Origin of the sequence: Inquilinus limosus (genome assembly GCF_051487185.1) — a bacterium.
Classification (GTDB): domain Bacteria; phylum Pseudomonadota; class Alphaproteobacteria; order DSM-16000; family Inquilinaceae; genus Inquilinus; species Inquilinus limosus_F.
Map to the genome: position 1 here is coordinate 55274 of NZ_JAHVDK010000022.1, position 87578 is coordinate 142851.

General features: G+C 69.5%; 66 protein-coding genes (1 of these 66 cut by a window edge). 15 read left to right on the forward strand and 51 right to left on the reverse strand.

What is annotated here, in order from left to right; translation table 11 throughout:
- From KXR53_RS23470 to KXR53_RS23580, 23 genes are all read right to left on the reverse strand, one after another.
- On the reverse strand, positions 1 to 296 hold the beginning of the coding sequence (locus KXR53_RS23470) for a response regulator transcription factor (RefSeq protein WP_437377703.1). Its footprint begins 334 nt before the window's first position; the window shows 296 of its 630 coding nt (coding positions 1–296); its start codon is at positions 294 to 296; its stop codon lies off the left edge, out of view.
- Entirely contained in the window at positions 293 to 1855 is a 1563-nt protein-coding gene (locus tag KXR53_RS23475; protein ID WP_437377704.1) for a sensor histidine kinase, read from the reverse strand. The genes KXR53_RS23470 and KXR53_RS23475 overlap by 4 nt, the downstream gene beginning before the upstream one ends.
- A 331-nt stretch (positions 1856 to 2186) precedes the next feature.
- Complete coding sequence (locus KXR53_RS23480) at positions 2187 to 3806, reverse strand: DUF6519 domain-containing protein (RefSeq protein ID WP_437377705.1); 1620 nt, start codon at positions 3804 to 3806, stop codon at positions 2187 to 2189.
- A gap of 12 nt (positions 3807 to 3818) precedes the next feature.
- A complete protein-coding gene (locus KXR53_RS23485; protein WP_437377706.1) occupies positions 3819 to 6014 on the reverse strand; it encodes a hypothetical protein in 2196 nt (731 codons plus the stop codon).
- Positions 6011 to 9292 (reverse strand): putative baseplate assembly protein, encoded by a 3282-nt coding sequence (locus tag KXR53_RS23490; protein ID WP_437377707.1) that lies wholly within the window; start codon positions 9290 to 9292, stop codon positions 6011 to 6013. The genes KXR53_RS23485 and KXR53_RS23490 overlap by 4 nt, the downstream gene beginning before the upstream one ends.
- A complete protein-coding gene (locus KXR53_RS23495; RefSeq protein ID WP_437377708.1) occupies positions 9289 to 12123 on the reverse strand; it encodes a hypothetical protein in 2835 nt (944 codons plus the stop codon). Before KXR53_RS23495 ends, KXR53_RS23490 begins: the two co-directional genes overlap by 4 nt.
- 45 nt (positions 12124 to 12168) lie before the next feature.
- Entirely contained in the window at positions 12169 to 12528 is a 360-nt protein-coding gene (locus KXR53_RS23500; protein ID WP_437377709.1) for a GPW/gp25 family protein, read from the reverse strand.
- Positions 12529 to 12538: 10 nt separating this feature from the next.
- Positions 12539 to 12862, reverse strand: coding sequence for a hypothetical protein (locus KXR53_RS23505; RefSeq protein ID WP_437377710.1), 324 nt, complete (start codon positions 12860 to 12862; stop codon positions 12539 to 12541).
- Positions 12863 to 12880: 18 nt separating this feature from the next.
- On the reverse strand, positions 12881 to 13396 hold the full coding sequence (locus KXR53_RS23510; protein WP_437377711.1) for a phage baseplate assembly protein V: 516 nt from the start codon (positions 13394 to 13396) through the stop codon (positions 12881 to 12883).
- Positions 13393 to 14520 carry a hypothetical protein gene (locus KXR53_RS23515; protein ID WP_437377712.1) on the reverse strand — a complete coding sequence of 376 codons (1128 nt, stop codon included), beginning with the start codon at positions 14518 to 14520 and terminating at the stop codon, positions 13393 to 13395. The genes KXR53_RS23510 and KXR53_RS23515 overlap by 4 nt, the downstream gene beginning before the upstream one ends.
- A complete protein-coding gene (locus KXR53_RS23520) occupies positions 14517 to 14897 on the reverse strand; it encodes a hypothetical protein (protein ID WP_437377713.1) in 381 nt (126 codons plus the stop codon). Before KXR53_RS23520 ends, KXR53_RS23515 begins: the two co-directional genes overlap by 4 nt.
- Complete coding sequence (locus KXR53_RS23525) at positions 14894 to 15556, reverse strand: hypothetical protein (RefSeq protein ID WP_437377714.1); 663 nt, start codon at positions 15554 to 15556, stop codon at positions 14894 to 14896. The genes KXR53_RS23520 and KXR53_RS23525 overlap by 4 nt, the downstream gene beginning before the upstream one ends.
- Positions 15553 to 16428 (reverse strand): hypothetical protein, encoded by an 876-nt coding sequence (locus tag KXR53_RS23530; protein ID WP_437377715.1) that lies wholly within the window; start codon positions 16426 to 16428, stop codon positions 15553 to 15555. The genes KXR53_RS23525 and KXR53_RS23530 overlap by 4 nt, the downstream gene beginning before the upstream one ends.
- Positions 16429 to 16767: 339 nt before the next feature.
- Entirely contained in the window at positions 16768 to 18576 is a 1809-nt protein-coding gene (locus KXR53_RS23535) for an eCIS core domain-containing protein (RefSeq protein ID WP_437377716.1), read from the reverse strand.
- Entirely contained in the window at positions 18573 to 19718 is a 1146-nt protein-coding gene (locus KXR53_RS23540) for an eCIS core domain-containing protein (RefSeq protein WP_437377717.1), read from the reverse strand. The genes KXR53_RS23535 and KXR53_RS23540 overlap by 4 nt, the downstream gene beginning before the upstream one ends.
- A gap of 39 nt (positions 19719 to 19757) precedes the next feature.
- A complete protein-coding gene (locus KXR53_RS23545) occupies positions 19758 to 20054 on the reverse strand; it encodes a hypothetical protein (protein ID WP_437377718.1) in 297 nt (98 codons plus the stop codon).
- On the reverse strand, positions 20051 to 22168 hold the full coding sequence (locus KXR53_RS23550) for an ATP-binding protein (protein ID WP_437377719.1): 2118 nt from the start codon (positions 22166 to 22168) through the stop codon (positions 20051 to 20053). Before KXR53_RS23550 ends, KXR53_RS23545 begins: the two co-directional genes overlap by 4 nt.
- Positions 22165 to 23394, reverse strand: coding sequence for a DUF4255 domain-containing protein (locus KXR53_RS23555; RefSeq protein ID WP_437377720.1), 1230 nt, complete (start codon positions 23392 to 23394; stop codon positions 22165 to 22167). Before KXR53_RS23555 ends, KXR53_RS23550 begins: the two co-directional genes overlap by 4 nt.
- 3 nt (positions 23395 to 23397) lie before the next feature.
- Positions 23398 to 24246: a hypothetical protein gene (locus KXR53_RS23560; protein WP_437377721.1), complete on the reverse strand. Its 849-nt coding sequence runs from the start codon at positions 24244 to 24246 to the stop codon at positions 23398 to 23400.
- Complete coding sequence (locus tag KXR53_RS23565; protein ID WP_437377722.1) at positions 24231 to 24965, reverse strand: hypothetical protein; 735 nt, start codon at positions 24963 to 24965, stop codon at positions 24231 to 24233. The genes KXR53_RS23560 and KXR53_RS23565 overlap by 16 nt, the downstream gene beginning before the upstream one ends.
- A gap of 24 nt (positions 24966 to 24989) precedes the next feature.
- Complete coding sequence (locus KXR53_RS23570; protein WP_437377723.1) at positions 24990 to 25514, reverse strand: phage tail protein; 525 nt, start codon at positions 25512 to 25514, stop codon at positions 24990 to 24992.
- Between the two features lie 12 nt (positions 25515 to 25526).
- A complete protein-coding gene (locus KXR53_RS23575; RefSeq protein ID WP_437377724.1) occupies positions 25527 to 27110 on the reverse strand; it encodes a phage tail sheath family protein in 1584 nt (527 codons plus the stop codon).
- 467 nt (positions 27111 to 27577) lie between these two features.
- Positions 27578 to 28591, reverse strand: coding sequence for a LacI family DNA-binding transcriptional regulator (locus tag KXR53_RS23580; RefSeq protein ID WP_437377725.1), 1014 nt, complete (start codon positions 28589 to 28591; stop codon positions 27578 to 27580).
- Between the two features lie 240 nt (positions 28592 to 28831).
- On the opposite strand from KXR53_RS23580, the gene KXR53_RS23585 reads away from it, so the two are divergent.
- From KXR53_RS23585 to KXR53_RS23615, 7 genes are all read left to right on the forward strand, one after another.
- A complete protein-coding gene (locus tag KXR53_RS23585; protein WP_437377726.1) occupies positions 28832 to 30760 on the forward strand; it encodes an ABC transporter substrate-binding protein in 1929 nt (642 codons plus the stop codon).
- Positions 30761 to 30800: 40 nt separating this feature from the next.
- On the forward strand, positions 30801 to 32909 hold the full coding sequence (locus KXR53_RS23590) for an alpha-amylase family protein (RefSeq protein WP_437377727.1): 2109 nt from the start codon (positions 30801 to 30803) through the stop codon (positions 32907 to 32909).
- A gap of 28 nt (positions 32910 to 32937) precedes the next feature.
- Complete coding sequence (locus KXR53_RS23595) at positions 32938 to 33924, forward strand: ABC transporter permease (RefSeq protein ID WP_437377728.1); 987 nt, start codon at positions 32938 to 32940, stop codon at positions 33922 to 33924.
- Positions 33924 to 35099, forward strand: a complete 1176-nt coding sequence (locus KXR53_RS23600) for an ABC transporter permease (RefSeq protein WP_437377729.1) — start codon at positions 33924 to 33926, stop codon at positions 35097 to 35099. The genes KXR53_RS23595 and KXR53_RS23600 overlap by 1 nt, the downstream gene beginning before the upstream one ends.
- 20 nt (positions 35100 to 35119) lie before the next feature.
- Positions 35120 to 36832: an ABC transporter ATP-binding protein gene (locus KXR53_RS23605; protein WP_437377730.1), complete on the forward strand. Its 1713-nt coding sequence runs from the start codon at positions 35120 to 35122 to the stop codon at positions 36830 to 36832.
- A gap of 45 nt (positions 36833 to 36877) precedes the next feature.
- Positions 36878 to 37753, forward strand: a complete 876-nt coding sequence (locus KXR53_RS23610) for a 2-hydroxy-3-oxopropionate reductase (RefSeq protein ID WP_437377731.1) — start codon at positions 36878 to 36880, stop codon at positions 37751 to 37753.
- Positions 37754 to 37837: 84 nt separating this feature from the next.
- Positions 37838 to 39952 carry a beta-galactosidase gene (locus tag KXR53_RS23615; RefSeq protein ID WP_437377732.1) on the forward strand — a complete coding sequence of 705 codons (2115 nt, stop codon included), beginning with the start codon at positions 37838 to 37840 and terminating at the stop codon, positions 39950 to 39952.
- A 203-nt stretch (positions 39953 to 40155) separates the two neighbouring features.
- Here KXR53_RS23615 and KXR53_RS23620 read toward each other — a convergent pair whose 3' ends face one another.
- The 5 genes from KXR53_RS23620 to KXR53_RS23640 all read right to left on the reverse strand — a co-directional run bounded on the left by KXR53_RS23620 (position 40156) and on the right by KXR53_RS23640 (position 46394).
- Positions 40156 to 42228, reverse strand: coding sequence for an alpha-amylase family protein (locus KXR53_RS23620; protein ID WP_437377733.1), 2073 nt, complete (start codon positions 42226 to 42228; stop codon positions 40156 to 40158).
- A gap of 41 nt (positions 42229 to 42269) precedes the next feature.
- Entirely contained in the window at positions 42270 to 43568 is a 1299-nt protein-coding gene (locus KXR53_RS23625) for an ABC transporter substrate-binding protein (protein WP_437377734.1), read from the reverse strand.
- Between the two features lie 89 nt (positions 43569 to 43657).
- Entirely contained in the window at positions 43658 to 44536 is an 879-nt protein-coding gene (locus KXR53_RS23630) for a carbohydrate ABC transporter permease (RefSeq protein ID WP_437377735.1), read from the reverse strand.
- 2 nt (positions 44537 to 44538) lie between these two features.
- The gene (locus KXR53_RS23635) at positions 44539 to 45495 is read right to left on the reverse strand and encodes a carbohydrate ABC transporter permease (RefSeq protein WP_437377736.1); all 957 of its coding nucleotides are present in this window, start codon (positions 45493 to 45495) and stop codon (positions 44539 to 44541) included.
- Positions 45496 to 45683: 188 nt separating this feature from the next.
- Positions 45684 to 46394: a GntR family transcriptional regulator gene (locus tag KXR53_RS23640; RefSeq protein WP_437377737.1), complete on the reverse strand. Its 711-nt coding sequence runs from the start codon at positions 46392 to 46394 to the stop codon at positions 45684 to 45686.
- 229 nt (positions 46395 to 46623) lie between these two features.
- On the opposite strand from KXR53_RS23640, the gene KXR53_RS23645 reads away from it, so the two are divergent.
- A complete protein-coding gene (locus KXR53_RS23645) occupies positions 46624 to 47619 on the forward strand; it encodes a D-2-hydroxyacid dehydrogenase (protein WP_437377738.1) in 996 nt (331 codons plus the stop codon).
- On the opposite strand, the gene KXR53_RS23650 is transcribed toward KXR53_RS23645, so the two are convergent.
- Positions 47585 to 48721 carry a LysR family transcriptional regulator gene (locus KXR53_RS23650; protein WP_437377739.1) on the reverse strand — a complete coding sequence of 379 codons (1137 nt, stop codon included), beginning with the start codon at positions 48719 to 48721 and terminating at the stop codon, positions 47585 to 47587. The two genes, KXR53_RS23645 and KXR53_RS23650, sit on opposite strands and share 35 nt — an antisense overlap.
- On the opposite strand from KXR53_RS23650, the gene KXR53_RS23655 reads away from it, so the two are divergent.
- Both KXR53_RS23655 and KXR53_RS23660 read left to right on the forward strand, forming a co-directional pair.
- Positions 48705 to 49850, forward strand: a complete 1146-nt coding sequence (locus KXR53_RS23655; RefSeq protein WP_437377740.1) for a DSD1 family PLP-dependent enzyme — start codon at positions 48705 to 48707, stop codon at positions 49848 to 49850. The genes KXR53_RS23650 and KXR53_RS23655 overlap by 17 nt on opposite strands.
- A gap of 221 nt (positions 49851 to 50071) precedes the next feature.
- Positions 50072 to 50788, forward strand: a complete 717-nt coding sequence (locus tag KXR53_RS23660) for a hypothetical protein (RefSeq protein WP_437377741.1) — start codon at positions 50072 to 50074, stop codon at positions 50786 to 50788.
- A gap of 15 nt (positions 50789 to 50803) precedes the next feature.
- Here KXR53_RS23660 and KXR53_RS23665 read toward each other — a convergent pair whose 3' ends face one another.
- From KXR53_RS23665 to tssA, 22 genes are all read right to left on the reverse strand, one after another.
- Positions 50804 to 52330, reverse strand: a complete 1527-nt coding sequence (locus KXR53_RS23665) for a peptidoglycan DD-metalloendopeptidase family protein (RefSeq protein ID WP_437377742.1) — start codon at positions 52328 to 52330, stop codon at positions 50804 to 50806.
- Positions 52327 to 53616 carry an ImcF-related family protein gene (locus KXR53_RS23670; RefSeq protein ID WP_437377743.1) on the reverse strand — a complete coding sequence of 430 codons (1290 nt, stop codon included), beginning with the start codon at positions 53614 to 53616 and terminating at the stop codon, positions 52327 to 52329. Before KXR53_RS23670 ends, KXR53_RS23665 begins: the two co-directional genes overlap by 4 nt.
- A gap of 38 nt (positions 53617 to 53654) precedes the next feature.
- Positions 53655 to 54872: an FtsX-like permease family protein gene (locus tag KXR53_RS23675; protein ID WP_437377744.1), complete on the reverse strand. Its 1218-nt coding sequence runs from the start codon at positions 54870 to 54872 to the stop codon at positions 53655 to 53657.
- 3 nt (positions 54873 to 54875) lie between these two features.
- Positions 54876 to 55604 carry an ABC transporter ATP-binding protein gene (locus KXR53_RS23680; protein ID WP_437377745.1) on the reverse strand — a complete coding sequence of 243 codons (729 nt, stop codon included), beginning with the start codon at positions 55602 to 55604 and terminating at the stop codon, positions 54876 to 54878.
- A complete protein-coding gene (locus KXR53_RS23685) occupies positions 55601 to 57622 on the reverse strand; it encodes a vWA domain-containing protein (protein WP_437377746.1) in 2022 nt (673 codons plus the stop codon). Before KXR53_RS23685 ends, KXR53_RS23680 begins: the two co-directional genes overlap by 4 nt.
- Positions 57619 to 59178, reverse strand: coding sequence for a protein kinase domain-containing protein (locus KXR53_RS23690; RefSeq protein ID WP_437377747.1), 1560 nt, complete (start codon positions 59176 to 59178; stop codon positions 57619 to 57621). Before KXR53_RS23690 ends, KXR53_RS23685 begins: the two co-directional genes overlap by 4 nt.
- Positions 59175 to 59945: a PP2C family protein-serine/threonine phosphatase gene (locus tag KXR53_RS23695; RefSeq protein WP_437377748.1), complete on the reverse strand. Its 771-nt coding sequence runs from the start codon at positions 59943 to 59945 to the stop codon at positions 59175 to 59177. Before KXR53_RS23695 ends, KXR53_RS23690 begins: the two co-directional genes overlap by 4 nt.
- Positions 59942 to 60634, reverse strand: a complete 693-nt coding sequence (gene tagF, locus KXR53_RS23700; RefSeq protein WP_437377749.1) for a type VI secretion system-associated protein TagF — start codon at positions 60632 to 60634, stop codon at positions 59942 to 59944. Before tagF ends, KXR53_RS23695 begins: the two co-directional genes overlap by 4 nt.
- On the reverse strand, positions 60616 to 64260 hold the full coding sequence (tssM, locus tag KXR53_RS23705; protein ID WP_437377750.1) for a type VI secretion system membrane subunit TssM: 3645 nt from the start codon (positions 64258 to 64260) through the stop codon (positions 60616 to 60618). Before tssM ends, tagF begins: the two co-directional genes overlap by 19 nt.
- Positions 64261 to 64284: 24 nt before the next feature.
- Positions 64285 to 65691: a type IVB secretion system protein IcmH/DotU gene (gene icmH, locus KXR53_RS23710; protein WP_437377751.1), complete on the reverse strand. Its 1407-nt coding sequence runs from the start codon at positions 65689 to 65691 to the stop codon at positions 64285 to 64287.
- 4 nt (positions 65692 to 65695) lie between these two features.
- Entirely contained in the window at positions 65696 to 67036 is a 1341-nt protein-coding gene (gene tssK, locus KXR53_RS23715; protein WP_437377752.1) for a type VI secretion system baseplate subunit TssK, read from the reverse strand.
- A gap of 6 nt (positions 67037 to 67042) precedes the next feature.
- Entirely contained in the window at positions 67043 to 67510 is a 468-nt protein-coding gene (gene tssJ, locus KXR53_RS23720; RefSeq protein WP_437377753.1) for a type VI secretion system lipoprotein TssJ, read from the reverse strand.
- A gap of 115 nt (positions 67511 to 67625) precedes the next feature.
- Positions 67626 to 68993 (reverse strand): type VI secretion system-associated FHA domain protein TagH, encoded by a 1368-nt coding sequence (tagH, locus tag KXR53_RS23725; RefSeq protein ID WP_437377754.1) that lies wholly within the window; start codon positions 68991 to 68993, stop codon positions 67626 to 67628.
- Positions 68994 to 69038: 45 nt separating this feature from the next.
- Positions 69039 to 71735, reverse strand: a complete 2697-nt coding sequence (tssH, locus tag KXR53_RS23730; protein ID WP_437377755.1) for a type VI secretion system ATPase TssH — start codon at positions 71733 to 71735, stop codon at positions 69039 to 69041.
- A 35-nt stretch (positions 71736 to 71770) separates the two neighbouring features.
- Positions 71771 to 72805 (reverse strand): type VI secretion system baseplate subunit TssG, encoded by a 1035-nt coding sequence (gene tssG, locus KXR53_RS23735; RefSeq protein WP_437377756.1) that lies wholly within the window; start codon positions 72803 to 72805, stop codon positions 71771 to 71773.
- A complete protein-coding gene (gene tssF / locus KXR53_RS23740) occupies positions 72802 to 74613 on the reverse strand; it encodes a type VI secretion system baseplate subunit TssF (RefSeq protein ID WP_437377757.1) in 1812 nt (603 codons plus the stop codon). Before tssF ends, tssG begins: the two co-directional genes overlap by 4 nt.
- Positions 74606 to 75100, reverse strand: a complete 495-nt coding sequence (tssE, locus tag KXR53_RS23745) for a type VI secretion system baseplate subunit TssE (RefSeq protein ID WP_437377758.1) — start codon at positions 75098 to 75100, stop codon at positions 74606 to 74608. The genes tssF and tssE overlap by 8 nt, the downstream gene beginning before the upstream one ends.
- A 6-nt stretch (positions 75101 to 75106) precedes the next feature.
- Complete coding sequence (locus tag KXR53_RS23750; protein WP_437377759.1) at positions 75107 to 75904, reverse strand: type VI secretion system accessory protein TagJ; 798 nt, start codon at positions 75902 to 75904, stop codon at positions 75107 to 75109.
- A gap of 26 nt (positions 75905 to 75930) precedes the next feature.
- Complete coding sequence (gene tssC, locus KXR53_RS23755) at positions 75931 to 77493, reverse strand: type VI secretion system contractile sheath large subunit (RefSeq protein ID WP_437377760.1); 1563 nt, start codon at positions 77491 to 77493, stop codon at positions 75931 to 75933.
- A 4-nt stretch (positions 77494 to 77497) separates the two neighbouring features.
- Positions 77498 to 79003 (reverse strand): type VI secretion system contractile sheath large subunit, encoded by a 1506-nt coding sequence (tssC, locus tag KXR53_RS23760; RefSeq protein WP_437377761.1) that lies wholly within the window; start codon positions 79001 to 79003, stop codon positions 77498 to 77500.
- Positions 79004 to 79006: 3 nt separating this feature from the next.
- Positions 79007 to 79546, reverse strand: a complete 540-nt coding sequence (gene tssB / locus KXR53_RS23765; RefSeq protein WP_437377762.1) for a type VI secretion system contractile sheath small subunit — start codon at positions 79544 to 79546, stop codon at positions 79007 to 79009.
- Between the two features lie 52 nt (positions 79547 to 79598).
- Positions 79599 to 80708 (reverse strand): type VI secretion system protein TssA, encoded by a 1110-nt coding sequence (gene tssA / locus KXR53_RS23770; protein WP_437377763.1) that lies wholly within the window; start codon positions 80706 to 80708, stop codon positions 79599 to 79601.
- Between the two features lie 620 nt (positions 80709 to 81328).
- Here tssA and KXR53_RS23775 point away from each other — a divergent pair.
- From KXR53_RS23775 to KXR53_RS23795, 5 genes are all read left to right on the forward strand, one after another.
- Positions 81329 to 81805 carry an Hcp family type VI secretion system effector gene (locus KXR53_RS23775; protein ID WP_437377764.1) on the forward strand — a complete coding sequence of 159 codons (477 nt, stop codon included), beginning with the start codon at positions 81329 to 81331 and terminating at the stop codon, positions 81803 to 81805.
- 163 nt (positions 81806 to 81968) lie between these two features.
- Positions 81969 to 82469, forward strand: coding sequence for a hypothetical protein (locus KXR53_RS23780; protein WP_437377765.1), 501 nt, complete (start codon positions 81969 to 81971; stop codon positions 82467 to 82469).
- Between the two features lie 198 nt (positions 82470 to 82667).
- Positions 82668 to 85466 (forward strand): type VI secretion system Vgr family protein, encoded by a 2799-nt coding sequence (locus tag KXR53_RS23785; RefSeq protein ID WP_437377766.1) that lies wholly within the window; start codon positions 82668 to 82670, stop codon positions 85464 to 85466.
- Position 85467: 1 nt separating this feature from the next.
- The gene (locus tag KXR53_RS23790) at positions 85468 to 86940 is read left to right on the forward strand and encodes a hypothetical protein (RefSeq protein ID WP_437377767.1); all 1473 of its coding nucleotides are present in this window, start codon (positions 85468 to 85470) and stop codon (positions 86938 to 86940) included.
- Positions 86941 to 86964: 24 nt separating this feature from the next.
- The coding region (locus KXR53_RS23795; protein WP_437377768.1) for a hypothetical protein at positions 86965 to 87578 on the forward strand (614 nt) is incomplete at its 3' end.

Genomic DNA, 87578 nt, shown 5'->3' on the forward strand with positions numbered 1-87578 from the left:
ACGCTCATCGGAATGTCGCCGTGGCCCGTCATGAAAATGATCGGGCGGGTGTTTCCGCTGCGCGTCAGCTGGGCCTGCAGATCCAGCCCGCTGAGTCCCGGCAGGCGGACGTCGAGGATCAGGCAGCCGGGCCGCTCGACAGGGGCGGCGTCCAGCAGCTCCCTGGTCGAGCCGAAGGACCGTGCCTCGATACCGACCGAGCGCAGCAGGTCCGTCAGCGCCTCGCGAATGGTTTCGTCGTCATCGACGATGAGGACGAGGGGGGCGGCCGACGCCGCCCCGGCTGGTGCTTTCATGACGCTTGCGCGGTGTCCTGTTCCGCCGGCAGAGCAAACTCGAACACCGCACCCCCCTGTTCATGATTTCTAGCCGTCAATCGTCCGCCATATGTCTCGATCGTGGAACGGCAGATCGCAAGCCCCATTCCCATGCCGCCCGGCTTCGTCGTGAAGAAGGGCTCGAACAGCCGGGCTTGGACGTCGTCAGGAATCCCCCTGCCGCGATCCCGGATCGAGACGCGCACCTCTTGTGCATCGGGCGCGGCGGGATCTTCGACGCGGACCGTCAGCTCGCGCGAGGCCGCCGGCATTTCGGCCATGGCGTGTACGCCGTTGGTCATCAGGTTGATCAGCACCTGCTGCAGCGCGACGCGGTCGGCCCTGATTGCCGAGATCGCTGGCGCAAAATGCGTGACGATCTTCGCGGCATGGGCGTTCAGCTCGGTTTCCAGCAGCAGGACCGTCTCATCGATCAGCTCGCGCAGATCGATCGCTTCGTCGCGGCGCTCGGCCCGCACTAGTTGGCCGCGCGTGCGCTGCACGATCTCGGCAGCCCGCCGGCCGTCCCGGACCGTCCGTTCCGCGGCGCGCACCGCCGCTTCGACATCGGGCGGATCCTTGCCGAGCCAGCGCAGGCACGTCTGGGCATTCATCACGACGGCGCCGAGCGGCTGGTTGAGCTCATGGGCGATCGAGGCCGAAAGCGCGCCGACCGTCGCTGCCCGCGAGGCGCGCGCCAACTCGGCCTGCGCCGCGAGCTGCGCCTGCTGAATCTGCTCGCGCTGCGTCACATCCACCATGCCAACCACCACGCGCCCGAACTCGTCCGCCTCGTCGGGGAAGGAGATGCCGAGGAGGACGGTCAGGGCCTGTCCGTCTGCGGCGATCAGCTTCGCTCTCCCCTCGAACCGGCCTCTGCCCTCGGCCACCGCCACCAGGACCGACAGGAGGGCAGGATCGTCGGCCGGCACGAAGCGTTCGATCGAGCCCAGCGCCTGGGACGGCGACGAGAGCCGCAGCAACTCCGCCGTGGCGTGGTTGACATCCACGGTCCTGATCCGGCGCGCGCAGTCCCGGGCGAAGGCCGGATGCTCCCGGGCATAGGCAGCGACATCCTGCACGCCCTGTTGCCGGAGCGCCGTGAGCAGCGCCTTGACCTCGGAGAAATCCTGCTCCCACAGGGAGATCCGGGCCTGCTCGAAGATCGACCGGTATCGCTTCTCGCTTCGGGCCAGGGCGGTGTTCGCCTGCATCAGGGACTGCTTCGACGCCTGGTCGCGAAGCAGCAGTGCGGTGGTGATCACGATCGCGGCCAGTGAAATTCCGCAACGGATCGTGGCCGAGGCATCTGCATCCAGACCGTGTGTCGCGAAGAACGAGAAACCGGTGAGGCACGCGCAGACCGACGCCAGAAGGATGAGGCCACGCCGCGATAAGGTGTCGGAGGCGAGGAGCATCACGAGCACGTAGAGAACGGCGATGGCTCCCATGACGTCGGTGAAGGTGTCGATGACGAAAACGATCGAACCCAGCAGCAGCGCCAGGGGGCGGCGCCAGCGGCGCCGCTTGGAATTCATCCGCTCCCAACCATGCCCGGAACCGCGCCCTGGCTTGAGACTAGCGGTGTAGGGCGGCTCTGCGGCGTCCCGGCTCATCGATGGTGGCAATCCGTGTTGGGCAATCGGCTTTGTCAAAAGGCCAGAAGCAAGCCTGACGCGGGCGCTCGCCGACCGTCAAGTTGCCAGCCGCGCCCGCATCACTTCTGCCGGCGCGAGGGCAAGGCTGCGCGGGCGGCGATGGCAGCGGACATCGACGGCGCCTACAATGTCCTGCGCCGGATGCTGGCCTGATCGAATAGCAGTGGGCCGGAACCACACCACCCCGAGATGCGACCGGCGGTTTCTGCCTTTAACTCCGCCTTCTTGCCGCGACGGGCGTGGCGCCGGGCAACTGCAGCCGACAGTCGCGGATCGGCGTGAAGCTGTTGCCGTCCCACTGGACGATCCCCAGCGGGGCGTAGTGATGGGTCACGCCGTGCGGCAGGATGGCGAGCGGCCGCTTCTCGCCGGTGCCGGGCACCGTCTCGTGCGGCCATTCGACGTCGCCGGTCGCGACGCGCGCCGGGATCAGCCAGTAGTCGCCCGTCCGATAGACCGAATCCCCGGGGGCGACGAACTGGATCTCGACGCCATCCTCCAACTCGATCCAGGCTTCCTGCCCCGCAGCTGCATCCGGGATCGGCACGGCATGGTCGTCCTGGTCGAGCGGAAAGCCGCCGGCCTCCGCATCGCCCTCCTTCTGGTCCCAGCGCCGGAGCAGCGGATGCTTCGACGGATCCCTGCCGACCTCGCCCGGCACGCTGCCCGACAGGATGACGCGGCGCTTGCCGCGGTGGATGGACTGCACGCGCAGCAGCGCATCGGCGCGGTTCGCCGCCACTGAATCGTCGTCCTGGACCTCCACCCAGTCGCCCTCGACGAGGCCGAAGCGATCGTCGCGGCCGAGCGAATCCAGCACCAGCGTGCTGCCGTTGGCGCTCAGGATCGGGAGGACGACGGCGCCGTTCTCACGCGACCATTTGAAGGTCGGCTTCGCGCCGCCGGCGCTGCCGCGATGGATCTCGACGCGGTAAAGCTGGTTCTCATGGCCGCGATAGGCGGCGTCGGGGTCGATCGTGCACGGATCCGTGTCGGTCGGACCTGGCCGCACGCGCGCGCGGAGCCTGCCGCGATCGGCGGGTTGCAGGGCCTCGCGAAGGGCGTCCGGGGTCATGCAGGCGGCGGCGGCCCCGTTGGCCTGCAAGGCGCCGACCTGCCATACGACCTTCGTGCGCGCCGAGGTGTCAGGACCATTGAGGGCGACCTCGCGGATCGCGTCGTCCTCGACATGGGTGACGAGCCGCTCCCAGACGTCGAGATAGAGTTGAAGGACGCCCTTGTCGAGATCGGCGAAGCGTGCGGACACCCCCTCGGGCTGGGTGCGGAAGGTGGTGATGCGCTGCAGGCGGGGCTGCTTCGGCTCCTTGCTGGCGAAGGGGCCGATGTCGGTCAGGGTCAGCACGCGCTCGGCATAGTCGATATCGATGATCCGCGCCCGCACCGGCGGGATGCCGGTGGCCGGGTCGGCATCCATCAGGCCGACATACTGGTTGACGCGGAACGGCCTCCCGTCCACCGAAAGCTCCGCCGGCCGCACCCGGTTCTGACCGTCGGCGAAGGTCACCGGCAGCCAGGTCGCGTCCAGCTCGCACAGGATGCCGTCGACATAGTAGCGGCCGGCGCCGATCGCGAAGTCGCCCCCGGCCGCCGTCACGATCGACGGGTCGAGATCCGTGAAGCCGAAGCCGAGATGGCCCGCCGGCCCGCCGGCCGGGCCGATGATATCGGCCGCGAGGCACCGCAGCTGGTAGAGCATGATCGAAGATTGCTCGTTCCAGTCGGCATCGAGCTGGACCCGGCCCTGCTGGGCGACCACGCGGCTGAAATGCTTGAGACGATTGAATGTCGTACGAGAAATATCGGCTTTCACGATGCCCCTCCTTTAGGTGGCGAGGAGGATGCCGGCATTGACGCCGGCGGGGGTGTATTCGGCCAGGCGGGTCCTGAGGGCTGCGATCCGCTGCGGCTGGAAGAGATCGTGGAAGGCTCCCATCTCGGACTCGTCCTCCGCGCCCGTGGTGATCTCGGCGGCACAGGATTGGGTGAGCTGGCAATAGGCCGCGTGCCCGTAGCGGATGCTGTTGAAATCCGGCGCGACGCGCAGGCGTTCGCTCTCGATCCGCTCGTCCCGCTCATCCGGGCCGATCTTGCCCTCGGCGAAGAGGTCGGCCACCGCCTTCTCGACGAGGTCCGGCTGGCAGTGGTATCGGCGCGGCGTCCGTGATCCGGGCGGCACATAGGAAAACCGGATGCAGCCGATCTGCCGGCGGCAAGCGTGCACCAAGCCGGTGAAGATGCTGTTCTCGGCGAGCGTGATCGCATGCGTCTGCACCTGGCCTATCAGGGTGCTTCTGAGCACCGTCAGCGTCGCGAAGGCGCAGAGCTTGCCGGAGGCACCGATGGCGATCCGCTCGTCGGCGGTGGCGTCGACGATGCTGTCGCTGATCCGGATCTCTACCGGGTCCAGCTCGGCCTCGTCTCGCTCGACCTGGATCGCGCCGACGATGCTGTGCTCGACCGTCAGGCACCGCGGCGCGTTGATCAGCTCGATGCTCGGCTCCGTCGGGCGCTTCGGATCGCAGTTGCATTCGAGGCTCCAGCCCGGGACGAGGGTGGAGTGCCGGACGGCGACGCCGGAGACGCCGCCCGAGACCTGCATCCCGCGTCCGGTCACGACCACGCCGTCGAGGACGAACCAGCTCGGCCCCTCGCCGGAGACGCTGAGGCTGTCGGGGTAGGAGGTCCGCCAGTCGAGCATGCGGAGGACTGGTCGTCTGCCGCTGGCGGCGCGGAGCTGGAGCGACTGGTCCTTGGCGAGCTCCACCGCGACCGGCTCGGTGTAGACGCCGCTGTCGAGGATCTCGATCACCGCGTTCCGCGGCGCGTCCTCCTTCCATTTCGCCAGCGCGTCGCCGATCCGCTGGAACGCCGGCTCGGGGCCGGCGGCGACCGGCTGCTGGCCGACACGGTAGATGGCCGCATCGGCCGGCTGACGAACCGGACGGGAATATTCGCCGCCGCCCATGTCGGCGCTGAACCCATAGGAGTAGGAAACCCAGACCGCCTGCTTCCGCACCTTGTCGGGGGCGAACATGATCCGCCCGAGCTCGGGGTCGACGGCGACCTCGTCGCCGATCGGGCGATAGCGCCAGCCGCTGAGATTGGCGGGCACGATGCGCTTCGCCGGAACCGGATTGTCGAGCGACCCGGTCCAGATCCGGAGACTCTTCCCGTCGCCGTAATAGAACGGGACGCCCGAGACCAGCCGTCCCTGCGTCTCGCGCGCGTCGAAATCGCGGCGCCGGATCGGGGCGGGGACGCGGAGATCGGGGGTCAGGCGCGGCGCGGCGAGGTCCGGCCTGACGAAGAGCGCGGTGTCGTTGCCGAGCGGGCTGAAGAGATAGCAGTTCGGCGATTCCTCCTCGAAGCAATAGGCTGGCGTCCGGGTCACGGTGTAGGAGTGGAGCCGCCAGACGAAGACGCCGAGATCGGGGATGTTGGCCCGTCCCCCGACATGACGGGAATTGGCCCGTCGGACATCGACGCTCCGCGCCATCTCGTCGAAGGGGCCGCCGATGGAGTCGAGCGCGTCGCTGTCGCGAAGCTCGGCGGTGCGGCCGCGGTTCAGGCGCAAGTGATTGATGTTCTGTGTGACGGCGAGGCCCCGGTAGAACTCGCGCGCCTGGGCTGGCCAGCCGGAGACCGCGCCGGCCAGCTCCTCGATCAGGCTGAAGCTGCCCTTCCGGCGGCGGTAGCGGAGGGTGTTGGCGACCTCCTGCCGCGGCACCATGGTGCGGTTCCGCGCCTGGCCCATCGCATCGCCGCCGCCGAGCCGCCCAGCGCTCTCCACCGGCTGATATCCGATCAGCGCGCCGATATAGGGGACGACCCAACCCTCGCAGGTCTCGATGAACCAGTTCTCATAGAGCCGCGCAATGTCCTCCTCGATCAGGGTCACCTGCTCGCCGATCACCTGGAGCAGCGCGCGGAGCGGGTAGCCCTGATCGGCGTCGCGCATCCGGTAGACGGCCGGGATGAGGTCGTAGAGGCGATCGGGGCTGGCGTTCGGCAAGCTCATCGTCCGGCCTCCGTCAGGATCAGCGTGTCGGGAATGGCGGGGGTGAGATAGACCAGCTCGGCCGGCAGCACCCGTTCGCACGGATCGTCGGATGCTGCGGGAGCGATGGCTGGATTCAGCCTCGCCCCCCTGGCCGTCACATAGGGCCTGAGGCCCAGCGAGCCCGCAAGCTTCTCAAGCTCTTCCGCGCTGATGTCCTCGGCGATCGAATCGAAGTGCTGGATGGCGACATGGGCGACGCCCTCGATTCCCTGGATGACGGCGACGGCCTCGCTCTGGAAGGCGGCCTGGCCGAGGTCGCGCTGCTCGAAGCCGAAATGGCCGAGCAGCGCGCGGCGGATCTTCGGCTCGACGAACTCGAAGGCATAGTCCGGCAGCAGGGCGACGGCGGCGCTGATGACCAAAAGCTTGATCTTCCGGACGCAGAGCTGGACCGGAAGATGCGGATCGCCGAGCGCCTCGATCGCGCCGAGCAGGTTGCGGTAAAGGTCGGAGGTTTCGAGAATCGGGATGTCGTCGACGCCGGCGACGGTGACATGCACCAGTTGGCGGCGGCCGTCGCTCAGGCGGGCGGCGCTCGCCTTGCCGATGCCGGCGAAGCTGCGGGCGAAATCGGCGTAGTCTTTGACCGAGACCAGCCGGTCGAGCGCCATGAGCGCCAGCGGAGCGTTCCGGCGCCCGGCCTCGACGCCGTCGCGGTCGGCGCCGCCGCTGGCCGCGATCGGGTTGATCACGCCGTGCAGCCCGAGCGGATGCGTCGCCAGCTGGCTGATCTGGTTGGCCTTGACGTTGCCGCCCTTGCCGATGCCGTAGCGATAGGTCGCCTTGATGTTGGCGGTGCCGGTCGGCAGGCGGGCGCCATGGACGCCGTTGCCGAAGACCAGCGTGGTCTTGCCGGCCTCGTCCGTGCGGGTGACGAAGACCCGCTCGCGCGGGCCGGCGGCGGCGAGGCTGCCGGTCTCGTGCCAGGCGATGTCGTTGACCCGCGCGACCAGCGTGCTGGCCGCACCCTCTGCGGTCGGGGCCGAGACGAAGGTCAGCGGCGCCTGCCGCAGCGCTAGGCTCTGGAAGGCGGCGCTGCCGTCGCCGTCGCCGAGCACCTCGCCGACGGTCTGGCCGTTGGTCGCGCTGGCGACGTTGCCATGGATCGTGACCGTCGCGGCGTCATAGGTGTAGGCGAGCGGCGTGGCGAAGCTCAGCCGGGTGTGAAGCTTGCCGGGGGCGGCGGAGACAACGGGGACCTCATCGTCGTCGCCTTCATCGGAGCCGGAGGATCCGCCGGAGCCGCCGTCCTTGCCGGGAGGCTCGTCCCGGATCTGCGCGACGCCCGCGAGCATCACAAGCTCGGCCGCGGTCACGCCGCTGACTCCGGGCACGTCCGTGCGTTCGCCCGAGACGATCAGCCAGCGCCCGGCCTCGAGCCCGTCGAGCGCCTCGGGCAGATCGATCGTGTCGCCGCCGACATCCGCGTCGAGCGGCTCCTCCGCGAAGGCGAGCGGCTCGGACTGGGCGTGGACGATGGTGTCGCGAAGCGTCGCCACCGCCCCCACGATCGCCCCTAGGTGATTGTTGCCCGTGTCCTTGTCGTGCTGCCGGACATCGGCGAGCCATTGCGGCTTCAACGTCAGCAGCGTCACCTTCGCGGCGAAGCCCGTGTCGGTGTCCATGGTGAAGACGGTCGTCTCCTCCACCCGGTGGTAGGTGACGACCCGCTCGCCGGTCGGCTCGTGGTCGCTGTTGACCTCCGGCCGGTCGATGGCCACCCAGCTGCCGGGCCTGATCCGGTCATAGGTCGCGTCCAGCGCGACTGCGCTGGGAGGCTCGGAGCTGCTCGGAAAGATCGACGACCAGGCTTCCCTGAGATCGAGCGGCTCGAAGCTCGTGGTCGATTTGCCTGTGGAGTCGTCCTTTTCGATGATGGGCCGTCCCGGATAGGTGCTGGCGAACAGCCCGGCGCGCACCCTCAACGCATGCGCCTCGAGCCGGTCCGCCGGCTTCACGATCCGGGTCCAGGCCCGGTAGAGCAGGGGCGCCGCCGCGGGCTTGAACGCACCGAGCAGGCGCGGCGCGATGTCGGACCGGCCGGAGAAGCTGGTCGCGATCGAGCGTCCCAGGCGGATGGCATTGGCCGGCTGGACCGATGCCGGGCGGCTGAGCCGGCTGGTGAGCGCCAGCAGCTCCGCGACCGGCGAGATCTGGGGCCTGGACGGCTTCTGCCCGAGGGAACCCGCGCCGGGGCCGCGGGCGAGGATTGCCGCCGCATGGCGGATCAGGGTCGCGAGGCGCGTGAAATGGCGGCTCTCGGCCAGCGCCTGCTTCTCGGTGAGGGCCGCGAGGGTCTCGGCCGCCGAAGGGGGCACGACCGCCGTGTTCTCGTCGTCGGCGATGTGGTCCTCGATGATGCCGGCAACCTCCGCGGCAAGGTCGCTTCCGGGGAAGAGCTGCCTGGCCTTCTTGGCGTAGAGCTCCAGAAGCGTGAAGGTGCCGGCGGTGGTCGGCAGCCCGAAGACGACCTGGGTGCGCTTCTCGTCCTCCTGCGCCTCGACCGCCTCGATCCGGCGCATCGTCTGCCGGCCTTCCTCCTCGCCGAGGACGAAGAGCATCGGGTCGTTGGCCTTCAGGTTGGTGGAGGTCCCGGCGAGATAGACGGTATCGAGGGAGTCGGCCGCGGTGACCTCGGTGAATCTCGGGTCGGCCGGGCTCACCATCTGCGGCCGCGTCAGGCGCGGTTTCAGGGCGTTCCATTCGAACCGCGCGTCGAGGTCGTCGGAGGTCTCGAAGAACTGCGGCAGATCCCCCGCGCCGGGGACGCTCTGCGCCCGCGTGCCCTTCGGAACGACGCCCTTGAAGTCGGCGGCGACGGTGAAGGCGAGATGGACGCTCGCCGCGACGCCGGGCCTGAGGCGATATCCGATGAGGTTCCCGAGCTCCTGGATCGAGCGGCGCTCGGTCGCGGTCGGCAGATAACCTTCGTTCGCGATCCGCTCCTGATAGAAGGTGAGGACATCGCCGATGACGGCGAAGGCGTCGAGGAGCGCAATCGACGGATCGTCCGGCGCCCGGGTGGTGAGGCCCTTGAGCGGGCGGTGGAGGTCGACGCCGTCGCCATAGGGCGAGGGCACGGCGATGGCGAGGGTCGACAGCCGCGCCAGCATGCTCTCGGTGAAGCTGGCATAGCTGCCGACGCGATAGCGAAGCGCCGTCAGGCTTGGAGGGTTGATGACGGCGCCGACGGCACCGATTCCCGTGCTGCAGCCGCAATGGCACGCCTGTGTCATCGTCCGCCCCTCATCAGAAGAGTGAGCCGCCCCTTCTCCGGAGCGTTCGGATCGCTGCCGAGCTGCGCGATCTCGAATGGCTTGAGCCGCAGCACGCCGCCAGGGGGAAGCTCCTGGATGGATCCGTCGGCCGCCGGGCGGCCGAGGCGATAGCGCGCCAGGCGCACCGCCTGCACCTCCATGACGCCGGTGACGGCCTGCGCCGCCGCGACGATGAGACTCTGGAGAATGCCAGTGCCGAAGGTCAGATTGTCCGGATGGAAAAAGCCGAGGGTTCCATCGGCCAGGGCCCGGTCGCTGAAGACGTCGCGCAGCCTAGCCTGGACATCGCCGCGCAGGACATGCGGCCGGACGCAGATCTCCAGCGCAAGATCGACCGGGACGTAGCGGGCGGGTCCGATACGGAGGTCGTGCCCGATCCGGCGGAAGGGGTCGAGATAGGCGCCGAGCTCGCCGACCGTCTGCGCGTCGGCCACCTCGCTGCCGAGCGGATCGATCGCGATCTCGGCCTCGTACCAGCTTCCGGTCCAGGCGAGCGCCGCCTTGGCTCCCTGCAGGCGGCGGAAGGGCGAGGTGCAGCTGAGGGTGCCGGGCGGCATCTCCTCGCCGGGCTCCTCCTCGACGATCGAGCGCGGATCGTCCGGTTCGGCGCGGAGCGGCGGATCGTCCGGGCCGGGTGAATATTCGGCCGCCAGCAGGCCCTGAAGCAGCTGGGGCCGGCCGGCGAGGCGGCGCGCATCGTCGGCCGCGAGCGCCGCGTAATCGTCGGCGGTGATCGCCCGCTCCCGGGCCGTCCGGAAGGCGTGGGGGGCGAACATCTTCACCTCCTGCACCGGCTCGGGCGGAGTGCCGCCGGCCGCGGCGAGCGGGTTGCGGACCTTCAGGCTGCCGCCGGCGTCGAGAGTCTGGCGAAAGACGATCAGCCTGATCGTCTCCGCCCCGACATTGCCGGCCGGTCCGTTGCCCAGCCCGTATCGCGCGCCGAAGCGGGTGCCCGCTGCCGGCTTCTGCCCTTCGCGGCCGTTGCCGAAGCGGATCCAGGCGACGCCGTCGTCGTCGTTCTCCACCACGAAATGACGGTCGTCGGGCGAGCTGGCGAGGAGGTCGTGCCTGACGGTCCATTCGGCGGAGTCCACCACGAAGGACGACGCATCCGCGCCCTCGGGCGGCGTCGACGTTCCGGTGAGCCGGACCCATGGCAGGGCGCGGCGCGGGTCCTGCAGGATCATCCTGCCCGCGCAGCCGCAGGTGGGAAGCGGTTCGGAGTAGGTCAGAGGGACCTGCGACAGGCGCGGGTGGAAGTCGCGGGGCACCAGCCGGGTCTCGGCTGGCTCGCAATCGCTGGCGCAGACCGGGACCGGCGGCAGGGCGCCGACCGTCCCGATGTTTTCCTCATGCGTAGCCGAATTGTGCACCAGGATGACGTTGCCGCGCGCGACGCTGATGTGGTCGCGGACATCGCAGTCCGGCGGCGGCATCCTGGCCGAGAGGCAGAGCGGGAAGGCGAGCGCGTCCTCCGCGCACCACTCGATCTCGACGACCGGCTGCCCGTAGCCGTCGCCATAGGAATGGTAGAGCGGGTCGATCGCCGGCGTGACCTTGGTCAGGCGCACCGCCTGCCGCCGGGTGGGGTCGGCGTCGGCGGGATTGCCGGTCTTCGGACCGATCACCTCCTCGAAGATCAGGACGTCGCCCGCCTTGAGCTGCAGGGCGCGGTGCGTTCCGGGCGGCTCCGCCGGGGGCGGGCCCTGCTCCTCGTCCTTGGCCTCGTTCCCTTGGTCCTTGCTCTTGCCCTTCCCTTTGACCTTGTCCTTGATCCAGCTGTCGACGAGCGTCGCCGAAATTGCGCCTTTCGGTAGCCAGCATTCGCGGTTGCCCCAGCTGTAGAAGCGGATTTCGCTGTGGGCGGCGACGATGTCGATGGGCGTGTCGGGGTCGGCGACGAGCGGCTCGAAGATCACGGTGCTGCCCGGCCGGGCCTTGGCCATGTCGTCCGGCGTCAGCACGCCGGTCCCGGGCGCGCCGGGGAAGCCGGTGCTGAAATAGATGTCCCTGGCGGGGATGGCCGGCAGATCCACCGTGCTGTCGATCGTCACCCAGGCGCGGGCGTTGCAGCCTTCATGCATGAGGTGGTCGACGAGGCGCGCGTGGCGGCGGACTGAGATGCGGCGGCGCGCCGTGCCGAGATAGGCTTCGGTGGCGACCGCGTCCTGATAGTAGCTGAGCTGATCGCCGACATAGGCCAGCAGCTCGACCAGCATGATGCCGATGTCGGGAATGTGGCGTTCCCGCCAATCGGGCATGGTGAGCGCCAGGCGGTCGAGGATGAGCTGCCGAAAGCTTGCATAGTCCTTGGCGAGATAGTTGATTTCGGGGGCTGGGCCGATCTGCGGCGGGCAGGACGGCTCGGTCCTGCAGTCGAGGTCGCTCGGGCAGCCCGCCTTGAACGAGAAGCCGACCGAGGCGTAGCGGGGATCGAAGCCGTCGAGCGGCGTGTCGGTCTGGTCGCCGTTCTCGTCGAGCTTCACCAGGCTCAGGTGATAGGTCGAGAAGTCGCCCGGCTTGTCGACCGTCACCTCGAGATAGTCGTCGAGCGTGGGGTCCTTCTGGCGGACCACGCGAATGCCGGTGACGGCGACATCGGTGATGCGCCGGCCGCCTGTGATCCTGACGTTCCGGCGCTCGAGCTTCGGAGGCGCCTTGCCGAGGAAGGTGACGGTGAGGTCGGTCTGCGCCTCCCCGACCTCGACATAGTCGAGGCCGTAGAGATCGGCCGTACGCACATCGTCGCGCCGGTCATCCTCTCCGCATGTCAGACACTGGTCGTCCATCTTCGGCCTGCTTTCCCTGCCGGCGCGGCGGCGCCGGCCCGTTGCTCATGCTGCGGTCCGCACGAAGGTCTCCGTCGCCTCGGCGCCGGTGCGCCGCAGCGCATATCGGACGGTCACGTTCAGCCTCGCGTCCTCGGCCGAGACCTGCAGCTCGCGAAGGTCGATCAGGTCGCCGAGATGGCGCTGCAGGGCGGCCTGCGTCGTGAACTGCAGCGCCGATGCCAGCTCGGGGCTGTTCGCCGCGAACACCATCTGCAGCAGTCCGCTGCCGAAATCGGGGCGGTTCACCCGCTCGCCAGGGCTGGTGAAGAGCAGCTGCTCGATCATGTCGCGGATGTGGTCCGCGTCATCGGCCGCGTCGGTGCGGCCGCTGCTGTCGAAATGGAACGGGAAATCGATGTTCATGGCGGTCGCCTCAGCTTCCGGTCACGCGCGTCTGGGTCATCGCCACGATCAGCGGCGTCCCGGTCGGGGCGCAGATCGCCTGGCTGTCGAGCAGCAGCAGCGGCTGGCCGTTCGAGGTGACCCGCAGCGCCGAGGTGATCCACTGCGCGGTTACGCAGGGCCCGTTCGCGGTGGGCGGCGGCGGCAGCGCGCAGCCGGCGATCACATAGGGCGCGGCCATCGTGACGGTCGGCTGGCCCATCACCGTCACCCGCGGATTGGGCACGGTCGGCTGCGCCTGGCCGCCATGGGCGCAGAGCACCGTGGCGCCGACATGCAGGAGGAATCCGGGCATCGCCTCGCTCCTTTCGCGCTACACGACGACCAGGGCGCCGTTGTTGATGGTCACGGTCGGGCCCGCCATGACGATGCTCGCCCCCTTGCCGTTCTGGATGTAGATGCCGGTGTCGTTGACGATCAGGGTCGCGCCGGTGGTGCTCTTCAGCATGATGCCGCCCGTGGGGCCGGGCAGGTCGCTGATCACCACCGTGTTCTGCAGCGTCGACTGCAGGACGATGTTCGGATTTCCGGGGACGCCGGCGAGCGCCAGCGCCGGCACCTCGGCAGGGTTCCCCCACCAGCCGCCGGTCCACACCGGGCGGTCGGGGTCGCCCGCCTCGAACTGGATCCAGACGCCGGCGCCGACCTGCGGCACCACGAAGGTGCCCATCTGCTTCCCCGCGATCGGCACGCACGGCATGGCCCAGGTCGAAGGCGTGGCGCCGCCGACATCCGGGACGATCGCCATGATGCGACCGAGCATCATCGGGTCCACGTTGTTGAACACCGTGCCCCGATAGACGCCGAAATATCTCGCCGGGCTCGTCATATGCTCACCGTCGAAACCGAGGAGCCGATACCGCCACGCGCCAGCGAAAAGCTCTGCTTGTATTCGCCGCGCTTGATATTGTGCGTGACGCTCTTCACGTAGTACTTGCCGTCGTAATAGGGGCCGGCGCCGCGCACGGCCGCAAGCTGACGCGCCTTGAAGACGTGGCCGTAGCGGAGCACGTCGAGCGAGCCGCTCGCCGTGACGACGTCGGCGGTGTTGAACTGGGCGGCGAGCCCGGCCAGCGCCGCCTGGATCGGCCCGACCCCCGCGCCGGGAGTCAGCTGGGTGTATTTCAGCGGCGTCGCCGAACGGGCCGCATTCGGGGCGCGGATCAGGTCGATGTTCGGCACCGGGATGGGGATCGGGACCTTGGAGTTCGGCTCGATGACGGTGACGATGTAGTTGGTGGCCAGCGTGCCGTCATAGGCGAAGCTGATCGAATCCAGGTTGGTGCTGGCGTCCAGGTTGATGCTGAGCGCCGGCTGCATCCCGCCGAACATGGTGGTGAGGTCGGGGCCCCAATAGGCCATGCTCGACCCCGGCTGGGGGCCGGGGTCGAGATAGAAGACCGCCCCGACCGTGCCGGCGATGGCGGTCAGGAAGGCGTAATCGGTGCCCTGCTGCTTGCGGAAATTCTCGATGGGATTCTCGATCAGCGTCATGATCGGCGGGATCGCCACCGGGATCACGCCGAGCACCAGATATTTGGCGAGAATCATCTCGACCACGACGAAGAGCGGGATCGCCGGGTACGGAATCCCGGTGAAGTCGATGAAATCCATCAGCGCGGTGAGATCGAGTCCCGTCACCGTCAGGATCGACTTGCCGGCGGCGTTGGCCGGCGTGAGGTCCTGCTTGGTGATGATGCCGTCCATCAGCACTTCGGTCTGGCCGTTGACGGTGACGGCGATGATTACGCGCTGGCGCGGGTCGAAGAATCCGGAGGTGTGCAGCTGCGCGATCGGGGCATTCCTGCCGATCGTGAACTTCAGCTGGAAGCCGCCCTGGCTACCGACCGACGAGGTCACCTGCACGTCGGTCAGCGCTTCGATCACCGTGCGCGGCACCGGGCTCGCATTGAACGAGCCCATCATCAGGGTGAGATAGAAGCCCTTGTTCATAGCGCCGTGCCGCTGATGCCTTCGGGCAGCGTGATGCGCAGCCGCCGGCCCGGGCTCTCGGTCAGCTCCGCCGGGCGCATGGCGTTGTTGGCGTCGCACAGCCGCCAGAACAGGGTCGGGTCGCCGAAATGGCGCGCCGCGATGGCGTCGACCCGCTCGCCCTCCGCGACGGCATGCTCCTGCAGCAGCTGGAAGCGGTCGGGCTGCGGCAGGAAGCGCCGGCGGACATAGGCGACCACGGAACCCCGCTCCTCGCGCGTGGCGATGTCGATTCCGTGGTAGCGGCTGGTCGGATCGAACAGCGTGCGCCGCAGCGTGGCCTGCGCCAGCATCGCCTCGACGGGATCGGTCAGGCCGGTCGGCCGGTCGTCGCTCATGGCAGCCCTCTGATGCCGAGTTGCGCCTGCGTGCCGTACTGATAGAGCTGCGCCAGGCTCTCCTTCTGGCGCTGATAGGCGAGGTAGAGATTGCCGCCCTTGTCGGCGAGCGAGAGGTCGTCGACTGAGAGCACCTGCAGGCCGAGCGAGACCTTGGCGCGGAGCGGGTTCAACTGCGGGTCGAAGGCCTCCTCGGTGATGCTGAAATCGGTCAGCCTGACCGGCACGATGCGGGAGGCGCTCCAGACGAAGAGGCTCATCGGCGCCAGCATCGGCATGATCTCGAGCGTGCCGGACTGGGCGAGCGCGAAATTCGCCTGCAGCGTCGCGGCCGGCGGATAGACCAGCGTCTCCAGCGCCGCGAGCTGCGGGAAGATGCCGTGCGCGACCACGCTCTGGTTCCGGTCCGGGAATTCGAGCTGGTCGGCGGCGTCGATCTCGGCGTCGAGCTTGATCGTCTCGACTGGCGGGCCGATCAGGCGCAGCGCCTCGGAGCGGTCGCCGCCTTCGGACGCGCCCTTGATCTTCAGCGTGCGGGACAGGGTGTCCGGATTGTACTGCAGCACGATGATGCCGTTCGGCCGGATGGCGAACGAGCCCGGATCGAGCAGGACAAGGCCGCCCTTCAGCACGCGCGGCGAGCCGGGGAAGCTGGTCATGGCGTCCCTCCGCCCTCTGCGAACCGGCGGCGCGCCGGTTCATCCCCCGAGGGAGACGGCGGTGCGGCGTGGGTTCGGATCGCGCTGAAATCATGGGATATCGGCGACCGCATGGCCCGCCGTCCCGCGATCGGGACGAGGCCGTTCGGCCCCGGCTGCACCGGATGCTTCTCTGCAGGCGCCATCGCCGTGGGTTTGGTGATCCCGCGGATCAGACTCTTGTTGATCCGCCCGTCAGGCTCGAAGGGCAGAGGCTGGGGACGCGCCCCCTTGTACTTCTCAAGCGCGGTCTCGCACTCCTCGAGCTCGCCCTTCACGCTCCGGCAGTCGTCCTCGCTTGCCTGCGACCCCGCGGTGAGCCCGCCAAGCCAGCTTCCCAGGAGCCAGCCGAGCCCCGTACCCAACCCGGCGCCGAGGACGCCGCCCACGATCCCGCCGGCGACAAGCCCTCCCACGTCGCGACTGGATTTCGAGGCCAGTTCGGCGACCTTCACCCCGGCGACGGCACCGCCTGCCGCTCCGCCTAATCCGAGCGTCGTGGCGCCGACGATCCCGCCGACGATGCCCCCTCTCGACTTCGCGTCTCCGCACCGTGCATCGATGGTCTCGTGCAGGCACACCGCTTCGGCACTCCAGGCCCGCAATTCCGCGTTGTCACTGTTGAGCTCGTGCCATTTGCCGTAGGCCGTGCCGCAGAGATCATTGACGGCTTCGCTCGGAAATGCGGGATCGAGCTCGTCGGGGGGAACGCCGCCATCGTCGCGCGCTTGGCACTTGGTGACGCGTCGGCAGGCCTCGGCAAGATGCGGATCGCTGACATGCGCTTCCTCGTGCACGCGCACGCAGTTCCCGACGGCATGCTCCTTGTACACGGTGGGAATGAGCTTGCCCGACTCGCATCGCGTGTCGCCGAGATTCGGCGATCGCGCGGCCGCGTGATCCCGGGATGTCCCCTGCCCTGGGGAACGGCACGCGGCGCATGGCCCGCCGCCGATCGTATGCCGGCCGCAGGCGCAGTGCCGCCGCAGCAACCCGGAGTCGGGTTGCCTGCTGACGCGGGCCGCCTTCGCGGCGCATGGTGAATGCGCTCTAGGGACCACGGGAGCTGCCTCCCCGATGTGACCAGATCGTTTGTGCGCGTGAACGACATCCACCGGCGGTGTGGTGATCGCAGCCGCGCAACCGATGCCGATCGCGTATTTCTTTCGTCGTCATTGTTCGAGGGCCGAGTCGATCTGGCTTGATTGGGCGGGTGTCACACGAGCCTTGAGCCGGGCGAGCAGATGCTTGAACTGATTCTTCAGGTTCTGGCGTGCCGTGGCCGTGGCGCTGCGCAGAGCCGAGACGATCGCGACGACATCGATCACGGCACGTCTCAGCTGCCGGCGGATGAAGGCGGCAAGTTCGAAGGCCGGGATCAGGTTGACATAGCCGGTGATGCGTTCGCGGTAGCTGGAATCCGTGGCTTCGGCGTCCGCGCGGGTTTCCTCGTCCGGATCGAGATCTGTCGGGTTGTAGGTGTAGCGCGGGGCCGTCACCGCGACGCGGTCGTGACGCCTGGCCGCGCCGAAGACGCTGCCTCCTTCTTCGCGCATCGCGTCCTGAAGCTGCGCCAGCGACAGCCGCGTGAAGGTTCGGCTGCCGCCCATCCGATCCTCCCACTGGGCCAAGGATATGGGGCCGTCGGCAAGGGAGGGATCGATGACGGTCTCGATCAGGCCGCGCACCGGGTCCCGGACCTTGATGATCGGCGCGACGTGCCAAGCCCAAATTTGGTCCGGAGGGCCGGTCCTGACCGCGTTCCCTGCGTCCTCGGTGTTGTCTCTGTTCCTGGCGTAGTCAGTTGGCGCGAGAAGCGGGCTCCTGCCCGCCAGCGCGAAGACCTTCTCCGAGGCGTAGCCCATCTCCGTGAGCAGCTCCTCCATCCGGTGTGCGCGCGCGTAGCAGCCGTCCGGCGCATGGTGGAACGGGATGCGGGCCGACCCTGTCGTCGTAAGGATCGAGGCCTGCGACAGGGCGGCGAAGATCTCGTTCGCCTGCTCGGGCGAGACCTCCTCGGTCTCCGGCCTGCTTTCCAGCTGGCCGCGACGGATCCAGCCGACGCGATTGAGGAACGGGCCGACCGTGACCCGCACCCTGACCCATTGCTGGCCGCCGGCGTTGAAGGGCCGGCCGATGCCTTCGTCGATGATGACCAGCCGCGTGTTCTGCGGGAGCAGCACCGTGGATGTCGGGGGCAACGTGCTCGGGTCGTCGACGAGTTCGGCGTCCGGAGCCTTGGTTTCCCAATGCATCAGGCGCCGGTTTCCCGACACCAGGGCGGCAATCAGACCGCCAATGATCGCGGCGCCGGCAATGGCACCGATCGCGATGCCGATCCCTGCGCCGGTGCTCAGCCGGCTCAGCAGGCCGGCTCGATGACCCGGCGAGACCAGGGCACCGGACGAGCCGGCCTGCGCGTCCGCCGCCGCGATGCGGCCGGCCCGATCGGCCTCGGCTTCCGACCGGCTGTCGGGTGGATCGATCCGCAGATCCGGTGTGATGCTCCCGCTGCCGTTCTGCGCGACATGGGCGAGTTCATGCGCAAGGACAGCCCGGCCGACGGGGCGCTCGAGGTCGAATCCGCCGCTGCCGAAGACGATGTGCCGTCCGACGGTGTAGGCATGGGCGTCGACAGCGTGCGCCGACTGGGCGGCGAAGCTGTCGAGATGAATCTGCACGTCGCTGAAGTCGTGCTTGAAGCGCATCTCCATGTCGCGGCGTGCGCGGTGCGGCAGAGGCTGACCGGCCGTGCCGAGCACCCGGTGCACGATCGAAGGCACGTTTCGCGGCGTTCCGCTGCCGGCGTTCAGCCGCCGCAGTGCGGCGTGTTCCTGCTTGGCGCAGTTCGCGCACTCGCCGCCGGCAATCGTATGCTGGCCGCAGGAGCATTGGCGCTGCAACAGGCCTGCGGAGCGATGTGCGCTCGTCTGGAGCCCTGCAGAATTGGCGTGCGTCAGTGCGGCAGCCGATCTCTTCATGGCACCCGCCCGCCGCGTTTTACCTGCTCGATGAAGGGCAGATAGGCGGAGACGTCTCTCCCCGCCTTGAGCGTTTCATAGAAATCCCCGCAGATGCTGGCCTGCTGTTCGGTGTTGAAATCCGTGAACTTCTTGCCCGCGGCGTGGGCGGCCTGCAGGGCGGCCTCCCCGCCATAGTCATAAGCGCGCGAGCCGCGCATTGCGGTCACGGTCTTGCGGACGACCGAGATGCCGTGCTGGGTCTGCCAGGCATGGGTCAGCTCATGGATCAGCAGCGGCATGTACTCGGCCAGCGGCTTCGACAGGTAGCCTCGCGGCAGATAGGCCGTGTCGAAGGGCGTGCGGGCGTAGCCCCCGATGGTCATCACCGGGGCGGAGTCGGAGACCTTGGCGGTGGAGAAGTTGAGGCTCGTGCCGAAGACCAGCTTGGCCTCGGTCTGCTCGGTGGCATTGAGCGGGCGGGCTTCGGAGGTGGCGACGTCGCCGGCTACCATGCCGATGATGCCGCCGAGCACGCCGCCGACCAGCGCACCGACCCATCCGGCGCTGGCGCCGATCCCGGCCCCGAACGCGGCGCCGGCCACACCGCCGCCGATCGCGCCGCCGGTGGCCCGCTGGATCGTGCCGCGATCCGCGCTCCGGCCGATGGGCGGGGCGGCCGCGCCGGCGCCGACCAGCTGCGAGACCTCGCCGGCTTCCCGCTCCGCGGCCGTGTCGGCCGCGCCGACGCGGTAGGTCTGCAGGCTCGGTCCGCTCCGGCCCTGCTGCACGACATGCGTCAGCTCATGGGCGATCAGCGTCCGGCCGTCCAGCGTGTCCGGTCGGTAGCGGCCGGGGCCGAAGACGATGTCGCGCCCTACCGTGTAGGCCTGGGCGTCGATCGCCCGGGCCGAGATGCCTGCGCTCTGGTCGGTGTGGACACGGACATGGCTGAAGTCGCGGCCGAAGCGGGGCTCCATGAAGACGCGCGTCGAGGCATCGAGAGATTGGCCCGGCGATGCTGGCGTAGCCTCGACCGCGCCTAGTGCAGCCCGCGGTCCGCCGTGCCGCTGGGCGGCGGGACGGTGGCCGGGGGGCGACCAACTGTCGGCCGCGTCGGTGGCCGAGGTGTGCGAGTGGGGCCGATCATGCGTGCCGCTCATGTCCTCACCTCCGCTCCGGGATCTGCGATGGCGCGCCGGTCATGGCCTGCCCCTGTGCCCCGAGCCCATGACGGTGCGAGGCTCCTCGATCCCGGCATGGACCGACCGTGCCACCGCGCGGCCGATGGCGTCGGGTCTTTCGCCGCGGCCGAGGTGGATCGGCGGCGCGGACAGGCGGGGCAGTGCGCCGCCAGCGGCCAGATCGCGGCCGAGGCCGCCCGCCGCGAGCAGCCGCGCCAGCTCGGCCTCGACCGCCGCGCGAACCCGCGGCCCCTCGGCGGCCGTGACGGGAAGGCCGTCGAGCACCAGGCGCTCGATATGCAGCTCGATCCTCATGCGACCCTCGCGGGAACGGGGGGCGGCCAGCGGAAGTCCGGCTCGTGGATCGGCCGCTCGATCTTGCGCAGCTCGTTGCGCGCGGCGTCGAGGACGATCGGCATCGTCACCTCGCCATTCGCCTGCGCCGCGACGAAGGCGGCATTGAGCGCGATCGAGGCGATGTGCCCGCCGGCGAGGTCGAGCCGGGCGAGGCGGTCGAAGTCGAGGCCGCTGGTCGGCGTCGCGGCGGGGAAAGCCTTCTGCCAGATCGCGCGCCGCTCGGCCGCGCCCGGGAACGGGAAGTTCACGATGAAGCGCAGGCGGCGCAGAAAGGCGCCGTCGAGCGCGTTTTTCATGTTGCTGGCGAGGATCGCGAGCCCGCCGAAGGACTCCATCCGCTGCAGCAGATAGTTGACCTCGATGTTGGCGTAGCGGTCGTGGCTGTCCTTCACCTCGCTGCGCTTGCCGAACAGGGCGTCCGCCTCGTCGAAGAACAGGATCATGCCGCCGGCCTCGGCGGCGTCGAACAGCCGGCGCAGATTCTTCTCCGTCTCGCCGATATACTTGCTGACGACGGCGGAGAGATCGATGCGATAGAGATCGAGCCGAAGGTGATTGGCGACGACCTCGGCGGCCATGGTCTTGCCGGTTCCGCTCTCGCCTGCGAACAGCGCGCTGATGCCGAAGCCGCGGCTCATCTTCTGCGCGAACCCCCAGTCCTGATAGACCCGGTTGCGCTGCGCCACCTGGTCGGCGACCTGGCGCAGCAGCGCCTTCTCGGGGTCGGGAAGGACGATGTCGTCCCAGGTGGCCTTGGGCACGATGCGCTCGGCCATGGCTTCCAGCGTCGGGCGCGTGCGGGCGAGGACGGCGTGCCACAGCCGGTCGTGGTCGATCGCGTCGGCCGCGTCCGGGCCGCGACTCTCCTCGGCGATCTCGCGGATCGTGTCGATGTTCAGGCTGAACTGGCCGGCGAGGCGCGCGGGGCTGTCGCCGGCCTCGGCGCCGAGCGCCGCCGTCCAGGCCGCCTTCTGTTCGGCCGGCGTCGGCTTCGCGACATCGACGGACAGGCTTCCGTCCGGAAGCCCGTGCCAGGGCTCGCCCGCGTCGACGAAGACCAGGGCGTCAGCGCGCCCGAGGAAGCGCAGGAGGGTGGTCGCGGCCGCCCCTCGCTGGCCCGCCTGGTCGAACCCGTCGGTCTCCACATAGAGGGCCAGCGGCAGGAGCCGCCCCGCCCGGCGCCAGAGCCGCGTGAAGGTCTCGAGATCGGCCGGGCTGGAGGGCAGCGCGCTTGCGTGGATCCGGTACGGATGCACGTGCAGCGCGCGGCAGGCTGCGCCGGCCAGAAGGCGCTTGCTCGCCGCGTCCGCGCCGAGAAGCTGGACCGGCGGCAGGCTCCGGCCCGGCGTCGCCCGCTGCAGGCGTTCGAGGATCCCCTCGGCGATCCGGGCCTGCGACGGCGGCAGCTCGAGATCGGCCCCTGCCGTCGCCAGCGGCATCAGCAGCGGCGTCAGCCGGTCGTCGAGATAGGACAGGCCCTTCAGGTAATTGACGATCCATTCGTCGGCGCGCAGCCGGCTGACAGTGAGCGGCGTGCCCCCCGGCTGGCTGATCTCGACCAGGTGCCAGTAGCGGAGCGGGCGCTCGGGCGAGAGCGCTTCCCAGGCCGGCTCGTCGAAGATCGAGAGCGCCAGCGCGAAGGTCGGATAGGCGCGCTCCGGGTCGTGCTGCACGCGGGCGCAGAGGCCGGCGATCGACGTATCCAGCTCCATTGCTGCGCAGAGCAGGAGGATGTTCAGCTCGAACGGCGTGAGGCCGAGCCGGTCGCGGAGGGTTGCGAAGGCGGGGGGCGGCAGGGCCGCGTCGGACGGCGGCTGCTCCGACGCCGTCCCCGCCTGCGACCCGGCGGCCGCGGTGAGCAGGCGCGGTCCGGCCGGACCGGCCTCGAGATAGCTCTGCGGCCTGCCGCGGCGCTTGAACCAGCTCTGGCGCTCGGCCGGCCGGGCGGGCTCGGCCGCGACCTCTGGCGCCGCGTCGCCCTCGGCGCGACGCTGCAGCAGATCGCGGATCCAGCCGACCGCTGCCGACAGCGCCCGGGTGTTCTCCTCCTGCCAGGCCGCTGCGTCGCTCATGGGATCACGACCTTCTGCGTCTCGTCGAAGACCGGCGGGGTGACCGAGCGGTCGACCAGGCGGCTGTCGACCCCGTCGACCCTGAGTCGGTAACGGCGGGTTCCGGCGACGGCCTCGTCGATGGTGAATGTCAGCGTGTCCGTCTGTGTCGGATGCGGGGCCGCGGCGATCTCGCTCGACCCGAGCAGCAGCGTCGCCCGTTGCCCGGGCCGGATCTCGGGCGCGCAGGTCGCCGTCAGGGTCACCGGTCCGGGGGCCGTTCCCGCCACCGCGATCGTCGCGCCGGGCGCCAGCGCCAGCGGCAGCTGATTGGTGATCCGCTCGAAGGTCTCGCCGGCGCGGGTCACCACCACGCTCACCCTGTAGAAGCCGGCCGGCCAGCCGGCGGGCTGGTTTGGAATCGCGACCTTCAGCTCGGTCGCGGTGCCGCCGGCGGCGGGCGGCAGCAGGATCGGCGCCGGCAGCAGCGGATGCTCGAAGCGCACGGCGACGCTCGTGCCGTCGAGATGGACGCCGCTGAGCAGGATCTCCTCGCCGAGGCGGGCGGAGGGCTGGTTTCCCGGCGGGGTCACCGCATCGAGCGTCGGCAGCGGCGGCGACAGGTCGCCCTGCGCGGTGATGCCGGAATCGCCCTGGCCGCGGGCGAGGACCGGCAGGCCGGACCGCGTCGGACGCCGGCTCTCGATCAGCACGACCGAGGCCTGATAGGCGGCGGAAAGCCGGTAGGGCGCGGAGAAGCCGGTCCACAGCTTCGACAGCTCGTCGAGCGAGATCGGGTGTGGGGTCAGCCGCACGCGCTCGATCTGGCGGTCGAGATCGGCGTCCGGCAGCGGGCCCTGGGTGGCCAAGCGAATCTCCTCCGCGCCCAGGATCGGATGGTCGTGGAGGATGCTCATCGCGGCGCCCAGCAGCCTGTGGCCCGACGGCTTGGTGGCGTCGTTGCCCTCGCCATAGGCGGTGACCAGGTAGAACAGATTGAGCGGCAGCGGCGGGTGGCTGATCTCACCCGGCAGCACCTGGCGCGGCATGTCGGCATTGACCCAGGCGGCGCTGCGCACGACCTGGTAGAGGAAGAGGTTGACGCGGTTGTTCGTCTCGTTGTCCGGCCGAGCCTTGTCGAGCGGGCGCATCGTGACGTCGATCCCGCTGAACCCATCCTTCAGGCCCTGGAACAGGATCGACTGGAGCGTCGCCGTGACCGCCGCGATGGCATCGGTGTTGCTCACGGCTCACCTCGCCCTGTTTCGCAGATATTCGTCGAGGCTCATCACCGGCGACGGGCGTTCGGGGCGCGCCGCGTCGGACGACGGTGTGGCCACGGCCTTGACCTCGACCCTGCCGATGGTGACGTGAATCGCCGGCTCGCTCCGCTGCGCGCGCTGGGGCGGAGGCAGGAGGGCGGGCACGATGCGCGCTGCCGCCGGCGCCTGCAGGATCCCGCTCGCGGCCGGCGCGGGCCGGGCCGTCACCGCCGGCATCTCCCTGCGATCATGCTGCGTCGCCGCGTCTATGCCGATCGACTGGGGCAGGGGCGGTGCGGGGCCGCGCCGGCCCGCGGCCGGTCGCTCCTCCATCCGCTCGACCATGTCCGCTTCCGCTGTCTCCTCGATGCGCAGGGTGCGAGGCCTCGCCGCGATCCCCGCCGGCCGGATCGCGCGGCCGGGTTCCCTCGCCGTCGGGGCGGGCGCATCCCGTGTCGCCGCGAAGCCGTCCACCGGCTCGGCAGCGGGCGGCGCCGGTCGGCGTGGAGCGATGGAGGCGCCTCGCGCCGCCGAAGGGATGTCCGCCATTTCCGGCTGTGGGTCGGCGTGGCGGTCCGGAACGGCCGGGCCCGGCGCGACGCTTCGCGCTCCGGTCCGCCGCTTCCTGGGCGACTCCGGTTCCGCCGTCGCCGGCGGCACCTCGATGGCCTGAGCATCGACCTCGTCCACGCGTTCGCCAGAGCTCTCCTGCAGCGGCCTCTCCACCAGATCGGCTGCGGCCGTGGCCACCGGCTCGAACAGCGAGAGGGTTCTCGGCCGGAGCTGCCCTTCCGGTCGGCCGAGCCGTGCGGCGATGCGGGTCAGGAAGCCGGCCATGCTTCGAGCATCCCGAGATAGTGGCGCCGCCGGATCGGGCTGAGCGCGAGGATGTCGCGCTCGCTCCAGCCATAGGCCGAGGCGAGCCGGTGAACGTCGCGCAGGGTCCGCGCCGCCCATTCGCTGAGCTCGGCCCACAGGAAGGGCAGGATGTCGAAGGCGGCCTGCCACTGATGGCCACAGGCCGGGCAGGACAGGGCGAGCTGGACATCGGCCTGGGGGTCGAGCTCCGCAATGCGGTCCTCCACCGCCGCGATCACCTCGGCCGGCAACTGCGTGACCGCCGTCGGCTCGCCGGACCGGCTGGCCGAGGCGACGCAGCGGTCGAGCAGCAGGCGCCAGCGCTCCTCCGGTGTGGCGCGCTCCGCCGCTATCTGGTCGCGGCTGTTGAGCAGGCGGAGGCTCAGCGCGTAGTCCCCCCGGCTGATCTCCAGGGGCGCGCGGGCCGGCGCTGCGCGAAGCTGGCCGGTCGCCATCTCGGTCTCCAGCGTGTCGCCGCAGGCGGGGCACTCGACGAGCCCTGTGATCGTCCGCCCGAACAGCAGCTCGCGCAGGTCGAGAAGCAGGCCGTCGCGCACGCCGATGCTGAGATCGGCGGCTGTGTCGGCATCCATATCGGGGTGGACGAGCTCGAGGAGAGCCAGGCCGCGCGCGACGGATGTCTCGCCGAGCCCGCGCTCCCAGAGCGCCAGGAGCTCGTCACTGCCGGGACTGCGCATGGGTGTCGCCCTGTGGCTTTGTGCTTACCCTGTGGCGGCGAGCGTGGGCTCTTCCGGCTCGGGCACGGCGACGTCGCGCTCCCAGCCCTCGTTCTCCAGCTTGATGTGCTGGATGGCGACGGCGTTGGCGTTGGCGTCGAGATCGGGCAGCGCCTGGTACTCGGACACCCAGCACCGGTAGACCTTATAGGTGAGGGCGACCTGGCCGGCCTCGTTGTACACCTCGATCAGGATGTCCTTGCGGAAATCCTTGAGCGACACCTCGGCACCGAGTCCGGCCCCGATCCGCCACACCTTGCTGGCCCAGGCCTCGAATTCGAGGTCATGGGTGACGCCGCGCTCGAGCGTGATCGCATCGAACTCGCTGCGGCCGGGCGACTTGCGGCTGCTCGACGGGTCGCCGCCTTCGCGGTGCTTCACGACCTCGGTCGTGCGCTTCAGCATGCCGACCTTGCTCACCCCTGCGACGTACTTCCCGTCCCACTTCACGCGGAACTTGAAGTTCTTGTAGGGATCGAAGCGCTGAGCATTGACGCTGAACTGAGCCATGATCCCCTCCCGTTACGTCGCGATCTCGCCGGCGATCTGCTGGATCTTGATGATGACGAACTCGGCGGGCTTCAGCGGCGCGAAGCCGACGACGATGTTGACGATGCCGAGATTGATGTCGTTCTGGGTCGTCGTGTCCTTGTCGCATTTGACGAAGTAGGCCTCCGCCGGCGTCTTTCCCTGGAAGGCGCCCTGGCGGAACAGGTTGTGCATGAAAGCGCCGAGATTGAGCCGGATCTGCGCCCATAGCGGCTCGTCATTGGGTTCGAAGACGACCCATTGGGTGCCGCGATAGAGGCTTTCCTCGATGAACAGCGCCAAGCGCCGGACCGGGATGTATTTCCACTCCGACGCCAGCTGATCGGCCCCGTCGAGGGTGCGCGAGCCCCAGACGACCGTGCCGAAATTCGGGAAGCTGCGCAGGCAGTTGATCGCGAGCGGGTTGAGCTGGCCGTTCTCGCCGTCGGTCAGCTTCACGGTCAGGCCGGAGGCTCCGCTGATCGTCGCCTCCAGGCCGGCCGGCGCCTTCCACACGCCGCGCGCCGCATCGGTGCGGGCGAAGATGCCGGCGACCGCCCCGCAGGGGGCGAAGGGCGCGATCTGCCCCTTCTTCTCCGGGTCGGGCGCCCGGAGGAACGGAAAGAACAGGGCGGCGTAGGAGCTGCGCGTCATGAAGCCGGACTCGGCGCCCTTGATCGCCTTGGCGTGGCTGTCCCAGGCGATCAGCGGATCGACGATGAACAGCGCCCGCCGCTTCTTGCAATAGGCGGCCGCGGCGTCGCGCGTCTCCGGCTTGAGATCGGTGTCGGGCTGGAGCGGCGGGATGCAGAGCAGGTTGAAGAGATCCGCCTTCTCCAGCGCCCAGATCCCCTCCTTCTTCGCCTCGAGATCGGGTTTCGAGATGTCGTTGTCGGTGATGTCGCCACCATCCGCGCCGCTCTTGAATTCCGCCGAGAGCTTGGGATCGAGAATGGCCGGCTTCGTGGGGTCGGTGTCCTTGACCTCTCCGGCCACCAATTTCAGCTTGTCCGGCACGGTCCCCTCGACACGCACCAGGTTCGAGCCCTGCTCGAGGACGGTCTTCACGTGTCGCGGTGAGGCCGCGTCCGTCGAGAGGTTGAGGAACTGTTCGGTTGTGCCGGTCTGGCCGTCGAGGACGGTGAGATTGAAGACCGTGTCGTCGGCGCCGGAGACCGGCTCGATGCGCGCCCGCAGGGAGTCGCCCCAGGTGCCGGCGCTGGCCGCGACCAGCGTCAGGGTGCCCGTCGCCGGCGAGTCCGCCGCGCCGGGAATCAATTTGCTGACCGAGGCTTCCGACGCCTTTCCGCCGCTGCCGGCAACGCGGACGATCAGCGCATCGCCGCCGCCGTTCTGGAAGAACTGGGCGACGGCATAGCCGAGGGTCGATTCCGACCAGAGGCCGCCGAAGCTCCGCTCGAACTCGGCGAAGCTCTGCACCCGGACCGGGTCGTTGGGTGGCCCGCGGCGCGTTCGTCCGATGAAGGCGGTGATCGATGTGGCGACGCCTGTGATGGTGCGTACGCCGCTTGAAATCTCTTCGACATATACGCCGGGATAACTGACCACGGTCGGCATATTGCCCCTCCCTCAACGGGTTGTCCGTCGGTTGCAGCGGCCGCCTGTTACATCAAATTGAAGGACGCTATCGCCCCAGCTATTCCTATGGCCGATGATTGGGATTAAGATTACTTTGAATACTAGCGTTTATATTAGCTCAGAATAGGAAGCTACGTCAATTGGTAAATATATATGGCTAACGAAATAAGGCAATTGTCTAAAATTATATTCTAATCTGCTCTGTCACTGCGCTTTGAAGTGAGACTATCGCGCCGGTCGAGCAACGGCTTGTATTCTCGTCCAGTCAGAGCAGTGTGCCGGTTCATATGGCTTCTCCGTTCTAGACAAAAGAACCCGAGGCGAACCGCGGCTGTATCGAGAAATCGTCCAAACCCTGTATTCACAGATCCTTGGTCGATGAGTGTCGCAGGCCGCCTCGGCCAGCGCATCCCCTAAATGGGGGATGCGGGGCTTTCCAGGCGCTCTCAGTCGGCCGACACCGCGGGGGCTGCGATCTCCGGCGTTTTCGTCGGACCGCAGGAGGCGCGCTCGATGATTCGGCTCGTGATGTGCACGCGCAGGGAGATGTCGGGCGGAATGCGTCCGTTGATCCGGTCGTCGAGCAGGCGCACGCAGGCGGCCCCCATCTGCTGGCCGAAGACCTTGACGGTGGTCAGCTGCGGCGAGATCTGGGTCGCGGCGGAGTAGTCGCCGAAGCCCACGATCGATGCGTCTTCCGGAATGCGGTAGCCGAGCCGCAGAAGTTCGGACATCACCGTCAGCGCCAGCCCGTCATGGGCGCAGAAGAAGGCGGTGGGGCGAAAGCCCTCCGCATGCGCGGCGCGCAGATGCTCGGTGAAGCGCGTCTCCGCATCGAACTTCATCTCGCGGAACTCCACGTCGTCGTGTTTCTCCAGGACCTCCCGCAAGCCATAGAAACGCTCGACACGGCCGCGGTAGCCGGGTGTCCCGTGGACATAGGCGATGCGGCGGTGTCCGAGGGCCAGGAGATAGTTGGCGACGGCGGAGCCCGCCTCGTGATCGGTGCCGCCGACATGGTCCGCCTGCTCGAGCGGCTCGAGCCAGCCCTGGCGCACGATCGGCCTGCCGAGCGCATAGGCGCGGGCAAGGCTGTCGCGGCCATGCGGCCCGACGAGAACCGCGCCGGCGCAGGAGCGCACGAAGGCCTCGATTTCATCGGCCTGGTGGGTCCAGCGCATGTTGAGGCGGTAGCCCAGCCTTTGCGCCTCGGACTGGGCGCCATTCTGGATCAGCAGGTGAAGCTCGCTGTTGATCAGATCGGTGTCGTGGAAGATCACGCCCAGGGTGAGCGGCTCCGGCTCAGGGCTCGGGCGCGTGTAGCCGAGCTCGGCAGCCACCTCCTGCACGCGACGGCGCGTCTCCTCGGACACTCCGCTCTTGCCGGACAGGGAGCGCGACACGGCGAATTTCGACAGGCCCGTGCGCTGGGCGATGATCGCCAATGTGACCTTGGCCATTGCTGATCCTTGTTCTCAGCCGGTCCCTTCTAGCACCGGCGCATAACGCTACAAAAAGTTTTGCGCCGGCCTCTGTGATTCCTTCGCAGGCAGGAAAGGCCATCCGTATCCGAGCATGAATGCCGGGCGCACGGTTCCAAAATTTCTGGAACATAACGCTTTACCTAACAAAACGGCACATGCAAGCCTTCAACCTGTCACGGCCAATCATAACCGGCCGGACGGGGAGGAGACATCGAGATGGTGAGGTTGAGCCGCAGGGCTTTCATCGCCGCCAGTTCTGCTGTCGCCGGATCGCTCGCACTGCCCAGATTCGTCCGTGCCGCGGATCTCAAGGAATCCGCCTTTCTGAAGGGGCAGGTCGATGCCGGCACGCTGCCTCCCGTCGCGCAGCGACTGCCGGCAAACCCGCTGGTCATCACCCCTTTCGAGCGCCCGGGTCAGCAGGGTGGCGACTGGAAGCACGCGCTGGTGGGCGGCGGGTCGCTCTCCATGGTGGTGCGGTATCAGGGGTACGAGCCGCTCGTCCGCTTCAACCCGGACTGGTCGGGGCTGATCGAGAACGTGGCCGAGTCCTGGGACGTCAATGCCGACGCCACCGAATACACCTTCCGCCTGCGCAAGGGCCACAAATGGTCGGACGGACACCCCTTCACGACCGAGGATGTGCAGTTCTGGTACGACGCCTTCTTCACCGACAAGGACACCAATACCGGCGGCAACACCTGGTGGTACGCCAATGGCAAGCCCGCCCGGATCGAAGTGATCGATGAGACGACGTTCAAGGTCGTCTTCCCGTCGCCGAATGGATTCTTCGTGCAGAACCTCGCCTGGGCGCAGCAGGACCAGCTGACGCGCGCACCGAAGCACTATCTCCAGCAATTCCACATCCGATACAACCCGGACGCCGACAAGCTGGCCAAAGAGCGGGGGCTGGAGAGCTGGATCGCGCTGTTCCAGCGCGAGATCGGTTTCGTCGACGACAACACCTTCTTCCAGAACCCCAGCCGGCCGACGCTCAACGCCTGGATGTTCACGGTGGCGCCCGGGCAGAACACCGAACAGGCGCTGGCGGTCCGCAACCCCTATTACTTCAAGGTCGATCCGGAGGGCACGCAGCTCCCCTATTTCGACCGCATCGTCTACCAGATGGTGGCCGATCCCGAAGTCCTGCTGCTGAAGGTGCTGCAGGGCGAGATCGACATGATGGACCAGTACATCGCCACCCCGGCGAACAAGCCGGTCCTGTTCGATGGCCAGGAGAAGGGCGGCTACGGCTTCTACACGCTGAAGGAGACCGCCGCCAATGTGATGGTCTTCCAGCTCAACCTCAACCACACCGACCCGGTCAAGAACAAGCTGTTCAACACCAAGGAGTTCCGCCAGGCGCTCTCGATCGCCGTCGACCGGCAGGCGCTGATCGATGCGGTGTTCGTGGGGCAGGGCGAGCCGGCGCAGGCCTCGATCCGGCCTGAGGATCCGCTCTATGTCGAGCGGCTGGCGAAGGATTTCACGCAATATGATCCGGACACCGCCAATGCGATGCTGGACAAGATCATCCCCGACAAGGACGGGGACGGCTACCGGCTCGACGAGAACGGCCGGCGGGTGACGATCATCTTCGAGCTCGACCAGACCCGCACCACCTTCCTCGACATGTTCCAGCTGGCGGTTCCGATGTTCCGGGCCGTGGGCATCGATGCGCAGGTGCGCAGCATGGACCGCTCCCTCTGGGAGACGCGGGTCCGCCGCGGGCGCGACTTCGACGCGACGGCGCATCAGTTCGGGGCGAACAGCGGCGTCGCCGCCATGCTCGATGCGCGGTACTTCGTGCCCTTCCCGACCAACTCGCTCTATGCCCCCGGCTGGTCGCTCTACTATCTCGATCCGAAGAATCCGGACGCGATCGAGCCGCCGCCGCAGGTGAAGGCGCAGCAGGACCTCTACCGGAAGCTGCTCGCCACCGCCGATCCCGAGCAGCAGAAGACGCTGATGCGGCAGATCCTGGAGAATGCGGCGGATCTGTTCATGACCTTCGGCGTCAGCCTGCCGCCGGACGGCTACGGCATCGTCAAGACCACCATGGTCAACGTGCCGAAGACGATGCCGAACTCCTTCGGCTGGCCGACCCCCGGCCCGGCCCGGCCGGAGCAGTTCTTCAAGGCCTGATCGGCCCCGGCTCCCCTCGATCGACAACAGAGAGCGAGACATGCTGCAGACCGTTGCGCCATCGGCCGGAGGCCTGAGGACAGCCGACTGGTACAGGTCGGCGACGCGCTGGACGCAGCTCACCCTCGCCGAGGACGATCCCGTCCGCTTCGACCCGGAGTTCTGGATCGACCTGTTCCGGCGCAGCAAGTCGAATGCGACCTGTCTCAGCGCCGGGGGCTACATCGCCTATTACCCGTCGAAGGTGCCGTTCCATTATGTGAGCCGATATCTGGGCGACACCGACCCCTTCGGCGTGTTGGTCGAGGGCGCCCGGCGCCTAGGCATGCATGTCATGGCGCGCGTCGATCCGCACGCCATCCACCAGGACGCGGCCGACGCCCATCCGGAATGGATCGCGGTCGACAGGGAGGGCCGGAAGCGTCGCCACTGGGCCTATCCGAGCGTCTGGGTGACCTGCGCCTACAGCGACTACAACTTCAAGTTCATGCCCGAAGTGCTGCGGGAGATCACGCGCGACTACGACATCGACGCGATCTTCGCCAATCGCTGGCAGGGGCATGGCATCTGCTACTGCGACACCTGCCGGCGGAATTTCCGCGACGCGTCCGGCCACGACCTGCCGCTCGACGCCGATCCCGAGGATCCGGCCTGGATGGCCTGGGCGGCCTGGCGGCGCGCGGTGCTGAGCCGCCTCGTCGTCGAATGGGACGAGGCGATGAAGGCGATCAAGCCGAACACCAGCTTCATTCCCAATATGGGCGGCGCGTCGCTGATGGAGTTCGATCTGACGTTGATCGAACGGCACTGCCCGTTCCTCGTCGTCGACGATCAGGGCCGGCGCGGCACCGAGCCGATCTGGATGTCGGGCCGCAACGGCAAGCGCATGCGGGCGACCTTCCGCGAGCGGCCGGCGGTCCTCATCACCTCCATCGGGCCCGAGGAGAAGTACCGCTGGAAGGATGCGGTGACGACCGGCCCGGAGATCCGGTCATGGATGCTCGACGGCGTGGTGCAGGGCATGCTGCCCTGGTTCACGAAATTCAACGGCGTGGTGCCCGACAAGCGCTGGGTCGAGCCGGTCGTCGAGAGCTTCGGCCTGCACGCCGTGCTGGAGCCGGTGTTTGCGGCGACCAGGCCGGCGGCGGAAATCGCCATCCTCGATCCGGCCACCACCCTGCGCCACCATGGGCCGGAGACGCGCAAGGAGGCGGAGGCCGACGATCTCGGCTTCTACCAGGCGCTGGTCGAGGAGAAGCTGCCCTTCGAGATGCTGTCGGACCAGGCGATGACGCCCGAGCGGCTCGACCGGTTCAAGGTCGTGATCCTCGCCAACGCGACCTGCCTCTCCGACGCGCAATGCGCCGCGCTGGAGGCCTATGTGGCCCGCGGCGGCAGCGTGGTCGCGGCCTATGAGACCTCGACACGCGACGAGAACAACCGCCCGCGCGGGACCCTGGCGCTGGGCGGCCTTCTCGGCGTCAGGATGACGAAGCCATCCAGGGGGCCGGTCCAGAACAGCTATGTGGCGCTCAACGGCAGCCATCCGATTTCGGAGGGCTACGAGGGGGCGGAGCGCATCATCGGCGGCACGCATCTGATCGCCGTCGAGGCGGCGGCCGACGCCGAGATACCGTTCCTGTATGTGCCGGATTTCCCGGACCTGCCGATGGAGGAGGTCTATCCGCGCGAGGCGCCGAACGGCGCCGCGGTCGTGGCGCGCCGGCACCCGGATGGGGGGCGCACCGTCTACATCCCCTGGAACATCGGCCGGATCTTCTGGGAGGTGCTGACCGCCGACCATCAGCGGCTGATCGCGAACGCCGTGCGCTGGGCGCTCGGCAAGCGGCCGGATGTCGAGGTCAAGGGGCAGGCGGTGCTGGATATCGCCGTGCGCGAGGCCGAGGGCGAGCTCGCGGTCGCGCTGCAGAACCTCACCAATCCGATGATGATGAAAGGCCCGACGCGGGAGATCCATCCCGTGGGGCGGCAGGAGGTCTCGGTGGCGATCCCCGAGGACCGCTCCTTCTCCGCTGCGAGATTGCTCGTGGCCGGTGCGAAAGCCGACGCCCGGTTGGAAGGCGCACGCGTGATCGTGACCGTGCCGGGGATCGACCTGGTCGAGGTGGTGCACATCACCTGGGCGTGAACAAGGAGAGGGAGGGGCGCGGGCGGACATGCTGCGTTATGTCATCAAACGCCTGATCTACATGGTCCCGACCCTGTTCGGCATGTCGATCATCGCGTTCCTCATCATCCAGCTTCCGCCGGGCGACTATCTCACCTCGATGATCGCCATGATGACGGACTCCGGCCAGAACGTGGATCCGGCGCAGTTGGCGCGGCTCAGGGAGATCTACGGCTTCGACGATCCGGTCTGGGTGCAGTACGGGAAGTGGATGAGCGGCATCCTGTTCCGCGGCGATTTCGGCTATTCCTTCGAATGGAACCGGCCGGTCGCCGATCTGATCTGGGAGCGGATGGGCTCGACGCTGGCGATCTCCATCGCCTCGCTGCTCTTCGTCTGGGCCGTCTCGCTGCCGATCGGCATCTATTCGGCCGTGCGCCGCCATTCGATCGGCGACTACAGCTTCACTTTGCTCGGATTCCTCGGACTTGCAGTGCCGAACTTCATCCTGGCGCTGACGCTGATGTATCTCTCCTACAAATACTTCGGCCAGAGCGTCGGCGGGCTGTACTCGCCGGAATATGCCGATGCGCCGTGGTCCTGGGCGAAATTCCTCGACCTCATGTCGCATCTCTGGATTCCGGTCATCGTCATCGGCACGAACGGCACCGCGGCGTTGATCCGCATCCTGCGCGCCAATCTCAGCGACGAGCTCAACAAGCCTTACGTCGTCACGGCCAAGGCGAAGGGCCTGCCCGAATACAAGGTGGTGGTGAAATATCCGGTGCGTATCGCGCTGAACCCCTTCGTCTCCGCGATCGGCTGGGTGCTGCCGGAGCTGATTTCCGGGGTGACCATCACCGCGATCGTGCTCAACCTGCCCACGGCCGGGCCACTCCTTCTCAGGGCCCTGATCTCGCAGGACATGTATCTGGCCGGCAGCTTCATCCTCCTGATGGGCGTGCTGACGCTGATCGGGATGCTGGTCTCCGACATCCTCCTCGCGCTGCTCGATCCCAGAATCCGGTTCACCTGATGAGCGAGCACATCTTCATCGACGGGCCGGCGGAGACGGGACCCGCCATCACCCTCCTGAAGCCCGGGACCAACGGCAGCGAGATCGCCGCCGCCGGGCAGTGGGCACTGATCTGGAGGCGCTTCGCCCGCAACAAGCTGGCGGTGGCTTCGGGCATCGTCATCCTCGCGCTCTATCTCATCGGCGCCTTTGCGGAGTTCCTGGCGCCGGCGCTGCCCAGTGCCGCGCGGCCGCAATTCACCAATGCGCCACCGCAGAAGATCCGGTTCTTCGTGACCGAGCCCGACGGCAGCTCGCGTTTCCTGCCCCATGTGACCGGCTATTCCATGCAGGTGGACCAGGCGTCGCTCCGCCGCAGTTATGTGGTGGACGAGGCCAAGGTGGTGCCCATCGGCATCTTCGTGAAAGGCCCGGCCTACCGGCTGTGGGGCCTGATCCCCCTGGACCGGCATCTCATCGGGCCTCTGCGGCCGGGCGACACCATGTATCTGCTCGGCACCGACAAGCTCGGCCGCGACATGCTGAGCCGGCTGATCCACGGCACCCGCGTCTCCATGTCGATCGGGCTCGTCGGCGTCTGCATCAGCCTGCTCCTCGGCGTCACGCTCGGCAGCCTCTCCGGCTTCTACGGCGGGGCGGTGGACATGGTGATCCAGCGCGTCATCGAGGTGATCAGCGCGATGCCCACCATCCCGCTCTGGCTGGGGCTCGCGGCCGCCATCCCACTCACCTGGTCGCCGCTCCAGGTCTATTTCATCATCACGCTCATCGTCTCGCTGTTCGGCTGGACCGGGCTCGCGCGCGAGGTGCGCGGCCGGTTCTATGCCTTGCGGGGCGAAGATTTCGTCACCGCCGCGCGGCTGGACGGGTCGAGCGAGCGCCGGCTCATCTTCCGGCACATCCTGCCCTCGCTCACCAGCCACATCCTCGCGGTGGTGACGCTCGCCGTGCCCACCATGATCGTGGCGGAGACGGCGCTGTCCTTCCTCGGCATCGGGCTGAAGCCGCCGGTCGTGTCCTGGGGCGTGCTGCTGCAGGAGGCGCAGAACGTGCGCACCATCGCCGGCGCCCCCTGGCTCCTGGTTTGGCCGGCGGGCGCCGTGGTGCTCGCCGTGCTCGCCTTCAACTTCCTCGGCGACGGCATGCGCGACGCTGCCGACCCCTACGACTCATGACCGGGGCCGCGATGGGACTCATGACAGCGGAACGACCCGCCGCGGCCGCCGCCGACGCCGAAGTGGTGCTGCGGGTCGAACAGCTCAGCCTCGATTTCAGCCTGCGCACCCATATCCTCCACGCGGCGCGGGAGGTGAGCTTCGAGTTGAAGCGCGGCAGGACGCTCTGCCTCGTGGGCGAAAGCGGCTCGGGCAAGAGCGTGACGGCGCGGGCGCTGCTGCGCATCATCGACCGCAACGGTCGGATCGCCGGCGGACGCATCCTGCTGCGGGGCAAGGACGGCGAGATCGACATCGCCCGACTCAACGAGCGCAGCCCGGACCTCCTGAAGATCCGCGGAGGGCGGATCGGCCTCATCTTTCAGGAGCCGATGAGCTCGCTCTCGCCCGTGCACACGATCGGCTCCCAGATCGTGGAGGCGCTGCGGCTCCACCGCAGGCTCGGCAAGCGGGCCGCGCGCAACGCGGCCATCGACCTGCTGCGGCAGGTCGAGATTCCCCATCCCGACAGGATGGTCGACCGCTACACCTTCGAGTTCTCAGGCGGCATGCGGCAGCGGGCGATGATCGCCATGGCGCTCGCCTGCAATCCCGACATCCTCATCGCCGACGAGCCGACGACGGCGCTCGACGTGACCACCCAGGCGGAGATCCTCGATCTCATCAAGCGGCTGCAGGACAGCCGCGGCATGGCGATGCTGCTGATCACGCACGACATGGGCCTGGTCGCCGAGATCGCCGACGAGGTCGCGGTGATGCATTACGGCCGCATCGTCGAGCGGGGCAGCGCCGACGCCATCTTCCACGACGCGAGGCACCCCTACACCCGCGCGCTGCTCCATTCGACGATGAAGCTGGAGGAGAGCCGGCGCGCGCTTACGAGGCCGGCGGGCGCCGCGCCGGGAGAGACGGCGCCGGTGCTGTCGCTGCGCAACGTGTCGAAGGTCTATGGCCGCGGCGACCATGCCATCACGGCGGTCGATGATGTCAGCCTCGATCTCTTTCCGGGGGAAAATCTCGGCATCGTCGGCGAAAGCGGCTCCGGCAAGACCACGCTCGGCCGGCTGATCCTGCGGACGATCGAGCCCAGCGCCGGCCGCATCACCTATATCGACGGCGAGCGGCGGCCGGTCGAGGTCACGGCGCTCGGCAAGCATGGGCTCAAGATCTTCCACCGCGACGTGCGGCTGGTGTTCCAGGACCCGTTCGCGTCGCTGAACCCGCGCATGACAGTCAAGCAGATCATCGGCGATCCTCTCCATGTGAGCGGGACGGCGCGGGGGGCCGCCCTGACGAAGCGGGTCGCCGAGCTGATGGAGCTGGTCGGCCTCGATCCGCTCGCCATGGAGCGCTATCCGCATGCCTTTTCAGGCGGGCAGCGGCAGCGCATCGGCATCGCCCGCGCGCTCGCGCTCGACCCGCGCATCGTCATCGCCGACGAGGCGACCGCCGCGCTCGACGTCTCGATCCGCTCGCAGATTCTCGACCTGCTGCTCGAGCTCCAGAGACGGCTCAGCCTGAGCTTCGTCTTCATCTCGCACGACATCTCCGTCGTCCGCTACTTCTGCGACCGGGTCGCGGTCATGCATCGCGGGCGTCTCGTCGAGATGGGCCCGGCCGAAGAGATCTGCACCGCGCCGCGCGAGCCCTACACCCGGAGCCTGATCTCGGCCGTGCCGAGCCCCGATCCGCGCCGGAAGCGGATGATGCACCGCACCCGTTTCGTCGCCTGAGGACGCCATGCCGAAGAGGGTTGGACAACATTGCGGAGGAAGCCGATGAGGATCGGATTCATCGGGCTGGGCGTGATGGGGCGGCCCATGGCCGGCCATCTGATCGATGCCGGCCATCTGCTGTTCCTCCACCGGGTCAAGGAGCCGTCGCGCCACCTGGTCGAGAGGGGCGGCGTGGCCGCCGAGAGCCCGCGGGCCGTCGCCGAACAGTCGGACGTGATCATCCTCATGGTCCCCGACACGACCGATGTCGAGCAGGTGCTGTTCGGGGCGGAGGGCGTCGCCTCCGGTTTGAGGCCCGGCAAGCTCGTGATCGACATGAGCTCCATCTCGCCGGTGGCGACGAAGGACTTCGCGGCCAGGATCGAGACGCTCGGCTGCGACTATCTCGACGCTCCGGTCTCGGGCGGCGAGGTGGGCGCCAGGAATGCCTCGCTCACCATCATGGTCGGCGGCAAGGCGGAGGTCTTCGGACGCGCAAAGCCGATCTTCGCGACGATGGGCAAGACCATCACGCTCGTCGGCGGCACCGGCGACGGGCAGACGGCCAAGGTCGCGAACCAGATCGTCGTGGCGCTGACCATCCAGGCCGTGGCGGAGGGGCTGCTGTTCGCGAAGAAGGCGGGCGCCGATGTCGCGAAGGTGCGCGAGGCGCTGATGGGCGGGCTCGCCACCTCCCGAATCCTCGAACTGCACGGCGAGCGCATGATCAGGCGCAGCTTCGATCCGGGTTTCCGCATCCGGCTGCACCGGAAGGACCTGACGCTGGCGATCGACGCGGCCAAGGCGCTCGACCTGATGCTGCCCAACACCGCGGCGACGCAGCAGCTCATGAACGCCGCGATCGCCATGGGCGCGGGCGAGAAGGATCATTCGGGCCTTATCCTGACCCTTGAGGCGCTGGCCGGCGAAACGGGCTAGCCCGGGAGTCCACCACGCTGGCGATCAGGCGGTGGGCGCGGCGCGTCCGCCGACAGGACAATATTGCGCGGAAGGAGCACTCACATGCCGACGGACAAGGTCCCGCAGATCCCCTTCGGAGCGGTCTACTTCAGAAAGTCCAACCCGCCGCGGGAGGACTGGGAACGGGACTACAGGACAGCCGCGGAGGACGGGCTCAACGTCTTCCGCCACTGGTTCATGTGGAGCGTCATCGAGCGCCGGCCCGGCGTCTACGACTGGGACGACTATGACCGGCAGATGGACCTCGCGGCCGAGCACGGCATCAAGAGCATCATCGCCGAGCTCACCCACACCGTCCCCGACTGGGCCTATCGCAAATTCGCCCATGCGCGGCAGATCCGCATGGACGGGCGTCCGCTCACCTCGAACATGGGCGTCAGCGCTGCCGTGGGCGGTTTCGCGAACAATGGCGGCGGGGCGGGTGCCCTGACCATGAACTGCCCCGAGGTGAAGGACGCCGCCGGCAACTTCCTGAAGGCGCTGGCCGCCCGCTACAAGGGGCATCCGGCGCTGCTCGGCTACGACGTCTGGAACGAGGTCAACTACGCGGCCGACGTCGATTATTCGGATTATGCCAAGGCCGCCTATCGCGAATGGCTGAAGCATAAATACGGCGATCTAGAAACGCTCGCCCGGGCCTGGCACCGCTACTCCTATGCCGAGTGGGAGGATATCGAGCCGCCGGCTGAGATCGCCGCCTATCCGGAAGGGCTCGACTGGCTCGAATTCAGGCGGGACAACTTCTACAGCCAGATGCAGTGGCGCATCGACACGATCCGCTCGGTGGACCAGGACTGCCTGATCGCGGCGCACGGGATCGCCGGCGCCATCCCGAGCATGGCGGCGAATGGCTGCGACGACTGGCTGGCGGCCTCGAAGGTCGAGATCTACGGCATGACCTGGGTCCCGGCGCGCAAGGGCAACCAGCCCTGGCGCAATTTCTACGGCGCGGATCTCACGCGTGCCGCATCCCGCGGCAAACCCTTCTGGCATGCGGAGCGCCAGGGCGGGCCGCTCTGGCTGCAGCCGCAGGTGCTCGGCCGCGACAAGGAGGACGGTCGGGTTGCCGAGCCCGAGGACATCCGGGTCTGGACGATGACGTCCTTCGCCGCCGGCGCGACCGGCGTCCTGAACCTGCGCTGGCGGCCGCTGCTCGACGGCCCGCTGTTCGGCGCCTTCGGCTCCTACGCGATGGATGGCTCGCGCACGCCGCGCTCGGACATGGCGAGCGCCATCGCCAGATGGGCGAACGCGCCGGAGCAGAAGGAGCTGTTCGCGGCGCGGCCGCTGAAGGGCGATATCGGCCTCCTGGTCATCCCAGAGGCGCAGGCCTGGGACCACCTGCTCAACCACCGCCACTGCCCGGAAACCTACGCCGAGGCGATGTGGGGCGCCTATCGCGGCTTCTTCGACAACGGCATCCAGGCGGACTGGGTGCATATCGATGATATCGACGCCTACGGCACCATCTACGCGCCATACCCGATCATGCTGACGGCGGCGCATGCGGAGAGGCTTGCCCGATGGGTGGAAGCGGGCGGCGCGCTGATCAGCGAGGCCTGCATCGGCTATTTCGGCGATCGCGGCAAGGTGGGCACGGTGCAGCCGAACCACGGGCTCGACCGCGTCTTCGGGGCGCAAGAGCACGAGGTCGAATTCATGCCCGACATCGGCGACCGCATCCGCTTCGCCTATGCCGGCCAGACCGTCACGGGCGGCGGGTTCCTGCAGAGCTATACGCTCGCGGGCGGGACCGAGCGCGGCCGGTTTGCCGACGGGCGGATCGCTGTGGTCGAGAGCACTCATGGCCGCGGGCGGACGCTGCTGGTCGGCACCCACCCGGGGGTCGGCTACTTCCGAACCTCAGGCGCGGCGAACCGGAGCTATTTTGCCGAAGTCTTCGCCTGGACCGGCAAGCAGCAGCATGTGCGGCTCTCGAACGCCGCGATGCAGGCCAGGCTTCATGAGGGCGAAGGGGGCAGGGTGCTCTGGGTGGTGAACCCGACGCGCGAGACCCAGCGCTCGACCGTTGCGCTCGCCGCCCGACACGGGACGCTCGCTATCGGCAAGACGCATTGGGCGGGCGAGGGCGCCCGGGTCCAGGATGCTGAGGTGGTGGTCCCACCGCGGGACGCTCTGGTGGTCCGGCTGACTTAGATTGGGGGCCGAAATATTGACCCGTCATGGCGAGCCCCGCCCCTTACGCCTATTGGGGGGCGTGGCCACCCAGCGGCACCGGCCTCTGGATGGCCACGGCGCTCCGCGCCTCGCCATGACGGGGAAGGGACCGAAGAGTCGATCTCAAAGGCCAATGGTATTGGTTGAGACTCCAACCGGTCGGTTCGCCCGCAGGGCCGCGCTCACCCATCTGCCTTGATTCGGATCACCTCGAAGAGCTCGAGCGGCGGCAGGTCGATCAGGAGATCGCCATTCGCTTCCCGGACCGTCGCAGCCTCTCCCGACACGAGCAGCTCCGGTTCTCGGGACGTGCCTGCCCCCTTCAGCCGAAGCCGCCCGCCCGTGATCGTCAGATGCGGCCCGAACGACTTTCGCCGGGCGCCCGACTGGTTGATGAGATGCACGACCAAGTGCTCATCGTCGCGGCCGAGGATCAGCTCGACCTGCTCCGGCAGCTCGGCAAAGAGCCGCTGCCTGGTGAGCGGCCTGACGGCATCGAGGAAGTGATCGCGCACCTGGGTGGTGCCGAACTCGCGATAGGTCCGGCCGATCGTCCAGGGGATCTGGACGACCTTGCCCCGGCCCGCGAGCCGGACGACATCGGGATCGTCGCTGGCCGCATGGCCGTAGCACTTCTCCGGCGGCCCGAAGGGAGCCTGCGGCAGGAGCCTGCCGAGCTTCTCCACGCCGGGCTTCCAGACGAAGCGGGCATAGCTGCCATAGACCGGGATGATAGGCGGCGCATAGCGATAATTCCCGATCTCCGGCTGCTCGCTGCCGGCGACATAGGTCGACCAGAGCTCGTCGCCGGATTTCGGCGCACCGACGCGCATCAGGGCCGGGCTGGTGGCGAGCTCGATGCCGCCGTCCTCGGCCACGCCGCTGCCGCCGGTCAGCACGAGGTTCCCGCCTTTGCGGACGAAGGCGTCGAGCGCTTCGGCGGTCTGCCGGCCGAGCGCGCCGAGATCGGGCAGGATGATGAGCGCGTAGCGCTCGAGCGCATTTTCCTGGGCCATTTTGCCGATGAGCTCGACCGCAAGGACGTCAAAGGAGAGATGCTTCTCCTGCAGCGCCGTGTAGAGGCCGCGGAACTCCTCGACCGCTTCCGTGTAGCCGGGGCTGGCGCTTCTCAGCCGATCCGGCCGCACGAGCGCGATGCTCGCGGCCGGTTTCAGCCGGGCATAGAGATCGCGATGCTTGCGGTGGAACTTCGTGATCTGGCTCGAATAGGCCAGATTGGCGTAAGGGATGCGGCCGGGCGCGCCCATGATGTAGGTCGACGGATTGCCGCCGCGCGCGATCGCCTGCAGCAGATACTGCGCGAAATGCTCCGGCTGCTCACCCGCCATCCGGTAGGGCATGTCGACGAAGGACACGGAGTTCACCATCAGCGCGATCTCGGGCATCGCCGTCACATGCGCGCTGACCCATTCCGACGTATTGTGATGCCACAGCTCGCGGCCGAAGGCGTTGTTCGCCTCGTGGTAGACGATCGGCGCGCCGCGGCCGAGCACGAGGGCGGCGTCGGGCCGCCGCGTCGTGATGTGATTGGCGATCCTCCAGGTCAGCGTCCTGATCACCTGGCTCGAGAACTTGAGCCAGTCGGGATAGGTCGGCGACCCCGGCCCGTCCGGCAGCTCCTGTCCGTTGCTGAAGGCGCTGAAGCCCTCCCGGCATTTCGCACAGTGGCAGACCCCGTGATAGACGCGGCTGTAGTCGCGCTCGGAGAAGCCGAACCAGTTGAAGAAGAAACCGTCGACCGGATAGCGGCCGATGATCTCGTCGAGAATGTCGAGCGATCGGTGCTGGTAATAGTCGGCCGACGGGCAGGTGCTGAAGAGCGTGTTGTAGATCTGTGGCTTTCCGGTCGGCGAGACGAAGAGCCAGTCCGGGTGCTCGCGCGCGATGCGCGCGGAGACCTTGGAGAAATCGAGACGCGAGAGCACCCGGATGCCGCGGTGGTGCGCTGCCGCCACGGCATCGCCGATCAGGTCCCCCGACGGCCGGTCGGCGAGGAACGGGCTGCGCGTCTGGAACGGCAGCTCCGTCGGATAGAAGGACGCGATGCCCCCCGTGTTGATCAGCCACGTGTCGGCGCCGTAGTCCTCGATGACGTCCAGCGTCTTCTCGACATCCATGACCGCATCGACTTCCTGAAGATTGGTCTGGAACACCGAGAAGGGCTGGCGCCACCAGCCGCCGGAGCGGTCTCCGGGGGCTTCGACGGCGGGTGTCGCTTCACGATCGAGGGGCATCGGGGACGTCTCCTGTGTGGGCTCGGTTCAGGCGGCCGGGCTCACGCCCGCCGCATCAGGGCATGGCCTTGATCGACGAAGGCCTGGGCGGCCTCCTGGACCGAGGACTTGCCGAAGCCGACGTCCTCGTTCACCCGGCGCATCAGGTCTTCGATGGCGCGTCCGGCCTTCTGCGGCGGGGGCGCCGGCAGCGCCCTGGCGAGCGCGGCCTGGCTGTATTTGAGGACGCGCTCGTCGACCGGCGCGAGGTCCTCGAGCTCCAGTACCGCCTGAAGCGCGGGCTTCGAGGCGGGCGGTCCGCTGATGAGCCCGAGAATCTTCGCCGACTCCGGATCGCTCACGAACCAGTCGATGACCTTGACGGCCGCTTCCTTGTTCCCGCTCTTGGCGTAGAGGCAGAGCGAGCTCGTCGGCTGCGGATAGTAGCCGGGACTCGCTTCGGCGCCGGCCGAGGGCGGCGTCGTGATCGAGAGCGTGTCCTTCGTGAGCGCCTGGTAGCCGCCGGCGAGATCCTGCGAGGCGATCGAGGCGAAGACCGCCTTGCCCTTGACGAGCGGGCTGTTCGGCCACTCCGTGCCGGTGAACGGCGCCTGGAGGTCGGCCGGCACCGCGCCGCCGCTCTTGCGCATCCTGTCCCAGTAATCGAGCCACTGGGCGACATCGTCGGCGGTGACGGCCAGCCTCTTTCCGTCGTAGAGCGACCGGCCCTGGCTCATCAGATACATCTGGAAAGTATCGAGCCTCGCGGCGCCGTCGTGGCTGCCATAGAGCTGCGGGTCGGCGCGATGGATGTCTGCGCAGAACTTTGCGAACTCCTCATAAGTCCATGCGGCCGGCGGCTCGCCCATGCCGAGGCGCTGCAGCGCGGACAGGTTGCAGGCGAGGCCCTGGATGCTGACGGCGATCGGCACGCCGTAGATCTTGCCGCCAACCCGGCCGAGATCGAGCACCGTCGTGTCGAACAGATCGGCGCGGAACAGGGCCGGGACGAAGGGGTCGAGCGGGTCGAGCGCGCCACGGGAGGCATATTGCACCATGTCGGCGACGCCGAGCGTGATGACATCGGGCGCATTGCCGCCGGCGACCATGGCCGCGATCTTGTCCGGCCAAGAGGCGCTCGGCACGCCCTCGAAGGTGACGGGGGTGTCGGGGTGAAGCTCGTTGTACTTGGCGATCGAGCGGCTGCGGATCTCGAGCTTCTGGGCATTGCCGAAGATGCCGAAGCGGACCGGCCCGGTCTCAGCCCTCGCCGCCATGCTGCCCAGGGCGGCGAACCCGCCGAGCGCGGCGCCGCCGAGGAGCAGCGCCCGTCGGCTCATCGCGGTGTTGATCGTGGCCATCTCGGTAGTCCTCCTCCCTTGTTTCGGGCCTCGCCGTTCTCGGCGGCGTGCCCTGCGTGGACGGATGGGCATGCGGCGGAAGCGCCGGCCTATCCCTTGATTCCAGACGTGCTGATCCCCTCCACGAGCCGGCGCTGGAAGACGAGAAAGACGACGAAGGTCGGGACCAGGCTGAGGACCGACATCGCCAGCAGCTGCGCATAGGCGCCGCCGGAGGTGTCGACGAGGCTGCGCAGCGCGACCGGCACCGTGAGCGACTCCGGCGAGGTCAGGTAGATGAGCTGCGAGAAGAAGTCGTTATAGGTCCAGATGAAGGTGAAGATGATCGTCGTGATGATCGCCGGCCGCAGCAGGGGGAAGATGATGTGCCGGAACAGCGCGAAACTTCCGCAGCCGTCGATCGTCGCCGCCTCGTCGAGCTCGCGCGGAATCGTCCGGATGAACTGCACCATCAGGAAGATGAAGAACGCATCCGTCGCCAGGAATTTCGGCACGATAAGGGGAAGATAGGTGTTCACCCAGTCGAGGCCGACATAGAGGACGTATTGCGGAACGAGGAGGGCGTGCGACGGCAGCATCAGCGTCAGGAGCATGATGGTGAACAGCACGCCCTTCAGCGGAAATCTCAGCCTGGCGAAGGCGAAGGCCGCCAGCGAGCAGGCGAACACGTTGCCGATCACCGCACCGAGACAGATGGCAAAGGAATTGAGGAAGTAGCGGGTGAAGCTGGGCTCGGTGGCCGTCCACCCCGCCATGTAGTTGTCGAGATCGAATTGTGTCGGCAGCGCCGCCGGGTTCGAGAAGATCTCCTGATCGGACTTGAGCGAGCTCAAGACCATCCAGACGAGCGGATAGATCATCACGAGAGCGCCGATCACGAGCACGGCATAGACGCCCCATCCCGCCCGTCCCCGCCGCGCCTGTCCGACGATGCCTTTCGGCCCGAGGCCGAGCTCAAGCGAAACCATCGTCATTGATCCCCGTAGAAGACCCAACGCCGCGAAAAGGCGAAGTTGAGCGCCGTGAAGAAGGCGATCACGACAAGCAGAACCCAGGCCATCGCCGAGGCGTAGCCCATGTGGAAGTTCGTGAATCCCTCCTGGTACAGGTACAGCGTGTAGAAGAGGGTCGAGTCCGACGGGCCGCCGGTGCCGCCGCTGACGATGTAGGCGGAGGTAAAGGCCTGGAAGGAATGGATGATTCCCATGACCAGGTTGAAGAAGATCACCGGCGTGATCATCGGCAGGGTGATGTGCCGGAACTGCTTCCAGCGGCCGGCGCCGTCGATTTCCGCGGCGTCGTAGAGCTCCTGCGGCACCTGTTTCAGCCCGGCGAGGAAGATGACCATCGCCGACCCGAACTGCCAGGCGTGCAGCAGGATCAGCGTGTAGAGCGCGTATCGCGGATTCGAGATCCAGTTCGGCGCGTCGATGCCGAAGAGGCCGATGAGCTGGTTGACGACGCCGGCATCGCCGAAGAGCTGGCGCCACATGACGGCGACGGCGACGCTGCCGCCGAGCAGCGACGGCAGGTAGTAGATCCCGCGGAAGACGCCGAGCGCCCGGACCTTCTGGTTCAGGAGGATCGCAACCAGCAGCGCGAAGGCGAGGTGCAGCGGCACGCCCAGGAAGACATAGATGAACGTCACCTTGAATGCGCCGAGATAGCGCGGGTCATAGGTGAAGAGGTCGATGTAGTTGGTGAGCCCGATCCATGACGGGCTGCCGAGCAGGTCGAAATCGGTGAAGGACAGATAGAGCGAGGCCGCGAGCGGGCCGGCGGTCAGGATGAAGAGGCCCGTGAACCATGGCAGCAGGAAGAGATAGGCCTCGTATTGCGGCCGCGCCGCACGCCTGCGCCGCCGCGGCCTGGACAGGGTCCCGGCGAAGAGCGATCCGTTCCTGCCGCTGGTGTGCTCGAGGGCCACGCGCAATGTCCTCCCTCCGGCGCGGCCCGCTTCGGCCCCCAGAGTCTCTGCCGGGTGCGCGTGTGGCCGTCGTGATGGCAGGAAGACTAGAACAGACGATGGTGGATTGTGAAGAAAAAAATCTAGATTATGTGGGATCGATATTTATTCATGTGTGAACGGCCGGTTTCCGCAACCGATGGATACCCCTATCGCTGGGCGCGATCGCGCCTCATACGTCCGAGAAACACCGCGCGGGAATTGGAGATGTGCCGCGCGATCGCGGCCGCCGCGGCATCCGGATCGCCCCGGCGGACCGCGTCCACGACCTCCCAATGCTCCGCGATGGAGCGCCGCATATGGGCGAGCGTCAGCGGGTTCTGGCGCGAAAGCGCCCGGATCCAGGCGCTGTGCCGCTTCATCAGCTGCACCGCTTCGATATTGTGGTGCTGCTCCATCATGAAATCGTGGAAGGCGACGTTGGCGCGGTGGTAGGCGGGGTAGTCGGCTGCGTCGACGGCGTCCTGGCAGGCCTGCTGTAGCGCCTCCAGCGAGGCGATGTCCTCGGCGCGGGCGAATTCGGCGAAGCCGCGCACGAGATAGGGCTCGATCAGGTCGCGTATGTCGAAGATGTTGCGGAGGAAATCCTCGTCGATGACGCGGACGCGCGCGCCCCGGTTGGGGCTGATGATGACGAGGCCTTCGCCCTCGAGGCCCTGCAGCGCCTCACGCGCGGGGTTGGTGCTGGTGGCGTAGCGCGCGGCGATCTCGCTGACCTTGAGGCGCGAGCCGGCCGGAATGCGGCCTTCGAGGATATCGTCGCGCAAGAGCTGCTGCAGCCGCCCGTATCCGGGCTCGCGCTTCGGCGGCTTCGGCGCGGCCGGCGTCCCCTTGCGCGGCCGGCCGCGAGGCCGCCTCACCTGGCTATCGGGCTCATCCGTCTGGGCGCTGGGATCGATCCCGTCCAAGGCCACCTCACCTGTCATCGCGACCCATTCCTAGCAGACGCCGGCTCTGAACGACAGGACCGAGAAAGCTGTCAAGGGCGACAAATCATGTATCGCACACAATATCGATTTTGTTATGTAGCATTTATAATTCAAGGTAGATGCGGACTGCGGTCCATCCGACACGAACCGGAGGAAGGACATGGCCGAACGGGCGGTGATGGTCGACACCGAAACGCCCTTCAAGGGCGCGCATTGGAATCGACTGGTGGAAGCGGTCGGACCGGACCGCCTGATCGCCGTCTCGTCACAGGACGCGGCGGCCGTCGAGGCCGCGCTGAAGGAGGCCGAGATCGCCATCCTCGCCGGCGATCTCGACCAACGGTATCTGGCGGCGCCCAGGCTCAGATGGGTCCATTGCGACCATGCCGGGCTCACACGATCCGCCCGTCCGGAGGTCTTCGAACGCGGCCTGATCGTGACCGGTTCCGCAGGGCGCTCCGGTCCGGCGCTGGCCGAACACGTGCTGATGTTCAGCCTGATGCTGACCTACCGCTATCCGGATGTCTACGAAGCCCAGAAGCGGCACGAATGGCTCCGCACGCCTGAGATGAGGAGCCTGCGCGCCCTTTATGGCAGGACCATCGGGATCATCGGGATGGGCCATACGGGGCGGGAGCTCGCCACGCGTGCGAAGGCCTTCGGGATGCGGGTGCTCGGTTATCGCCGCCGCGATCTGCCGAACCCGCCCGGCGTCGACCGGATGTTCTCGGCGGATCGGGGCGAAACGATCGATCCGATCCTCGACGAGGCCGACATCCTCGCCCTCGTCGTCAACTTGTCGGACGCGACCTACCACCTGATCGACGACCGGGCCCTCCGGCGCATGAAGAGGGGCGCCATCATCGTCAATCTCTCGCGGGGCGGCGTCATCGACCAGACGGCCCTGATCGCGGCCCTGAAGGAGGGGCGGCTCGCCGGCGCCGGGCTGGATGTCACCGATCCCGAACCGCCGGCCGCCGACGATCCCATCTGGGATACGCCCAACCTGCTGATCACGCCCCATTTCACGGCCGCGCTGCCCGGCAGAACCGAACGGTCGCTGGACGTCATCATCGAGAACCTCCACCGCTTCCGCGCGGGGGAGCCGCTGCTCAACCGCCTCACCGAGGAAGACGTCTGGACGAGGGGCCTGTAGCCGCCGCTGCTCCGAGGTGACGGGATCGCGTCCTGGTCGCCATGGACCTGCCCGCCGGCGCATCATGCAGCCCTGAGGGGACATCCCGCCACGGCACGGGCTGAAACGTCTGCTTCAGGATTTCCAGGAAGCGGGCGGTGCGCGCCACCCGCCCGCCTCGGGCTCCCAACAGGGCCACGACATCGGCAACCGGCAGCCCCCACCTCGGCAGCAGCGGCACGAGACGGCCCTGGTGCAGATCCTCGGCGATATCCCATTCCGAGCGGATGATGATGCCTAGCCCGGCCAGCCCCCATTGCTTGATGACGGTGCCGTCATTGCTGCTCATCGCCGGTTGGATGCGCAAGGTGATCGGCGGCTCCTCCTCATGGCTGAAGCGCCATAAGGTGACATCGGCCTGGTCTTCCCGAATGACGGCGCAGGCATGGCGGCGCAGATCCTCCGGCCGATCCGGCGCGCCGTGCCGCTCCAGGTAGGACGGCGCCGCACAGAGGATGCGGCGGTTGGGGGCCAGCCGATGCAGCGTCAGGGTGGAATCGGTCAGCGGACCGACATGGATCAGCACGTCCCAGGCATCGCTGCGCAGGCTCACCGGATCCTCGAACAGGGACAGGGTCAGCTTCAACTCCGGGTGTCGCTCGCGCAGCGTTGCCATCGCCGGCGCGACATGCCGCCGACCGAACCCGAAGGGTGCGGCCACCCGCAAATGCCCGGTCACCACCCCACGGCGCTCGGCCAATTCCTCCGTGATCTTCTCCATCTCGGCCAGGATCTCGGCGCCGCGCCGGGCCAGCAATTGGCCTTCCGCGGTCAGGTGCAGCCGACGGCTGGTGCGCTCCAGCAGCCGCACGCCCAGCCGCTGCTCCAACTGCCGCAATCGCTGGGTCACCGCCGGCGGCGTCACATCCAGCGTCCGCGCCGCTGCTGCCAGCGACGGGGCAGCGCTGACGATGCCGAAGAACGCGAGGTCGTGGGACGTGATCATGAAGTTCCAGCTTAATCCAGCCTGCAGGGCTGTTAAATAGCGCCTGAATGACGGGTCAGTTAGAGTCCGGATCGAGATCACTGACAGGCCCCACACAGCGATGATCGCTGCCCACACTCTCGGTTCCCTGCCCACCCCAAGCCTGATCCTCGATGAAGCGCGCATGCTGCGGAACGTCTCCCGGCTGCGCCGCCACCTCGACGGGCTGGGCGTTGCACTCCGGCCGCACCTGAAGACGGTGAAATCCGTGGAGGCCGCTCGACGCGTGTTGTCCCGCGGGCACGGCCCGGCCACCGTCTCCACCCTGAAGGAAGCGGAGGTGTTCGCGTCGGCGGGCGTGCGGGACATCCTCTACGCCGTCGGCATCGCGCCGCAGAAACTGTCCCGCGTGCTCGCCCTGCGTGCCACGGGCTGCGACCTGTCCATCGTGCTGGACTCGCCGGAACAGGCCAGAGCGGTGGCCAAGGCCTCGCGCCAGGCCGGAGAGGCCATCCCGGCCCTGATCGAGATCGACTCGGACGGCCATCGCTCGGGTCTGCCGCCCGATGATCCCGCCGTGGTTGCGATCGGGCGAATCCTGCAGGAGCAAGGTGCCGCCTTGCGGGGTGTCGTCACCCATGCCGGCGAAAGCTACGGCGCGGTGGGGGCCGAGGCTCTGGCCGCCTTCGCCGAACGCGAGCGGTTCGCGGCCGTTGCCGCCGCGGAGGCGCTGCGGGCCTCCGATCTGCCCTGCCCGGTGGTCAGCGTGGGCTCGACACCCACCGCCCACTTCGCCCGCTATCTGTCCGGCGTCACGGAAGTGCGCGCCGGCGTCTATGTCTTCTTCGATCTGGTGATGGCCGGCATCGGCGTCTGCACGCCCGACGACATCGCGCTCTCGGTGCTGACCACGGTGATCGGGCACCAGAAGAAGCGCGGCTGGATCATGGTGGACGCCGGCTGGATGGCGCTGTCGCGCGACCGCGGCACCGCGAACCAGGCGGTGGATCAAGGCTATGGTGTCGTCTGCGACATCGAAGGGCGCGTTCTGGACGACCTCATCGTCACGTCGGCAAACCAGGAGCACGGCATCGTCGCGCTGCGGCCCGGCAGCAGCGCCACGCTGCCGGACCTGCCGCTGGGCACCCGGCTCCGCATCCTGCCCAACCATGCCTGTGCCACGGCCGCCCAGTTCGCGGGCTACGAGGTGCTACCGGCCGACCCTACCGCGCCATTGGCCCATTGGCCCCGCTTCAACGGCTGGTAGAGGGTCGCGACCGCTTCGCCCCGACCCGCCATCGCCGCGTGGTGGATCGCCGTGCTATGATCGCGCTGAAAGGGGGAATCCACCCAATCTGCGACCATCTCCGGACACCGGCCGAACGCGGCCGGTCCGTCGCGCCGCGCTCGTTTCACGGAGCCGTCACGGTGGCCATGGGACTCTGATCTGCGAATTCGATTCCGTCCGCGATATCGCAGGGGGGCGCCGTGAAGAAGATCGCCGTAATGCTGATGACGACCCTGACCCTGGCAGGCTGCGTCGGCTCGGGCGGGTCGGGTGGCTCCGGTTCGCTGCCGCCGCCCAGCACCCAGGCCCAGGCCAAGCTGCGGCAGGAGGCCGAGATCTCGACCCGGACCATCGTCGAGGGCGCCGTGGTCGGGGCGGCCCTGGGCGGGCTCGGCATGGCCATCGCCGACCTCGCCGGCGCCAGGGTGGACACCACGGACTACCTCATCGCCGCCGGGGCCGGCGCCGCGATCGGCGGCCTGGCCGGGAGCTACGTCGCCCAGAAGCAGAAGGAGTATGCGTCGGCGGAGGACCAGCTCGATTCCGTGATCGCGGACGCCAAGGTCAAGAACCAGCAGGCGCGCGACCTGGTCGGGACCATGCAGACCGTGCTGGACGAGCACAAGCGTGAGCTGGCCCGCCTGCGCAAGGGCGTGCGCAGCGGCACCGCCACCCAGGCGCAGCTGGATGCCGCGCTCGCCTCGGTCCGTACCGACCGGCAGGTGATGCAGCAGGCGGTCGACGGCACCAAGAAGAACCGGGACATCTTGTCCGAGGCCCGCAACAGCTTCAGCCAGAAGGCGGCGTCCGCCCAGGAGCGGTCGCAGGTGCGGGCGCTGGACGGCGAGATCGCCCAGCTCAGCGGCCGCATCGATGCGATGTCGGAGATCGTCGGCGACCTGTCCCAGCCGCTCTGATCGGAGGCTCCGGATCTACCGGCGGATGGCGGCTGCCAGGATGGCCTTCAGGGTCTGGCCGGCCTCGAGGAACGGCATCGGGTCCACCGGCGTCTCGCCGCGCCGCACCTCGTAATGCAGATGCGGGCCGGTGGAGGCGCCGGTCGACCCCAGCGTCCCCACCACCGTCGCCGCCGTGACCTCTTCTCCGGCATTGACCGCGATCGACAGCATATGGGCGTAGCGGGTGACCAGGCCGTCGGCATGCTGGATCTCGACCAGGTTGCCGTAGCCTCCGGCCAGCCCGGCGCGCACCACCTTGCCGTTGCCGGTGGCGAAGATCGGCGTGCCCATCGGGGCCGCCATGTCGAGACCGGCGTGCAGCAGCGACAGCCCGGTGATCGGATGGACGCGATAGCCGAATGGGCTGGACAAGCGATAGTCGCCCCGCAGCGGCGTGGATAGCGGCAGTCCGGGCAGCCGGCCGGCCAGGATCTTCGCCCGCGCGTCGAGCGCGGCCGGGGCGAACGGCTGGGCCGGGGCGGCGCCGGGCGTGGCCGGCAGCTCCATCGCGGCCAGGGCGCGGTCGAGCGCCGTCACCGCCACCGCCAGGCGCACGGTCTGGGCCAGGCGCCGGTCGGCGGCGGCGAGATCGCCCGGCGACAGGTCGAGGGCGGAGATGGTCGCGTCGGGGATGGCCGGGGCGGTCTCGATCCGCTCCTCCGGCTGCGGCGCCGCGGGCGGGCGCAGCAGGATCAGGCCGACAACCGTGGCCGTGATCAGGGTGAGCGCGGCCACCCCGGCGATCAGCGCCGGCGATGCCCGGTCGGCGGCGACGGGAGGGACGGCGGGAGGCAGGGTGGACCGGCTCAGGGGCTCGGGCGGAGGAGCCGGCATGGGCCGCGACGCCGGAGGCTCCTCCGCCGCCTCGACCAACGGCGGCAGCGACAGCACGATCGCCGCATCGTCAGGCCGGCCGGCCGCGGCGGCGCGCTGGACCAGAAACCGCGCCGCGGCGTCCGGCGGCAGGCCGGCCAGGACGGTTCCCGCGCCGCGGTCGCGCAGCACGGCTTCCAGGCCGGGCGAGGCCAGGATCAGGCGCTCGCCGGCCTTCAGGCGCGTGCGCAGGGTCTGGACGCGAGGTCCCGATCCCGTGGGGCCGTCCTCGGGCGGGTCGAAGGGGATTGCCGCGGCGCCGCCGGGACCGAAGCCGTAGAGACCGCACCCGCCCAGCCGCAGGGACAGGAGATGCGGCGGGCGGACCAGCGCGACCATGATCGCGAGGCCGTCCGCGCGGCCGTGCGACCGCAGGCGATGGCCGGCCCGAAGAGCCTCCTGCTCGATCCGGCGGCGCAGCAGGCGGGCGAGATCCGACTGGGCCGCGGGCGGGTCGAGGCCGGCCAGGTCCCGCAGCAGCGCCGTGGCGTCCGCGCGCCCGGCGGCGCCCGCCTCCGGCGCGACCAGGGCCCAGAGCCCGAGCTCCGGGCGGCCGAGAACGAAGGGGGCGCCGGCCATCCCGGCCCGGCAGGCCTCCGGGCCCGGAAGGGGCGCCTCCGGGCTCAATCGAAGCCTCCCGCCGCCGGGGTGCGATCGGCCGGCAGGCTGCCGGCGCGGTCGAGGAAGGGGCGCGTCGCCTCGACCAGGGCGGAGAAGCCCGACAGGTCGCCGCCCTCCGTGGCGAGCAGCCAGGCGTAGCGCCGGTCGATCTCGGCCCAGGGCCGCCTGCCGCCGAGCGCCTCGGCCAGGGCGGCGAGCCTGTCGGCCTCGGCGCCGGCGGCCCGATCGAACAGCGTCGCTGCGCGGGCGGCGAGGGCGAGGCGCAGCAGCGGCCCCTGCTGTGTCGCCAGGGCCCCGACCATGCGGGCGGCGCTCTCCGGATCGGCGCGGCTGGGCGCCAGCTCGAGGTCGTCGAGCAACTCGTCCCAGGCCCGGGCGACATCGGCGAGATAGAGGGCCAGCACGGCCGCGGTCAGGGCCCGGCCGGACTGCTCCGGCCGGTTGTCGTCGCCCAGCACCCAGGCATCGGCCTGCAGCGAGCCTGACAGATCGGCGAGGGCCGGGACGACGACGCGATGGAAGCCGTCCGCCGTCAGCAGTCCCGGAATCGGCGTGGCCAGCGATGCGCCCGACCGGCGGGTCACCACCCAGCTCTCACGGCCCAGGGCCAGATCCGCCCGGAATGCCGGCAGGGCCTGCGCCGCGTCCGAGGTCCGGATCGCGGCATAGGCCCGGGCCGACAGCGGCGCCTGGCGCAGACGGCCGCGGATGCGTTCGACCGCCTCCCCGTCGATCGCGGGCGTCAGGCGGGGCTCGGCGGCCAGGGCACGGTCCAGGATCTGCAGCAGGCGGTCGCGCTGCTCCGGCTCGGTCAGCGACCAGTCGACCGTCGCCCAGAGGCGGATCAGGGCGTCCTGGCGCGGCCCCGCGCCGCCGAGCGCAAGCACCGCCTTCAGCCCCTCGAAGGCCAGTTCCGGCTCGATGTCGGGACGGTCGATACGGTGCAGGATGCGGGCCGCGAACCGTCGCAGGAAGGCATCGCGCAGCAGGTCGCGGTCGAGCCGGGCGGTCTCGGCCGCGAGATCGTCGAGGCGCGGGGCGTTGAGGCTGGCCCGGCGCCACCATTCGGGATCCCGTCCGGCCAGCGGCGAGGCGTCCAGCGCGTTGAGGGCCGGCAGCGCGGCGGCCGGATCCTCCGGTGCCGCGGCGGCGTCGGGAACGGCCGCCTGGGCCGCGGTCAGCGCCGTCCGGGCGGCGTCCGCCAGCCTCTGGTTGGACAGGTGCACGGCCACCAGCAGCCCGGCGGCCGCCGCCAGGACGAAAGCCAGGCCGATGGTCGACCACCTGCGCATGAGAGGCCGGTCAGGTGGCGACGGGGATGCGGCGTCGGTCAGACATCGCGCAGCCCCTCGGAGGGTTGGATCCGGGCGGCGAGCAGGCCGCCCCAACTGGCCGACAGCAGCGCCGCGGCGACGGTCGCCGCCGCCGCCGCGGCGAAGTGGACCGGCAGCAGCCGGCAGATCTGCTCTCCCGGCTGCAGCCCATCGGCGAAGATGGCGTTGAGCAGGGCGGCGGCGGCCAGGAAGGCGATCGCGGCCAGGATCAGGCCCAGCACCGCGATCAGCATCGCCTGGGTGATCGGGAACGCGACCAGCGAGCGCGTCGGCAGGCCGATCAGGCGCAGCAGCGCCAGATCCCGCCGCTTGCGCTCGACATGGCTGCGCAGCCCGGCGGCGAGCGAGACGAGATAGCCGATCGCACCGCAGCCCGCGATCAGCCAGAAGGCGATGCCGAGATTGCGGTCCAGCGACTGCATCTGCGCGATCTCGACCGCGGCGGTGCGGACCTCGACGTCGCGGCCACGCAGGCTGGCCTCGACCGCGGCCACGTCGTAGATCGAACGGCTATAGAGCCGGAACCGGGCGAAGACCCGCTCGGCCGTCGGCGGCGGGGCCCCGGTCCAGCCGCGGCCGCTGACGGCCAGGCCGTCGCGCCAATCCTCGGTCGCCACCAGCAGGTCGAGCGGCACCAGCGCCGCCTCGGCCGGCGTCACCGGCGCGTCAGTGACGTCCGCCACCGTCAGCTCGATCTTCTGCCCTTCGATCCGGCCGTCACGCTGCCGGGTGATCTCCGCCATCAGCCGGCCGCCCGGGCCGACGCCGAGGGCCGCGGCCAGCCGGCGGCTAAGCACCACCCGGTCGCCCGCCGGCGGCTCGGCGGTCCCCAGCAGCGGGTCGCCGGGTCCGCTCGGCAGCAGGGCCACGCCGGACAGCGGGCGGCCGGCGCCGTCGGCGGCCTGCAGGCGGGTGAAGGTCGCCGCGATCGACCGGGTCGCCGGCACCACGAACGCGACATCCGGCCGGGCGGCGACCTCGCGGAAGAAGGCGGCGTCGAAGCGGCCGCTCCCGGCCGGGGCGATCTCGCGGTTGCGGGGATCCTCGATCAGCCGCTGCGCCATCGTGTCGATCAGGCCGAAGCGCAGGCCGAACAGCACCAAGAGCGGCGCCAGCACGGCGGCGAGGCCCAGCACCTGGCACAGCGCGATGCGCCAGTCATGGCCGAAATCCCGGGTGGCCAGGCGTGCCGCCAGCGCGATCCGTCCGGTCATGGCTCAGGTCCAGAAATAGGCGCGAACGGCGTCGTCCTCGCGCCGCAGGGAATGGCCGATCCGGCGCCGCCCGTCGGCCCGCGACCAGTCGTGCGAGGCGATGATCGCGGTGGTCCGCAGCCGCTCCACGGTCTCGAGCAGCAGCCCGAAGACCTGGTCTGCGGTGGGCGGGTCGAGCGACGCCGTCGGTTCGTCCGCCAGCAGGATGTCGGGGCGATGGGCAAGGGCCCGGGCGATGGCGACGCGCTGCCGCTCCCCGACCGACAGCCGGCCCGGCGGCAGGCCCAGCAGCCGGGTCAGGCCGAGCCGCTGCGCCAGGTCGCGCAGATGCGCGGCGTCGGTGCGTCCCGCGATCCGGGCGGTCAGCGCGATGTTCTCGGCCACGGTCAGATAGGGTAGCAAGCCGCCGGTCTGCAGCACATAGCCGATGCTGCGGGCGCGCAGCGCCGCCAGCGCGTTCTGGCGCCCGGCGCGCCACAGCGCCGCCAGATCAGCGGCGCCGCCGCCGGCGGCGCGCAGCTCGAAAGTCCCGGCCCGGTCCGGCGCCAGGGTGCCGGCGAGGAGGTCGAGCAGGGTCGACTTGCCCGAGCCGGACTGGCCGGTCAGGAACAGCACCTCGCCGCGCGGGATCACCACGCTGCTGACGACCAGCTCGAAGACGGCCGCGCCGGTGCCGCGACGCAGCGTGACGTCGCGCAGCGTGTAGACGTTCTCCGCCCCCCAGCCGCTCATGGCAGGGCGTCGAGCGCGATCGGGTAGACGGCCTCGCCGCCGCCGCGGTCGCCGTCGAGCGCGATCCAGAGATCGTTGTTGTCGTAGATCTGCTGGTACAGCGCGACCTTCGCCTCAAGATCGTCCAGGAACTGGCGCTGCTGGCCGAAGCTCCAGGACAGCCAGTCGTCCTCGGTCAGCTCCATGATCCGGCTGCGATAGGGCAGCCCGTCGAGATACTCGCCGATCAGGCCGAGATCGACCAGGCGCCGCGCCTCCTCCCGGGCCACCCCCTCCGGCCGCCGGGCCATGGTCGCCGCAGCGCTGCGCAGCTGGCGGAAGAAGTCGTTCGGGGCGATGGCGGTGACCTCGCCGGCGTCGATGATCGTCCGCAGCGTCGCCTGCAGGTCCGACAGCTGGTTCTTGGTGATCAGCACGCGGACGTCGAGCGCCTTGAGCGCCGGGTCGGCGAGGTCGCGGTCGGAGATCCAGGCCGAGAACAGACGCGGCGGCCGGCCGCCTTCGGTCCGGCCGAGATAGGCCAGCTGCATGGCGCGCCCGACCAGCCCGGCGCGGGCGAAGGGATCGGCCGGCCCGGCGGCGCCCGGGACAACCGACGGGCCAGAGGTGCCGCCGTCGTCAGCATCGCCCTGGGATTCGGCCACCCGGCCCGCGGCCGCCGCTTCCATCTGCTGGACCATGATGTCGGCGATGCGGTCGATCACCGTGCCGAAGGACCGCAGGTCGCCACCCTCCACCGGGAAGTAGAGGCTGCCGACATTCGGATAGGCCGTCATCGCCGTGTAGGCGTCGGTGGCGGCAGCGTGGTCGTCCTGGCCGGCCGGGGTCTCGAGATGGATGGTCAGCAGCGCCGCACCCTTCGACTCGGCCAGCAGCCGCATCTGGTCGGGGTCAAGCCGGGTCGAGGAATAGGGATCGTTGGCGCGCCGCGGGCTGGCGTCGGTCACCAGGACGACGAAGCGGCCGGCGACGCCGGTCCAGTCGATGTCGTCGAGGGCGGCCTTGATCCCGGCGAAGGCGTCTTCCCCGAAGTCGAGATTGTCGTTCTTCGAGGCTTCCGCCGCGGCCAGCCGCTTCAGGAAGGAGGCGCGGTCGCGCCCGTCCGCCAGGCTGGCGAAGATCTTCGAGATGTAGCCGTCCGGGCTGCCGTCCGGCATCACGTCGCGGAAGCCGACCAGCCCGAAGCTCAGCTTGTCGCCGATCTTCGACGCCGCCAGCTTGTCGGTCAGCGCGGCGATGGTGTCGCGGGTGCGGGCGATGTAGGGATCCATCGACAGCGAGGTGTCGACGACGAAGACAACGCCGGCGCGGTAGCCCTCCATGACCTTTGCCATGCCGCCCAGATCCGGTGCCGCGCTGGTCGCCGGCTGGTCCGGCGTCTCCTGCAGCGAGGTCGCGGCGACCTGCAGGGCCAGGCCGGCGAAGCCGGAGGCGAAATAGCCCTCGGTCCAGTTCAGGATCGGCAGCAGATAGAAGGTCTTGGCCGGGTCGATCCAGCGCGGCGGCTCGATCGAGGCGAGCGGGCTGCTCGCCGGCAGGGTGCCGGACTCCGCCTCCTGGCGCAGGGCCGCGGACTTGGCGGCGGCGTCCTGGTCCTCCATCAGCGACAGAAGCGGCTCGGACGCCTTGAAGAACAGCGACCGGTTGCGGTTCACCGGATTGGTGAAGGCGACGACCAGGGTCTGCTTCCAGTCGATCGCCTGGGCAGCCGGGATCCAGCCCAGCGTCTTGCCGTCGGCGGCGGTGCCGACCTCGAGCGCCACGCCGTCGTCGCTTGGCGCCCTGGCATAGACGAACAGCATCGACAGCGGCGGCAGCTCGGCCCCGGTCGGCGTGCCGCCCGGCGCGCTGGCCAGGCGGGCCCCGGGCCGGGTCAGCACGCGCTGCCACAGCGTCGTCGTGCCCTCCATCAGCAGCGGCTTGCGCGCGGCTGCCGCCGGATCCTGGGAGAAGGCAGGGCTCCAGGTGCAGAGAACCGCGAGCAGGGCGGCAACGGCGGGGAGGCGGAATCGTCTCATGGCGTCGTTCCGGACGGACCGAGGGCGTCGAGCGGCGCGCGGGCCGCCGCGACCCCCCGCTGCAGGGCGAGCGTATAATACTCGCGGGCCTTGCTCGGATTGGGTGCGGTGAAGGGATGCGGGCCCTGGTTCCAGGTCGCGGGATCGTAGAAGCGGGCGATGGCGAAGGCGGCCTCGCCGCTGCCGCCGCGCGACGCCTGCAGCCACAGCGCCAGCGCCGTATCGGCGTCGCTCCGTTCGGTCAGGAAGCGCTGGCCGACCTTGAAGATCTCGTCGGGAGAGAGCTTCACGATCTGCTGCAGCGCGGCCGGGGTGGGCTGCGGAAGCGGGCCGGTAAGGGGCGTGTCCGCGGCATCAATCGGCTGCGGTGGCGGCGGAGGCGGCGGAGCGGTCGGTCCCTCGATCTTCGCCGGCGGCGGTGGAGGAGACGGCGGCTGGGTCGGCTCCTCGGCCTTGGCCGGCGGCGGGGACGGCGACGGCGGCTGGGGCTGCGGAGGCGGGGGCGACGGCGTGAACAGCCCCTGGGTCAGGCCGGCCTCGCTGGCCAGCCACCAGCCGCCGCCGGCCACGGCGAGCAGCGCCAAGGGGGCTGCGGTCAGCCACAGCCACGGCCGCGATGTCCGCCGGACCGGGACCGGGGGCGGGGCCGGCGGCGGCGCCACAGCGATCAGCTCGCGCATGGATTGCGGCCGGTCGAGCGGATCCGGGGCGAGCATCCGGGCGATCTGGCCGACCAGGCTGGGCGGCACGCCATCGAGCGCCGGCACCGTCTTCCGGGCCTCGATCGTCGCCATCATCGTCTGGCCCATGTCCAGCGCGCGGCCGCGGGCGGCGGCGGCGAGGACGAGGCCGAGGCTGTAGATGTCGGACCGGGCGTCGATCTGGCCGCCGAACAGGCCGACCTGCTCCGGCGACGCCCAGGACATCTTGCCGGCGAAGCTGTCGCCGACCACGGTGCGCATGCCCGTATCCGCCAGCTTGGCGATGCCGAAATCGATCACCTTCGCGGCCTCGAGCCGGCCGTGCTCCAGGATCACGTTGTCCGGCGACACGTCGCGGTGGAAGATGCCGCGCTCATGCGCCTCGGCCAGCCCGGCGGCGATGCGGTTGCGCAGCCGCCCGATCTCCTCGGGCGTCAGCGGCCCGCCGGCCAGGCGGTCGCGCAGCGACGGCCCCTCGACATACTCCATCACCAGATGCAGCCGGCCGGTGGCGTCCCGGAACAGCCCGTCATAGCCGACGATGGCCGGGTGCCGGATCTTGCGCAGGGCCTCGGCCTCGCGCAGGAACAGCGTGACGATGGACTCGTCGCCGACCAGCTCCGGCAGGATCACCTTGATCGCGTGCTGGGTCTGCTGGTCGATGTGCTCGGCCTGGTAGATCTCGCCCATGCCGCCGCGGTTGATCAGCCGCACGACGCGATAGGTGTGGAGGAGAACGGTGCCCGGCTGCAGCCCGGCGGACGCCGCGCCGTTCCCGTTCCCATGGCCGCGGTCGGTGGCGGTGATGCGCGTCGGGTCCGGCGGCGCGCCCTCGGATCTCCAGTCCGTGGTCACGGTTGCACCATGGTCAGTCGTCCAGGCGGGATGGTCCGCTCCCCATCGTCCCGGCAGGCGAGGGCGATGACAGTCACGTTATCCGGGGCGCCGCGGCCGAGGGCCAGGTCGATCAGCCCGTTCGCCGCCTGCTCGGGCGGCATGGCGTCAAGCATGTTCGCGATCTCGCCGTCGGACACCACCCGGGTCAGCCCGTCGGTGCACAGGAGGAAGACGTCGCCGTCGAGGACGACGCTCCGCTCCATGTCGAACTCCAGCGTCTCCGAGGCGCCGACTGCGCGCGTGATCACATTGGCCTGCGGATGCCGCTGCGCGTCCTCCGGCGACAGCACGCCGCTGTCGATCAGCTCCTGCACATAGGAATGGTCGCGCGTGATCTGCCACAGCTGGCGGTCGCGCAGGAGATAGAGGCGGCTGTCCCCGGCCCAGAGGCAGACGAAGCGGTTCGCCAGGATCATCAGCACCACCGCGGTCGAGCCGATGATCACGCCGCCGCGCCGCGTCGCCTCGGCCCGCAGGGTGGCGTGGACCGCCGATAGCCGGCCGCGCACCTCGCTGATGAAGGCGATGCCCGATTCCGGCGGCTGGATGTCGGCCAGGGCGTCGACGATCATGCGGCTCGCCTCGTCGCCGTGGCGGTGGCCGCCCATGCCGTCGGCGACGACCCACAGCCCGATCTCCGGCCGGGCGAGGAACGCGTCCTCGTTGTGGCGGCGGACGGCGCCGGTGCTGGTCCGGCCGGCGCAATGGAAGTGGAAGCGGTTCACGGCGCCTCCGCCTGGGCGGCCGGCGCCATGAAGGCGTGCGGCCAGACGGCCGGCGGCGGCAGGCCGCTCCCGGTCAGGCACCATCCGTCGGCCGCGGGATTGGTCCAGAACCGCGCCAGGGGCGGCGCGGCCGGATCCGCCGTCAGGCGCAGCACGGCCGCGCCGAGACCGCCGGCGCCGGACACCGGCTGGGCGCGCCAGCTGGCCCCGATCTCCGCGATGGGCGGCGGGTTCATGGCCGGAAAGGGGGCGATCCGCTCGATCGACGCCTCCCAATCCTCGGCCGCGACGGATTCTTCGAGGGCGGCCAGGGCGGCGTCCTCGAGCGCGTCGAACCAGGGGCCCGTCGTGAGCGGGGCGTCCGGCGGCGGGTCGGCGTCGAGCGGCACCGCCAAAGTCAGCGGGAAGTAGCGTCCGACCCGGTCGACGCTCGGCATCAGCACGCCGGCCGCCGCCGGCCCGGCGCTGCCCGCCGGCAGCAGGAAGCGCCAGACCGGCGCGGTCAGGAAGCTGTCCAGCCAGGCGTCGCCCAGTGTCTCGCGCGTTGCCGCCATCCCCGCCTGCAGCCAGGAATCCCAGGGTTCGACGAAGCTGCGCGGCAGCCGGCGGGTGACGAAATCGCCGAGCCACGGCAGCTTGCCGAAGATGCCAGCGCCCCCGCTCCCTTCCGTCAGAACGCCTGCGGGCATTGGAAGTCTCTCAGCTGCGGCAGGGTGAAGGGCGACAGGACGCTGCCGGTCCGGACCTCGAAGGTGGCACTGCTGCCGCCGTCGCTGACCGTGAACTGGAACCGGTCACTGGCCGAGGTGCGGCTGACCCGCGACCGGTCGACCAGCCGGAACAGGGCCCAGGGCCCGTCCAGCGTGATGCCCCCGCTCGGCGCGCCGTTGATCCCGGTGAAGGAGACGCGGACCTGGCCGGCCCCGGTTCCGGGCCAGCGCATCGCCATCGGCCGCACCGGGCCGTGGCTGTAGGTGACGGCCTGGCCGTTGATGTCCAGGGTCACGCTCGCAGCTTCGGGCGACAGGTCGACGGGCGAGATCTCCAGCCCGACGCTCGGCTGGGCGCCGCCCTGCGGGAAGAAGGCGTCACGGATCCGCGCCGCCTTCTCGAACTGGGCCAGGACGCCCTCCTTGATGCCGAGATCGACATTGTTCAGCTTCACCCAGCGCCACGGGTTGCGCGACGTGTCGACATACTGGCTGAGATTCTTGCTGAAGAAGCCGTCGATCAGCCCGCCGGGGGCGAAAAGGCGGCCGAAATCATCGAGCTTCACGTCCTGGGCCGAGCCGCGGGCGAAGGGATAGCGGCCGGCCACGGCGGCCTGGCACAGCGGCCGGCCGGTGGTGTTCCAGTCGGCGTTCAGCCCCTGCCGGGCCCCGCCGATGGTGACGGTGGAGGTGGCTTTCGAAATCTGGTCCGCCCAGCCGCGCATCGCCTCCGGCGCCCGCCCGGCGGATGCGGTCAGCTGCTGCGCCAACGCCGCGAGCTCGGCATTGGCGGCGGCGCCGCCGGCGCCCGGCGACATCACGCTGCGGTTCATCTGGCGGTAGACGTCGGCCAGGGTCCGGATCATGTCGTCGAGCGGGGAGGGGCCGCCGCTCGGCCCCTGGACGAAGGCGTGCAGGTCGCGAAACCGTTCGTCCACATAGGCCCCCGGCGGCGGGGCGTCGCTCGCATTGCCGCCGGCACCGCCGAGCTGGGTGCGGAGATAGTCCTGGGCCAGCATCGTCGCCAGCCGCCCCCCGGTCCCCAGCCTGGTCTGCGCCGACGCCTCGACCTGGGCGCCGGCGGTGTTCGCCGCCTGCTTCTGCGCCTCGGTCGCCTCCTGGCCGCCCGGCGCCGCCTCCCCGGCGGGCGGGGCGGTGAGTGTCGTCTCCTTGGCCGCCCCGCGCAGCAGCGCCGCGAGCGGCGAGCTGGGGCCGGACAGGATGTTCAGCGTCTCGACCGCATGCGCCGGGCTCTCGAAATCGACGATCCGGATATCGGCCAGCAGCGCGTTCCAGGCCGAGATGTAGTCGTTGTAGTAGAGCTGCAGCGCGTCGCTGGCGACCCTCGCCGTCGCCGCATCGTCGGCCGCCTCGGCCGGCGCCTGCGGGTCGACCACCCAGCGCTCCGACGCCACCAGGCGCGCCGCCTCCTCGATGCCCGGCAGGACGGTCTCGTGGAAGCCGCGATAGGTGAACAGGCCCGGCACGCCCTCGCCCAGGCCGCGGCCGGACGGCCGGGTCAGGACCCGCGCCGCCTCGGGGCCGGCATTGTCGGTCACCGTCCAGGGCGGCAGGGACTGCACCGCCGGACCTGCGGTCAGCAGCATATAGGCGCGCTGGGCGGGAGGGGTCGCCGCGATCACCGTCCGCACCCGCTCGACCAGCTTGCCGTCGATGTCGATGCCGGCCAGTGGCCGCTCCAGCATGGCGCCAGCATGGGCGACGACGGAGTCGCGCAGGGCGGTGTTCTGCGCGCCCGGATAGCGCTGCGCCAGATCGACCCGGAGCCAGTCCAGGATCGTGTCACGGTCGAGGCCGGGGGCCCTGCCGCCGAGCATCAGATAGGTCTTCAGCGCGACATAGGCGAGGTCGGAAGGCTGGTCGACACGGCGCAGGATCTCCTCCAGGCGCAGCACCAGGCGCGGCAACAGCAGGCTGCTCAGGGCATGCCGGTAGCCCTGCATCGTGCCTTGGGACAGCGTGTCGCCCTGGTACAGGCCGAACTGCATCGCCAGCGGGACGTCCTCCCCCTGATGCGCATAGCCGGTCGGGACCGCCCGCAGCGAGTCCAGCGCCGGCAGGATCGGGCGCAGGTCGGAGTCGCGCACCGGCCCCCTGGCGTCGCCGAGCTTGCCGGCATAGTCCTGCAGCCCGTCGGTGACCGAGGTGATGAGCGCGCGGTTGCCGAGATAGCTGACGCTCCAGGCCGTGACGCCGGCCACGACCGCGATCAGCGCGGCGGCCACGGCGCCCCAGCGGATCCAGCGCAGCCGCCGCTCCAGCCGCGGATTGGTCGAGACGACATGGGCCTCGGCGAAGATCACGCGGCGCAGCAGATCGGTCAGGAAATAGCTGCGGCCGCGGCCCTGCGCCGGCGCCATCTGCTGCCGGTCCAGGCCGAAGGACTGCGCCATCGCGCCCATCAGCCGGTCGAACGGCGTCCCCTCCTGGGTACCGCTGGTGAGATAGGCGCCGCGCAGCAGCGGCCTGGTGTCGTAGCGGTTCGGCCGGAACGCCTCGGTCAGGAATTCCTGCAGCGGCTCGCGCAGCGAAGCGACCTGGGCCGGGAAGCCGTAGATCAGGCTGCGGTTGCGGATGTCGGGCTCCTGGTGCAGCCGCCGGATCACGCGGTCGTTCAGCCGGTCGACCAGGGCATCGAACTCGCGCAGGAAATTCTGCACGACGCCCTGCTCGCCCTTGCCGTCGTCGAAGGCGAAGGTGGCGCCCCAGACCTGCTCGCGCTCCTCCCGGCCCAGATCGTCGAAGAACTCGGCGAAGCCGGCCAGGAGGTCGGCCTTGGTGAACAGCACATAGACCGGGAAGCGGACCCCGAGCTCGTCGGTCAGCTCCTGCAGCCGCTGGCGCACGGCGCGGGCATGCGCCGACCGCTCGCTCTCCGGCATCAGCGCGATGTCGGAGATGCTGACGCAGATCAGCGCGCCGTTGATCGGCTGCCGGGGCCGGTTGCGCTTCAGGAGGGCGAGGAACCCCTTCCACGCCGCGGCGTCCTGCGACGCGTGGCTGTCCTGGGTGGTGTAGCGGCCGGCGGTGTCGATCAGCACCGCCTCGTTGGTGAACCACCAGTCGCAGTTGCGGGTGCCGCCGATGCCGCGGAGGGCGTCGCGGCTCTGCCCGGTGCGGTCCGCGAGCGGGAAGTCGAGGCCGGAATTCACCAGCGCCGTGGTCTTGCCGGCCCCCGGCGGACCGATCAGGATGTACCAGGGCAGCTCGTACAGCCACCGCCGGCTGCCCTTGCGCCCGAGGCGGGTGCTGCGCAGGACCGTCATCGCCTCGGCCAGCCGGCCGCGGATGGTCTCGATCTCCTCTTCGGCCGCGCCGCCGGGGTCGGCAGCCTGCGCCGCCGCCATGTCGTCGACCAGCTTGGTATTGGCGCTGCGGCTGCGCACGATCGACCAGGCGATGGCGAAGGCCCAGATCACCAGCATCGCGGCGATCACCACGACCCGGATCAGCGCCTCCTCCAGCGGGCGGACATCGGCCACGGCGATCAGCGGCCCGACGAACCAGACGATAGTCGCGAGCAGCAGCACGCCGATCAGCGTGACGAACCAGCGGGCGGTCAGGACGGAGAGGATCTTTCGCATCGGCTCTTATCGTTCCGCGCCGGTTCAGCCGCCGCCCTGCGGCTTCAGGACGACCACCTCGATGCGCCGGTTCTGTGCCCGGCCTTCTTCGGTGTCGTTGACGGCGAGCGGCACCGTGTCGGCCTTGGCCTCGACCGAGAAGCGGGCGTCGTCCCGGACGATGCCGTCGAGGATCTTGCGCACCGATTCGGCCCGTGCCTGGGATAGTTGCCAGTTCGACGGGAAGCGCAGGTTCCGGATCGGCCGGTTGTCGGTGTGGCCTTCGATCACGACCTGTCCGGGCTCCTCCTTCAGCGCGTTGCCGATCCGGGTCAGGACCGGCATCCGGTCCGGCGTCACAGCGTCGCTGGCGGAGGCGAACAGGCCGTTGCCGCTGATCCGCACGCGGACGGACTGCGCGTCCTCCTCCACCGAGACGAGGCCCTCGCGGATCTCCGGTTCCAGGAAGCGCTTGAGCCGGCCGCCGGAGGTCTCCTTGACCACCACGACCTGGGGCGGCGGCTTCTCGATCGGGGCCGGCCGCTCGATCACCACCGGCCCGGTCGGCGGCAGCTGGGCGGTGGCGGCCATCGCCGGCTCCAGCGCGGCGTTCAGGAACCACTGGAAGCCGAAGAACGCTGCCAGCAGGATCGCCGCCGTGGCGGCCCCGATTACCCAGAGCGGGACGAGGCGCCCGAGCTTGCGGCGCTCCGACACGACCCCGAGCCAGTGCGGCGACAGGGCGGATTCCCGCTCGCCCCGCCGACGGTGGATGGCGCGATAGAGGGAATCGCGGATCTCGGCCAGCCGGGCCGGGCCGCGGCCTTCCACCCGGTACCGGCCCTCGAAGCCGAGGGCGAGGCAGACATAGTACAGCTCGAGGATGTCGAGCGTCCGCTCCGGGTCCTTCATCAGGTGGTCGAGGATGTCGAAGAAGCGCTCGCCGCCCCAGGTCTCGTTATAGAAGGTCGAGACCATGGACTGCTTGGTCCACAGGCTCTGGCTGCCCCAGGGGGTGTTGAGGACCAGGTCGTCGATGGTGGCGCACAGGCCGTAGCGGGCGGCCCGGATGGCGTCGGCGGTGGCGCCGGCGGCCAGGGCGTTGCGCTCGAAGGCGCGGATCTCGGTCACCACCCGCTCGCGCAGCAGCGGCACATCGCGATGCACCGCCCGGTTCTTCAGCCGCACCGCCAGCGCCAGCAGCGGCGTCGCGGCCTGCACCACGGCGTTGACCCCGGTCGGGGCCAGCGGCACCGCCCCGGACAGGACGTCCTCCGCCAGCCCGGCGGCCAGGCGCGGGCGCGGCCCGGCCGGGCGCGGCGTCTGCGTCGGGTCGCCTTCCGCCGGTCCCTTGCCGCTGACCACCGCCGCCGGGCGGGGCCCGCCGGGGCGCGGCCGGATTACCGTGCGATCGTTGTCCTTCGGGTCGGCGAAGGGATCGTCGTCCACCATGGGCCTATCCCTGCGGTGCCTTGATCGCCCAGCACTCGAGCTGGAGGTTCGGGAACTCGCCGGCGACATGGACGGCCATGCCGCCGGACGTCTTCAGCTCCTCCCAGTAGCGGCTGTTCCGGTCCATCTCGAAATAGATCGCACCCGGATGATAGGGCAGCTGCCGCGGCGCCACCGGCAGCGGCCGGATGGTCACGCCGGGGAGGGCGGCGTTCACCAGGTTCCGGATCTGCTCCACCGGGCCGATCTTGATCTGGGACGGGAAATGGCGGCGCACCGTCTCGGCCGGCGCATCGGCCTTGACCGCCAGAATGAAGGCGGCCTGGTCCAGCAGCGCGCGGTCGTGGATCGGCGCGACACGGATGCCGTAGCGGCGCTCCTCCAGCGGGATCGGGATCGCGCTCTGCTCCAGCACGGCCGACAGGGCCTGGCGCAGCTCGATCATCACTGCCTGGAAGCAGCGCTGCAGGTCGTCGTGGCGGTAGGGCGGGAAGGCGACCGGCCGCTTGTCCCGGCCGGTGAAGGTGGCGATCTCGCCCGCCAGCTCCAGCATCGCGGCGTACAGCCGCTCGGGGTGGATCCCAGGCGTCACCGCGAGATGGGCGAACAGCGGCTCGGCCCGGTTGACCAGCTGCAGCAGCAGGAAATCGGCGATCTCGGCCACGCCGCGGGTGCCGGAGGCGTTCACCCGGCCGGCCAGCGCCTCGCCCCGATGATGCAGCAGGCCGAGGATCTCGGACACGAATCCCGCCAGGGCGGGGGAGGCGTCGCAGGCGAGGCAGGGCGGGATGTACTTGTTGTCCAGCACCACCGACCGGTCGGCGCGGACCTCGACGATGCGGGCGATCCCGAGGCAGACATAGCCCGACCGGTCGTCGGTCTCGAGCAGGTAGCGCAGCTTGAGGCGCGCGACTTGCAGCGACGCGACCGCCGGGGAGAAGGCGTTGGCGTCGGTCGCCTCGAAATCGACGATCGCATAGCGCGCGGTGGCGTTGGACTCGTCGTGGTCGATGTCCGGGTTGCCGGGCTGGCGCACAGGGACGGCCAGGTAGACGATCGCGTTCTTGGTGCCCTCCGGCACGGTTAGGGGCAGCGGGTGGTCGACATCCTCCGGCACCGCGAAGGGGGTGCCGTCCTCCAGGATGCCGTGCGCCGCGCCGATCGCGAATTTGCCGGTGGTCAGCAGCTCGCGGTTGACGGCCAGGGCGCCGATGCCCCAGCCATGGGGAAACAGGCCGGCGACGCGGGCGCGGACCAGCTTCTCGACATAGCGGTCGAACTGCTGGAAGTGATGGGTGCGGAGGAACATGCCCTCCGACCAGACGACCTTGTTGTCCCAGGCCATCGCGCCCTATTCCTCGGCCTTGATCGAAACGTCCGCGGCCCCGACCGAGATCGTGATGGGGTCGGTGCTGCCGGGATCGACGGGCGCCGTGGCGCGCCACCGGGCGCGGTCGATGTCGCGGAATCCCGCGGCCACGCCGATCAGCTGCGTGGCGGGATCCAGCTTCAGCGACAGGGTCTGGCTCTTGCCCGGCGCCACCACCGTCTGCTCGCTGCCGATCAGCGTGTCGCCGAGCGCCGCCTGCGCATTCTCCGCCAGCTTGAAGTAGTCGGCCTGCCCGATCGCCGCGCCGGACCGCAGCTGGTAGATCTGCACCTGGATCGGCGAGGGCCGGCCGGAGGCGTCGGGATTGGCGCCGGGCGCGGCCGCGACCGTCACCGGCACGACCGTGCCGCCGCCCTCTCCACCAAACATTCCGCATCCGGACAGCGCGACCGCGGCGAGCATGGCGACGATGAATCCCGATCCCTTCATATTCCACCCCCTGCCGGGCCGATACCGTGGCCCCGGTGTAACAGCGGCTTGAGTGTAGTTGAGTCTAGAGCCAGATCGTGGCGAGAAAGCGCCGCTCCGGAGAATTCGCTCCCATCTAGAGACGGTCCTTCCGCCGTTCGTATCCTTCGGCGAAGGATCGGCCGAACAGGTCACGGACATTCTCCGAGGCGCGCTCCGACAGGCGCCGATGCAGTTCGACATAGGCGTCCCACAGCCGCGCCTTCCGGCCGCCGGGAAGCATCGCGCCGAGGCCGCCGCCGGCGCTGATGCTCTGCTCCACGGCTTCGGGCGACACGCTGTCCAGCAGATGCTGCAGGGCCCGTTCCATCCCGCCGATCGTGCCGATCTGGTGGTTGCGCAGGTCGTTGAACGCCTCCTCGATGGCCTCGGCGCCCTTGGCAAAGGCGGGCATGGGCGGGGACAGGATGGCGATCATCGCCTCCACCGCCGTCGACGAGAACTTCAGCGGGTTGTTGTTGCGCGGCCGGATCGCGGTCGGTTCGATCCTGAATTCGCTCTTCAGGGCCGACCGGGCGCTCAGCGTCTCCAGCAGGCCCTGCACGCTGGTGCGGAGGATCTGGCCGATCATGACCGCCAGCTCGGCGCTGCGCTCCGCCGGGAACTGGGCCGGGTCCAGCCCGGCGGCCTCCAGCAGGGTGCGCATGACGTCGCCCTGCGCCGGCACCGGCGCGGCGGCGGCGGGCGACGGCGTGGGCACCGGCGGCGCTGGCGGCGGCAGCGGCGGGGGCTCGACCGCCACCGGCGTCTGCGGCAGCGGCGGAGGCTGCGGCGCCGGCGGCTCGCTCCAGTCGCGCGGAATGGGCCGGGCCGGGGCCCGGCCGCGCTCCGCCGGCGGCGCCGGCTCGTCCGCCCAGTCTTCCGGGATCTCCTGGAACTTCGCGGCGGGCGGGCTGAAGGCCACCTGCTCGGCCGGCAGATGGTCCGGCTCGGCCGGGCGCGTCCAGGCATCGGTCGGGCCGGCGTTGATCTCGAAGGAGAAGGGATCGCGCTGGGCCGGCGCCGACGGCCACCGCGGCGGGCCCGGCGACGAAGGCGGCATCGATGATTCGCGCCGCGGGTCGACCCCGAAGGGGGAGGCCATCGGGTCGTCGATGTCGATCGAATGGCTGGCCGCGGGCGCATCCGTGCCGGACAGCCGCACCAGGAACTGGTAGTCGCCGAGCGTGATCCGGTCGCCATCCGACAGGACGACGCTGTTAGACCGGCCGATCGGGGTGGCGCCGCCGTTCAGGAAGGTGCCGTTGGTCGACAGGTCGAACAGGACGTAGTGCCCATCGACATAGTCGATGAAGCAGTGGCTCTTCGACAGGAAGCGGGAGGGGTCCTCCAGCACCCAGTCATTGTCCACGTCGCGGCCGATGGTCAGGCCGCATTGGTCGAAGCTGCGGGAATCCCGGACAGCGGATCGCCCGCCGGAGGTGAGGTCGAGACTCAGCTTCATGGCTGTCCACCCCCGCCGGTAGGGCGGCGGGGCGTCCTGGCGGCGTTACGAGACACGATATTGCAGCGTGCCATCGGAGTCCATGGAGACGACCGCTTCCTGGATCGGCTGGCCCTCGGCCATCCGGGCCAGGAACAAGGCCGCGAGCTCCGGCAGCACGGTGCGCGACAGGATCTGTTCGATGGTGCGGGCGCCGCTCTCGCTCTCGGTCGCGCGGGCCCGCAGCCCCTCGACCAGGTCGTCGCCATGGACGAAGCGGGCGCCATAGGCCTCCTCGATGCGCCGCCGCACCCGGTCGAGCTGCAGCCGGACGATGCTGCGCATCGTCTCGTCGTCCAGCGGGACGTAGGGGATGACCGAAATCCGCCCCAGGAAGGCCGGCTTGAAGATCTTCAGCAGCTCCGGCCGCAGCGCCGTGGCCAGCCCGGCGGCGTCGGGGGCGGTGTCCGGGTCGGCATAGAGCTTGGCGACCAGCTCGGTGCCGGCGTTCGAGGTCATGATGATGACGGTGTTCTTGAAGTCGATGTCGCGGCCCTCGCCGTCGCGCAGCATGCCCTTGTCGAACACCTGGTAGAACACGTCCTGGACGCCAGGATGGGCCTTCTCCAGCTCGTCCAGCAGCACCACCGAATAGGGCCGCCGCCGCACCGCCTCGGTCAGCACCCCGCCCTCGCCGTAGCCGACATAGCCGGGCGGGGAGCCGAGCAGCAGCGAGACCTTATGCTCCTCCTTGAACTCCGACATGTTGATCACGGTCAGGTTCTGCTCGCCGCCATACAGCAGATCGGCCAGGGCCAGCGCGGTCTCGGTCTTGCCGACGCCGGAAGGGCCGACGAACACGAACACGCCGATCGGCTTGCGCGGGTCGGTCAGCTTGGCCCGCGAGGTCCGGATCGCCTGGGCGACGGCGTCGAGCGCATGGTCCTGCCCAACCACCCGCTCGCGCAGCCGCTCCTCCAGCGTCAGCACCGCGCGGATCTCGTTCGACACCATGCGGCCGACCGGGATGCCGGTCCAGTTCGCCACCACCTCGGCGATCGCCTGGCCGTCGACCTCGACCGGGACCAGCGGCGTCTCTCCCTGCAGCGCGGCCAGCTCGGCGCGGGCGGCGGCGTATTCGGCGCGCAAGGCTGCGGCATCCTCGGTCGGGGCTTCGGGCGGCGCAGCGATCGCGGCGCCCTTGGCGGCCGGGGCCAGGCCCTCCGCCTGCTCGATCCGGTCGCGCAGGCCGCGGATCCGGTCGACCAGGCCGCGCTCCTGTTCCCAGCGCTGCCGCAGCGCCGCCAGCTCGGTCTCGGTCTCGGTCCGGCGCGCCCGCAGGGCGGCGATCTCGTCCGCCCCGTTGCCGCCGGTCGCCTGTTCGCGCTTCAGGATCGCGATCTCGGCGTCCAGCCGCTCGATGCGACGCCGGCAGCCCTCGAGTGCCGCCGGCGTCGCGGCCTGGGCCATGGCGACGCGGGCGCAGGCGGTGTCCAGCAGGCTCACCGACTTGTCGGGCAGCTGGCGGCCGGCGATGTAGCGGTGCGACAGCCGCACGCTCTCAACCACCGCCTCGTCCAGGATGCGGACCCTGTGGTGGTCTTCGAGCATCGGCACGATGCCGCGCATCATGTCGATCGCCGCGGCCTCGCCCGGCTCCTCCACCTTCACCACCTGGAAACGGCGGGTGAGGGCGGCGTCCTTCTCGAAATACTTCTTGTACTCGGCCCAGGTGGTGGCGGCGATGGTGCGCAGCTCGCCGCGCGCCAGGGCCGGCTTCAGCAGGTTGGCGGCGTCGCCCTGGCCGGCCTGGCCGCCGGCGCCGATCAGGGTGTGGGCCTCGTCGATGAACAGGATGATCGGCCGCGGGCTTGCCTGCACTTCCTCGATCACCGATTTCAGCCGGTTCTCGAACTCGCCCTTCACCCCCGCGCCGGCCTGCAGCAGGCCGAGATCGAGCGTGCGCAGGCTGACGTCGCGCAGCGGCTCCGGCACGTCGCCCGCGGCGATCCGCAGGGCGAAGCCCTCGACCACGGCGGTCTTGCCGACGCCCGCCTCGCCGGTGAGGATCGGGTTGTTCTGGCGCCGCCGGGTCAGGATGTCGATCACCTGGCGGATCTCGGAATCGCGGCCCAGCACCGGGTCGATGCGGCCGGCCCGCGCCCGCGCCGTCAGGTCGATGGTGTAGCGGTCCAGGGCCTCGGTCTTGCCGCTGCCCGCGGCCGCCGGGCCGCCCGGCGCCGCGGCGGCCTGGTCCATCCTCGGCGCGGCGGCGGACTCGCTGTCCTCAGCCGAGCCGGCGGTGATCTTCGGCAGCTCGCGGCGCAGCGTGTCGGGCGGAATCCGGCCCAGCAGCGGCGACGCCGCGCGGCCGTGCTGGCCCAGCGTCTCGTCCGACAGCAGCGCGGCCAGGATGTGCCCGGACCGGATCCGCGCCTCGCCGTATTCCAGCGTCGCCAGCAGCCAGGCCTCGCGCCCCAGCGACACCAGCGACGGCGACAGGGCCGGCGGATGGGTGTTGCCGGTCTTCAGCCGGTCCAGCGCCCGGGTCAACTCCGCCGCCACCCGCCCGGGATCGATCTCGTAGTGCTTGAGGCAGGCGACGAGGTCGCTCTGCCCGTCCTCCAGCAGCTTGATCAGCCAGTGCTCGATCTCGACGTTGAACTGCGACCGCGACAGCGTCAGCCCGGCCGCGCCTTCGAGCGCCCGGCGGCAGGGGGTGTTCAGCTTGCCGACGAGGGATTTCAGATCGATGGCGGCCATGGCGTGATCTCTCTGCTGAAATGCGTGCGGCGGAATCAGGCTGGGTCGAATTCGAAGACGGCGTCGGACAGGTCGGCGGGCGGCGTCCGCGACACCGCCCAGCTGGTCCAGCCCAGCCGGAAGGCGCCGGTGCCGAGATGCGGCTCCGGCACCTCGTTGCGGTCGAGCACGAGGCGCAGGTTGAAGCTGAGGCCCGGGCCGACATAGAGGCGGGTCAGCTCGGCCAGGCGGCGGACGGCCTCGGTCCCGGGCAGCAGCGTCTGGAACCGTGCCCAGGAGACGGGGCCGACGCGAATCTGGAACTTGCCGCGGATGTCCCAGACCCGTTCGCCGACCACCGCATCGACGCCGAGGCGGCAGAAGTTCCCCTCCGGCGCGGCGTCGGACGGCAGGGCCGTGCGCTCCTCCGGCGGCAGCGGGATCCACGTCCCCTCGAACTGCTTCACCGTCACCGGCAGGCCGAGGTAGTCGCCCAGCATCGCCTCCAGCGCCGCGGCCGAGCGGGGCCAGCGGGCGAAATGGCCGGCATAGTGGACGATGGTCTCGTCATCGACCGCTAGGCGCTGCCGGAGATGCGGCAGGCCCAGCCCGGCCAGCGCGAACAGGGTGTGCGAGATGTCGTCCTCGGTGCGGCCGGACCGCTCATAGGCGATCGGCAGGCGGTATTTCGCCCAGGCGCGGTAATAGAACGACGCCAGCCGGTGCAGCAGCAGGTCGAGGAAGGATTTCAGCGCCGGCCGCTTCATCCGCACGGCGCGGGCGACCTCGGCCGTCAGGTGGTTGGGCAGGACGCCGGAGGGGCCGATCAGCCCGAACAAGGTCAGGGCCAGGCGCGGCGGGCCGGCCTCGCCCTCCGCCGGCGGCTCGAAGCCGGCGACGGACCCGGCTGGAAAGGCGAGGCTGACGGCGCTGGTCAGGCGGACCGCCTCCTCGCGCGGGGCCAGGTCCTCCCCGACCGGGCGGCCGCGCCCGTCCGGGCCCGGCCGCTGCTGCCGCGCGACGGTCTCGGCCAGCCGGATGGCCTGGAACGCCTCCACCCCCGTCGGGCGCCTGGCCAGCGGCTCGATCACAGCAGCACCGTTTCGCCGGCGCGGGCGGGCCAGCGCTTCAGCGGCTGGGGACGGCCGCGGATGGTCGCGGTCAGCCGGGAGAAGGAGTTGACGCTGCAGTAGAGGCCCAGGAAGCGCTCCAGCACCGAGGCAAAGAGATAGAGGCCGGCGGCGGAGAAACGCTCGCCCTCGAACTCGATGGTGACGTCGACGCCGCGGGAGAAGCCGCCCAGGGCGTCGCCCGGCATGCGGGCGGAGCCGCGGCGGCTCGACACCTTCAGCACGCTGTCGATGATGGCCCGCGTCTCCGGCGCCTCGCGGAAGTCGTACAGCCGCAGGATCTCCCGCAGCGCCTCCAGCCCGCCGGCATCGTCGGTCAGGGACAGGTGGTTCAGCGCGAGATGCGAGACCAGCCGCCACCGGCCGTGCTTGCCGAGGGCCGGACGCAGCGTCGGGGTCGGCGGCGTCATGCAGGTGATGCTGCGCAGGGCCGCCGGCGCCTCCGCCGGGGACAGGCGCGGCTGGCCGCCGCCGAAGGGCAGGCGGCTCGGCAGGTCGCGGTTCAGGCACAGGATCTCGGTCGACAGCGTCATGCCCGGCCTCACCGCCGGGTCGAACGCCTCGTCGACCAGCGACAGGAAGACCTCCGTGCCGCCCTCCCCCCGGCGTCCCGGGCGGCGGGTGGCGTGCCAATAAGCCTTCTGCTCGCCGCCGCGATGCATGCCATAGAACGGCTCGAACCGGGTCACCTGGCCCTGCGTGTCCGATCCCTCGACGCTTTCGATCGAATAGATCTCGGTGGAAGTTGGGCGCCGCGAATCCGGGACCACCCGGTACTCGGAGGCCAGCTGGGTGACCGCGATCGGCTCGGCCCGCAGGGGGAAGAGGTTGACGATCGGGCTGCAGCCGAGGGCGAGGGAATCCGACCCGACGCTGCGTTCGAGGTCGGCCGAGCCGCGGTTGAGATAGAAGAAGATCTCCAGCCGCCGGCCGGCCTCCATCAGGGTCTTCGCCTCCAGCCCTTCGAGGTCGAAGAACAGGAACTTCTCCGGGAAGGCGAAGTATTCGGTCAGCAGCCGGTAACCCAGATGCGACCGGGCCGGATAGGACAGCAGCCCCTCATCCGGGCCGAAGCCGACCGGCTTGATCGCGCGCGGCGGCAGGATCACCGGGTTGGGATCGGTGGGGCCGTCGGCCAGGGCCACCGACACGCAGTTGTTGTGGATCAGCTCGTATAGCGGCAGGGCCTGCTGCGCCGGGCCGGACAGGTAGAAGCGCAGGTTGTCGATGCCGAGCGAGGAGAAGGTCGCCGCATCCCCCAGGCAGCGCAGCCCCACCCGCAGGATCGCTGCCGCCCCCGCCGCCCGCGGATTCGGCGGCGCCGTCATCGGCCGGGCGCCGAAGGCCACGGTGTCGAGGGCGATCGGCCACAGGGTCAGTGGATAGGCGGTGCGGAACAGGCAGGCTTCGCCCGCCACCGTCTCGGTGTTGATCTCCGTCCCCGGCGGCAGGCGGTAGGAGCCGGTCATGTCCGCCTGGCAGTCGAAGCGCGCGATCGCCATCGACGGGATCGGCGCCAGGTAATGGGGGTAGAGGACACCGATCAGGGCGTCAGTCAACTCGGGAAAATCGTCGTCGAGCTTGGTCCGTACTCGGGCGTTGAGATAGGCGAAGGCCTCGATCAGCCGGGCGACAAAGGGGTCGTCGGTCGCCTCGCCGCTCAGCCGCAGCCGGCCGGCGATCTTGGGATGCGCGTCGGCGAACTCGCCGGCCAGGCGGCGGATATAGGTCAGCTCGCGCTGATAGTGGGTGAGGAGATCTTCAGCCATGGCTGCGCGTCGTCACCGAGAAGCTGCGGCTCACCGGCTCGAGGACGGAATCGAAGGTCATGGGCTCGGGCGTCGGCTCGGCGTGCATCAGCGCGTCGATGCGCAGGCGCAGGGTGCGGTCTAGGCCCTCGGCGTTCTCGAGCAGCCGCACGGTCACGCTGCGGAACCGCGGCTCGAAGCGCCGGATTGTCGCCTCGATCAGCGCCCGGAACCGCTCGCGATCGTCGGTCGAGGTCATCGGCAGCGCGGTGAAATCGGGGATGCCGTAGCCGGTCAGGGCGGAGCGGAGCTCGACATAGGCCTCGGGCCACGCCACCGGCCGGGCCCGGGTGTTGAGCAGGTTCTCCAGGTCGCGCCGGACGCCGTTGCGGATCTCGGCCAGCGAATGCGTTGTCCGCCGCATTCCGCCGCGCGTGGCCGGTTCCGCCTCGTCCGCCAGCAGGCGGTCGAGCACGGAGAGAAGCAGGAAGGTATCGTCCTGGGCCATGGTCGGTCAGGTGGGCCGGGCTTCGAAGCGCCGCGCCTGCAGGATGGGGACGGCGGTCTCGCCGGCCAGCCAGCAGCGCTGGCCGATGCCGAGCGCCGGCGCGCCGTCGCCGCCCTGCCAGTCGGTGATCCGCCCCAGCCGGGCGCCGTCGTCGGCCTCCGCGGTCGCCGCCCCGTACAGCACCGGCAGGTAGACGTCGCCCTCCGGCCCGTCGACCACGGTCATCGAGGCGCGGCGCCACAGCAGGTCGCGCACGCGTTCGGGCGGATGGAACTCGATCGCGGCCACGCGCTCCATCGGCACCCAATAGTATTTGCCGGTGCTGGTCAGGATCTCGAACACCGGGGCGACAAGGTCGTCGATGTCGCGCAGATCGGCGATCTCGGTGTCGTCCAGCCGGCCGGGGCAGGGCGGCCGGGCGGCCTCCGCCTCGGCCACGAGCCGGCCGGCCTCCTCGGCGCGGCCGTCGCGCAGGGCGATGCCGGCCTCCAGCAGCTGCTGCAGATGCGGCGCCGGCGGTTCCAGGAACTCCGGCAGGCGGCCGGCCGTGAAGTGCTCGGCCCGGGCCTGGGCGGCGCGGATCAGCTGCCGGAACAGCGCCAGCCCCAGCGCCGCCCCGGGGTCCTGGTCGGCGACGACGTCCAACTGCCGGTCGGCGCGCTCGAACTCGCCGGCGAAGCACATCAGCTCGGCCAGGAAGGCCCGCTTGGCGGTGTCGCCCGGCTTCGCCTTGACCTCGGCGAGGCCGGCGGCGATCGCCTCGGACAGGCGGCCCGCCTGGAAATGCTCGCTCGCGCTGGTCATGAAAAACCTCTCCCCACTTGCCGGCGTCAGGCGGCCCGGGCGCCGGGTGCCGCCAATTCGGTGACCAGGCGGAAGCTCGACGCCACCTGGTCCAGCTGAAAATGCGGCCGCAGATGGATGACGCAGCCATACATGCCGGGCCGTCCCGCCAGCTCGCGCACCGCCACGTCGACCTCGCGCAGCGGATAGCGGGCGCGCTGCTCGCCGCTCGCGGTGTCGCTCGAGATCGAATAGCCCAGCAGCCAGCGGCGCAGGAACTCCTGGCAGTCCTCGGCCGACTGGAAGCTGCCGACCCGCTCGCGCCCGATGACCTTCACGTAATGGGCGAAGCGGCTGATGCAGAAGATATACTGCAGCATCGCCGACAGCCGCGCATTGGCGTTCGCGGCCTGCCGGTCGTAGGTCTTGGGGCGCTGCAGCGACGGGTTGCCGTGGAACACGGCATAGGGCGTGTCCCGCGCCCGGCACAGCGCGATCACGCCGAGATCGGAGATATCCTTCTCGGCCGCGTCGGTCAGCTCGACATCGGTCGCGATCCGGTAGCCGACGCCGTCCCGGTCGGTGCCGAAGGACAGGCTGGGCAGGTCGGTGACCAGCCCGCCGCTGCCGCCCATCGTCGTGGCGCCGCGGATCTCGGCGAACCAGCCGGATTCGTCGAAAGCGCGGATCAGGATGCCGCCGAAGGCGAAGACGGCCGGGCCCCAGCAATAGCCCGACAGGTCGGGGGCGGAGGTGTCCTCGCGGTAGCGGAAGCCGTCGACCCGGCTGCCGTCGTCCGGCCAGGGCGGCCGCATCAGCACCCGCGGCGCGGTGAGGCCCAGGAACCGCGCGTCCTCGAGGTCGCGCAGGCTCTGCCAGCGGACGTATTCGGGGCCGCTGACGCCGTGCAGGATGTCGATCGGCTGGCCCAGTTCGGTGAAGCTCTCGACGCCCAGCAGGGTCGGGTGGGCGCCGGCGATGAAGGGGGCGAAGGCCGCCGCCGCGATTTGCGCCATGCCCTTGAGCCCGGCGACATCGTCCGTCGGATGGTCGGGGCCGGGCTTGTGCCGCAGCTCATAGGCGCCGATCAGCAGGCCGAACGGCTCGCCGCCGGGCATACCGAATTCCTGCTCGTAGATCTTCTGGAACAGCTGGCTCTGGTCGAACTCGATGGCCCGCTGCAGGTCGCGGCACACCTCGGCCCAGTCGATGTCGAGGATCCGGATCTTGGCCGCCGCCGTGCCAGAGGCGATCTCGACCAGATAGGCGACGCCGCGCCAGCTGGCCTCCAGCCGCTGCAGCCGCGGGGCGTGCAGGATGACGTCGAGCTGGGCCGCCAGCAGCGCGTCGATCCAGGCGATGTCGCGGTCGAGCGCCGCCAGCAGCGCCCGCCGGTCGGCCAGCAGCTCGGCCGCCCGCGATCGGCCGAACCACAGCACCAGCGCCTCCGCCGTGCGCGGCTCGGCCAACAGGGCCACGACCGGCCCGGCGCCGTCGGCGGCCTCGCGGCCGCCGCCCGCCAGGATGCGCTCGACCAGCTCCGGCCCCAGCGGCGCGGCGCCGGGCCCGGGCCGGTGCGGCCGTTTGGTCGTGGACCTCGCCTGGGACAATAGATCAGCCGTTTCCGCCGACATTGGGGATGCGCGCCACCATCCGCAGCGATGTCGTCAACTCCTCCATCTGCAGCCAGGGCCGCAGCCAGGCGACCGCGTTGTACGACCCGGGAGCGCCCGGGATCTCCTTGACCTGGATCCTGGCGTCCGCCAGCGGATACCGGGCCTTCACCTCCTGGCCGGCATCCTTGTTGCTGTTGACGTAGTTCATGATCCAGCGGTTCAGCCAGGCCTCGCAATCGGACGCCTCGAGGAAGGAGCCGATCTTGTCGCGGGCCATGACCTTCAGGTAGTGGGCGAAGCGCGAGGTCGCCATCATGTAGGGCAGGCGGGCCGAGATCGCGGCGTTGGCCGTGGCCTCCGGCCGGTCGTACTTCTTCGGCTTCTGCGTCGTCTGCGCCCCGAAGAACACGGCATAGTCGGTATTCTTGTAGTGGCAGAGCGGCAGGAAGCCCAGGCGCGACAGCTCCGCCTCGCGCCGGTCGGTGATGCCGATCTCGGTCGGGCACTTGTGGTCGGGGTCGCCGTCATCGCTGGTGAAGGTGTGGAACGGCAGCCCCTCGACCTTGCCGCCGCCCTCGGCGCCGCGGATCGCGGTGCACCAGCCGTACTGGGCGAAGGCGTCGGTCAGCCGAGTGCCCATCACGTAGGCCGCGTTCATCCAGCAATAGTCCTCATGGTCCATGGCGCGATGGACGCCGCCGGCGTCGATCGGCGCCTCCTCGTAGTCGAACTCGTCGATCCGGCGGGTGGCGGCTCCGTAGGGCAGCCGAGAGAGGACGCGCGGCATGGTCAGGGTGACGAAGCGGCTGTCCTCGCTGTCCCGGAAGCTGCGCCACTTGGTGTATTCCAGGGACTCGAAGATCTTCTCCAGGTCGCGCGGCCGGGACAGCTCGGTGTAGTTGTTGAAGCCGAAGATCTGCGGTGCGGCGGCGGAGATGAACGGTGCGAAGGCCGCGGCCGAGACCTGGCTCATATGCTGCAGGATCTCGATGTCCTCGGGGTGGGGCGAGAACTCGTAGTCGCCGATCAGCGCGCCATAGGGCTCGCCGCCGGGGGTGCCGAACTCGTTCTCATAGATCTTCTTGAAGACCTGGCTCTGGTCGAACTCCACCGCCTTGGTCAGGTCCCGGTGCATCTCGCGCTTGGAGAGGTTCAGGACACGGATCTTGAGCATGCTGCTCGTCTCCGTGTTGCTGACGAGGTGGTGCAGCCCGCGCCAGGAGCCTTCGAGCTTGCGGAACTTCTCGTGGTGCATGATCGCCGCCAGCTGGCGCGACAGCTGCTCGTCGATCGCCTTGATCGCGTGCGTCAGCGTCCGGGTCAGGTTCCGGTCATAGGTGACCGTTCCCTTCAGCGCCTCCTCCGTCAGCGTGCGCAGCAGCTCCTGCGCCCGTTCCGGCTCGGTCTGCTTGGTGGCGCCGATGGCCTGGTCGAGCAGGCTGACGGCGGCCGTCTCGGTGGTCTGGACGGCGGCCTGGGTTTGCGGGCTCTTCTCCACGGCCATGGCTTACTCCTTGGTCTCGCCGGCATCCGCGGCGGGTGCGGCCTTGTCGTCCTCGGCGCCGAGCGCGCTCGACAGCTGCGCCAGCTGGTCCTTGTTCTGCAGCACCTTCTCCAGCAGCGCCTCGAGGTCCTCGGACCGATCGATCTTCGACATCAGGTCGCGCAGGCGATTGCGCGTCTCCAGCAGCTTGCGCAGCGGCTCGACCTGCTGGACGACCGCGCCGGGCTCGAAATCATCCAGCGACTTGAAGGCCAGGCTGATCGCCATCTCGGTGCCGTCGTCCTTCAGCGTGTTGGCCACCCGGAGATTCAGGCCGGGCGCGATGCGGGCCATGACGTCGTTGAAATTATCGCGGTCGATCTGGACGAATTTGCGGTCGCGCAGCGGGGCCAGCGGCTGGGTCGGGTCGCCCGAGAAGTCGCCGAGGACCCCGACCACGAAGGGCAGCTCCTTCTCGATCACGGCGCCTTCGGTCTCGACCTGGTAGGTGATGTGGACGCGCGGTTTGCGGACGCGCTCGAGCTTGTCATGAATGCTGGACATTATCGCCTCATCTGGCTCACTGCGGTGACAGGGTTACGCGTATCCACGGTTTTCATCCGCTGCTGCGGGGTTTGATGCCGGCGGCGATCAGGAAATCGCCCCGGGCCGTCTCGTCACGGATCAGTTCCTCGAGAAGGTCGGGCAGGGGCAGCCGCGCCCGGCGCACCGATTCCTCGAGCGTGTAGGAGATCGGGGCCTGCGGCTCCATCCGCCGGAACCACGCCGCCGCCAGCTCGATCAGCCGAAACGCATCCTCGCGGTCGCGGATCTCGCCGGAAAGGGCCGCCGGGCGCGCCGTGCCTGCCGGCGCCGGCGGGGCCTGGTGGCCGGTGGTCGCCCCGTCTCCGGCCGCCGCCTCCGTGGCCGGGACTCGGTCCCCGAGGACCAGCCGCGCGGCGTCCTCGGCCGCCTCCAGGACCTTGCGGATGTTCGAGCTCGGCGGCGAATCGGGGCCGCAGCGCTCGTCCAGCGCGGCACAGAGCTGCCGGAACGCGTCCTGCGCGCCGGAAATGTCCGCGACCAGCGTCGCCACCGTCGCAGCATCCATCTCGTTCCCGGCCTGCCGCACCGCGTCCAGATCCACGCCGCCCGCGTCCAGCCGCTGCTGCCGGCGGTCGGCCTCCAGCGCCGCGATGTCCCCAGCCTGCACGATCTGCCACAGGGCGTAGCTGCCCTGCTGTCCGCGAATCATCGGAATCTTCCGGACCGGCTGGATCAGCGTCCCCTCGGCGCCTTCGCCGTTCAGGCCGATGATCGGGCGCAGGCGCGTCGCGACGCCGTCCTCGTCCGGCAGGGGGTGCAGGCCGTCCCAGTGCTGGTCCACCAACGCGTGCAGCAGGCGGAAGCCGTCGCGCAGCCCGGCATAGCCGTGCACCCGGGCAAGGCCTTCGACCATCATCGCCGCGATCTCGAGATCCTTCGACCGCTGCACCAGCAGCTCGGCGCCGCCGGCGATGATCTGGCGCCATTCCGCGATCGGCTGGGCCGCGTCGTCCTCGGCGTCCGCGGCGCGCTCCTGCGCGCGGACCTGTCCGCGCAGGTCGCGCAGGCGCTGGAACGGGGCTCCGGCAGAGAAGTCCAGCCGCAGATCTTCACCGGCCGGGATCGCGCCTGGGATCGGGGCGGTCAGAGACTGGATATCGAGGACGTCCGGAGTTTGCACGGTAGGCTCACATCGGTTCGATCGGTCTGGCGAAGCGGTCGTCGGCGGGCAGTCGGCAGCATATCGCCCGCGTTCCATGTGCGGAAATGAGGATAGAACGGCCTGCAGGAACCTCCGAATATATCGAATCCGTCACGGCCCGGAGCGGCAGTTTCTCTCTCCTGGGATTTTTTTCCGGGCACTCTCGCTTCCCGGGCGCCGCGGCCGGCCGATGTTGCGTGGATCGGCGACTGCACGCCCTGGGACGAAGTCTGGGGAAACCACCTGTGCCTCTTCGAAACTCCCCGCGGAAGATTGATTATGCGCCAAATGTCTTGCAGCTTCCAGAATCGTCGATTCTGTGTATAGATACCCACGTACTCAGGTATGAGAGGTATATAGCCATTGATGTGCGCCAAAGTATGGCGGAACTGTGGCTTTTTGCCTCGATTCCTACAGCAAAGTTGACACAACGATCCTGTTTTATGGGGTTGTTGACCTGTTTTCCGGAGGGGGCCCGTTTCAGGACAGCGTGAACCGTGGTGCTCCGGATTGCAGCAGCCTTGGGCGCTATCCGACCAATGCCTCGCGGCAAGACCGTCGAGGATGTCATTTTTCTTGCAACGAGAGGGTGAGACATCATGGCGATCTACGTTCAGATCGATGGTATCCAAGGTGACGCGACGCATGAGAGCCACAAGAAGTGGATCGATGTCGCGGCGCTGAACTGGGGCGTGCACCGCGCCGTCTCGACCCCTTCGGGTTCGGCCCAGAATCGCGAAGCATCCGAACCGGTGGTCGGCGAGGTTCATCTCAGCAAGCTGATGGATGGCTCGTCGCTCAAGTTCTTCGAAGCGGCGGCGACCGGCAACCAGGGCAAGACGGTGACGATCCATCTCGTCACCACCGGCAGCCCCGGCGCCACCTACATGGAATACAAGCTGACGAACGCGCTGGTCACCGGCTACCAGGTCCACACCAATGGCGACCGTCCGTCGGAAGAGATCACGCTCAACTTCACCAAGGTCGACCTGAAGTACACGACCTATGACGAAAATCATAAGCCGGTGAACAACCAGGTCGCCAGCTACGACGTCGCCACCACCAAGAAGGGGTGACGGCGGCGCCGGGGCCTTCCGGCCCCGGCCGCCTGGCGTTCGCGGCGGGGATGCCGAGCGGGCGCGGCACAGCGCGGAGGGATCTGCCCCCGGTCACGGCCGGCGGGCTCCGTCGTTGCGTTTCGCGCGGCATCCGAAACTGCTCCTCCTGAGCCGAAGGACCATGCGCACAGATCAGGTGATCCGGCTGATCGATACCGTTCTCGGGGAGCTGGAGGGCGATTTCGTCCGGCCGCCCGACGGGGCGGGCGCGGTGCTTCGACGGCAGCGCCAGTCCGTTCTGCTGGAACGAGCCGCTGCCGAGCTGATGGCTGCCTCTCCCCTGCCGGGGTTTCGCAGCCGCCTCGCCTGGCGGCTGCCCTCGCACGCGACCCCGGCGCCTCCTCCGCTGCGCGAGGAGGAGATGGCGGCGCGCGCCTGCCGTCTGGCCCGTCGGCTCTGGCGGGCCGCGGGGCTCCGGCGGTCCGAGCGCCGCCTCGACGCCCTGCTGATGCGCCAGCTCCCGGGCGCGAACGGGGACGAGATCAGGCTGGCGGCGCTGGGCCGTCCGACGGATGCGGCGGTCGAGGTGCCGCGGTCCCCGGTGGCCAGGCTGCTCGCCGCCCTGGCCGTCATTGCGGTGGTTCTGCGCCAAGCGGAGCGGACCGGCCCCGCCGCGACCTGACGATCGGTGCTATCATGAAGGGCCGTGGCCGGCGCCGGCTGACGAGGCGATGCCGGGTGCCGACGGCGACGATGGTGGTGGGTGTGATGATGCATCTGCATGGGGCCGCTGCGGCAGCCCCCCGCGTCCGATCCGGGGCCGGATCGCGCGCCGCCCGTCCCGCGGCTGGGGACGCTTCGCCGAATATGGCCGGAGTCGATGATGTCTCCCTATGACTATGTGGGGTCGTTGACCCAGGCCGGGCGTCTTCTCGCCGTCCACACGCCCCTGGGAGAGGACGTCCTCCTGCTGGAAGGCATGGACGGCGTCGAAGGGCTGAACGACCTGTTCGGCTTCCGGCTGCGGGTGCGGTCCAAGCGCCGGGACATCCTGCCGAAGGACATCGTCGGCCTGCCGGTCAGCTGGACGCTCGAGCTGCCCGGCGGCGCGCGGCGCACCTGGTCCGGCGTCGTCGGGGCGCTGGAGGCGGGGCCTGCCCTTGGCGACGGAATGCGCTCCTACGTGCTCACCGCCCGGCCGTGGCTGTGGCTGTTCATGCACACCTCCGACTGCCGGATCTTCCAGAACAAGACCACCCAGCAGATCCTCGAAACCATCTTCACCGAAGCGAAGATCCGGGATTTCGACTTCGGTCCGGTGATCGGGCCGAAGGCCGTGCGCGAATACTGCGTCCAGTACAACGAGACGGACTACAACTTCGTCGCCCGCCTGCTCGAGGAGGAAGGCTGGAGCTGGTGGTTCCGGCACGAGCCGGGCAGCGACGGCGGGCCGGCGCGGCACGTTCTGGTGGTGTCGGACGGGGCCCATGCCTGGACGCCGGGCGAGGAGCCGGAGCTGCGCTTCACCAGCACCAATATCGACCTGAACGACGTCACCGGCTGGATCCGCCGCTACCAGTTCATGCCCGGCCAGGCGGCGGAGGCGGACTGGAACTTCGAGACCCCGCAGGCGCCGGTGATGCGCGGCCAGCCCTCGGTGGTTCCGATCGAGACCAACCGGACGTTCGAGATGTATCGCTGGGGCGGCCGGTTCCTGGACAAGGACCGGGCCGACCACATCTCCCGGCGGCGCATCGAGGCGCATGAGGCCGGCTTCGAGACGATCGACGCCGAGAGCGGCAACCGCCGCATCCATCCAGCCCAGCGGTTCAGGCTGTACGGCCACCCGATCGCCGAGGAGAACGCGGACTACGCCGTCATCCGGGTGATGCATTGGGCGGAGGACCAGTCCTACGCCGCCAATGGCGGCCCGGCGACCTATTCGAACCGGTTCCAGGTGGTGCCGGCGGCGACCCGCTGGGTGCCGGAGCAGAAGACGCCGCGGCCGCGGATCGAGGGCATCCAGACCGCGACCGTGGTCGGCCCGCCCGGCGAGGAGATCCACACCGACCGCTACGGCCGGATCAAGGTCAAGTTCCCGTGGGACCGCTACGCCAAGGGCGACGACACCTCCTCCTGCTGGCTGCGGGTCAGCCAGCCCTGGGGCGGGTCCGGCTGGGGCTCGCAGACCATCCCGCGCATCGGCATGGAGGTGCTGGTCGGCTATCTCGAGGGCGACCCCGACAAGCCGCTGGTCATGGGCGTGGTGCCGAATCCCACCACCATGCCGTCGCTGTCACTGCCCGGCCACAAGACCCGCACCGGGTTCAAATCCTCGACCAGCCCGGGCGGCGCCGGCTTCAACGAGCTCAGCTTCGAGGACCAGGCCGGGGCCGAGGAGATGTTCCAGCACGCCCAGAAGGACTCGACCCAGATCGTCCGCAACAACAAGCGGACACAGGTCGGCAACGCCTACACCATGGCGGCGGAGACGCTGCACTTGACCACCGTCCAGGCGTCGCAGGTGCAGATGACGCCGAAATCGATCACGCTGCAGCACAAGGGCAGCCAGATCTACATGGACGAGACGCAGATCATCCTGTCCTCCGGCGGCGTCCACAAGATCCGGCTCAGCGCCGACGGGGTGGAGACCCATTCCGAGACCAAGGTGTTCGCCAGCCAGGGCAAGGCTGCGCCCGAGAACTTCATGACCATCGTCGGCGACGGCATCCATCTGCTGGGCAAGTCGGCGATGCGGCACGAGGCCGGCGGCTCCGTGGTCGAGATGGGGACCAGCGGCATCGACAGCCGCGGCCCGAACATCTGGCTCAACTGCGGCCCGCCGGCGCCGACGCCGCCCGCCGCGTCGGGCGGCCCCGGCCCGACCGTCGGCCCGTCCGGACCGTCCTGGTCGCCCGAGGGGCAGGGCGCCAATCCCGGGCCGCAGGCCGGCACAGGCAGCGGGGCCCAGCAGACCGCATGGCAGGCCGAAGGCGACGCCTGGGCCGGCAACAAGGGCGCGGGGCCGAACTCCGCCAAGGTCCTGGGCGCGGAAGGACACGTCGCGACCAGCACCGGTCCGAACGGAGCGACGGTCGATGCCGCGGCGACGGTCGCCGGCGCGCAGCTGCGGGGAGAAAAACGGGGCGATCTGGGCGCGGTGTCCGGCGAGATGGACATCCTCTCCGCAACCGCCAAGGGGAATGCCGGGATCACCCCCTATGGTGCCGGGGCGCATGGCGAGGCATCGGCCTACATGGCACGGGGCAAGGTCGCCGGCGAGCTCGGCGACCTCAGGACGGGCGGCGTCGGCGGGGCGCTGGAGGGGCAGCAGTTCTACGCCAAAGCCGAAGGCGACGCGCTGTTCGGGGATGACGGCCGTCGCGTCGGCGTGGCCCTGGGCGGCAAGGCCAGCGCCTCGGCGCTGGGGGGCTCCGCCGAGACGCAGACCACCGTTCCGATCGGCTGGTTGCCCGGCGTCCCGGACGACTGGACCCTCAACATGAAGGAGAAGGCGTCCGCCAAGGTGGGAGGCGTCGGCGCCAAGGGCGGCGGCTACGCCTATTACGACCGGGCCGACGAACGCTACTACGCGGGGGCCTATGCCGGGCTTGGCGTGCTGCTGGGCGCCGGCGTCGAGCAGGAGGTCAGCGTCGGACCGCCCTCTGGAGGCAAGTGAGGTGAGGCGCTGGCTGGCGGATATGGCCCTGTTCCTGCCCGGAGAGGAGCACACGCGGCGAAGCGCCGTTGCGCTCGCGATCCTGTTCGCTGTGTTCCTCGGCCTCACCTATGGCTGGGTTCGGCAATATGGTCAGGCCTTGACGCCTGTCTCGGCGGTTCTGGTCGGCGGCCTGGCCCTGACCGGATACGGGTTGTGGGTGCTGCTGATGCTGACGCGGTTCCGCCGGCTGGTCCGGCACGCGACCTCGGCGACATCCGCCGCGTTTCGCGTTCCGCTGACCTGGCGTGTCGGCCTCCTCTGGCCCTATCGGAAGCGCGATATCGATCGCGCGGCCCGTGAAGGCCGGCTCCCTGAACTGATGGTGTTCTGTTTCATCCTCGTCACGATCCTCGGCTTTTCCATCGTGATGATTCTGAAGCCGCAATCGGTCCGCGCGGCGGAGACCCCCATGACAGAGCTGCTCCTGAAGCCCCGTTCCTCGGAAGCACAGATCCTGCAGGCCAGCCAGCGGCAGTTCGAGGACAATGGCGATCCGGCCCTGACCTTCAGCCTTCTGCTGCCGAAGGACTGGCTGAAATACGAGCCCTACAAACCGGAGAATCCGGAGGCCGAGGGCCTCGTGCTGCTGTCCCGCTACGGCAGCCGCGACAGCCGGGCCCTGCTCGAGGTCTACGCCCAGAAACTGCAGCGCGAACTGTCCAGCGCCGATTGGCTGGACGTCTGGCTGCGCGAGAACGGCTACACGGTGCTGGACCGGCATGTGGCGTATGCGGCGGCCGGCTGGAACGCGGATGTGCTGGCGACGCGCCAGGCGAAAGGCCAGACCTTCACCTACCGGATGTCCACCTTCAAGAACGGCGACCGGCTTTATCTGGTCTTCGGCTACGCGCAGCCCGGCGCCTATGCCGGCGCCGAGGAGGCGTTCGCGGTGGCCGCCGACAGCTTCCGTCTGCCGCAGGCGGACGACATCCCGTCCGCCGAGCCGCTTCGCACGATCCAGCTGTCCCGCGTGCTGCCGGCGCGGTTCGTCTTCCCGGCCGGCTGGCAGGAGACGCGGGACGACAGCGTCGGCCCCAACCAGGACAGCCTGAATTTCAAAAACGTCGCCGCGGACACGGTCGTCGGCCAGCTCAATGTTCTGGTCGCGCCGGGGGCCGTCTATCCGTCGCACGAGGCGCTGGCAAACACGCTGGCGACGGCGTCGGGGAAGGTCGTCGGCGTCGATGTGCCCGACCTTCGGCTTCGTCCCGTGAATCTCGGCTCGATATTGACCGACGCCAGGGAGGGGGAGGTCACGGTCGAGGCGAAGGGATCGACGTTCAGGATCCGGGTCACCGTCGCTCGGGGCGGAACCGGCTGGGTCTCGTTCCTTCTGCTCAGCTTCAAGCCGACGCCGGATCTCCATCTGATCGACGCGATCAACCGCCGCGCCTACGACATCGCCGTCCGCACCTTCGGGCCGGCGTCTTAGCCGCGGGTGGAAAGGGGGAGAGCCATGTCCTTCGCAGGAAGCTCGGTGAAGACGCCGGCCATGGCCGCGGTCCACGGCCTGCGCCAGATCGCCTTCAACACCATCGGCGACAAGGTGCTGCGGCCGCTGGTCGACTACGCCGCGCCGGAGCTGCCGCAGGCCGCGGCCGGCACCGCGAACCGGGCGCAGCAGGCGGCCGGCGCGGGCCGCTCCGCCGCCGGCAAGCTGGCCTCCGCGGCCGGCGGCATGACCGGCGCGCTGGGGTCGTCGGCCTCGTCCGCCATCGCCGCCCTGCCGGAGCTGACGCCGCAGACCGCCTTCGTGCCGCCGGATTTCAGCCCGATGCCCAGCTTCGATTCGTCACCGATCCTGAAATCGGTGGCCGAGCGGGCGCAGCAGCTCATGGCCGGCCTGCCACAGCCCGAAGGGCTGGCCGAGATGGCGAAATCCATGGCGCTGGACCAGGCCGGGCAGGCGGCGGAACAGGCGCTCGGCGGCCTGCTGCCGGGCGAGGCGCAGCACGCGCTCGACACCGCCCGCGGCGGCCTGCCGGGTGCGCTGCCGGACCGGCAGCAGGTCGCCGGCGCGCTGACCGACGCCGCGGCGGGGGCCGTGCCGCAGGGGGCGCAGGACGCGCT

Bases quoted from the DNA above. Each gene is read 5' to 3' on its own strand.
- KXR53_RS23475 (WP_437377704.1), bottom strand. From the start codon at position 1,855: ATGAATTCCAAGCGGCGCCGCTGGCGCCGCCCCCTGGCGCTGCTGCTG.
- KXR53_RS23485 (WP_437377706.1), bottom strand. From the start codon at position 6,014: ATGAGCTTGCCGAACGCCAGCCCCGATCGCCTCTACGACCTCATCCCG.
- KXR53_RS23490 (WP_437377707.1), bottom strand. From the start codon at position 9,292: ATGACACAGGCGTGCCATTGCGGCTGCAGCACGGGAATCGGTGCCGTC.
- KXR53_RS23495 (WP_437377708.1), bottom strand. From the start codon at position 12,123: ATGGACGACCAGTGTCTGACATGCGGAGAGGATGACCGGCGCGACGAT.
- KXR53_RS23500 (WP_437377709.1), bottom strand. From the start codon at position 12,528: ATGAACATCGATTTCCCGTTCCATTTCGACAGCAGCGGCCGCACCGAC.
- KXR53_RS23505 (WP_437377710.1), bottom strand. From the start codon at position 12,862: ATGCCCGGATTCCTCCTGCATGTCGGCGCCACGGTGCTCTGCGCCCAT.
- KXR53_RS23510 (WP_437377711.1), bottom strand. From the start codon at position 13,396: ATGACGAGCCCGGCGAGATATTTCGGCGTCTATCGGGGCACGGTGTTC.
- KXR53_RS23515 (WP_437377712.1), bottom strand. From the start codon at position 14,520: ATGAACAAGGGCTTCTATCTCACCCTGATGATGGGCTCGTTCAATGCG.
- KXR53_RS23520 (WP_437377713.1), bottom strand. From the start codon at position 14,897: ATGAGCGACGACCGGCCGACCGGCCTGACCGATCCCGTCGAGGCGATG.
- KXR53_RS23525 (WP_437377714.1), bottom strand. From the start codon at position 15,556: ATGACCAGCTTCCCCGGCTCGCCGCGCGTGCTGAAGGGCGGCCTTGTC.
- KXR53_RS23535 (WP_437377716.1), bottom strand. From the start codon at position 18,576: ATGAAGAGATCGGCTGCCGCACTGACGCACGCCAATTCTGCAGGGCTC.
- KXR53_RS23540 (WP_437377717.1), bottom strand. From the start codon at position 19,718: ATGAGCGGCACGCATGATCGGCCCCACTCGCACACCTCGGCCACCGAC.
- KXR53_RS23545 (WP_437377718.1), bottom strand. From the start codon at position 20,054: ATGAGGATCGAGCTGCATATCGAGCGCCTGGTGCTCGACGGCCTTCCC.
- KXR53_RS23550 (WP_437377719.1), bottom strand. From the start codon at position 22,168: ATGAGCGACGCAGCGGCCTGGCAGGAGGAGAACACCCGGGCGCTGTCG.
- KXR53_RS23560 (WP_437377721.1), bottom strand. From the start codon at position 24,246: ATGGCCGGCTTCCTGACCCGCATCGCCGCACGGCTCGGCCGACCGGAA.
- KXR53_RS23565 (WP_437377722.1), bottom strand. From the start codon at position 24,965: ATGCGCAGTCCCGGCAGTGACGAGCTCCTGGCGCTCTGGGAGCGCGGG.
- KXR53_RS23570 (WP_437377723.1), bottom strand. From the start codon at position 25,514: ATGGCTCAGTTCAGCGTCAATGCTCAGCGCTTCGATCCCTACAAGAAC.
- KXR53_RS23575 (WP_437377724.1), bottom strand. From the start codon at position 27,110: ATGCCGACCGTGGTCAGTTATCCCGGCGTATATGTCGAAGAGATTTCA.
- KXR53_RS23580 (WP_437377725.1), bottom strand. From the start codon at position 28,591: ATGGCCAAGGTCACATTGGCGATCATCGCCCAGCGCACGGGCCTGTCG.
- KXR53_RS23585 (WP_437377726.1), top strand. From the start codon at position 28,832: ATGGTGAGGTTGAGCCGCAGGGCTTTCATCGCCGCCAGTTCTGCTGTC.
- KXR53_RS23590 (WP_437377727.1), top strand. From the start codon at position 30,801: ATGCTGCAGACCGTTGCGCCATCGGCCGGAGGCCTGAGGACAGCCGAC.
- KXR53_RS23595 (WP_437377728.1), top strand. From the start codon at position 32,938: ATGCTGCGTTATGTCATCAAACGCCTGATCTACATGGTCCCGACCCTG.
- KXR53_RS23600 (WP_437377729.1), top strand. From the start codon at position 33,924: ATGAGCGAGCACATCTTCATCGACGGGCCGGCGGAGACGGGACCCGCC.
- KXR53_RS23605 (WP_437377730.1), top strand. From the start codon at position 35,120: ATGACAGCGGAACGACCCGCCGCGGCCGCCGCCGACGCCGAAGTGGTG.
- KXR53_RS23610 (WP_437377731.1), top strand. From the start codon at position 36,878: ATGAGGATCGGATTCATCGGGCTGGGCGTGATGGGGCGGCCCATGGCC.
- KXR53_RS23615 (WP_437377732.1), top strand. From the start codon at position 37,838: ATGCCGACGGACAAGGTCCCGCAGATCCCCTTCGGAGCGGTCTACTTC.
- KXR53_RS23620 (WP_437377733.1), bottom strand. From the start codon at position 42,228: ATGCCCCTCGATCGTGAAGCGACACCCGCCGTCGAAGCCCCCGGAGAC.
- KXR53_RS23625 (WP_437377734.1), bottom strand. From the start codon at position 43,568: ATGGCCACGATCAACACCGCGATGAGCCGACGGGCGCTGCTCCTCGGC.
- KXR53_RS23630 (WP_437377735.1), bottom strand. From the start codon at position 44,536: ATGGTTTCGCTTGAGCTCGGCCTCGGGCCGAAAGGCATCGTCGGACAG.
- KXR53_RS23645 (WP_437377738.1), top strand. From the start codon at position 46,624: ATGGCCGAACGGGCGGTGATGGTCGACACCGAAACGCCCTTCAAGGGC.
- KXR53_RS23655 (WP_437377740.1), top strand. From the start codon at position 48,705: ATGATCGCTGCCCACACTCTCGGTTCCCTGCCCACCCCAAGCCTGATC.
- KXR53_RS23670 (WP_437377743.1), bottom strand. From the start codon at position 53,616: ATGCGCAGGTGGTCGACCATCGGCCTGGCTTTCGTCCTGGCGGCGGCC.
- KXR53_RS23675 (WP_437377744.1), bottom strand. From the start codon at position 54,872: ATGACCGGACGGATCGCGCTGGCGGCACGCCTGGCCACCCGGGATTTC.
- KXR53_RS23680 (WP_437377745.1), bottom strand. From the start codon at position 55,604: ATGAGCGGCTGGGGGGCGGAGAACGTCTACACGCTGCGCGACGTCACG.
- KXR53_RS23685 (WP_437377746.1), bottom strand. From the start codon at position 57,622: ATGAGACGATTCCGCCTCCCCGCCGTTGCCGCCCTGCTCGCGGTTCTC.
- tagF (WP_437377749.1), bottom strand. From the start codon at position 60,634: ATGCCCGCAGGCGTTCTGACGGAAGGGAGCGGGGGCGCTGGCATCTTC.
- tssM (WP_437377750.1), bottom strand. From the start codon at position 64,260: ATGCGAAAGATCCTCTCCGTCCTGACCGCCCGCTGGTTCGTCACGCTG.
- icmH (WP_437377751.1), bottom strand. From the start codon at position 65,691: ATGGTGGACGACGATCCCTTCGCCGACCCGAAGGACAACGATCGCACG.
- tssK (WP_437377752.1), bottom strand. From the start codon at position 67,036: ATGGCCTGGGACAACAAGGTCGTCTGGTCGGAGGGCATGTTCCTCCGC.
- tssJ (WP_437377753.1), bottom strand. From the start codon at position 67,510: ATGAAGGGATCGGGATTCATCGTCGCCATGCTCGCCGCGGTCGCGCTG.
- tagH (WP_437377754.1), bottom strand. From the start codon at position 68,993: ATGAAGCTGAGTCTCGACCTCACCTCCGGCGGGCGATCCGCTGTCCGG.
- tssH (WP_437377755.1), bottom strand. From the start codon at position 71,735: ATGGCCGCCATCGATCTGAAATCCCTCGTCGGCAAGCTGAACACCCCC.
- tssF (WP_437377757.1), bottom strand. From the start codon at position 74,613: ATGGCTGAAGATCTCCTCACCCACTATCAGCGCGAGCTGACCTATATC.
- tssE (WP_437377758.1), bottom strand. From the start codon at position 75,100: ATGGCCCAGGACGATACCTTCCTGCTTCTCTCCGTGCTCGACCGCCTG.
- KXR53_RS23750 (WP_437377759.1), bottom strand. From the start codon at position 75,904: ATGACCAGCGCGAGCGAGCATTTCCAGGCGGGCCGCCTGTCCGAGGCG.
- tssC (WP_437377761.1), bottom strand. From the start codon at position 79,003: ATGGCCGTGGAGAAGAGCCCGCAAACCCAGGCCGCCGTCCAGACCACC.
- tssB (WP_437377762.1), bottom strand. From the start codon at position 79,546: ATGTCCAGCATTCATGACAAGCTCGAGCGCGTCCGCAAACCGCGCGTC.
- KXR53_RS23775 (WP_437377764.1), top strand. From the start codon at position 81,329: ATGGCGATCTACGTTCAGATCGATGGTATCCAAGGTGACGCGACGCAT.
- KXR53_RS23780 (WP_437377765.1), top strand. From the start codon at position 81,969: ATGCGCACAGATCAGGTGATCCGGCTGATCGATACCGTTCTCGGGGAG.
- KXR53_RS23785 (WP_437377766.1), top strand. From the start codon at position 82,668: ATGATGTCTCCCTATGACTATGTGGGGTCGTTGACCCAGGCCGGGCGT.